Consider the following 86,860-nt stretch of genomic DNA (forward strand, 5'->3'; position numbering starts at 1 on the left):
ATAATTTATCGGTTTTATTACCTAATGCTTCTTCATCGACTACCAAAACATCTTTAGATGTAGGATATTCTAAAAAGGTTAGTATAGAGACAACTGAATATAAGCCTCCAAAAACCCCATGATACCCAGGGAAAACCTGATCAAGAACTGCTTGAAATTGAAGTTTCGTTTGTACATATATACCCGTTACATTCTCGTGTTGTCATGTAAGATTACGAAGGTAAGCATCAATCACATCTGTCTTTACCTTTCGTAGTGATGAGCTCTTGCTCGATAGGAGACAAGTGGGTTAATGATAATTAGTAAATAACCTCTTTCCTCTAAATGCTGAACAACTGGAGTATGATAATGCCCAGTAGACTCTAAAACGCCCGGAGGTCGAATTCCTGTTAAGTTTTCTATCTCTCTAAGATATCGGTGTAAGCTCTCTAGCCCTTCAATGGTATGTCCTACTTTAAAACTTCATTTATAAGGCTTCTTCTTATCCAAGTACGCTTGAACCTGACTTTCACCTTTAGCTACATCCAGACCAACCACTGGATTCATTTTTTATCTCCTCCAAAAACATAATATTTGCCGGTAACCCCTAATCCTTCTTGTAGTATCATAGCTTCGCTTGTTATACGAGATCTTGGTCCCAACCAGCCAAATCATGTTTAAGCAAGTAGGGGGCGAACTGTTTAGTTGACGGGATCTTAAGCCCCACGGGCAGGTACGTTCTACCTCAGCTACCGTTATCATATATCGATATAAAAAATGGTCAACCAGAAATATTTTCTGGCTGGCCTTATAATACGACGGGGCAGGTTGGTTCATTAAGGAATGGTATCAACCGTACTGGTTCCGTAATGATAATAAGAGGGTCTTTTTGTATGGATTCCAAGATATCATTGTTGAGTACCGTGAGTATTCACAAGATACTGCAGAATTTGTAACGAAGTTTTCTTTAGAGGGAACAGATCGAAGGTTTGCTAGTATTGGTTCACCAAATGTTACAACACCAGTAGGGTGCCCGCCATTTAATGATTACACAGCAAAACACGAATTATATTTTGATGAGGGCCTATCTGAGAAGTTTAATTTTTCAACAGATATATTCCAACCGCTGCAAGCTGTATATGTTAAAACAATACTAAAAACAGCAGGGGATCAAGTACCCACCTTAAGAGAAATTGAGTTACCTTACCGCCATGAAGAAATAATCGAATAAAAAAAAATAAGAGCATCCTAATAGGATTGCTCTTTTTTCCGGTTATAAGAACCTTTGCCTTTTTTGTTTTTAATAACACGAGTGGAGGGGTCAAACGCCCAACGCATCCGGCTATTTGTCATTTCACCAATTGTTTTCTTTTTTGTTTTAATCATTGTATATATTCCTACTTTCATAGTTTATCCGAACAAAATTCTAGCTTTGCACACCTTTGTTTTTTCTTGCAATAATCGAAGCTACAACTGCAAAGGGAAGTAAAAAGAAAGCCAGTATTCCATATCCAGCTCCTACAAACCCTCTAATGTACACAAAACCAATGTAAAACAAAATAATTGAAGTTATAACGGTTAATATGCCTGGTAATAGCCTTACAAATAAAGAGAGGTTTAATTTCCTAAACCACCAAGATAAAAGTATCACCAGTATCCCTGGAACACATGCAATAAGAAGTGGAACTCCCAACATCATTTTGTAACCTCCTCAAAATACTTATGTATCATATGCAAATAATACCAGAATAAGTAAATTATTTCTTGGTTTTTTGAAATATGAAAAAGACAGCCGGGGGTGGCTGCCTTCTTCGATGTGTGAGGGAGGAAAATAAAATGTCGAACTAAGGTAAAGGTAGGTTTAATCAAGTTGTATTCACGGGAGGTGTGAAGGTAAAACTTGTGAGGTAACTTACATTCTTAATAAAACCTATTAGACGTTAAACGTCAATCGGTTTCAAACATTTAGTAATAGAGAAACGAATTTAGGCTTTATTAAAAAGAAAAAATAAACAACCAATTGGATGACTTAATACTTTAACTTAGTAACGTATTTAAAGCCAAGTTTTTTCTTTGGACCTACTAGTCAACGTATTTAAATCAACTATGCGGAGAAATCTCGTTTTATTTTTGCTAGGTAGGATGGTTTGTTGAATGCAAAATCATACATTTTATCGACAAAATAAGATTCATTCATCGTAAATGACACTATCAGCAATATAATATTCACTTATATTTTCAACCAACACATTTGGATTCCTCACTATAGCAACTTCAATAATTTTCTTCATTAACTCCTAACATATTCTGTTTAATGTTAAATTAAATACCTTTTCTGACAAAGACGCATTGTAATAAAATTTTGGGTCAGGTGATTTAACCGTTTTATTTTCTTGTATGCTAAAAAGCTCATCAAAAACGATCATTTTTAGCATGAAACTAATGTCATTTCCACCGTAAAAAAATTCTTCTAAATAACAGCGGTTAGTATATCCTGTTCTATAGAACGTCCGTTTCTATATATCCTAGTTCATGAGAAATTTGACTGGCAGTTTCTTTTGTTTTCTTTCGAATAGTTTCTTCAACTTTCTCCTGCATTCTCGTATTCGGACCACTTACAGTAAGCGCAGCGACAACCTTATCCGTATAGTCAAGTACAGGATAGGAAATACCTATTGTTTCTTCATCCTGCTCACCCTTACTAATGGAATAACCATTACACCGTATTTGTTCAATTTCCTTATACAGAATTTCTTTATTTTTAATTGTATACGGCGTGAATTTAGTAAAAGTCATTTTTTCCAGAAGAGTTTCACGATCTGTCTCGGGCAAATAAGCAAGCAACAATTTTGGACCGGAACCGATATATAACTCAGAACGTTTCCCAACCCTTGTATGCAGCCGTACCGCTTGGCTGCTTTCTACTTTTTCGATGTATACAGCTTCATCTCCATCGAGTATAACCAGATGTACAGCTTCATTAATGTCAGCACAAAGTTCTCTCATCCAGGGCAAAGCAATGGTACGTAAATCTAATTGTTCTGAGACTATATTACCTAATTCAAGCAGCTTTAGACCCAAACGGTAGCGAACATCTTGTTCGGTATTCTTTGTCTTTATCAAAAAACCACATACCTCCAGAGAGGTAAGGAATCGATAGGCTGATGGCTTTGGCATATCAGATTTTGTTGCTATTTCACTTAGTGTTAACTCTTTTTTTTCTTCTAAAAAAAAATCCAGCAACTTAAGTGCTTTAATTACACTTTGGTTCATATTTCCCCCCCCTTAAACGGTTCATATCTATCAAATATTTAATCATATTTTAAATGGTGTTTCAAATATCGAAACGATTTTTTTGTAATATTATGATAAATAGAAATTTATTAAAAATGAAAGAAAGGTAAAGAACAAAAATATATAACATTATTTTACAAAACTTTTGAATATTTAGTTTATTTGTTTTATTATTAAATTATAAAAAAGAAATGCCGTTTCAATAATTGAAATGAAATATAAAATTCCCTTTTGAATATTGAATTGGGATTGCACAGAAAGGAGAAAAAATGTTTATAAAACCGAAGCGTGTTAAGAATGTCCCCCCTTATTTGTTTAATGAGATTAATAAAAAGAAACAAAATTTAATTGAGCAAGGAGTAGAAATAATTGATTTAGGCATTGGATGTCCAGATCTGCCTACTCCACAGCACATTGTAGATCGATTAATTGAGGAAATGAAAGACCCGGATAATTTTAAATATCCTGGATACAGTGGTTGTCTAGAATTCCGAAAAGCGGTGGCCCAATTTTATAAAGATCGTTTTAATGTTGACTTGGACCCAGAGACGGAAATTCTTGCACTAATCGGTTCAAAAGAGGGAATCTCTCATTTTATTACTGCATCAATTGATCCAGGGGATGTTGTATTGCTTCCAGACCCGGGATATCCCACATATCGAACGGCTACTTATCTGGCCAATGGCATTCCTTATAGTATGGCGCTATTAAAAGAAAATGGATATCTACCGGATTTTACATCAATTCCCTTGCAAGAAGTCGAAAAAGCGAAGCTAATGTTTTTGAATTATCCGGGAAATCCAACGGCCGCTACAGCGGATTTAGCTTTTTTCCAGGGAGCCGTGGATTTTGCTCGACGTAATCAAATGGTCGTTGCACATGATGCTGCATATCAAATGGTTACATTTAATGGATATACAGCTCCAAGCATTCTGCAGGTAGAAGGCGCAAAGGAGATTGCCGTTGAGTTTGGTTCTCTTTCAAAGACATATAGCATGACAGGGTGGAGAATTGGGTACGCAGTAGGAAACAAAGAAGCTCTTCAATCGCTATCGGTTGTGAAGAGTAATATGGATACAAGCCAGTTCCTTCCCATTCAAAAAGCTGCTGCCACTGCACTTGTGTCTGAACAATATTGCGTAGAAGATTACAATCAGATATATATAGAGCGGATGGAAGGAATGCTTGCGGCGCTTCGGGAAATAGGAATTGAATCCGATACACCGAAAGGAAGTTTTTTTATCTGGGCATCTGTACCAAAAGGGTACACTTCTAGCGAATTTGCAACCAAATTACTTGAAGAAGCCGGTGTAATTGTAACGCCCGGCGGAGCATTTGGAGAATACGGAGAGGGATATTTCAGAATCTCTTTATCCGTACCAACTGAAAGATTGTATGAAGCAATACATCGAATTAAAACAAAAGTAACGATTACTGATTAGTTCTGCGCTATATATGAAATGCTATTTCAAATATTGAAACTAAAGAGGAGAGAAAAACAATGGGAAAATCGATGAACGGAGCACGTGCAATTGTAGAATGTATGAAACTAGAAGGTGTTGAGCATGTTTTCTGCGTTCCCGGAGAAAGTTATTTACCTTTAATGGATAGCATTTATGAAACGGAAAGCATTCAATTGATTTCTACACGTCATGAAGGCGGTGCCGCTTTTATGGCTGAGGCATACGGGAAAGCGAAGCGTAAACCGGGTGTCGCCATGGCGACGCGGGCGGTAGGTGGTGCCAATTTAGCTATTGGTATTCATACTGCTTACCAGGATTCCACGCCTATGGTTGTTTTCTTAGGCCAAGTCCATAGTAAATTCCGGGGCAGAGAAGGGTTTCAAGAGGTAGACTTGGATCGTTTTTTCGGTCACATTGCCAAATGGACCGTGGAAATTAATGATGTAGAACGTATGCCAGAACTTGTTCAGCGGGCGTTCCGCATCGCAAAGAGCGGGCGACCGGGACCTGTTGTCATTGCTCTTCCGGAAGACGTTCTCGTAGCAGAAGCGGAAATGAGCTTTGGACCTGTTACCCCAGTTCCGGCACCACGTCCAGGTACGCAAGAGATCGTATCCGTTCAACGACTACTGGAACAATCAGAGCGTCCGGTTATTCTTGCTGGAGGAGGCGTAATTGCAGCAAATGGAGAACAGGCGTTGCGTAAACTGGCAGAAAAATTTGAGATTCCAGTAATGTCGTCATTCCGTCGTCATGATGTGTTTCCTAATGATCATGCGTTGTATGTCGGTCACTCTGGACTTGGCACATTTGTGCCTATACTCGATACGCTTCGTCAGGCTGACCTAGTGCTGGCAATTGGCACACGTTTATCTGAGGTTACAACACAGGATTATAGCATTCTAAACCAGGAACAGAAATTGGTTCATATCGATATTGAAGAGGAGACACTCGGTAAGGTGTATAGTCCACATGTTGGTATTGTTGCTGATGCAAGGGAAGCACTAGAAGAATTACTTGATATGAATGTGGACAAAAGCTGGTCTAAATGGGCAAAAGAGAGGAATGAAATATATAAGCATGCTGGAGACGGAGTGGACGCGGAGAAGGAGCATAGTGTAGATAATAAGGAAATTATTCGAATTCTTCAGGAAACACTTCCAGAGGATGCAATTATTACGAATGATGCCGGTAATTTTGCAAGTTGGTTACACAATTTTTATTCCTTTAACCGTTCTAAAACATATATTGGTCCAACATCTGGTGCGATGGGATATGGTTTACCAGCGGCTTTAGGTACCAAACTGGCAAATCCAGATAAAACGGTCGTTTCATTATCAGGTGACGGTGGTTTTATGATGACGACACAAGAGTTAGAAACGGCAGTCCGTTACAATATTCCAGTGATCGCACTTGTATTTAACAATAGTATGTATGGAACGATTCGCATGCATCAAGAAATACACTATCCGGAGCGAGTGATCGGAACTGAGTTAAGTGATGTGAATTTTTCTTCTTTAGGGGCTGCCCTAGGAGCTCAAGCTTTTAGGGTAACAAAGGATGAAGAATTTAAAGATACGCTTGAGCGTGCACTTAAATCTAAAGGAGTAACACTCATTGAAATCATGACAAATCCTGAGCGTATTTCTGTACAAGCAACCATTAATTCTATACGTGAAAAGTCGACGCAAAAGGCCTAAACAAATACACTCATATACAGAAGAGAATTCTTCCCTAGTAGAGCAGGGCTTTCAGTCTTAATGTATAATTTCCCCAAAAACGGCTGGACCTCATAGGTATCTAATATTAAAACTATTAAGGAGGTAAGTTATGAATAAAAAAGGTTTAATATGGCAAATTGTCGCCGGGATGGTGTTGGGGCTTTTATTGGGATTTTTGTCTAAGCAATATGGTCAAGCCGTAAAGCCTCTTGGTGAGATTTTTATTAACATGATTAAAATTGTTATTATCCCTCTTGTATTTTCAGTTATTGTTTCAAGTATTGCCGGCATGGGGAACTTGAAACGGATGGGCAAAATAGGATTCAAAACAATCATTTATTTTGAGATTTTAACGACGATAGCCCTAGTTGTAGGATTAGTTGCCACTAATTTGGCTCAACCTGGTGTAGGTATCGATAGTAGCCAATTGGAAAAGGCCGATATTCAGCAATATACGCAAACAGCAGAAGACACCAAACCTATTGACGTTTTAATCGGTATTTTTTCACCTAATCTTTTTAAATCATTAGCGGAAGGGAAAATACTTCCTGTTATATTCTTTGCTGTGATGTTCGGTATCGCGCTGGCTTCCACAGGAGACAAAGGAAAAATTGTGCTGCAATTTTTCCAAGGGGTTTCGGAAACGATGTTTAATTTCGTCCACCTTGTAATGAAGTTTGCTCCGTTCGGTGTTTTTGCCATAATGGCTAATACCGTTGCGACCTTTGGGTTTAAATCTCTCATTCCGTTGGGCAAATTACTAATCGTTAACCACATTACGATTATAGTATTTATTGTAATTATATTTGGTTCCCTCGCATGGCTTTTAAAAGTAAATTTGTGGACACTGATTCGCAACCTAAAAGAGGAATTAATTATTGGTTACGTTACTGACAGTACGGAAACCGTAATGCCACAGCTTATGGATAAAATGAATCGATTTGGATGTGATCGCTCTGTAGTATCTTTTGTCATTCCTACTGGATACACATTTAATTTAGACGGTTCAGCTTTATATCAGGCAATGGTTGTTCAAGTTTATCGCACAGTTATATGGTATTGATTTAACACTTATGGAGCAGTTTACGATACTTCTTGTATTGATGCTAACATCAAAGGGGATTGCAGCTGTACCTGGGGCATCATTTGCTGTTTTATCCGCAACGCTTGTCGCTGTTGGATTGCCGGTAGAAGGTCTAGCTTTGGTTCTTGCAGTCGATAGGCTTATGGATATGGCACGCGGAATCGTCAATATTATTGGGAATGCATTAGCAACTATCGCCATATCCAAATGGGAAGGATGTTTTGATCATAGAAAAGCCGTATTGTTCAAAAATTTTCCGGTCTTAGTTGAAAAAGGAACTGGAACTTCAGTTGATTAAAAAGAATCATACTCTTTAACCTGTTGAAGAATTGACACAGAAGGTTGCATAGAAAAAGTTGTTTAAAAAATGAAAAAGACAAAAGGATCTAACCATAAATGGGTTAGATCTTTCTTTGTATGCGTTTGCATGGAGAGGAAGAGTGCTAGGGGGATGATGAATAGATAGAAAAATAGAACGGACAGTGATTTTATTAACATTGTCCGTTTGATTTGAAGGAGTTGTGGCTGCTTCTTTGTATAGATTTGGTATCAGTCTTACCGTTGGAACAGAGAGGGAGATTCGGAAATACCCTTCTCCACCGGCACCGAAAGCAGATCCAGGGGTTACAACGATCCCCAGCAGGATAGCATTCCTGTAGTTCGTTATTTTTCAGCTTTGAAAAAAATAGGGCTCCTCAGTAAGATAAATTTCTCATCCTTTAAAGTCTGAGCTGTTTGGATTTCTATCTATCTATTGATTGTTGAAATTATTTCTGTGAAGTAGTAGTGGAGAGGTACACTGATAATATTGAGTATTTACAGTGGGAATGATATTGGAGTTGGAAAGCATGTATGTTTTATTACATATTTCATATAGGATTTTCACTAGACTTAGAGCTTAGAAATAGTGAAAAAATTAAGCACAAGGCGCTGGCTGATAAAAAGAAGAGAGCATCTGTAAACTACACAGATGCCCTCCTGATTTTCTCCAAAATCCATTATTAATCTCGTATTTCCTTACAATGAAGTATTTAATCTACCGGACGGTCATCAAAATCATAGTCTACCTTGCCAGGAGCTACATGTGCATTTGTTAATGCCGGAGTTTCCGGACGGGCAATTTGGTAGACACTGGCACCGACAATTTCAGCAGCTTGCTGCAATTTTTCTTTCGATATCTTATCCAGTGTATCTGTAGGCTGGTGATACCAAGGCTCTACAGGGGAATGGATAAACAAGGCGGATGGAATGCCAAGCTCATGGAATGGTTGGTGGTCACTCCTGCCCAGCTGCCCATAAGGAATCGCAACATCCATCGTTCTGGCACCTGCTGAGGAGCCCAGGTCCGTAACAAGGTTTTTCTTTCCATCAATGGTATACATAATCAAACCGCCTGCAGGATTATCCTCGCCAGCATCACGTCCGCCTATCATATCCATTTGGAAGTGAGCCACCATGCGGTCTACATCCTCTTTGGGAAGGGAATCTGCATAGTAGGATGATCCAACGAGCCCTCTTTCCTCAGATCCGAACGTGAGGAAGCGAATTTCAGTGTCAATTGGCGTTTTGGCCAGGATCCGTGCCAGTTCCAGGACAGCTGATACACCCGAAGCATCATCGTTTGCACCAGGGCCGCCCGGGACAGAATCATGATGGGCTCCAACAGTCACGATTTGACCATTATCTTTATTGGCTTTTGGTTTTAGGGAAGCGATGACATTGTAGGATGTCTTTTCGATCCTTTCAGCTTTTCCCACTTCCAGAGTGGACGTGATTTGTTTAGTTTTAAGCTGTTCGACCAACTCTAACCCTTGGGCTTGGGTAATGGCTACAGCAGGTATATTTTGCCCCGCTGATACTTGTCCGAAATTATTTCCTGATGGTGAGTTGTTGTACATTAAAACGCCAACCGCTCCTTTGTTTAGGACATTCTGAACCTTTTCAACAAAGGTAATGTCCCCACGTTCAACTAGTGCAATTTTCCCAGATACATTTTCTCCAACTTCCTCTGGCTTTGCTTTTCCAACATTAACAAGTTCGGCCGTTACCTTTCCGCTGATACTGCCGCTAAGGGCACGCGGTGTTCCTCCTAAATCACTGTCACCAATTTTCACTTTTACATTTTGCACCGTATCATAGATGGGAAAAGGCTGAATCTTTGTTTCAAAACCAAGACTCTTAAACTGACTTTCTATGTATTTGACTGCACGGAGCTCACCTTCTGTACCAGCAGCCCTCGGTTGCTCTGATAGATAGGCAATCGTATTATACATATTGTCCGCACTAATTTTTTTGATAACTTTGTTATCAAAAGCAGTGTCAGACTGGGCATTTGTTGCCCCGTTTATTTGTGCAAATACTGTACCAGTTGATAGAACCATACCCGCAGCTAATAGTACGGTTAGTGATTTTTTATACATATAATCCCTCCTTATTCATAATATTCCTAATTATGCATTTATCTGAATAGTTTGTAAATGAGTCATTAGTCTTTAAATTCCATCTATCAATCGGTTTCTGACACCCGCTCTCCCTTAAGATTATGCCGCAAAGAAAAAGCGATCCTTCTTAATGAAGAATCGCATCATGTATTGAAGCCGTTAATAAATTGTATTTTAAAAAAATGATCAAACATCAAAACTACCAACCTCATATTAACCTAACTTTTGAAAAGCAATATGATTCCGAAGTGAAGAAAGGCGGATGCCGATAAGTATAAATCGAAGCAATGGTAAAAGCCGAAGCGGAACGCTTTCGCTTGGACGGTCTTACAAAAGCGGACGCACAAAGGGCACAAAACGTGTCAAATAAAGGTATCTTTAGGATAATGGAGTTTTATTGAATAAGGATTTATTGAATATCGAGAGTGAGATTTAAAAGGATTATAACTTTTAGGTGGTATATTTTGATTTCATCAGAATTTCGTTTTGGTAAAGGTTTTTATAATAATCTTTAACCAACAACATGAAAAATATAGTCATATAGGCAATAGGTTAGTATAGATACACTTAAGTATTTTTAAGAACAAACCGTAGTAAAGTAAATAAAATTCTATGTCAAATACCTATTTTAAAACTTTTTATAAAAAACCATTCACATACCATAGAGGGGTATAGTATTATGCTATTAAGGAGGTGAAGCATGTCGATGAATTCAGAAAGTCTTGATAAAATTATTGAGATCGATCTTTCTGCTCATCAGACGGTGAAAGAAAGAGCCATCATTCAGATAAAGTGAAAAATAATTTAGTAACAAGATTGAATTGAAGGACAAATTCGAGGAATAAAAGGATTAATTGAAAAGGATACGTATTGTGATGATGTCATTATTCAAATATCTGCGACTCAATCAGCTTTAAATAGTGCCGCTCGTGAAGTCATGTGTTCTAGAAAAAGTTCAAGAAGGGGATACGGAGATTTTAGATGAGGTAATGGTGACAATACAAAAATTAATGAAAAAATAAAAGGAGACTAAGTGATGTGGAAAAAATGACCATTAACGTAAAAGGAATGTAATGTGGGCATTGCATAAATTCAATTGAAGGCAATGTAGGCGAATTATCTGGAGTAACCACTGTTAAAGTAAACTTAAATTCTGGAACTGTTGGTGTTGAGTTTAATCCGAACGAAGTTAGTATCGATAAGATCAAAGAAACAATTGATGACCAAGGTTATGATGTACAATAAAATTAATACAGAACGTGCAGATTAAAGCACGATTTCTTTCAGAAATTCATATACTATACAGGGGTATGGTTTTTTAGTTATTAAAATAGATCATCTGACATAAAATAAGGAGGAGTAAGAAATGGAGAATGTAGTATTAACAGTGAAAGGAATGTCATGTGGGCATTGTATAAATTCAATTGAGGGAAATGTAGGAAAATTAAATGGTGTTCATTTTGTAAAAGTTTACTTAAATGAAGAAAAAGTAGAGGTATCATATAATTCAAAAATGGTTTCTTTAAAGGGAATTACTGACGTTATAGAAGATCAAGGTTATGATATACAATTATATTAATAAGAACGTGCTGATTAAAGCGCGATTTCTTTCAGAAATTAATATACTATACCAGGGTATGGTTTATGTTATTGAGGTAGCATAAATTAAGGAGGACAAAAGAATGGAGAATGTAATATTAGCAGTGAAAGGCATGTCCTGTGGGCATTGTATTCACTCAATTGAAGGGAACGTAGGAAAAATGAAGGGAGTTTATTTTGTTAAGGTTCACTTAAATGAAGAAAAAGTAGAGGTATCATTTGATTAGAAAGTAGTTTCTTTAAAGGGAATTACTGACATTATAGAGGGCCAAGGTTATGATGTAGAGCTGAGTAAATTACCTAAAGATCAAAGTTGTTACTAAGGAATTGAAAAAACGTGCTGTCTAGTCCCGGCACGTTTTCTTCCCTAAAATATACCCCACTATAGTATGTGGTGATAGGAGTGTAAGGTTATGAGCGATAAAAAAGAAACAACACTTCAAATAGCTGGAATGACGTGTGCTGCCTGTGCAGTAAGAATAGAAAAAGGTCTCAAAAAAATAGATGGAGTAGAGGATGCAAGCGTGAATTTTGCTTTAGAAAAATCAAAAGTAACGTTTGACCCATCCAAATCAAGTGTTAACCAACTTAAAGATAAAGTGGAATCCTTAGGGTATAAAGTGGTTAGTGAAAAAGCGGAATTTGATATATCTGGTATGACATGCGCAGCATGTGCTAACAGGATTGAAAAACGTTTAAACAAAGTAGATGGAATACAAAATGCAACTGTAAACTTCGCCTTGGAATCAGCCCTTGTAGAATATAATCCTGATGAGGTTTCGGTCACGGATATGAAGGATGCCATTAAGAAATTGGGTTATCGATTAGAACAAAAGCAAGAAACTACAGGCGAAAAGGTTGATCATAGACAGAAGGAAATTGAGAAACAAACAGGTAAATTCATATTCTCTTCTATTTTGTCCATCCCTTTACTTTGGGCGATGGTCAGTCATTTTGAATTTACATCTTTTATTTGGCTACCAGAGATGTTCATGAATCCATGGGTGCAACTTGCACTAGCGACTCCTGTTCAATTTTTAGTTGGAGGTCAGTTTTACGTAGGCGCCTTTAAAGCACTAAGGAATAAAAGCGCAAACATGGATGTTTTAGTTGCACTTGGAACCTCTGCAGCCTATTTCTATAGTGTTTATTTAAGCATTTTGTCAATAGGGTCCGAAGCTCACATGGTTGAATTATATTTTGAAACAAGTGCTGTGCTAATTACATTAATAATATTAGGTAAGTTATTTGAAGCAAAAGCAAAAGGGCGTTCATCGGAGGCCATAAAAAAACTTATGGGTCTGCAAGCCAAAACAGCCACAGTTCTAAGAGACGGTCAAGAAATCAATTTACCCATCGAAGAGGTAATAGCTGGAGATATCGTTTATGTTAAACCAGGTGAAAAGGTACCTGTAGACGGAGAAATATTTGAAGGGAGATCTGCCCTGGATGAGTCAATGATTACAGGTGAAAGTATTCCTGTTGATAAGAAAGCAGGAGATTTAGTAATTGGCTCAACCATTAACAAAAACGGGTTTCTGAAGGTTAAGGCAACAAAGGTAGGAAAGGATACAGCCTTAGCTCAAATTATCAAAGTAGTCGAAGAAGCACAAGGATCAAAAGCGCCTATTCAACGCTTAGCCGATGTCATCTCAGGAATATTTGTCCCGATTGTAGTGGGGATAGCGATTATTACGTTTCTTGTGTGGTACTTTGCTGTAAGTCCGGGGGAGTTTGCAGTAGCTCTTGAAAAGTTAATTGCCGTATTAGTTATCGCCTGTCCATGTGCTCTAGGCCTAGCTACTCCTACGTCCATTATGGCAGGGTCAGGTCGAGCAGCTGAATATGGGATTTTATTTAAAGGCGGAGAACATCTTGAAACAACTCATCGGGTGGATACAGTGATTCTGGATAAAACGGGAACTGTAACAAAAGGAAAACCAACACTTACAGATGTTATTCTCTCAAATGGGTTTAAAGAAAAGGAATTTTTAAAGTTAGTCGGTACTGCAGAGAGAAATTCTGAACATCCGTTAGCTGAGGCGATTGTTGAGGGGATTAAAGAAAAAGGGATTGAACTAGGCAGCTCAGAACACTTCGAAGCCATTCCTGGCTTTGGAATCGAGTCTAAAGTTGAAACAAAATCCTTGCTTATCGGAACGCGCCGGCTTATGGAGAAAAACAACATTGATGTTGGAAACATATTAGCTAACATGGAAAACTTGGAAAAGCAAGGTAAGACCGCAATGCTAGTTGCAATTGATCATGAATTTGCCGGTGTGATTGCTGTTGCAGATACAATTAAAGATACTTCTCAAAAAGCGATTGAGAGGTTAAAAAATATGGGGCTCGAGGTTGTAATGATTACAGGAGATAACAAGCAGACAGCTCAAGCGATTGCAAATGAAGTAGGAATTGACCACGTTATAGCAGAAGTACTGCCTGAAGGAAAGGCAGAGGAAGTTAAAAAGCTTCAAAAGGATGGAAGGATAGTGGCAATGGTCGGTGATGGAATTAACGATGCTCCAGCGTTAGCTACTGCAGATATTGGCATGGCCATCGGTACAGGTACGGATGTAGCAATGGAGGCTGCTGATATTACCTTAATCAGAGGAGACTTAAATAGTATTGCCGATGCCATCTTTATGAGTAAAATGACGATTCGAAATATCAAGCAAAATTTATTTTGGGCCTTTGCTTATAATGCCATAGGAGTTCCAATTGCAGCACTAGGATTTCTGGCACCGTGGCTTGCAGGAGTAGCCATGGCATTCAGTTCAGTTTCAGTTGTTTTAAACGCACTCAGATTACAAAGGATTAAGTTGAAAGGATAATCTATCTATTTAAAAGAGAGGGTTTTTTCATGAAACAAAAAAACATGTTGACCTGGGCGATTTCCGCCATTGTGTATCTTGGATTAGTAATTGGCGGTTATTCCATATATGCAAGCTTGAACAGTAATAACGACCACTCGGATACCCATACGGCAAAAACAAAGGGTGCCGAGGATAAAGAATCTATTAATGAGCAATCACATATCGATAATCATACGAGCAAAAAAAGTGATGGTAAGGATTCAGGGCAATCAGATCATAAAGCTCATTCTGAAAGTGAAGTGGTCACAAATATAAAATATAAAGAAGGTTTAATTACCATTGATGTGAAGGATAAAAATCAAAATTCACCTAATTTAGAAATATCACATGAAAAGATTATGCATTTAATTTTTGTAAGTGCCGACTTAGAAAATTATTATCATTTACATCCTGAGGAAAAAGGAAATGGCGTTTATACTCTGAAATTCGACCTACCTGATAACTCTTATAAAGCATTTGTTGATATTAAACCCAAAAACCTTGCCTATCAGGTTAGTCCGGTAGGGCTGCGGGTAGGGAAAAGTCATAGTGAACATAAGGAAAACCCACTTAAGGTTGATACAAACTTAACAAAAACAATCAATGAAAAAACAGTTGAATTAACAACTACAGAGCTAGGAATAAACAAAGCAGTGACGTTAAGTTTTGATACGAAAGGGATTACTCCAGAGCCCTACCTGGGTGCTCTAGGGCATGTTGTTATTTTGGATGATAAGGGTGAGAAATTTGTTCATGTTCATCCTACATCAGAAGAAAAGGCACTATTTGAAACAAAGTTTGATAAACCTGGAATCTACAAAGTGTGGGGAGAATTTAAAATTGATGGCAAAGTCAATAGCTATCCATTTGTTATAGAGGTCAAATAAAAACGAAGAACAAAGGGGGATTTTTATGAACTTAGATGGGGTTAGTAAACATCTATTAATTTGCAACGGGAAAACATGCACGAAAAATGGAGCAGAAGAAGTAACAGAGACTATTAGGGAAGAATTGAAAAACTTAGAGCTGCAAAAGGAGATTCACACTACAAAAACATTATGTAATGGGCAATGCAAGCATGGTCCGATCGCTGTTCTATATCCACAAGGAACCTGGTATAAAGAAATGAATAAAACAAAAAGTGAAGAACTTATTCGTCAATTGAAAGAAAATGACACTGTTCATTTAGGCTCTGAACTTTATTACCATGATGGGATAACATTCAAGAACAATGAGAGTGAATGAACTGTAACATCTTATCTCAATATCTAAAAAGGCGTTTCTGTATAGCAGGGCGCTTTTTTACTGTAATTAATGTCGAGTGACAAATTTCAAATATAAAGTTATAAGGCTATTTATGTTATCCTGGGCATGCTCAAAACCGGCACCACGAATATAAATACGTGGTGTGGTCATTTCATGGAGGTGAGTGTATGCACAAATGCCGTTGTTGTCTGGGTGTAGGATGTTGTCGATATTAGAGTGGATCAGGTGTCCAATCGGTAGGAGAAGCTTACTAAATTCTATTAAGACAGGAGCCTGCATTACGAGCTCCCGTTACCTTGAGCTACTAATTAAGGAGTTGGTAAGGTGAATCTGGCCTGAATATTCCTTGAGGAGTATTATCTTTAATTGATTTAGCTGATGCTTATGGATACCTTACCGGCAACAACTTTAAATATAGGTTTGGATTAATGTTTAGTAGTGGTCCTATTAATAAAAGTTCATAAAAAATATTATTATCATCCCCTTGTTTCTAGGCTATAGTAGAATTTAATTCATAGACCTCAGTCAGCTAAGAGAAAATATCGATGGGGGATAAATAACATGTCGTTTATTAATTCAGCAGATGATTGGAAAGATCAATTTATAAACAAAGTAGAGGAATTGAGCATACCGGCTCAGTATTATTTGTTTCGTAATTTTTTAGAGCAAACTTTATGTTATTCAAATAATTTGAGCGACAAAACAAGATGGATTCTTTTGCACCTCTTAGAAGCCGAAGTGAAAACCTTGAAACAGCTTGGATATTGTACAATGCTTTTCTATCTTAAAAAATTTATATCATTGACTCATGAGCTACTTTATAAAAATATTTATTTACATAGATTGTATATAAAATTACAATAATCGACCATATCATATTTCCGGTAAAGGGTTGTTGATTGTATGTTAATGATAAAGAGAAACTTATTAAAAGAAAAAACAAAGTATAGGCAAGCATCATCCAAAAGCCCCGTTTTTTAAGCCTCATATATCCAAAAACAACAATCAAAGATGTTAGAGCTACTATCACCCTTATTAATTGCTCAGGGACATTTGATAATCCAAATCTTGTAGCTATACCTATCTGATTTGCATTAGGATCATAGAAAATAGATGTCAATAATAAAAAAATAGCACCTAAAATATAAAAATAACTAATTAAAGACACACCTAAAGGTCTTTTCATTAATAAATAACTCCTTCTAAATTAAGATTAAGAAATTCTAAACTGTTTTTTAAATTTGGATTTTATAAAACTTTTCTATTTGTTCTTTGGTAGAAATATTAATATAACTGTCTTTCACAACATAAAGGCAAGGGGAGATTTGAAATGAAAATATAGAGCTGCTTTACCTAATATGGTTTTCACAAGTGGACACTTACCAAGAACTTCTAACTAAATATATCCACCTATGATTATACAAAAAATTGAAATTTTATCCAACTTAGACCGAAATTTAATGCCGATTCACTTAATATTCATTTTTTTATCATGGGTTTTACCATTTCCTAGACTATTCTAATTTACTTAAAATATGCTAATGTTCAAACTTTCACAAATTGTTCACAACAGTAATGAAAACGCTTACGATTTTCAGTGTATAATATACATATCTTAACTGATTTCATAGTATTGCACCAATTATCATACAAATATTAATAAATAATTGAATAGACAGAAAGGAGATAATCAGATGATCTTGAAATCGTTGAAAAAAAAGGGCATAACGACCATCATTTATTATAAAGAAGGAGTATTAAAAACATGTAAGGGTCAATTGCATAAACTTAACCTTCATGAACAAACCCTTTCCTTAAAGGATGAAAATCAAAAGATTTTCTCTATTCGTTTATCTCGTATTATGGAAATATATTAACTTAATTACTTTCATTTAATTAATTAAAGTTACAATGTATTTATTAATCCTGAACCTCTAGTATTTTACTAGAGGTTCTTTTTATATATATAGAAAGCTAAAGGGTCATTTAGCTTTCCTGTAGTTAGTAATTTTTCAGTTTTGAAAAATAGGGCTCTTCATTTCCGGATTGATAAATATAGTTTTATTCTTTGTAGATGGCAGTATCCTTACTTGAAAAGACAGTCTCTTATATTTTTCCATGCTTCTTCACTATGGTTTACGAAATAAAATCTTGGCGAGATGTTTCATTCCAATCACTAATGTAGTTCGTGCAGTCTCTGTAATATTTCTGTAATAATGGATGTCCGATTATGATGAAACGGGAATTTCTCTAATAATTAACTTTCAAAGTATCGTTAAAATAAACGATACGGCAGAAGAAGCTTAAGTGTTTTATTAAACTTTAAAGTGGTAAATAGATAGTATGAAGCTAGTAGGGAGGTATTAAAATGAGAGTACTTGTAATAGGAACAGAGGATATGACGGGAGAGCACGTTATAAAACAGCTGGCAGACAGGCACCATAACCCGGTGGCACTAGTGGGATCTGAAAATAAAGTTGAAGAAATGGTTAAACTTGGAGCATCAGCAGTGGTCTCATTGGAAAGAAGGGAATTTTCCAGTGCTTTTTCGGACTGTGAAGCAGTAATCTACTTGAGTAGCGCCAGCCCCCGGACTGGGGAGGGAAAACCAATACTGGTTGACCATCAGTCAGTAATAGACTCAGTTGAGGCTGCTAAGAAACATGGGGTGAAGCGCTTTGTTCTCATGAGCGCCATGCGAGCAAATGAATTGGGAGATGCTAGTGCAATCCGTTTTAACGCAGAGGAGCTATTAAGACAGGAAAAGTTTACATATACGGTTATACGGACAAGCATGCCTGTGGACAAGCCGGGAATAGGTAAGGTAGAAGCTGGACTATCAATTGAGCATGACAAAGACGAGATCCCAAAAGAGGATATTGCTTCCGTATTGGTCGAAGCGCTGGATACTAAAGAAGTATTTAATAAAACGATCAATGTAACTTCTGGAGAAATTCTGATTCATGAAGCACTCCAAAGATTATAGACAGTTCGAATAACTTGCACAAAAAATAAGAAACAAAGGGTGATAAAATGTCCAAGTTGAAAAAATACCTTCCTACAGTTTTAAAAGGATCTGCCGTTTTAGGGACAGCTGTGGCCGCAGCGTACTTTTACCGTAAGGATGATACACAAAAACAACACTCAATCCTGAGGAATTTCCCCCTAATCGGTAGAATTAGATACATGACAGAGCAAATAGGACCTGAACTTAGGCAGTATTTATTTGAAAATAATAATGAAGGCACCCCTTTCTCAAGAAAGGAATTCGAGGATGTTGTAAAAGCAGGTAAATATAAGGAGCGTCTAATCGGATTTGGATCGGAACGTGACTTCAATGAAGCTGGATACTATATTCGTAATAGCATGTTTCCCAAACTCCGGGAAGAATTGAGAATAGATAATAGCCAAAAAATCAATACAAAGGTATATGAAGTAGTTGAAGAAGGACTATTGACCCGAAAGGAAAATCGGGAAGATAGACAAATAGAACCGTACTATTTACGTGACGAGGATGCTGTCATAATCGGAGGAGATACATGCCAGAATCCATTTAAATTAAAGGGACTCATAGGACAGTCTGCAATGAGCTACGGAGCACTCGGGGAGAATGCCATCACTGCACTGTCGGGAGGATTAGGCCTTGCAGGAGGAACATGGATGAATACCGGTGAAGGCGGTCTTTCCAAATACCATCTCTCCGGAAATCCCGACATCATCATGCAGATCGGTCCGGGACTGTTTGGAGTAAGGACACCAGGTGGGGAGTTCTCCTGGGAAGAATTCAAGAAGAAAAGTGAAATCGAGCAAGTAAAGGCATTTGAAATTAAGCTGGCACAAGGTGCCAAAATCAGAGGTGGGCATATTGAGGGGCAAAAAGTGACAGAAGAAATTGCCCAAATCCGCCTGGTAGAGCCTGGACGAACGATCAACAGCCCAAACCGGTTCTATGAATTCAAGAATTTTAATGAATTGTTCGAATTTGTGGAAAGGATGAGGGATGTAGGCGGAAAGCCAATCGGTATCAAAATTGTTGTGGGGGATCTTGATGCACTTGAGGAAATGGCGAAAACCATGAGAGATACAAGTAAAGGGCCGGATTTTATCACCGTGGATGGTGGAGAAGGTGGAACTGGGGCAACCTATCAGGAGCTTGCTGATGCAGTCGGACTGCCAATTATGTCAGCTTTGCCACTTGTAGATGAGATGTTAAAAAAATATGATGTACGTAACAGGGTCAAGCTGATTGCATCCGGCAAGCTGACTTCTCCAGATAAAGTGGCAGTCGCTTTAGCGATGGGGGCAGATTTGGTCAATATTGCCCGTGGTTTTATGATAAGCGTTGGCTGCATCATGGCTGAAATCTGCCATACAAACCACTGCCCCGCTGGCGTAGCCACAACTGATTCAAAGTTGCAGGAAGGGCTGGTTATTGAGGAAAAACAATACCGAGTCGCCAATTACGTGATTTCACTCCGCGAGGGGCTATTTAACCTTGCAGCTGCCGCAGGTATAGATACTCCGACCAAATTTGAACGAAAACACATCGTTCACAAGGATGAATGGGGAAGAGTTTCGCCTGTCCGGGACATCACCCTCACTCCCGAAAAAGTGGAGAAGTTAAGAAATAAGGAAAAAGTGGAGAAATAAAGGGTTGGGTTTAATGGATACTCCATATACCATATATAAGTTCTTTAATTTCTCCCGTAATATAACCCTGTTACAAAGAGGGATATCTTCGTTCCATTCTTGGGTCGATGACAGGTGAGGCAGATGTCGAAGTCAAGGAGAAGATTGCCGAAGCATTTGAACAGTTCGGTCAGGCAGCCGTCATGGATATGATCTTGAAAATGCTGCGGAATATGCAAAACAAGCGGCAAGCCGTTTAGAAAGCATGCTCAGCACCTAAGTTATATTCATTCTATTTTAAATCAATGAAGACTTTAGGCAAAAGGGTTCTATCTAAAAATTAAAATAAAGTTGATTGGAACGGAAGGTGGGAGATCCCGCAGGCGCAAAGGCGCCCAGGAGGCTCACGGACCGCCCGCGGAAAGCGAGTGTAGAAATCAACGTTCAAATTGTTAAACCGTAAAAAAAATGTAGACAAACACGACTTTCATCGAGTTTGTCTACAGTCTAAGGTAGGAGCACTTATATGCTCTTACCTTTTTTGAATAGTGCTCGTTTAAAAAAGGCAGGATCAGTTTATCTGGCTTTTTATAGTTAACATATATGTTCGTCATACTCGGTTTTCAAGTAATTTATCATCTTTTGTTTTTGGTGGGAATAATGAAAGCAATTAAAATAAAAGGAAAAGTCGTCAAAAAAAAGAGGATTTTTATCATCGAATCCATAGGAGTTTAAAAAATCCGAGATCGTTTTTTCTTGATCCACTAAGTCGAACAATCCGGATACATAAAAATGATAACTGAATTTATCATATAAAAAAAGGTATCCTGTATCATCAAAAATATTTTTCACTGTATGAGCATCCAATTCTAACTCACTCCTTCCTTATCAATATACCTTTTTATCGATGAAATTATTCAGTGCCCATCTTTCGGGAAATATTATTATATTTAATGCAGCGTGTTTTTTATACCTTCAATACATGAATAAATGGAGCAGAAGAATCGGGAACGAAAAAAGCACATCCAATAAGGATGTGCTTTCATAAAAGCATTATTTGTACATTTCGGCTACTTGCTTTTGCAATTCGCTATTATCAAGGTATTCATCATAACTCATTTGCTTATCGACTGTACCTTTTGGTGTAAGTTCAATGATCCGGTTCGCTACAGTTTGGATGAACTGATGGTCATGAGAAGAGAAGATCATAGATCCTTTAAAGCTGATCAAACCGTTGTTCAATGCCGTAATCGACTCTAAGTCCAGATGGTTGGTAGGTTCATCAAGCATTAGGACGTTCGAACCGCTTAACATCATTTTGGAAAGCATGCAGCGGACTTTTTCGCCCCCTGAAAGTACGCTTGCCTTTTTCGTTACTTCATCGCCAGAAAATAGCATTCTGCCTAAGAAACCGCGCAGGAAGCTTTCGCTCTGGTCATTAGGAGAATATTGACGGAGCCAATCGACAAGATTTAAATCGACACCTTCAAAGAATTCAGCATTATCCTTAGGGAAGTATGCCTGGGATGTCGTAACGCCCCATTTGAATGAGCCGCTATCCGGTTCAATTTCACCTGCCAAGATTTTGAACATTGTTGTTTTAGCAATCTCATCTTTACCGACAAATGCAATCTTGTCGCCTTTATTCATCGTGAAGCTGACGTTATCCAATATTTTTACACCATCGATCGTTTTCGAGAGTCCGTCTACACGAAGCAAGTCGTTCCCGATTTCACGATCAGGTGTAAAGCCGACATATGGATACCGGCGCGAAGAAGGCTCGATGTCATCCAAGCTGATTTTATCCAATAATTTCTTACGGGATGTCGCCTGGCTCGATTTCGATGCATTGGCACTGAAGCGCGCGATGAAATTTTGTAGCTCTTTGATTTTTTCTTCCTTTTTCTTATTGGCATCTTGAGTCAGTTTAAGGGCAAGCTGGCTTGATTCATACCAGAAGTCATAGTTCCCGATATAAATTTTGATTTTACCGAAATCAAGATCCGCGATATGTGTACAAACTTTGTTTAGGAAGTAACGGTCATGGGAAACTACGATAACAGTGTTTTCAAAGTTGATCAAGAACTCTTCCAGCCATTTGATCGCTTTTAGGTCCAAGTGGTTGGTAGGCTCATCCAGTAATAGAACATCCGGTTTACCGAATAGTGCCTGGGCAAGCAATACTTTAACTTTGTCGCCACCAGTTAACTCAGCCATTTTCTTTGTATGCAGGTCTTCTGCAATGCCAAGGCCTTTTAAGAGGATTGAAGCTTCAGGTTCGGCTTCCCATCCGTTTAATTCGGCAAATTCACCTTCAAGTTCGGCCGCTTTCATTCCGTCTTCATCCGTGAAGTTTTCCTTCATATAGATGGCATCTTTTTCTTGCATGACTTCATATAATCTTTCATGTCCCATAATGACAACTTTAAGGACTTCTTCCTCTTCATAAGCGAAGTGATCTTGTTTTAGAACGGCAAGGCGTTCGCCAGGCCCCATATGGACATCGCCGGATTGCGCTTCAATTTCACCTGAAAGGATTTTTAAGAAAGTGGATTTACCCGCACCATTCGCCCCAATCAGGCCATAGCAGTTACCAGGCGTGAACTTTATATTAACATCTTCAAACAGTTTACGATCGCCATAGCGTAAACCAACATTATTTACTGTAATCATTTATTTACATTCCTCCAAAATACTTTTGTTTCAACGTGTCCAACACTTTGTTTCATTAGTTATACGCTGATTCATACAAACAGCAGTTTCCAATAATTTTTAAATGCCGTTCGTTAAATTGTATCTTATTTCTTATGAAAATTAAAGGCAGATTAGCAAAAACAAACGTTTATAGGCAAAAATTACACAAGGATTAAATTTTATTTTAAAATTGTAACGTATTAAAGTATGTTTTATTTTTTTAACAAAAATAATTATAGGTATAAAGACTCATTACGCATCAACCTTTTAATTGGTAATATAGGTAACTGTAACTAACACGACAGGAGGATCATAAATGAGTGATTCAGTAGGTTTTTGGAAACGTTTTTTAGCAGGATTATTGGATGGCATAATAGTATCTTTACCATTAGCGATAATTTTCGGGTTGATTACTGGAGATTGGGAAAATGAAAACTACTCAACGTTCTTCGACTTTCTTTACATGCTGCTTGTCCCGATATTATGGTATGGCTATACAGTAGGTAAACGGATTATGGGAATACGCATAGTTAGGATGGACGGCAAAAAATTAGGAATCGGCACAATGCTATTGAGGTATTTAGTTGCTGCTTTGGTTTATGCCATTACATTGGGGATAGGGTTTATTGTTAGTGCATTCATGGTCGGCCTAAGGAAAGACAATAGAGCGATACATGATTTCATAGCTGGTACATACGTGACATCAAATAGACCATGATTCATTGATAAGAGTTTAATAGCTGTTTCAGACTGTAGGCAAACTTGGAGGATCAAGTTTGTCTATAGTTCTTTGAGGGTTTGTAAAAATTCTAACGTTGATTGGAACGGAGGGCACTCGCTTGTACGAACTTTTCTAAGCGGGGGTCTCCAATCAACTTTGTTTAACATTTAAATAGCCATCCTTTTGAAAAGCAGCTAATAGCTGCTTTTTTTCTGCGTAATTACATATTCAAACCGACATGATTTTTTCAGGAACCCTACAGGGTATCTTTATCAAATATGACGGGGATGAATGCTTTATAGGGGCTATTTTTAAGAAATATTATATTGGAAACCACGATAGAATATTTATTCATTAAAACAGTGGCAGTTAGGAAGCAAAAAGCACTTCACCTATATGGTCAAGTGCTTTGGTTATTCAAAACCTCTTTATTTTGATTGATGATGATTTTATTTCTTAAGATCATTTCCTTATTATTAAGTCCAACATTCAGTTCTTTGGTATTATTCACCTTTTCCAGCAGTGACACTACAGATATTTCCAATAGTTCGGAGATAGGCATGTTTGTTTTGGAAGATAAGATTTCAAGTTCATGGATTAGTTTAGGGGATAGCATTGGCTGTCTTTCATTTTTTTCCATGAGAGTACCCACTTTCTTAAAAAAATTATTTAATTGTAATGTAAGTATATAATGGGAGTTTCCACTAAAAATATTAAATTAGCGTTATTTATGTTAAGAGATGATGACAATTGTAGAGGAAAGGTTTAATCGAGTTCTTTATCCTAATGGAAGTGCTGGGTCATTCCAGAGAATCATGAGGGCCATACATTACTGAGGCCAAGAGGCTTGATTAGTTATAGCCGTAGGAGAAACATTAAAATATTTTTAGTCAGACCCTATCTGAAAAAATGTATCTTGAAGTAAATTCCTTTCCGAATAAAGGTATGTCATCCCCTGCAGTCCATTGGGATATCCCAATCCAACATACCCATGATGATGCCTAACGCCCGGTCGCAGCTATACCCGCCCAAATTGTATCTTTCTATGTTGTCCGCCCCTTTTACCTGGGCCACCTTTATTTGATTGAATTCCTTTTCAGTGAACTGCTTTCATGGATAAGAAAAAGTCAATTAAAGCGTGCATCACAGACATAACTACGCTAATGATTAATCCAATGGCGTCAAAGTGCCTGAATTAATCCTTTCCTAATATATAAATAAAATGACAAGTAAGACGGGGGGATGGTTGTCCCTAATTCATGCAATATCAGGGTTTGCCTATTTGCTAGCAATGGAAACTGCTGTGCAATCTTATAGGAGCTTTGATAGGGGAGGGGGCATTTGTTTTTTGATATACATAAATTCATTGCATATCATTATGTATAAAGAGGATAGTATAATGGTCATTAACTAATTGCATCGGATCATGTGATATCCAACTGATGAAATGGAAATAAACTTCCCATTCCCAGAATGGTAAAAAAAGCATTCAATGATTTTCCTACTGGAAGTTTGAATGTTCCTTCATCAATCAACATATTATAGCAAAATCCAATCTGGAATTATTAGCGCATTCTACAAATTATATGAAGTATCAGGGAAGGTAAAATTTCAACTATATAATTCTATGTCTCCAGATTTGTCAACCATTGGCTTTTCTGATAGTATAAATGTCCATTTCGTCTTAGCATCGGCATTTTAAAGAGTATGATAACTAAATAAGGAAGGGGAGGTGGTTTCATTGGGTAATCACCCTGATTTTGAACAGGAACGGCAGCGGCTGGATTTTACGAAACGTTATATCGATGTTGTCATCAAAACATCAGAAACAAGCAAAGATCAGTTTCAGCGGAATATGCAAGAAGCTTTTGGCGATGCCGATTGGTCTGAATCGGGCTTATATTCACAGTTACTGACGACGGCCAACTTTTTTGAGATGTCCAAAACCGAACTTGAAAGTTTACGCAAAGCAAGTAAAAAGCCCTATTTTGCAAGAGTGGATTTTGAAAGGAATGACGGTGATAGAGGCGAAGTCCTTTATTTCGGAAAAACATCGCTTTATCAGAGGGAAAGCCAGGAGCAGATCATCGTCGATTGGCGATCGCCGATTGCAAACCTCTATTATGAAGGACGGATTGGTGAAATAGAATATGAAGCCGAAGGAGAGACATTCAGCGGGAATATCACTTTAAAAAGACAGCTAATGATCGAAGAAGGTGTCTTGGAGGAGATAAGGGACATTGATTTGACAACAACGGATGAATTATTGCAAGAATCCCTTTCCAAAAGTTCCAGCAATCGACTGACAGATATCATTACCACGATCCAGGAAGAACAAAATAAAATCATTCGTGCGGATTTGAATAAACCTATCATTGTCCAAGGCGCAGCGGGCAGTGGTAAAACTACAATTGCTTTACATAGGATCTCTTATTTCATTTATCACTATAAAGACCTGTTCGATCCGCGCCAATTAATGATCCTTGCTCCGAGCCGGGTTTTCATTGATTACATATCTGAAGCTTTACCTGAATTGGGTGTGGAAAAGGTAAAACAATTCACATTTTCCGAATATGTTCAGGCAGCGATAGGAAAGCAGGTGAAGCTTGTAGCGGATGATAAATTAACTCGATTGCTGGAAAAGGATGATGAAGAAATTAATTCAGCCGTCTGGATATCAGGTCTGAAGGGCTCCCCTGTCTTTAAATATATATTGGACGAATATGTAAAGGATATTTTCAGGGGTTTCCATCCTAATGCTGATTTTTATTGTGATAAATATCGCCTCTATTCCGCTAAGAAGTTCATTAGATTATTGGAAGAGGATTATTGGTATTTACCATTATACAGCAGGCTGGACAAACTGAAGGCCATTTTACAAAATGAAGTGAAATTGAAAAAGAAAATAATGCTTGAACGTGTTGTTGATCTTTATGATGCCAAAATTGAGAAAGCTCTCTATAGAAATATTGATCCAGTCATTCGTAAGGATTTTGTTACAAAATGCCTCGATAAAAAGGAGGAAAGGATTGGTCAGATCCAAAAGGCGATCCGTACTTCCGTAAAAGGGTATTTTAAGCAATTCAAAAGTAAAGATCTCCTGGATTACTATAAGGGGTTATACGAAGATCCGGAGCGTCTTGCCTTTTACAGCAACGGTAAACTCACTGTTGAAGATGCCAGTGTATTATGTGAGTATAATCATAAATTATTTTCTGTTAAAAGTTACGAGCTGGAGGACTTAGGAGCATTATTATATCTACAGGAGCGGCTTTTTGGTGTCGATAAAGAAAACAAAGCAAAAAATGTCGTCATTGATGAGGCACAGGATTACAGCTTCATGCAGTTACAGGCACTAAAGACGGCAGTGGATACCGATATGTTCACACTTGTAGGCGATCTTGCACAAGGCATCCATTCATACCGCGGACTTCAAACATGGGAAGAGGTTCACAGTCGTATTTTCCCTCGGGCAACGTATACTGAATTACAAAAAAGCTACAGAACTACTGTTGAAATAATGAAACAAGCTAATGAAATACTTCAGTTGTTAACATATGATTTCCCGGAAGTTGAACCTGTAGTCCGTCATGGCAAAGATCCAGAATTCATTTCCATTGAAAAGGAAGGTTGGGAAGAAGAACTTATCGAACTTATTGCAAGCCTTAAAGAAGAAGGATTTAAAACGTTTGCCGTTATTGCTAAAACGATGAAAGATTGCAAACTGGCAAACGAGAAACTAAAGGGATTCCATCAAGGCTTTCATTTAATAGATGAAGCTGGAAACATCCCTAAGGATAAAACGTTGATTGTTCCTTCCTATCAAGCCAAAGGTCTCGAATTCGATGTCGTTTTTGCAATATCCCTGGAAGAAGCGTATTGCCATGGAAATGAACTTGACATCAAATTGCTGTACGTAACAATGACAAGGCCATTGCACAGGCTTTACTTTTTAGGTCATGAGAAAAATGCATTCCTTATCGAGACATGAAAGAGAGGGTGGAGTGTAACCACCCTCTTCGGGATACGCTTACAAATGCAAAAGGATATCCTGAATATCTTCCCACCCGAAACCGACTTCGATGAGCTCGATGCCTGCCATTTTAACGGTTTTTTCAGCTATCACTTGACCGCCAAGGGCTTTGTAAAAACCGCATGAAGGATTATCCTTTAATGCCCAGATTATTAAATTCTTATGTCCCATTTCAATAAGCTCAAGTATGACCGCTTTTATCATTTTTCGGCCGATGCCCTGTCGTTGATATTCTTTTAAAAAATAAATGGCATATACTTCACCTTGAATATGCGGATCATTCGTTTGTTCAGGCCCGCCGGCAGCGAAACCGATAATTTCCCCATTGGCGTTTTCCGCTACAAAGGTGGCATTATGCAGCATCTTTAAATTTCTTAGCCAGTTTTTCTTTTTGGCTTCCAGATTCATGGAGGACAAATATTGGTCCGGGAGAATTCCTTTATAAGTCGTTTTCCAGCTGTTAATATGGACATTTGCTATTCCAATTACATCTTTTTCTTTTGCTTTCCTTATCTTCATGAAAACACCTTCTGATTTTCGTATTTTTCCCTAGAATATCATGGAAAAAGTGAATAAGCATTTTATTTATGTTTAAAACTGCATGAAAAAGGATAAGAAATAAAAGAGTGATTCAACCAGATGAGGGGAAGGATGAGAAAGATGAAATTGAAAGTTAGTTTTTATTTTCCGGGTGGCAAAGAGCTAGAGCATGAGGTTGAAGGCGATGACTCAACTCAAATGATTTCTAATATTCAAAAGCACCGCTATTATAATTTAGTTAAAGGCGATTGCCATTATGTCGTAGATACGGAAAAAGCAGCTTATTTTTCAGTAACGGAAATATTGGATTGAGAATAAACCGCATTGGACTTTTGTTCCATTGCGGTTTATTCTTTTTGTTGTAAGGAAACCGGAAAAGGAGTATCGACATGAAAATCAATTTTACCAAGAAACAGTATGAGACATTATTCAAAATGGTTCAGTACGGATATTGGGTTGCTTCCGATACTGAAAATAATAAAGAGTTCAGTGAAGTGGAACAGTATCTCAATTCCTTTGCCAAAGATTTCGGCATGGAAGGTGTCCAGTTTGTGAAGGAATATGAAATTTATGATATAAGCAGGGAATTGGAGGAGCAACTTCATGAAGTCATAAATGAGTATGAAGAAGGAGTGTTCAGGGATAAGCTTGCTTACCATTTGGCTAGAAAAGAGTTTGCCGAGGAGTCGGAAAAACATGAATACAATCAGGAGGAAGCGTTTAAACGTATCATGGAGCTTGAAGAAAAATATCATCTTCATATTGAAGAACACGGATTAGTGAAATTGAAAATTGAAGAATAAAAAGAGAGAGGACATAATTTGTCCTCTCTTCAGACTATAGACAAACTCGATGTAAAATCAAGTTTGTCTCAGTTTTTATATGGGTTTATTTATAAAATCCTGAACGTCGATTTCCACTCCAGGTACTCGCTTTCCGCGGGCGGTCCGGGAGCCTCCTCGGCGCCTTGCGCCTGCGGGGTCTCCCCTCGACGCACTTTTCCCTCAGGAGTCTCGCACCTTCCGTTCCAACCAACTTTGTTTTGAAATTAGGTAAAGCCCTTTTTGTCTACAAACTCGAGAGAGGACTTAATTTGTCCCCTCTCTTCTCATGAGAAGTCATGGTTTCCTTGTTCATCACGAATGTCTTCAACCACTACGCAAAGGTTTTATACACCAAGATTATGGCCTAATTTTTCAACTGTGTATTGGTAAAATGCAATTAAGTCATTTTGTGACGCAAAACCTGCTTGTGCAGTCTGTTCGTTTCCTCCGCCTTTCCCGTTATAAGAACCGAGTTCGGCCCTGAAATATTGTCCACAGTGAAAGGGCATGGCCCCACTGTGCGAAAGGATGACCTTTTGCTCCTTACGTGATGCTAATAATACGGTAACCTTTTCCTTTTTTACAATCGTACCTGCAAGGTAAAGCAGTTCCTTCATTGATCTATCTTCGAAAATATGAGAGATGAATCCCCCTGCATTTTCTGCAAGCATGGAGTCAGCAAGAAAATTTGCATTTTCAAGTTTTAAGTTTTCATTAGCCGATAGTAACTGCTTATAGTCATTCTCCAGTTTCTCCACCCTATTCAGAATCTCTGTACGTCCGGTATTGAACTTATTCGATAATGCTGAAAGAATTCCTAGACTTTCGGAATAATCGTTCAATGCCCTGAAGCCGCACTTAAAATAGAGACGGGTATGCTCTTTCTGCTTTTCCGTTTTGAAAATTTTTATTAAGCCAATCTCACCTGTACGCTCTACATGGGTTCCACCGCAAGGGTTATATTCAATCCCTTCAATCTCAACAATACGGATATTCTCTGAAACTTTAGGCATTTTGACGACAGGAAGAGTTTGCAATTGCTCGTTTGTCACGTAATAGATAAGTATTTCGCGATTCTCGATGATATATTGATTAACTAGCTTTTCAGCAGCAGCCGTATGTTCTTCAGTCCATTGAACTCCTGATATTATATCGATCGTTACATATTCGTTTCCAAGGTGAAAGCTGACCGTATTAGAGTCGAACAGTTCCCTGCAGACAGCAGAGAGTAGATGCTGGCCGCTATGCTGTTGCATATGATCGAAGCGACGGGACCAATCAAGTTCACAGTGGACGATTTCTGAATCTGGCCTTTTCTCCGTCTTATGCAGAATCATTCCATCATTGCCTTTTTTAACGTCAAGAACGGTGATTCCTTCTATTAAACCAGTATCTGCAGGCTGACCGCCCCCTTCGGGATAAAAAGCGGTTTCTTCAAGAGTGATGTAATAAAAGCCATCTTTTTCAAAACTCTCCTGAATTTTGGTATCCCATTGGGAAGTCTTTGTGGATGTGTAATACAATTTTTTTGTCATGAATGATTTCTTTTTCCTTTCTGTTGATCATTAAATTATATCATCGAAATACCTGAGTATGAAATTGCGGATTTAGAAGAATAAGTCAGGTAAATAAGTAAACTTTATGACAAATTTTAAATAAATTGTGCAAGATGGCAATATTCTATTTATCAGACTAACCCTTATGATGTAAAATATTCCTGAAAGCATATACTTTAGACCTAATAAAAATGAATTAAACGTATTTTTATAGTCAAAAAGTCATTGTTTAAATTGTTGGGAGTAGGATGACCGTAGGGTCGTTTAGGTGGAAAGGGTTAAGTGATAAGAAGTGAATCTTGTAAATATGGAAAAATACAAAAATAGCTTATTTGGGAATATAAAAAACAAACTATCTGATTGGTTAGAGCTGGATGAAGGGGAGACCATTCCTGCCCAAGAAATATTCCGTTTTCTGCATTCAATCAAAGGAACGGCTGGTACCCTGCAATTGTGTGGACTTATGGCCATCACCGAACAGCTATTGGAAGGGATGGATGAAGATAGTGAGCAGGTTTGGAATCGGACGGAACTTAGGAATTTCCTTTTTGAGCTCATTGAACATACATATGAATATGAGCATTTTGATGAAGTTGAAATAAAAGCAAAACCTGTCCGGGATTCACAAGCCCCGCTCATCCAGATCATTGATGATGATATTTCCATGTTGATTTTATTGAAAGATCTATTGGAGGATAAGGGATGGATGGTCATAACGAACGCCGACCCTGTCAAAGCGACAAATCAATACTTTGAAATGCAGCCGGATTGCCTAATTCTTGATATTCAGTTACCTGCAAAGGATGGTTTTCAAATCCTTCAGGAGATTCATCTACATAACGAGAAATATTTCATACCGAAGATTATGATCAGCATTCAGAACGATAAAGATTCCCGGATAAAAGCATTCAAGATGGGTGCGGATGATTTTATTGGTAAGCCGATTGATATCGATGAGTTTATTGTAAAGATGGAAAGGCATATACAGCGGAAGAAAATCTTTGATCAATCGGTGCTTATTGATGAGTTGACACAGGTATATAATAGAAGATTCCTAGAAGATACACTGCCACGCTATTTTAATGATTATAAGCGGTCAGGGCGTCATTTTTCGATAAGCATCATTGATCTAGATCACTTTAAAAGGGTGAATGATCAATATGGACATTCGGTGGGCGACTTTGTACTGGCTGAGTTTGCCCGATTCATGAAAAGCAATATAAAGAATTCGGACTTGATTTGCCGGTATGGAGGGGAAGAATTCGTCATTATTTTCCCCGATACATCGAATGATGAAGCTAAACACAAGTTAACAAAGTTAATCAAGGACTTTTCTGCAAAGAAATTCAACCAGAATGGTCACACATTTTCGGTTACATTTTCTGCGGGTGTTTTTACGGTTGATAATGAAGATGTTACGCCCAAGAAGGCATTGGAGGAAGCCGACACTTCTTTATATGAAGCGAAACGCTCAGGTCGCGGAAGAGTTGGAAGCATGCAAATAGCGGGAAATAACAAGAAATCCCTCAATGTGTCTGTTATCGATGATGATTTCATTATCCGGACCATCTTAACTAAAGCCTTGCATTCGCTTCAAATTCCGCATTTTGATTTGAATATCGCTGTATATGAAGATGGTCCATCATTTTTGAAATCCAATCGAGCAAAAGAAGATGTAGGGCATTTTTTAATCCTGGATGGAGTGATGCCCATCATGGATGGAATTGAAGTGCTGCAAAATGTGAAACAAAGCAATAATGCTGAGTTTTTCACCGTTTTAATGCTAACTGGAAGGAAAAGTACAAATGATATTGCAAATGCTTTGAAACTTGGTGCAGATGATTATGTAACGAAACCATTTAGCATTAGGGAACTTCAGGCTAGAATAGAGCGTCTATTGACGAAGTTAATTTAACTGGGCAAGGGGATTTTACGGTCATGTATAGCGATGGAATTCCATCTGCAAAATGGTGCATGAACACTTCAGGAGTCAAGTCACCACTCGCATGAAGGTTAATTAGGAGGATGAATGATGAAGCGTATTTTATTAGCGGAAGATGAGGAAGTGTTACGAATGCTAGTAGTTGACACTTTAGAAGATGAAGATTATGAGGTTGACGAAGCAGCGGATGGAATGGAGGCCGTACAGCTTCTCGAAAGCAATACGTATGATCTAATAATTCTTGATTATATGATGCCCGGATATACCGGATTGGAAATCATTGAAAAAATCCAGTCGTCTGAAATTAAAAACCAAGGGAAAATCTTGATGTTATCTGCAAAAAGCCAACAATTTGAACAAGAAAGGATATTGGAAGCGGGTGCGGATTATTTCATGTCCAAACCATTTAGTCCGTTAAAATTAATAGAAAAAATCGAGGTCATTTTGCATGAAACTGAATCCTTACTTTACTAAGAGCCTTTCTAGGCAAGTAGTTTCTTTAATGACGGGTTGCATCATTTTATTTATTGTCGGAACAGGCGTTTTATTTTATTTTTTGCAGTCTTTGAATGCTGAATATATCCATCAGAGGCAAAGCATTGTGGATAAACAATTGTTGATGGATGAAATATTCGATCAATATAATACCGTCTTTTTAGATATTAAGGGATATATAGCTTTCAATAATGATGCATTAAAGGATAAAGCATTAAATGAGGAAACTTCAATCACGGAAAATATTGAAGCGTTTAAGGAGATTGCCAATACAAAGGAGGATAAGAATATCTCCAATGAGCTTGGGACTTTTACTGAATATTATTTTAGCGGGGTTCTTCCATCCTTATTTGATTCCGAAAAAAAAGGGGGGAAGTTAGAGGTTGAAAAAATGGATAGTACTGAAATTACGGCACAAATTACGAGTCTTCGCAGTACTATTAAATCATACTCGGGCACTTTAACAGAAAGGCTCGATAAAAATGTGAAGGATCTCACGAAAAAGCAGTCCTATATTCAAGGAGCCTTTGTCGGGTTCGTCCTTATTTTCTTATTCATCTTCTTATTCATCGTCAGATCGATCATCCGGAACATAGGAAGACCTCTTTCGGATTTTTCAATAGCGGCGAATGAAATTGCAGCCGGACGGGAGGCTGTTATTTCCGTCAAGGAAAACCGGAAGGATGAGCTAGGGGTATTGTCGATTGCATTCAAAAAAATGTTTACAAGCGTTCAGGAAAAAGAGCAGGAATTGATGGCGCATAATGAAGAACTGCTTGCACAGCAGGATGAACTTCAAGCCCAGCAAAATGAACTTCAAGTAACACTTGGAATCATCACTGATAATGAGCAGAAGCTCACGAGGAGAAATGAACTGATCAATGGTATATCATCGACTTTAGATAAAAAGGAAGTGCTAAAAAGCATTGTCTTTAATATGAGCAGGTTGATTTCTGCTGATCGTGGGATGATTGCTTTAGTACATGAAGATGTCTCCTCATCATTCGGAATATCGGAAAATGGAATACGGCAATTCCGGAATAATATCCACAGCGGTTTGAATCATCGTCTCCTTGAAGAGAAGAAACCCTTCACTATAAAGAGAGAACAAGATGTGGCTGAGAAAGGGTATCACGAAAATAAGAATTACAGTTATGATTTATATCTTCCCGTTTTATCCACGTTTAAAGAAGTGGATGCTATCATGGTTTTCAGCAGGTACGGGACCCCATTTACCGATCAGGAAGTGGAAGAATGCGAAACCTTGGCTAAGCAAATCTCAACGTCGCTTGACAAGATCAAGCTTTACGAACAGACAGAAGAGAATAGGAAGCTGAATCAGGATATCCTGAACACGATTCAGGAAGGCATCCAATTGATTGATCAGGAAAGAAAGGTGATTCAGGTCAATCAGCCATTTTGCGATATTTTTAAAATAGGTTCTTTTCCTGAGCAAATAATTGACATGTCATGGGAAACGTGGAGTGCTGAAATGGCTGCTCAAATGGAGGGGGAGAGATTTTTACATGCAATGGATGAAGCGATTAATAATCCGGAGGGAGTGAATTATGAAGAACGAAGTTTCACATTTAAAAAGGAAGAGACGAATCAGGTCATAAAGGTATATCTTGAAACACTGCATTATCGCGATGAATGCTATGGCACAATTTTGGTTTATCGTGATATTACAAAAGAATATGAAGTGGATCAAATGAAGTCCGAATTTGTCAGTACAGTTAGTCATGAATTAAGGACACCGCTTGCAAGCGTCCTTGGTTTTACTGAATTGATGCTGAACAAACCATTGAAACCCGAAAGACAGACAAAATATTTACAGACAATTTATAATGAAGCAAAAAGGCTTACCGCACTTATCAATGATTTCCTGGATGTTCAAAAAATGGAGTCCGGTAAACAAATATATGAAAAAAAATATGTGGAAATCATTCCATTAATTCAAAAGGTAATTGAACATTTGGAAATAAATACAGCACAGCACGATATTCGGCTCAATATCGAAACCAAGGATTTAATGATCCTGGGGGATCGTTTAAAAATCGAACAAGTGTTTTCAAACCTTTTAAGCAATGCAATCAAATATTCTCCTGATGGGGGCGGGATCTCTGTCCGAGTATATAGCAGGAACGATATGCTTTTCATAGATATCCAGGATGAGGGTTTAGGCATCCCAAAAGAATCACTGCCGCATTTATTCCAGAAATTTTATAGGGTCGATAATTCAGATCGCAGGCGGATTGGAGGAACAGGCCTTGGATTAGCCATTGTTGATGAAATCATAAAGTCACACGGTGGAAATGTTTCGGTGGTTTCCAATTATGGACATGGAAGTACATTTACCATATCCTTACCTAGAGTAACTCTGAAAGAATTGGGGCAGAACAATGATGGACAGCCAAGAAAACTTAACCATGAAATCATGGTCATTGAAGATGATATAAACTTAGCGGAACTGCTAAAATATGAATTGATGGACAGCGGCTTCCACGTTAGCTATTTCAACAGTGGTAGAAAGGCATTTCAAAAACTGAAAACCTCACCTCCGGATGCCATTGTACTGGATATCCTTCTTGAAGAGGGAGAGATGGACGGCTGGACGATCCTGAGGGAATTAAAAGGATCTGCTGACTTGAATGAGATTCCCGTTTTTGTATCGACCGCACTTGACGAAAGGGAGAAGGGAATTTCCTTGGGAGCGAAGGATTATTTAGTTAAACCTTATAAACCGAGCCAATTATCCAAAGTGATCATGCATACCTTGTTAAGTAACGGTAAACAAGGGCGGATTCTGATCCCGCAAGTATTCCATAAAGAAAAGAAGGATTAAAAAATAAAAAACCGTAATAGGTATACAGAACACCAAAAAAATGATAAATTCAAATATGTTGGAAAAATAAATAATTGGGTACAATTGTAGGTAAAGGTAAGTTACAGGAGGATTTTTATTCATGCAAAACATTCAGGCCGGCATGGCTGTAGAGTTAGAAGTGGAACGTAAGGCTGATTTTGGATGGTTTTTAACGGATGGTTCAGAAGATGTCTTACTTCATCATAATGAAATGAATGAAGGAACGGAACTTGAGATTGGCGATGAAGTAACTGTGTTCATCTACCATGACAAACAAGCAAGGCTAACAGCGACAATGAAGATACCTGAAATTCAGATTGATCGGTATGGCTGGGCGGAAGTTGTCAATGTGAAAAGGAAACTGGGGGTTTTTGTGGACATCGGTCTTTCCAAAGACATTCTTGTATCCCTGGATGACCTTCCGAATATAGATCGCTTATGGCCTGAGGTTGGTGATCGTTTATATGTATCCCTGAAGACAGATCGTCATGATCGCCTGTTTGGTAAACTTGCAACGGAAGATGTTATTCAGGAGATTGCAGTGAAAGCTCCTTTAAAAGGAGTCCGTAATACCAGTATTAAGGGAAATGTCTATCGTTTGCTAATGGTTGGATCTTTCTTTATTTCACAAGAAGGGTACCGCTGTTTCATTCACGAAAGTGAACGCAAGGAGGAGCCCCGTCTTGGTGAATTAGTTGAAGGGCGCGTCATTGATAGTAAAGAAGATGGAACGCTTAACGTTTCATTAATCCCCTTTAAACAAGATTTAATGGGGGAAGATGCTGATGTCATCTTCACTTACTTAATGAATCGCGGCGGTGCAATGCCTTATGGTGATAAAACGCCACCTGATGATATTAAGTTTCACTTCGGTTTGAGCAAGGGAGCGTTCAAGCGTGCCCTTGGCAAACTGATGAAAGAAGAAAAGATTTACCAGGAAGATGGATGGACATATTCTTCAGACCGAAAATGAAAAAGCAGCGGATTTTCTCCGCTGCCTTTTTTTATGTGAATTTCATTAAAAGAACTTCTTTTTACCTTTTTCTTCTTTTAAAATCTCCACAGCTTCCCTGAACCTCATCGAATGGATAATTTCCCTTTCACGTAAAAACCTGAGTGAATCATTGATATCAGGATCATCCGAGATGTCAATCAACCACTGGTAGGTTGCTCTGGCCTTTTCTTCAGCGGCAATATCTTCATATAAATCAGCAATCGGATCGCCTTTAGCTTGAATATATGTGGCAGTCCACGGACTTCCTGCCGCGTTTTGATAAAAAAGAGCACTATCATGATTGACATAATGTTCACCTAGGCCGGCTGCTGCCATCTGCTGTGGTGTGGCATCTTTTGTAAGTTTATAAATCATTGTGGCAATCATTTCCAGATGAGCGAATTCTTCCGTTCCGATATCCGTAAGCAAGCCAATCACTTTATCCGGAATTGTATATCGTTGATTTAAGTATCGGAGTGCTGCAGCCAACTCACCATCAGCACCCCCGTATTGTTCTATTAAAAATTTAGCCAATCGAGGATTACAGTCCCTGACTTTAACTGGATATTGCAACTTCTTTTCGTAAACCCACATAGCTCATCTCTCCTTATACCTGCCATGGCCAAGGGCCTTGGCCCCATTCCCATTTATTTTCACCGCCTGGACTGTTTCCAAATCCCAATAATGGTCCATATTTAGGCTCAAAAACTGATTTCAACTGTTTGGAATATTCATGAAATTGATTAAATTGCTGTAAAGCCTGCTGGTCGTTAGGATGTGTATCCAAATAAAGAGTCAACTCTACCAGTACGAAATCGGCAGCCTGTATTTGTTCAAGCAACTGATAATATTCATCATCCAGTTTCTTATTCATTTACGTCTCCCTTTCCCGATATGGATTATCATAAAAATCATAAAAGAACTTCCAAAGTGTACCGTATTTCAAAGCTTCTTCCGGTGTGAACTGCTCCATATTAGGCGGTTGAAAATTAATATACAAATTAGGAGGTGTCCTGTAATACTTTCTCCCAATAGGCGGACAAGGATCGAATTTACTATGGAAAGGTTTATATGACTTAACTAATGTAAAAGTCTTTTCGCGAGTCAAAAAAAATACCTCCTTTGTAAAGATATAGCTTTTAATTTTTATGCCTGGGTAATGCATAATATGACTTCTCTGGCCTGGAAAGGAAATTAACTGGAAAATGATGTTTTTTCAGAATATTATAAAATCTTGTTATAGTCCCGTTATCTTACTGTGATGTTTGTCATCTATTCTTTATCTGTTTGTTCTTTGTATAGAAAAAAACTATGTTAAGATTTAACTCGTAGCTTATAAAGCAGCTCACAAGGAGGTAACAACATATGAAAAAATCAATCTTATCGTTAGCGGCAGCGGCTGCAATATCCGGTGCATTTACAATCCCGGTTCAAGCAGAAGATGTCAAAGTGAAAGATGGAGACACATTATGGGGGATATCTCAAACATATAAAGTATCAATAGAAGATGTTAAGTCTTGGAACAATTTGTCTTCAGACGTGATTTATGCCGGAGAAACCATACATATTTCTCAAGAGGAGCATTATAAAGTAAAGTCAGGGGACACATTATCGGAAATTGCAGACAAATATGATGTAGCGGTAAATGATATTAAATCTTGGAACGGTTTAAATTCAGATACAATCCATCCTGATCAGAAACTGGTCATTAAACCTGCAGCTAATAAAGTAGAAGCTGCAAGTGTAGGGCCAGCGCAGGAATCAAAGCAAGCTGCACCAGCAGAACAAACAAAGCCAGCAGAACAATCAAAGCCAGTTGAACAATCGAAACCAGCAGAACAATCAAAGCCGGTTGAACAATCGAAACCAGCAGAACAATCAAAGCCGGTTGAACAATCGAAACCAGTAGAATCATCTGAAAAAGCAGACACAAACAATGAATCCAACGATCAAGCAGGAATCAAAAAGGAAATCACTGTTAGGGCAACTGCCTATACGGCTGATTGTCAAGGCTGCAGCGGTACTACAGCCACAGGAGTTAACCTGAAAGCTAATCCCGATGCAAAGGTGATATCAGTGGACCCATCAGTCATTCCGCTTGGATCTAAAGTTTATGTAGAGGGTTATGGCTACGCGACCGCAGCTGATACAGGCAGTGCCATCAAAGGGAATAGAGTGGACATCTTTGTACCTAACGAAAAAGATGCCGTGAATTGGGGCGTTAAAAACGTCAAAGTTCAAATCCTGAATTAATTAAACCATACAAAACATGTTTATATATTGAAAAAAGTAGACACAGACATAATGTGTCTGCTTTTTTTGTCCTTTTGGTTCACGGGAAAAGCAGGTACAATGAAAGAAATAGATCCTTATGAATCCTAACAAGGAAAATAGGAGGAGTATTAAATTGATGGAAAAAGCTCGTGAATATTTACAGGAATACTTTGGTTATGAATCATTCCGAAAAGGTCAGGAACAGATTATCGAACAAGTTTTAGAAGGAATAAACACGGCGGGCATCATGCCTACTGGCGGAGGTAAATCAATATGTTACCAAATTCCAGCCCTTCTATTACCAGGTGTAACACTCGTGATATCCCCACTTATTTCCTTGATGAAGGACCAAGTAGATGCCCTCGAACAAAATGGGATTGATGCCACATTTCTTAATAGCTCCATTTCTGGGATAGAATCATCCAATAGAATGAACGATATTAAGCAGGGTAGATATAAGCTGGTTTATGTTGCACCTGAACGGTTGGAAAATCCTGCATTTCAACAGGATCTATTTAATGTGGAAATTTCATTGGTTGCGATTGATGAGGCCCACTGTATATCTCAATGGGGACATGACTTCAGACCAAGTTATTTAAAAATCAAAACCTTATTGAAAAACATGCCATCAGCTCCGACTGTACTGGCATTAACGGCAACAGCCACACCGCATGTGACCGATGATATATGTCAGTCACTAGGAATATCAGTTCAGCATACAGTATCAACGGGATTTTCTAGGGATAACCTGTTCTTTTCCGTTGTGAAAGAAGAAAATCGCGGACGGTTTTTAATGCGCTATTTAGAGAAAAACAAAAGTGAATCGGGTATCATATATGCAGCCACTAGGAAAGAAGTCGATACCTTGTATGCCAAACTTATTAAAGCCGGGTTCAAAACAGGTCGATACCATGCTGGCATGAATGAACAAGACCGGTCGGAACAGCAAGACCAATTCATTCGGGATGACGTTCCCTTGATGGTAGCAACATCCGCCTTTGGGATGGGAATCGATAAGTCGAATGTCAGATACGTCATCCATTACCAAACTCCAAAGAACATGGAGAGTTATTATCAAGAAGCGGGCCGTGCAGGGAGGGATGGATTGGAAAGTGAATGTATCCTCTTATATTCCCCTCAGGATATGCAGATACAGCGTTTCTTGATTGACCAATCTAATCCCTCGCAGGAGTGGCAATCCCAGGAATTGAAGAAATTGAACAGAATGAAGGATTATTGTTTTACCGAAGGGTGCTTGCAAGCCTTCATCCTTCAATACTTTGGAGAAGAAAACCCGGAAGATTGCGGTCATTGCGAAAATTGTACAGATAAACGTGACTCTGTTGAAGTAACTACACAGGCACAGATGGTCCTTTCATGCATGTTGCGAATGGGTGAGAGATTCGGTAAAACGATGATTTCCCAAGTGCTTACGGGATCACGCAATAAGAAAATTGAAGAGTTTGGATTCCAGAAGCTTTCAACCTATGGTATCATCAATGATCAATCTGCGAAGGATGTAGGTGATTTCATTGATTTCCTGACCGCAAAACAGTACATCGAAATGACGGGCGGCCAGTTTCCGGTCCTCAAGGTCACCAATGCTGGCAGGGAAGTGTTACTGGGACAGAAAAAGGTCCTGCGTAAGGAAATGAAAAAAGTAAGCAGCATCAGTGCAGATCATGGGTTGTTCGAAGATTTAAGACAGTTAAGAAAAGAATTGGCAAGTAAGGAAAATGTACCTCCATTCATTATTTTTTCCGATGCATCTTTGAAAGATATGGCTGTCAAATTGCCGGGGACAGAAGAGGAATTCCTGGAAGTTAAAGGCGTAGGGATGCAGAAATTTGAACGCTTCGGATCTGTGTTCTTACAAGCTATTTCCCAGTATGTACAGGCACATCCTGAATTAGAAATGAATACTATGGTTACAAAGGAAACGGTAAAGCGAGCTACTAAACCATCTCATTTAGAAAGCTACAGCTTATATCGGGAAGGCAAATCAATCAAGGAAATAGGAACATTGAGAGGGCTGTCTTCCATTTCAATTGAAAATCATTTATTAAAGTGTGCAGAAGAACACTTGGATATCAAATGGGATGAGATTTTCTCGGATAAAGAGTTTGATCTTGTTTTGGAAACTGCGAAACAATTGGATTCTGAAAAATTGAAACCGCTAAAAGAAGCCTTGCCTGAGCATATTTCCTACTTCATGATTAAAGCGATCTTGGTTAAAGCAGGGTTGGTAAACGAAAGGTGATAAGGTTTTTTGGATAATTTTTTCATTGAATAAATAAGAATTTAGTTTATTGCGTATACTAGGAATGATAAAAAGGAGGAATTTTCGCCTTTAATCAGAGTCTTTATATAAAAAAGAGGAGGTTGCTCATGTATTTTGGTAAAAAGAATTCAGAGGAACCAGAAATCGTTATGGAAGATACGATAGTATATGCATGTGGATCAGCAGATTGCAATGGTTGGATGAGAAAAGATTTTGCCTCGGAAAACTATGATTGCCCAATGTGCGGAAGTCAATTAATTGAGGAAGTCAGGGAACTTCCAAAAATTGAAAATGAGTATAATGCGTTTAAATAAAAGAGGTGAATCATAGCCTCTTTATTTTTTATTTTAAGAAAGAAGTATGACGAGTGATTTCATTTTGAATAACGCTTTACATATAAAAATATTTATGGTATTATTAAATTTCAGTGTTGAGAAAATAAAGCACTGGAGGGTAATTTAAAGTAACATTTTTATTAATAAAATAATTTTTCATCATTTTCATGATGAAGTAGAAACAAGTTAAACACATCTAGAAAAAAGAACTACATGTAAGTATTTTCCTCGATCCATTTCTGTTCTTCATTAACTTACTTCTATGTACCATTTGTCTTTTGGAATTTAATCTACCCAATTGGAATTACGGACGGTTTTAATTAATAAACATGTACTTACAAGCTTTTATCTGATTCTCGCAGGCACGGTCTAGGAACCGTATGGATGGGAGAGAGGCAGGGCTTTCATTGTTTTAGGTTTTGGCATTAAAAATTACTCTCATGCTCGATACGCTTTGAAATGTTCATTGAACGAGCAGGAAGAACCATATGGAATGGATTCTTGAACAGCGCAGTCCCGATTATCTTGAAGGGTAAGCCAGGGACTGTGTTTCATTTTGGGGAATCATTTCTTTTTTAGAATTTTTCTTCAAATAAATAAAGCATATATATGATATAATGGGTACTGAGATATGAAAAATTCATGTCGTAATCTCAAGTTCTTACCATTCAAAAGTTTGTTTGAAAGAAAACAATAATCATACTTAGATTTGCGAATGGTTATTTACTCACAATTTAGATTAAACGCCATCTATTCTTTCTTTTATCTTTATGGCTTGTGATCTGTTATGCAGGACGGAGTCAATTCAATTCTAAGGAGTGAGATATATGTATAGAAGAAATAATACGGAAGAAATCATTCCTGAAGAAACAAAGGTGTGGGAATGTACATCAGAAGATTGCAAAGGTTGGATTCGCGATAACTTTACAAGTAATGATGAACATGTTTGTCCGTTATGTAGCAGCGAGATGAAACCCGGCACCAGAATGCTTCAAGCAATCAACAATCCAAGGAACTATTAAGGCTAGATAAAAAAAGCTGAAGGGGATTCTCCCTTCAGCTTTTTTTATCTTTTTGCCAATTGGATGAAGCAAAAAGCAGGTGAGGTTAGTGGATATCTTTTTTCTTGAATCGACCGCCTCGAACTTCCGCGATATCCCCTACGGCAAGAAATGCAGATGGATCGAAGCTTTTGACTATCTCTTTAAGTTTTGCTTCCTCAAGCCTGTTTATTACACAAAAGATGACTTTTTTATCATCACCAGAATAAGCACCTTCTCCAGCTAAAAAGGTTACGCCCCGTCCAAGACGATTCATTATCGCTTCGCCGATATCATTAAATTCATCACTGATAATCCAAACAAATTTAGATTCGTCCAAACCTGCGATGACGATATCCATCGTTTTATATGCCACGAAGTAGGCTATGATCGAATACATGGCACGATCCCACGAGAATACGAAGCCCGCACTGCCAAGGATGAATAAATTAAAGAACATGACGATCTCCCCAACGGAAAAAGGGAGCTTCTTGCTAGCGAGAATAGCAAGTATTTCTGTGCCATCCAACGAGCCGCCATATCGAATGACCATTCCAACACCAATTCCAAGAATCATACCGCCGAAAGCGGACGCTAGAAGGATATCCTGAGTGAAAGCTGGTACATGATGAAGCAATGCAGTGGTAATGGAAAGGACTAAAATTCCATAAAGGGTAGAGAATGCGAAGGTTTTTCCGATTTGTTTATAACCGATAAAAAAGAAAGGAAGATTCAAAATGAAAAGAAAGATTCCAAGCTTCCATCCAGTGATGTAAGATAACATAATCGAAATACCCGTTATGCCCCCGTCGATTACGTTATTCGGCACTAAAAAAATTTCGAGGCCGACAGCCATTAAAACTGCACCGATTGTAATTAATAGACCTCTCTGTAAAATTTGTCTAAGTGTTAATCTTTTATGCTGGGTCTTCTTTTGCATAATTTCTGTTGTACTTGCACCTGCCAGGTCTGACATAATCATGCCCCCACTCCTTCTCTCTATATAAGTTCTATTTAATTATAAACCTATAGGTATAATTAAATAAAGAAATTAACATTCCTAATTATTATATTCCTGAATAATTATTGGTATTATTTTTCATTCCCTGCAATGATGAAGCAGGGTTGTGAATGCTTGTCAGTACCATGTATTCATATTCTAATCCATATAAAACAATAGTATTTCTCATTTAATTGATTTTATGAAAAAACCTGCATTTTCTTGAGGAAGGGGGTGCGCCGAAAGAATCAGAGTGTAAATATACAGGAGTAAGGAAATAAAAAACCTTTGAGGTCCTATGAATTTACATTACAATATAGGAGAATAGAACGTTAGAGGTGATCAAGTAAAAAAATGGAACAATCAATTGTGGCATCAAATCCTGTCCTCTTTATGATTGCAGTACTATTGATAATAATGGCGTGTTATACGGCTTTGGATTTATTGACAACATTACTGACGATAGAGAGATATAAACGCCTGGTATATATAGGGAGCAGCTGCTCAATGGGAGTGGCAATCTGGACGCTCAATTTTGTGGTCATATACACACTCGATAATTCAGGAATGGCGGCATACAACTTTTCTACAATAATCTTTTCGTTAGCATTAGCGATCGCTCTCGCAGGGGTTGGGTTACTGGCCATATCGTATAAAACACAAGTTCTGCAAATCGTTTTTTGCGGCTTCATGTTTACGATGGCCATTTTATCAAATTATATTATGGGAACATCTTCATTAAATCATACTTTGCACTTTAGCCCATTGTCGGTACTCAGTACGCTTTTCAGTATCTTTATATTATTTGTAGCAGCGCTTGCAATATTATTTTATTTTAATAAATTAAGTCAATCTTCGCTAAAGCCAGTCAGTACGCTCATGATGAGTGGCGCAATCATTGAAGGCTATTATCTTTTTGTGAGAGTGTTACCGATGAATGTGAAAAATGAAACGGGTGAATTTGTTCCACTCACTCCACTTATGCTTTATCTTACATGCTTCGTTTCAATATTCATCCTTGCCAGCTTGATAGCTTCAAGTACGATCGTGGGCCGTCGGCTAGCAAAAAGTGATAATACTGTGAGTGATATCCGTTATGCTTTAGATCAATCGGCAATCGTCGCCATAACGGATGCAAAAGGAATCATTACATATGTTAACGAAAAATTCCTGGAAATATCACAATATGAAAAACATGAACTAATTGGAAAAAATCATTCTATAATCAATTCTGGTTATCACGCAAAAGAATTTTTCACTGACTTATGGCAAACGATCAGCCAAGGGAAAACATGGCATGGTGAAATATGCAATCGGACTAAAGATGGTAATGTGTATTGGGTGGATACAACAATCGTTCCGTTTATGAAAAAGGGGAAACCATATCAATATATTTCCATCCGTTCGGACATTTCCGCTCGTAAAAAAGCAGAAAATGCTTTAAAGGGGTCAATCAAGGAACTTGAAGATATGCATTATGCAATCAACCAATCTTTGATTGTGGCGATAACCGATGATAAAGGAGTCATTATTGAAGTGAATGAAAAGTTCTCGGAGGTTTCAGGTTATGGCAAAGGTGAATTGATAGGCCAGACCCATAGAATGGTTAATTCCGGATACCATTCAAAGGAATTCTTTGAACAAATGTGGAAGACCGTCCATGAACGGAAAGTTTGGAAAGGTGAAATTAGAAACAAGGCGAAAGATGGCAGTTTTTATTGGGTGGATACAACAATTGTTCCATTTTTCAGCGAAGAAGGAAAGCCATTTCAGTTTTTGGCACTGAGATATGACATAACAGAGCGTAAACAATCTGAAGAGATGCTCCATCGGCAGGATAAATTAGCCGCTGTCGGTCAGCTTGCTGCTGGGGTGGCACATGAAATAAGGAATCCGCTGACCTCCATGAAAGGGTATACGGAATTTTTGCAATTGGATGAAACGGACGAAAATAAACAAGAATATCTAGAAATAATCATGGATGAAATCAATCGTGTGAATGAGATAGTTGAAGAGTTCTTACAATTGGCCAAACCACAGGCATTGATATTGGAAACGAAGAATCTTGTGTCGATCATTCAAAACGTTGTATCTTTGACGGAGTTTGAAGCCAGGAAGAAGAACATCACGCTGATTTCGGAATGTAATGACGAAGAAATCCTCGTTCGTTGTGATGAGAATCGGTTAAAACAGGTCATATTGAACTTCATTAAAAATGGTATGGAAGCTATGCCTGACGGTGGGTTCATAAAAGTCATTACTGAACTTAAAGAGGATAATGTGCATATATCCATAACCGACACAGGAATTGGGATGCCGCCAGAGCAGCTTAAGAGATTGGGAGAACCATTTTTCACAACGAAAAAATCTGGTAATGGGTTAGGTCTCATGATCAGCTTTAAAATCATAGAAAGCCATTCTGGAAATGTCTTTGTCGAGAGCGAACTCAATAAAGGAACAGTCTTTAATATCGTGCTCCCTATTTAAAATGTCTAATAGGAAGCAATGAAAAAAACCATCAACTTTTTAGAAGATGTCTGCGTGGGGGAACGGGATTTGGAAAAACAAAAGCATGTCAATATTATTAGCTTGAAGGTATTTTACCTTTTTTCTTTTTTTGCAGTGGGAAGTTTAACACCGCTATTAAGCGTTTATTTGGCCAATGAGGCAGGTTTATCCGGTATTGAGATAGGGACGATCATGTCTGTTGGACCGATAGTGATGATCGTTTTTCAACCTTTTTGGGGGATTGTTTGTGATTGGAGCGGGAGACCAGCAAAAATACTAGCAATGACATCGTTTCTTGCTGGTCTATTCGGTTTAGGCTACTTGCTGTTCGAACACTATTTCCTTTTCGTATCCGTCGCAATCGCTTTGGCCATCTTTCAAAGTGCGATAATACCAGTTTCTGATAGCATCACCCTTCAATATACAACAAAAATCAAATCAAATTATGGAAAAATCCGTTTATTCGGTTCACTTGGTTACGGTGTGGCTGTTTTTGTAATGGGGAAGTTATCTGAATCCTTCGTGGGTCCTTCCGTTATATTTTATGCCTTTTTCTTTGGCCTGCTGATAGCGGCTTGTCTGGCTCTTCGTTTGCCCGAAGAACCACCAGGGGGGAAAGTGAAACTTTTTGGTGGAATGAAAGAATTGATTACCATGAAGCGATTTCTTATCTTTCTTGCTATAACGTTCTTGCTTTTTGGTCCTAATCTTGCAAATAATGTATACTATGGTTTGTTTATCGAGGCAAGAGGCGGTACATATACAGGAATTGGCATTGCGTTCCTATTAGCTGTATTATCGGAAATCCCCTTTATGAGAATGGCAGGTGCCTGGATTCATAAGATAGGCTTGCTGCCAATTACCTTACTGGCTGGCACGGCTTCATTGCTCCGCTGGGGTTTATACTTCACGGAACCAAGTTTGGCTACCGTATATGTGACTTCGATCATTCAAGGATTTTCACTTGGCTTATTCATTCCAGCAGCTTTACAATATATCAGGGAAGTTGTCCCAGCACGTATAACAGTAACAGCAATAACGCTTTATTCCGCCATTGGCAACGGATTGGGGAACTGGTTCAGTACCTTCAGCGGCGGGATAATATTGGATAAATCAGGGATATATTCAGTCTATTTATTTTATGGTTTACTCACACTGATCGGGATGCTGCTTACAATTTGGCTCATGAAGGTAGAAAAGAATGTAAAAGTAATGGGGAAACCCATAGGTATAACGGAAAAATGATGAGTGAACAGTTCTAATAAGGAAGATCAAAAACGATTTCAATTGAAGTGGGCATGCAAAACTCAGGTCCAGGGCTACATCAACGACTGTTCATTTCTCATCATTAGTGGCCCCCGAGTGCCTTATTTAGTGCTTGGCATCATGTTTCAGGTCAAAAGGATTAGACAATATCAAAGGGAATTACGTGAAGGGTCAGGAATCGAATAAACAGCCATTCAAAAAGGCAGAAAGGGAATATATGTGTCCCATTCTGTCTTTTTTTTTGATAAGTTGTGGAAATTTTATCCATAAGTAAACGTTTTTTTATTTTTGGAAATAATATGATTTAATGGAAGATAGAGAATGAATGGAAGGGTGAGTGTTTTTGAGTAAACCAAAAGTGTTGGCTACTACCATCGTATCAGCTCTAATCAGCCTTTTTTTTGTATTTTGCCTAGGTTGGGCGATGATGGTCCATTATGGAAAAGGAACGTCCGATATGGAAGTAATTGAAGATACCCCCGATAAAAGTGACCTTCCTGCTGATTTTACGGTATTGGCGATAGGCGATTCATTAACACGTGGCACAGGTGATGAAACAGGCAAAGGCTATGTTGGACTTGTTGTTGAAGAGTTGAAGACTCAATATAAAAGAAAACCAATCATTCATAACCTCGGAATTAATGGACAAGTGTCTAAAGAATTGGTGCAGCAAGTGAAACAACCGGAAGTTAAGCGTCAAATCCAGGCAGCTGATGTTATTTTAGTTACAATCGGGGGGAACGATTTATTTCAAAAAGGGCAGACCCTGCTTGAATATGATCGTGAAGCTACATCCGTATCACAAAAGAATTTCTTGGGAAATTTACATGAAATTTTTAAAGATATAAATAAGGTCAATGATTCAGCTACTATTTTGTTACTTGGTCTGTATAATCCATTTATAGATTTGGATAAAGACTTTGATACGAACCGCATCGTACGGGAATGGAATAATGAAACGGCGGAAGTCGTGGCTCATTATGAAAATGCAATTTTTGTTCCAACATTCGATTTATTTCAATTGTCGGTAAATGAGTATTTGTATTCGGACAATTTTCACCCTAATAAGAAAGGGTATCGTTTAATTGCTGATAGAGTTGCTCCTTTAATAAAATGGGAGGATGTGGAACGATGAAACAGGTGACATTGTCTGTTAGGGACTTGAGAAAAAAGATTGGCAAACGGGAAATTATTAAAGGAATAGATTTTGAGTTGAATGAAGGTGAGGTTTTTGGCTTTTTAGGACCAAACGGGGCAGGTAAGACGACGACAATCCGCATGTTGGTCGGATTGATTAAGCCATCCTCGGGTTCCATCCATATATGCGGTTATGATGTTCATCGGGAATTTACGAAGGCCATGAAGCAAATGGGCTGCATCGTTGAAAATCCAGAATTATATCCATTTTTGAGTGGGTGGGATAATTTACTCCACTTTGCAAGAATGTTACCTGAAGTCGATGAAACCAGAATGATCGAGGTTGTTGAACTCGTCGGTCTGCAAGCGAGAATTCACGATAAAGTGAAGACCTATTCGTTAGGTATGAGGCAGCGTTTAGGAATCGCGCAGGCAATGCTGAACAGTCCTAAACTATTAATATTGGATGAACCGACTAACGGTCTAGATCCTGCCGGAATCCGTGAAATGCGACAATTCATCAGGAAGCTGGCTGAAGAAGAAGGTATGAGTGTTCTGGTTTCCTCACACTTATTAGGTGAAATACAGCAACTTTGTGACCGGGTCGCAATTATTAAAGGCGGGGAAATTATTAAAACGGACACAGTGGAAAGCTTATTATCCCAGCAGGAGCGGATAATTTGGCGGGTGGAGCCTATTCAAATGGGAGCGGAAGTTCTTAGCCGCTTCACCGATATTACCTTAGATCAAAAATATATCATTACAGCTTATGATGAATCCAAAACGCCTGAATGGAATGCAGCACTTAACCAAGCAGGGGTGAGGGTGCATGAAATGAATCGAAAGCTCCCGGGATTGGAAGAGTTGTTTTTGCAAGTTACCGGTGTCGGAGGTGCAGGCATTGAATAACTTGGTCCAAAATGAAATGATGAAGATGCTGGCAAAAAAACGGCTGATCATAATCGGTATTATCGTTGGAATTTTAGTTTTGATGTTTACATATGCCCAATACAAACAAGTGGAAGAGCAACGGGAGAAGTTGGGAACTGATGATTGGCGTGCGGCTCTTCAGCAGCAAATCATTGATACGCAAAATCGATTGGGCTCGAATAGGATGCTGGATGAGTGGCGTGAACAGCTGCAAGTAAGTCTGAAGCAGCAGCAATATTATCTCGATCATGATATTAATCCCTCAGAACCAGGTGCAGCTACTTTTACACGCATGTTTTTGGAAAATGCAATTGATTTGTTCATTCCGCTGTTGATCATGATTGTGGCCAGTGATTTGGTTTCTTCCGAAAATGGACAAGGCACGATCAAACTTCTGTTGACAAGGCCAGTGGAGCGCTGGAAAATCTTATTGAGCAAATATGTAACATTATTATTATCGGTTTCGATTATCGTGGCGATGACAGCCTTATTGTCTTACCTTTTATCAGGAATCGTTTTCGGGTACCAAGGCTGGGGGGCCCCCGTAATAACCGGATTCGAATTGAATGGTGCTGATGTGGATGTCAGTCAAGTAAGGTTAGTTGAACAATGGAAATTCCTATTGATGGATTTGGGACTTGTCTGGCTGGTGGCGGTTGTTGTAGGGACTCTTTCTTTCATGCTTTCGGTTTTAGTAAGGAGCACTCCTGCAGGCATGGGCATCATGCTGGCTGCATTAATTTCCGGGGCTATATTGAACAATATGGTTTCATCATGGGAATCAGCGAAGTATTTCTTTATGGTGAATTTGAAGTTGACCGCTTATATTAGCGGCACGGCTCCACCGATAGAGGGGATGACTTTATTATCATCTGTCATTACCTTGCTCGTTTGGTGGGCACTTGCTTTAATTGTATCTTTTACAGTATTTACCCGGAGGGATGTATTCTGAGAAACAGCCTATATGGATTATTGGTTGTTTCAGTTTGTTGACAAAAGGGCTTCCGGAAGTGTCGCACCCCGAACCGGATTTCTAAAGAAGACTCGGTTTAATGGCTAGCCGAGACCCCCGGCGGACACTCGGCGGAAAGGAGGCGGATTTCCGAAATCATCTTCATTTTTAAAAATAAAAAACAGAAGGCAAACTCGTTTTTTACTTTGAATTTGTCTTCTGTCTGAAACAGCCTATATAAATAATAGGTTGTTTTTTATTTTCTTGTACGGGGTATCCTTTTAAAAAAGTATGTTCAAAATTAGGAGGATTACAAATGGATGATAATCATTTGAATGAAAAATTCATGCCAATGACTTCAGTCTCCAGTGGTGATGTACAGATAATAAATGAGAATATATATTGTCTGTCCGTCCAAATCGTTAATGTAATATTTGTAGGGTCACCCAAAGATGATAAATGGGTATTGATAGATGCAGGGATGCCGCGCTCAGCAGAGGTAATAAAGAAAACTGCCGAAGAAATATATGGACCACAAAATCCACCTGCTGCCATTATTTTGACACATGGACATTTCGATCATGTTGGCGCACTGATTGAGTTAATGGAGCATTGGGAAGCTCCAGTTTATGCCCATATAAAAGAAATGCCTTATTTAACGGGACAGGAAGATTACCCCCAACCGGATCCTACTGTTGAAGGAGGGATGGTCGCAAAAATTTCATGGATATTTCCGAATGAGGGAATCAACCTTGATGAAAAAGTTCAGCCATTGCCTGATGATCATAGTGTTCCCGGACTTCGTGATTGGAAATGGGTTCACACCCCTGGCCATTCAAAAGGACATATTTCACTTTTTCGTGATAGTGACCGAAGTTTGATTGCTGGAGATGCTTTTGTGAATGTCAGGCAAGATTCACTATACAAGGTCATCACTCAGGAGAAAGAAATAGCGGGCCCACCGCGGTATTTGACAACCGATTGGAAGGCTGCAAAAGAATCTGTAAAGTTATTGGAAAGTATGAAGCCGGCTGTTGCCATAACGGGGCACGGGTATCCTGTTGAAGGGCATGAGCTGGAAATGGGGTTATCAAAGCTTGCAAAGGAATTCGATTCATTAGCTAAGCCGGATCATGGGAAATATGTGGAATGATACATGAACAAGTTTGATGAATAATTTCTATTCAAAAGTCAAAAATAAACAAGCAACTTATGAAAATGGAGGGATATCGGTGACTACATTAAGAGATATCATGACAACAGACGTGAATTGTTGCACTGCGGAAGATAATATATATGAAGCAGCAGTCAAAATGAAGAATGATGATGTTGGTGTCATTCCTGTTTTGGAGAATAACCATTTAATTGGTGTCATCACAGACAGGGATATCGTCATTCGCTGTGTGGCCGAGAAAAAGCCGAATTCAACTAGAATTACTGATGTCATTTCCACGAACCTTGTAACAGGCACGCCAGGTATGTCAGTGGAGGAAGCTGAAGAGTTAATGGCTACCGAGCAAATCAGAAGGCTCCCTATCATTGAGAATGACAAGCTGGTGGGAGTCGTGGCATTAGGTGATCTTGCTGTACACCAAAAGACAAATTCAATGGCGGGAAATGCTTTAAGTTCAATTTCCGAAGACAGAGACCAAATTCAACACTAAGAACAAAACTCTGTTAGCTTTTGCTAACAGAGTTTTGATTTTAAAGATACTTATTGAACCATCCTTTGATTTCCTCAACATGTTGCAGGCGCATCTTTGGAGATCCGCTTCGGGATACTTCGTGAGTTTCATCTGGGAATGAAACAAGCACTGCTTCTTTTTTTTGCCTTTTTAAAGCGACAAAAAATTGCTCGCTCTGTTCAATGGGACAGCGGAAATCCTTTTCACCGTGAAGTAAAAGTAAAGGGGTATTCACATTGGAAACATATTTTAAAGGAGAGTGCTGCCATAATTTTTCAGCAGAGTTAACGATATCGCCGCCTACTTCCCACTCTGTAAAATAATAACCAATGTCGCTGACACCATAAAAACTTAGCCAGTTACTGATGCAACGCTGAGTCACAGCGGCCTTGAAGCGGTTAGTATGTCCGATGATCCAATTTGTCATGAACCCTCCATAACTTCCTCCGGATACCCCTAAATCTTCATGCTCGATAAAATCATACGTAGCTAAAACGTGATCAACTCCAGCCATTAAGTCCTTATAATCCATGCCTCCATAATCACCCCGGCAGGCATTTACGAAATCTTGGCCATATCCAACACTTCCGCGCGGGTTAGTGAACAATACAGTATACCCTTCATTAGCCAAGGTCTGGAATTCATGAACATAGGTATTGGCATACATCATATGCGGACCGCCGTGGATTTCTAAAATGAGCGGATATTTTTGATTACTTTTAAAATCAGTCGGTCTCATGAGCCAGCCGTGAATGGTAAGTCCATCAACAGATGGAAATGTAATGGGTTCAGCCATGGACAAATGTTTATCCTTCAAAAAATCCTCATTAACAAAACTGATTTGTTTCTTATCGCCATTGGTAAGGTTATAAGCAAAGAGATCGCCGGGATGAACAGGTGTACTTATGGCCACGACTGCACGATGGCTTTCGGGATCTATAGTCAGTCCGTATATATGCTGCGGGTCAAGGATCGATGGATACATGGCTCCTTCAATGGAACCATAATAAACTCCGGTATTTCCGTAATCGCTTATTAAAAAATAAAAGCCTTGGCTATCGTTTGTCCATAAGATACCTGGGTCGACGGCTCCGATTTGGAAATCACCAATTGCGGAATCTCCAATTTGGACGTCCCACCCATCGGTCAAACACTGAGTCGTTTGATCGAAAATGGAATATAACCAGATATTTGAAAAAGTGGCACCGGCAAATTCTTTATTATGGCCAATGAATGATAGATATTCACCATTTGGTGACCATTTCGGATCTCTAAAGAAACCTTCGCCATCCGTTATCTTCTCTAAAGCTTTCGTTTCTAGTTCCATGATGAAAATATCGGAAAAAAGTTCATCATCACTTCTTTCCGCATCTCCGCTTATGAAGGCAATATGCTGTCCGTCTGGGGACCATGCATTCGGATGATGATCAATATTGTTTTCTGTTAGCAATGTGGAATCTCCCTTAAAAATTCCTACTATAACCAACTGCTGATATAACTGATCAAAATAGCCTCTCCCATCCCATTTATACTTAATTCGGTCATACCTATGAACTTCTTTGGACAAATCATTTTCCTTAACCGTATTAAGGTTTTCGCCCACCTTTAATCCGGTTGAAAGCAGCAACTTGGTGGAACAAGGAGACCAAATAGGTTTTGTTACGCCGTTAACGAAATGTGTCAGCTGTCGGGCTTCCCCACCAATGCTCCCAATAATGTGAACTTGTTTTTTACCTGATCTGTCCGATATAAAGGCGATATGCTTGCCGTCGGGGGACCAGGCTGGTGATGTATCACGATTATCCCCAAACGTCCATTGCTTAGTTTCATTCGTAATCAGGCTGAACATAAACAGATTGGAAATGTATTTTTCCGTTTTTTCATCTATTCTGTTTTGGACATAAATCGCCATGCTGCCATCCGGGGATAGTTTTGGATCGGTTACTGATTTCAAGTGAAATAAGTCTCTTGCTGTAATGCCTATTTTGTTCATCCTTTTCACCCTTTCATTTCTCATAGTTATGTATTTCGCTAAAGAGAAATATAAATCCTTTAGTAAATGGTAAACGCGTAATGTTTATTTATCAAGGACAAAAGAATGAAAATAATCCGGCCTATTCATCAGGTCGGATTATTAGCTATATAGGCAAAAAAACATACAATTACTTATGCATGTGTCGAGCATGTGGGAGGTGCGGCGGAATTTGGAAATTATGTTCTTCCATCATTTTATAATGTTTTTCAAAATGTGAAACCATTTTATCTGCTTCTTCTTTAGAAAGCGCGCCATACTCGACATATTTTTCGATCAATAACTTTTTGTCAGCGAGTATCTGCTTTTGGATCTTAGCGATTTCCGATTTTTGCGCTTCAGTGAATTGGACACTTTCCTGTTTTACTTTATTTTCCTGTGCAGCCGGGTGATTCAGGTTAACCAAGAACAGGGAACAGGCTGTTAGACAGATGACTAAAAACTTTCTCATGAATGAACGACTCCTTCTAATTGATTTTTGCGGAACCTATAAAGCTTGTAAGTCTCTTCTTGATGGTGGATGCTTTTCAATATGGAAGATTCCTTATTTCTTTATTATCATTTACAGCATTTACAGTTTTATGTAAAAAAATAGGGTGAGGGTTTGTTACAGAAAGATATGGGTAATTTAAATGTAAGCACAAAATTTCGTTGTAGCTTCTTATTAATAAAAAATCATTTAAGAAGGGAAGAAGGGGGATTATCATGATTTGGACAATTATTGGTGTAATATTATTATTATGGGTTCTTGGTTTAGTCTTTAAAGTGGCTGCAGGATTTATACATATCTTGCTTATCATCGCGGTCATTCTCATTTTGGTTAAAGTTTTTAAAGGAAGGAATCGAATATAGATGTGTATGGAAGGCTAACGTGGAAAACTTTATAAATACCAATGTAAAAGGCGGCCTGGTGGACAGGTCGCCTTGTGTTTTTCCATCAGGTTGTCAATCGTATGGAAGTGGCTGCCCTAACAGCCTTTTATGAATCCATATCGCTGCTTGGGTGCCATCCCCCATCGAAATGGTGACTTGTTCGGAATGGGCAACGAGGTCGCCGCCTGCCCAGACTCCTTTAATATTGGTTTCTTTAGTTCGTGGATGAATCACCACATGATTGTTTTCATTTACTTGCACACCTAATTGTAAGGCTAGCTCATTATTAAGTTTGTTACCTTTAAATGCCGTGAATGCTTTTTCAGCTTCGATTATTTTACCGGATGCTAATTGAATGGCTGTCAACTGCTGTTTGGCATTAACATGAACTTCACAAACTTCCTCTTCAATTACAGGAATCTGATTTTTCTTTAACTTTTCCCTATACTCATCATCAATTTTTGTTTTCGAATGATTTACGTAAATGATATCTTTTGACCAATATAATAGAGTAAGCGCCATGCCCGCTCCTGCATTTCCGCCTCCGATGACAACGGTTTGCTTATCCATGATCTCATACCCATCACAATCAGGGCATATATATGTGGATGTCCCAAGGGTCGGATAGATGTTTTTGATTGAAGGAATGTTATCGGTAATGCCAGTACCAAGAAAAATCATTTTGGCTTCATAATCCATGTCATTCTTTGTTCGGATAAAAAACTTGTCCTGCTTTTTATCAAGAGATTTCACTGTATCATCCAAGAATTCGACACCGAATTTTTCAGCGTGCTGTCTGCCAAGTGTCCTTAATTGTTTGCCGCTTACCCCATCAGGCCATCCAAGAATGTTATGGTAAGCCTTGGCAATGGAAGATCGGCCTTGAGCAGAATCAATGACGATAATATCATGTTTATATCTTCCGAGCTGGATGGCTGCCTGAATACCGGCTATCCCTCCACCAATAATAATGCAATCTGCTTGTTTCATGAATTCACCGCCCATAAATTTGGAATAAACCTAGTGTTATTCTATCTGTAAAAAATATACCACTAGTCTCTGGCGCTTAAACAAAAAAGGAGGGAGTCCGCAGCTGGCGGAACTTCCTCCTTCCTTTCATACCTATGTCATTGATTCTGTATTGGTTCAAGCCATTCTTGTGCCCAATTTTGAATTTCGTTCATTACCGGTGCAAGTGCCTTTCCTTTTTCAGTTAAGGAATATTCAATCCTGACCGGTGTCTCTGGATATACGTCCCTTTTAACAATACCTTCAATTTCCAAGTCCTTTAAACGTTCAGAAAGAATCCTGCCGCTTATCGGGAATGCAGATTCAATATTACAAAACCGTTGAGGGCCATTAAGTAATTGATTGACAATCAAGCCAGTCCAGCGTTTACTCAAGATTTGCATTCCTTTTTCAAATCGTGGACAAAGTGTCGTATTATTCATCATATCACCTCATTATTAATATATTATAATCCATTTACCTTATATGTAACAACTTTACCGATAATTATTTAGTTACTAGAGATGTTATAGTATAAGAAATTTATGAGCTTACTTTAAGTATCATGAAAAGTAATCCGCCTCTGAATTGCCATATTTAAAAAAAATGCGCTTTTAAAAAATTGTGTTTTTTAGAGATACCATGAAAAATATGTTATTTTAATATTAAAGTCAAAGTTTTGCAAATGGAAGGATCCGTGGAAATGATGAATGATTTACTGCAAGAGGCCGTATCCTTTATCAGGACAAGTTATCCTGAATTATTGAAAACGGAAGAGGACATAAATGGCAGGATCGAACAAATTAACGAGGAAATAAATGAAACAGGCAGATATGAACATACATATGAAGAATTGGTATATGGTGCTAAATTAGCTTGGCGTAATAGCAATCGTTGCATTGGGCGCTTTTTTTGGGAATCGCTGAGGGTGATTGATAAAAGGATGATTCAAAGCGAAGAAGGAATAGTATCGGCTCTCTTTGAGCATATCGAATATGCTACGAATAATGGGAGCATCAGACCTGTGATTACAATTTTCAAACAGAAAGATCATGATCGAAAAGTGGATATTTGGAATCATCAGCTCATTCGATATGCAGGATATGAGACGGAACATGGCGTAATCGGTGATTCAAGTTCAATCGAATTCACCAAGCAATGTATGGCATTAGGATGGGAAGGGAAGAACGGACCTTTCGATATTTTACCCCTTGTAGTCCAATTGGACGGTAAACCCCCTAGTTTTCATGATATACCTGAAAGCCTCATTAAAGAAGTCCAAATCACCCACCCTAAGCTAAAATGGTTCAAAGATCTTGAAATCAAATGGTATGCGGTTCCGATCATTTCCGGCATGAGATTGGAAATTGGCGGTATTACTTATTCGGCTGCGCCATTTAACGGGTGGTACATGGGAACGGAAATCGGTGCCAGGAACCTTGCGGACGAAGAACGCTACAATATGCTTCCGGCAATCGGGGAGAGGATGGGCTTGGATATTAAGCGTGATTCGAATTTATGGAAAGATAGAGCCCTGATCGAACTGAATGAAGCAGTCCTTCATTCATATAAAAAATACGGAGTCAGCATCGTAGATCACCATACAGCAGCTAAACAATTCAAGAAATTCGAAGAAAAAGAAGCCTCTTGTGCCCGGAAAGTAACGGGGGACTGGACCTGGTTGATTCCACCGGTGTCCCCAGCGACGACACACGTTTTTCATCAGCCATATAACAATGAAATAATGAAACCTAATTTCTTTTATCAAATTCCTCCATATAAATAAAGGTTTAAATTTAACTGGCGTGGGGTATAGATATAGCAAGTCAATAAATAAGGGGGAAGGTAATGATGGCATTAGGAAAAAACGTTGTATTAATAGGAGTCGGAGTTGCCGGAGTCTCATTTTTATCGAATAAAACGAATAGAGGAAAAGTGAAGGACATATGGTCCAATGCAAAAGCAAAAACAGTAGGCTTTTGGAATAGGAAGGCTTCCGAGCTCGATCCCGTAATTGAAAAGGCAGGTCACCCTGATCCATATGATCATGACGATAATAAGATGGTAGATGAAGGCGCCATGTATGGTGTTCACTATTATAATAATGTGAAGCATGGATAATGCAAACAGATTCGCTTGGGGATACCCAAGCGTTTTTTTATTATATTTTTCAAATTAAAAAAATCAGATAATTGGAAATTTAACGACTGGATTCATGGTATTAAATTCTTTATTGTGCTTTAAATGAATAAGGATTAAGATTAAAGAATCGAAAGGAAGTGGATACAAGTGATCAGCAGTTCTTATGATCCTGAACCCAGAAAGAAAGAGAAAGCCGATATGATGCTAGAAGTCGAGACTGTTATTCTTCCTGAGTATCCGCTCGAAGAAGGTAAATAAGGCTTTCTCTATAAAGAGGAGGTCAATAAATGATTGAAATCTACAAGACGGATGAAAGCCGTCACCTAATCAATATCGAGGAAATGACAAAAGGTTCCTGGGTGAACATTGTTGCGCCCACAGAAGCTGAAATAGATTATATATGCACAACTTTGCAATTACCGATCAACTTCATGAAAGACCCACTGGACGATGAGGAAAGACCACGAATTGAAAAAGAGGATGATAATGTTTTAATTATTGTCGACTTCCCATATTTGACCAGGGACGAAGCCGACTTACCAATTTTTGAAACGATTCCCATCGGTATGATCTTTACCAAAGACTGTTTCATTACAGTGTCTTTGAAAGAAACACCGATATTGGCGAATTTCAAAAACAATAAAATCAAAGGGTTTTTCACCAATAAGAAAACCAGGTTTGCGTTACAATTATTATTTGAGATTTCATCCTATTACCTACGTTACCTCAAACAGATTAACAAGATGACTAATGAAGCGGAACGTGAATTGCATCAGTCCATGAAAAACAAAGAATTATACACTTTCCTTGCTTTGGAAAAAAGCCTGGTTTATTTTACGACATCATTGAAATCCAATCGAGTAGTACTTGATAAGATCCTCCGTTTCAATTATTTGAAAATGTATGAAGAAGATAAAGAATTGCTTGAGGATGTAATCATCGAAAATGCTCAGGCAATCGAAATGGCGGAAGTGTATCTATCCATTCTTAGCGGTATGATGGATGCATTCGCTTCGATCATTTCCAATAATGTCAACAATGCCATGAAGTTTCTAACCTCAGTGACCATTATTTTAACACTTCCGACGATGGTGGCAAGTTTTTACGGAATGAATGTCGAACTACCATTTGAACATAATCGGTTTGCTTTCATTTTCACATTATTAATTGCCATCACATTGGCTGGGACGACGGCATTCATTTTTTGGAAGAAAAAATATTTTTAAAATAAACCGGCTTATTAAGCCGGTTTCATTTTGTAGAAAAAAGGGATTTTATCTAAATTTTAAAACAAAGTTGATTGGAGAGGGTGTGCGAGACCCCGCAGGCGCAAAGGCGCCGAGGGGCTCCCGGACAGCCCGCGGAAAGCGAGTGCCTGGATTGGAAATCAACGTCCAAATTGTACAAAGTGGTTTGTTTCATTCCTCAAAAAAATCAGAAAATCCTTCACTGTTAATCCGATCCGCATAAGGGTTCTCATCCTTTACATTCTTTGCATCCAAATTTGTTTGAATCACTAAACGGGGACTCTGTGATGCTTCTCTGATGATACGGTCGTTCAACTCTTTAAAATCCGGTACATTTTTATTGCCGGGTTTGTTTGGTTCCAATAAAACCACCTCCATTCCTATCTTTGCAATAAATGATGGGGTGTATTCATGAATATTCTTAGGTTTGGGAAGAATAAAGGAATGAGGAGGAGATCATGATGACCAAATGGAACAAGCAAGCAGCGCCCAATAATAATTTAAGGGCAAGTGATTTAAACCCATGTGAAGTCGAAAATGCAAAAATGGATTCAAAAACAATTGATGGAGATCAATTGAATGATCTAAAAATTCAAAGGGAAATCAGAAAACAAAATATATAGACCCTTATTGAATGCAGGGCAAAGAAAGGGTCATTCAGAGGAAAAACGCTTGGCGGTTAAACCAAGCGTTTTTTTCGTATCATGAAGGCGGAGTTCCATGATTGATTTAAGATACTTTTTTATCAGGAGCGTTTTTGCTTTTTAAGTGAAGAAGGTTGAGTGAAGGCCCCGGTTTCTTTTGTAGTGGTACCTTGCCCCTCTATCTGAGAAGAACCTAAACGAGTTTGTGAAGCATCTTTCTTGTTTTTCCCATTCATGTTTATCACCTCGATATTACTTTCCCTATTTCCTTTCCATCCTATACATATATTGAAGGTGAAAAGGACAGCTTAGAAGGTAGAGGAGGTGTGTGTTGATGTCAAAAATCGGTGTTGAAGAATCTTTAACGAATATTCAGGAAGCACTTCGCGAAAAAGGTTTTGATGTTGTGGAGATTAAACAAGAAGCTGACGCAAAAAACGTGGATTGTTGTGTGGTAACAGGTTTGGAAAGTAATGTGATGGGTATAAGCGATACTTCATTGAAAGCGTCCATCATTGAGGCAAATGGTTTAACGGCTGATGAAGTGTGCCAAGAGGTTGAAAGTAAAGTGAACTTGATTCAATAGTTCAAAAAGTGCCTAAACCAACATAGGGTTAGGCACTTTTTCTGTTTCAAGGTTGCTGTGCTACGGAAATTTTCGCATTCAGTTCCACCGCTACATTACCTTTGATCGCTCTAGAAATCATACATGAAGTTTCAGCTTTTTCAGCAAGTTTCATCGCTTTTTCAACCTCTTTTTCAGAAGTCCCCGATACTAATACAAGTGCAGGGCGATGAATGATTTTCTTATAGGTGAATACACCATTCGTAACATCCACTAACGCTTCCGATTGCATGGATAAGCTCGCCTTTTCTATATGGGCTCGCTCTAACATGGCAGCAAAGGTAATGATATAGCAGGTCGATGCCGCCCCAAGAAGCATTTCATCGGGATTAGTCCCGATCCCTGGTCCTTCCATTCCAGTAGGAATACTTATTTGTGTTTGAAGATTCCCTGAATGAATCGTGCCGATATCATTTCTGCCGCCGGGCCATTCGGCGGTTAAATGAAAGTGATGTATAGTCATTTTTTAACCTCCTTACTGTTCTATAGTGTAAACGATTTAACAGGTTAAGTATCCGATTTTGCTCACTCAGTCGAATAATCCAGTTATCGGTCGTAAAAAGTGGCGAAACGTTCGAAGGATCTACTTCCAGCAGGACAATTTAAGTTTCCGGTAGGCCGAATTTCCGACAGCTGACCGAAGCATTCTCATTGATATAAAAGAACTTGTTGATGAAACAAAAGGCAGGGGCATTTGGCTATTTTAAGCACAATATTGGATAGGCTTTTCTATAATGATATAGACAGTTTTATATAAAAAATTCTTCATAAAGAAAGGGCTGAAAAGTTGACTACATTGAGTAATATGTTTGATTTGACTAATAAAACGGCTATCATCACCGGCGGCGGCAGGGGACTGGGCAAACAGATCGCCATCGCGTTGGGGGAGGCTGGTGCAAATATAGTCATTGCTTCACGAAATCTTCCTCTATGTAAGGAGGCATGTGAAGACTTGAGAGCGATGGGTGTTAATGCCGTTGCCTTTGAATGTGATATCACGGATGAGAGTGCCATTGACCATGTCGTCAAGGAAACGGTTGCTCAATTCGGCACGATTGATATTCTTGTCAATAATAGCGGTACGTCCTGGTCAGGTCCGCTTTTGGATCTTCCCAAGGATAAGTGGGAAAAAGTATTGAATGTTAACGTTACAGGTACATTCCTATTTTCACAGGCTGTAGCGAAGGTCATGAAGCAGCAAAATTCCGGAAAAATCATAAATATTGCATCGGTGACAGGTCTTGGCGGGTCGCTTCCTGAGGTATTGGATACGATAGCTTATAACACCAGTAAGGGTGCCATCATTACAATGACCAAGGATTTAGGAGTTAAACTTGCTAGATTCGGAATCCAAGTCAATGCAATTGCACCTGGTTTTTTCCCGACTAAAATCACAAAGAATATTCTTGAAAAGTCTAACTATGACATATTAGGTCATACTCCGGCTGGCAGGTTTGGCAATGAAGATGATTTAAAGGGTGCCGCCGTATTTTTAGCCTCACAGGCTTCTGACTATATGATCGGTCATATTTTAATCATTGACGGTGGAGTTTCGGCATTAGCGTAAACGGAGAGAGGAAGGAAGAAATATATGACAGGAAAATCAGATTTTTATAAAGGGCTTAAATTACTAGGCACACAAAAAGAGCAACAGCTTAATGATAAAATTCAGAATTTGCTAAATAACCGTGAGTTGATAGAAGCAGTAAGCGACAATGCCCGATTGCAGATTCCAAGAATAAATAGAATGCAGGAAGCCTCAGAAAGAATGTCCATCATCATGAATTATCCAACAAAAAAAGATGTAGCGAGTTTAGCGAAATTAGTCATCCAGCTCGAAGAAAAAATTGATAGTTTAGAAGAGCTGGTCTCAAGACTTGTAGAGGATAGGGGCGGGAATGTCAGAGGTGAATCTGCAGTTAGTAATAAACGCACTTCTTTTTCAACGCGCAGTAAGAAAAGGAAGTCAAGTTGGGAATCCAATGAAATGGAAGGGCGTAAAAAAAGATTGGCGGATTTTATAAATAACTCCTTATTGTTAAGCTCGCAGTTACCTGGGTTCGATTTACATGGACAGGGAAATTCAAATGTCTAAGCGGAAAGTGCCGAAAAATCAATCCGAATCCATACCTAAATGGAAACGTTTTATGGATATTCCCAATCAGCCAATGCCTGAAATGGGACTGACGCCGAAAACTGCGGTGTGGAAAAAAAACAAATCAACGCTTTGGTATTATCCATCAGCACAAAAAAAATATGAGGTGCCGGTTTTTCTTATATATTCACTAATCAATACTCCTTTGATTCTTGATTTGTCCCCCGGCAATAGTTTAATAGAATCTTTTGTAAATGAAGGTTTTGATGTGTATTTGCTTGATTTTGGAAGTCCGGGCTTTGAAGATGGTGAAATATCGATCGAAGATTATATCGCCGATTATATTCAAAAAGGAGTACAGCGTGCATTACGCCATTCTGGAGCATCAGAAATTACAGTTATGGGGTTTTGCCTCGGCGGTACAATAGCCGCAATATATGCTGCCATTTCAGACGAGCCAATCAAGAATTTGATCCTTTCCGTTACACCTGTAGATTTCAGTGCCTCAGAATTTTTTGATCAATGGCAGGTAGCGTTAAAGGAAGGTACCGTGGATTTTAACGATACGATTGATATTTATCAAACGATCCCAGCCAGTGCAGTTAAATATGGAATCCGATTAATGACATCCCCTATCTATATATCACCCTATCTATCTTTATTGAATCAAGCGGATGATGATGAATACGTTCAAAATTGGCGTCGCTTCAATGCTTGGGCAAATGGGCATGTACCATTATCCGGAGCAGCCGCAAAACAAATAACCCAAGACCTTTTGATAAATAACAGCTTGGTTAATGGGAGTTTTGAGGTAAGGGGAAAAAAAGCGAAGCTATCGAAAATTGATGCTAGTGTTTTAGTAATAGCGAATAAGAATGATCGATTGGTCCCACAGGAAATGATTTATCCGGTAATGAAGCATTTGAAATGTAAGGATAAGACATATAGCCTACTGAAAAGTGGACATGCTGCTAAACAATATTCCGGTGTACTCCCATATTATTTGAAGGAATGGCTAATAGGGCGTTCTTCACCAATTCAATAGTTTACTAGGGGGATGCGAAATGTACATGTTAAACGCCATTGAGGATATCAAAATCATGCCGGTTGTAGAATATATAGGCTTTGCGACATTGGTATTTTCAAAATTTTTTGCTGCATTTCCGGATTACTAAAGTGAAATAAATGAAAGGGCTGGCTCGTTATGCAGAGACAGCCCCTATTGTTTCAATGATAATATTTCACACGTTCTTCAAGTGGTGAGAAGTCTTTATCATCAGGCTCTGCAGTTGGTTTTCCAAATGGCATCTGTGCGATGAGTTTCCAATCACGTGATATATCCCATGTCTTTCTCACTTCATCATCGATTAAAGGATTATAATGCTGAAGACATGCACCAAACCCCTCAATTTCCAAGGAAGTCCATACGACAAATTGTAAAATGGCAGATGATTGGTCCGACCAAATCGGAAAGTTATCGGCATACGTTTTGAATTGTTCTTGAAGCCTATCTATAATGGCCTGATCTTCAAAGAATAAAACCGTACCATAACCATTTATAAATGAATTCATTTTTTCTTTAGTTTTTTCAAAATCTTTGGCACCGACTGCTTTTCTTAATGTTTTTTTTGTGATATCCCATAATTGGTCGTGGTTTTGACCAGTTAATACAATCACTCTTGCACTTTGGGAGTTGAAAGCGGAAGGGGAATATTGAACGGCATGATCGATAACTTCTTTAATCCTTGTATTAGGAACAACACGTTCCTTGCTAAGGGAATAATAAGAGCGTCTATCTTCAATTGCGCTAAAAAAATCTTTAACCATATATCACACCTCCATTCTTTATACTACCGATTTATTTTGACCTGATTTAAATATTTTATGATAAGTGAAAACGGGTAAAATTATTTGTATGAAAATGGTTGACAAATTTATCTATGTCGTTTATCTTTAAATCAAGATATTTGCATTAAAAGTATTTTGAAGGTTAAATACCTTGAATTCGAGATATTATTTTAGGATTAATTCATTTCCGTAAGGGGAGATTTATAAAGATAGGAGTGGTTTGGATGGAATTAAAAGGATTACATCACGTTTCGGCGATTACAGCTAAAGCGGGGAATAACTTTGAATTCTACACAAAAGTCTTAGGGTTGCGATTAATTAAAAAAACGGTGAATCAAGATGATGTACGTGTATATCACTTATTTTATGGAGATCAAATTGGTTCACCGGGTACAGAATTGACGTTTTTTGAAATTCCCAATGCTGCCCGCACTCATGAGGGGAATAATAGTATTTCAGAAATTTCCTTAAGGGTAAGAAATGATGAAGCACTGGGATATTGGAAAAAACGGTTTGTTGAATTCAATGTTGAGCAGGATGAAATATCGAGCCGTTTTGAAAGGAAGGTGCTTTCATTTAAAGACCCTGAAGGGCAGAGGCTTCTTTTGGTTTCCGATCAGGATAATAAAGGCGTTCAAGGAGGATTACCGTGGGATGGAAGCCCGGTGCCGCAAGAGTTTTCCATTCTTGGATTAGGGCCAGTAAAACTTACTGTACCTGATATTGTACAAACAGAACGCGTTCTTACCGACGTATTGGGTTTCAGGAAGTCAGGCACATACCCATCCTCAATCAGGGGGCAAAATCCGATAGTCGTTTACGAGACAGGTAAGGGAGGAACGGGCGCCGAACTCCATATTGAAGAAAGGAATGACATACCTCGGGAAAGGTTGGGGAGGGGTGGAGTACACCATATTGCCTTCCGGGTGGATAATGAAGGGGAACTGAGAAAATGGATAGAGAAAATTAGTGAATCAAAATTCGTGAACTCGGGTTATGTGGACCGCTTTTATTTTCATTCACTCTATTTTAGGGAGCCGAATGGCATCTTATTTGAATTGGCTACTGATGGACCAGGTTTTGCAGTGGATGAAGCAGAGGAGCACTTAGGTGAAAACCTTGCCCTGCCACCTTTTTTAGAATCGAAAAGAAAGGATATTGAAGCGAATTTAAAACCATTGAATACAAAACCAACAAATTAATCAATGGGAAAGGAAGTATTGGGCATGCAAAAGCAAAATGCAGGAATACATCATATAACCGCAATTGTAGGCAATCCTCAAGAGAACGTGGATTTTTATGCTGGAGTATTGGGACTGCGTATGGTGAAGAAAACCGTTAATTTTGATGACCCAGGAACCTATCATTTGTATTTCGGTGATGAATCAGGTTCTCCGGGAACTATCATCACTTTCTTTCCTTGGCCTGGGGCATACAAGGGGAAAATTGGCTCAGGACAAGTGGGGGTTACAACATATGCTGTTCCGGAAGGATCAATGGGTTTCTGGGAAATGCGTTTAGGTAAATTTAACATAGACTTTAAAAAGGTTTCACGTTTCGGCGAGAAATATCTCGAATTCCAAGACCCACACGGTTTGCAACTTGAACTGGTTGAACGTAAAGAAGGGAAAAATAGCGAGTGGTCATTCGGCGGTGTACCAGCTGCCAAGGCAGTCAAGGGATTCGGTGGTGCCGTATTATTGACGTCAAAACCGATCAAAACGATGGAACTATTAGAGAAAGTGATGGGTCTGCAAAAAATTGGGGAAGAGGGCGATTACATCCGCTTCAAATCCACATCGGACATCGGAAATTTAATAGATATTAAAAAAACGGTTTTGCCAAATGGGAAAATCGGAGTGGGAACCGTCCACCATGTTGCATGGCGTGCAATCGATAATGAAGATCATAAAGAATGGAGGGAGCATATCGCCAACCATGGCTATGGTGTGACACCCTTTACAGACCGTCAATACTTCGATGCCATTTATTTCAGGGAAGATGGAGGCATACTTTTTGAAGTTGCCACAGATCCACCTGGCTTCGCTCATGATGAAACGAAGGAAACGATGGGCAGTAATTTAATGCTGCCGCCATGGCTGGAAGAAAAAAGGGCGATCATGGAGAAAACGTTACTGCCGGCAGTGCCGAGAGTACTTGAGGAGGATAAATGATGAAGCATATTTTTCAAAAAGGAAGTAATCCAGAAGCGCCATTGCTTTTGCTTCTACATGGCACTGGAGGAACGGAAACAGATCTCTTGCCATTAGCGGAACTGGTTTCACCAGGATCATCCGTATTGAGCGTAAGGGGAAATGTACTTGAAAACGGAATGCCTCGTTTTTTTCGCCGATTATCCGAAGGGGTTTTTGATGAAGAAGATTTGATTTTTCGTACGAAGGAGCTTTATGACTTCTTGGAATCAGCGTCCAAAAAGTATGACTTCGACCGTGAAAGAGTGGTAGCATTAGGTTATTCCAATGGTGCAAATATAGCGGCAAGTTTGCTGTTCCATTTCGAAGGGGCATTACTAGGAGCGTGTCTTCATCATCCAATGGTGCCAAGACGAGGGATTGCATTGCCTTCTCTTTCGGATATACCTGTATTTATTGCTGCAGGTAAAAACGATCCGATTTGCCCGGCAGCAGAAACTGATGAACTTAATAAACTTTTGCTGCAAGCGGGTGCAATAGTGGATGTTCAGTGGGAAAATTACGGTCATCAGTTAACACGGTCAGAGGTTGAGGCAGCGGGTTCATGGTTTCTAAAGAACTTTTTATAAGAATGGGAGGGAATGAAGATGATTTCTGTTAATCCTGAAAGTCTGACTGAACGGGATAATTATAAGTTTTTGACTGGTAGCATCATACCGAGACCTATAGCCTTGGTTACGACAAAATCCGAAACAGGTACAGTCAATATAGCTCCGTTCAGCTTTTTTAACATAGTCAGTTCAAATCCTCCGATGATTTCCGTTTCTGTCCAACGGAAAGAAGGGGTTTCAAAGGACACTGCACGAAATGCAATTCAAACAGGTGAATTCGTTGTTCATATCACTGATGAGAATAATGTAGCTGATGCAAATCGAACGGCGAAGGAACTCCCGTCTGACGAAAGTGAATTGAGTCTGACCCATTTCACGACAGCTGTTAGTGATAAGGTATCCGTACCAGGATTGAAAGAAGCGAAGGTACGCTTTGAATGTACATTAGAGCATGCGATACCAATGGCGGGTTCCAAGGATAAACCAGGTTGTGATTTATTGATAGGGAAAATAGTCTGTTATCATATAGAGCAAGATATTTACCATAACGGTCGAATTGATCAGAATGGGCTAAAACCTGTAGCAAGATTAGCGGGTCATACTTATACAAAACTAGGGGAATTATTTGAAATAGAACGTCCTTAAGTGATAAGAAAGAAAAAATGGCGTCATCTTTTTATGATGGCGTCATTTTTTTAGATCAAAATTATCCCAGTTAGCTTCATCTGCAATTTTAATGCGGTAAGCGGCTGTTCGAAATTGAGCAACCATTTCATAAGGCTCTTTTCGTAAAGATTGTTGTTTTAAAAAACTAAACGATTTAAAGTTGTGGAGCGCAAGTGCGAGACTCCTGCGGGAGCAGAGGGACAGGTGAGACCCCACAGGCGTTTAGCCCCCGCCCCGCGGAAAGCGAGCATCTGGAGGGGAAATCAACCACACCTCTTTACTTGGTGAATAGCAACAAATGCCGCCCGGCGTTGCAGGTGTATCCAAACCTGCTGCAAAAACAGGAAAAAGAGAAATTATATCATATTTTATGATAGCTTGGGAAAACTAAACAAACAATGATTAGAAAGGAGAGAATGAGTATGAGTCGTGGTAAAAGTTTTAATCACAAAGAAAAAGGGCATCCAGGAAATCTACCCGATAATAGAATTAGCGAAGAGAAGGAACATAGCCGGCAATATGAACAAATCGAGGATATTGTCACACATGAAGCTTTTAAAAATCGGGAAAAAGATGACGAGATGCCTTGATTTTTGAGAAACAGTATATCGAATGAGGAAGTTTTAAACATAAATATCCACTTATATACGGGGAAAACCATAAGCTTTGCTGTGGTTTTTCTTTGATTGCAAATAAATGAAGAGGGAAAGTCGGAGATTCTTAAATAAGCATAGATGGTAGCGAGAAACAGCGGAATACTCATCTTCCCTTGAAGTAAGTAAAATAACAGAATAATGATGATGGATGCATTTAATTAGCCGACTTTCTTCTATAATAATTAATAAAACTTAATTTTCTAAACTCGGGCACTATTAGAATTCAAAATGCTGCAAAGACCTGTTAGTAAGTTAAAGCTGTCATCCAGGAATAATTATATGTAGCGTCAAAGGGGGGAACTCAGCCATTAATCATAACCGTCATATCCTAACTGTTTAAAGCCATAGAATTTAACAGTCATGCCAGTTACATCGTGAATATTATAAGTACCTGGTGATGAAGTGCGGTTCATTCCCCATAACGTCTTAAGCTCAATGTCTGCTATGTTTCCTTTTGTTTATGGCGAATGATTTCCACTTCTCGTTTAGCTCTAATAAAAGCGATGAATTGAATCGTTTCCTCTTCAGAAAGAGAGATTCCATCGACAGCAAGCTTCATATTTGGTGAATCCGTCAATTCCATGGCTCGAGGTGACTCTGTGGTAATATCTTTAGATGGATAATCCACTCGACCTAGAATGTAATCAGTGGATGTATCATATAAGCCTGCTAATAAATTTACCGTTTCCAATGAAGGACGGCGATGGCCCGATTCGTAACCTGCATAGGTACTCTTGGCTATTCCGAGTCTGTCAGCGGTATATTGCAAAGACCACCTTTTGGCCTTCCTTAATGTAGTTAATCTATTTACGATCATTCTTATTACTCTCCTTTTATATAAATCGATTATAACATCAAATTGGAATAAGCGTACGCGTAATGAATGTTTTTTAGCTTGATTTCACTCTGGAACATGACTATAATAACATGTGGTGTACGCGCAACATGTATATATCCAGCAAAAACATCCTTTTCAAAGATGATGAATGATTGTAAAACGGGAGGCTTTATAGGGGGTAGTTTATTGGGGAAGTTGAAGTCAAAAATGAAGAAGTTGATGTTAATTACTACAGGTGGTACAATTGCATCGTTAGAAGGGAAAAATGGACTGGTTCCAGATATGAAAGCTGACGAATTTTTAGGACACCTGCCGGGATTGGATTTACTTTATCAGATTGATAGTAAGCCTTTGATGAATATTGATAGTACAAATATGCAGCCGGAAGATTGGACAGAAATGGCACAATCCATTCATGAGCACTACCATGATTACGATGGCTTTGTGATTACCCATGGAACAGATACAATGGCTTACACTTCAGCTGCGCTCTCATATATGTTACAAGATTTAAGGAAACCAATTATCATTACAGGTTCTCAAATCCCAATTGCCTTTAAAAAGACAGATGCCAAAAGAAATATCTCTGATGCGATTCGGTTTGCTTGTGAAGATATTGGAGGAGTATATGTTGTATTTGATGGTAGAGTCATCCAGGGTACTAGGGCCATTAAATTGAGAACTAAAAGCTATGATTCGTTTGAAAGTATTAACTATCCATATATCGCTACCATATTCAAAGATAAAATTGAGTATCTAAAGCCAGTTCATTCACCAAAGAAAAAGGAAGCTAAGTTAGATGCTTCCCTATGTACAGATGTTGCTTTAGTTAAGCTCCATCCTGGTATTAAACCTGAATTCTTTGATTCTCTGAAAAATCATTGTCGGGGTATCGTAATTGAAAGTTATGGAAGCGGTGGTATTCCGTTTCAAAGAAGAAATATTTTAGAAAAATTGAATGAGTTAGTACAATGTGGAATATCCGTAGTCATTACTACCCAATGTTTAGAAGAAGGGGAAGATATGGATATTTACGAAGTGGGACGAAAAGTGAATAAGAATGTCATCATTCGTTCCAGAAATATGAATACAGAAGCCATCGTTCCTAAGTTGATGTGGATTTTAGCGAAGACAAAGGATCCCAAAAAAGTGAAGGAAATGATGGAAACACCGATTGCAGAGGACATTACATTATAGAACAGACAAAGGGGTAAGAGGAAATGTTGACAGAAGAGAGAACATACCGCATCGAGAAAGACTTTCTTGGGGAAAAGGAAATTCCAGCTGATGTATATTATGGAATACAAACTTTACGCGCTGTAGAGAATTTTCCGATTACCGGTTACAAAGTCAATGAAGAAATGATTCGTGCACTAGCTATGATTAAAAAAGCAGCCGCTTTAGCAAATATGGATACCAAACGGTTATATGATGGGATTGGAAGCGCTATCGTCAAAGCTTCTGATGAAGTGATCGATGGAAAGTGGCATGAATATTTCATCGTTGACCCAATTCAAGGCGGTGCAGGTACATCGATGAATATGAACATTAATGAAATCGTTGCCAACCGTGCGTTAGAATTCATGGGACACAATAAAGGGGATTATGTACAAGTAAGTCCAAATAGCCATGTTAACATGTCGCAATCAACCAATGACGTATTCCCAACTGCCATTCATTTATCAACATTAAGACTCTTAGAGCAATTGTTACAAACAATGACCAAGATGAGTACGGTTTTAAAAAATAAAGCAAAACAATTTGATCATGTTATTAAAATGGGACGCACACATCTTCAAGACGCAGTGCCAATTCGACTCGGTCAAGAATTTGAGGCATACAGTCGCGTGTTGGATCGGGATATAAAACGAATCAGTCAATCACGCCAACATTTATATGAAGTGAATATGGGGGCAACAGCAGTGGGAACGGGATTGAACGCAGATCCCCGTTACATTGAAAATGTTGTTAAATATTTAGCTGAAATCAGTAACTTGCCGCTTGTAGGTGCAGAACATTTAGTGGATGCAACCCAAAATACGGATGCATATACTGAAGTGTCAGCGTCATTGAAAGTATGTATGATGAATATGTCTAAAATTGCTAATGATTTACGTTTGATGGCTTCAGGACCGAGAGCGGGATTAGCAGAAATCACTCTTCCAGCACGTCAACCAGGTTCATCAATCATGCCAGGAAAAGTAAATCCAGTAATGCCAGAATTAATTAATCAAGTCGCTTTCCAAGTGATCGGGAACGATAATACGATTTGCTTAGCATCAGAAGCAGGACAACTAGAGTTGAACGTAATGGAGCCAGTCCTTGTATTCAATTTATTGCAATCAATTAGCATCATGAACAATGCTTTCAATGTCTTTACAGATTATTGCTTAGAAGGCATTGAAGCTAATGAGCAACATCTAAAAGATTATGTCGAACAAAGTGTTGGAGTGATTACAGCAGTCAATCCGCACCTTGGGTACGAAGTGGTTTCACGTATTGCGCGTGAAGCGATATTAAAAGGCAAATCAGTTCGCGAACTTTGTTTACAATATGATGTGTTGACAGAAGAAGAATTGGATCTAATTCTAAATCCTTATGAGATGACAAAACCCGGTATAGCAGGAGCTTCACTTTTTGAGCGTCAATAACCAGTAAATTAGTAGAAAACAATCTATATGATTTTGATGTAATGACTATGCCTTTAGGACCGTTGGTATAAAGGCATAGTCATTTATTTTATGCATTCCTTTATGAAATGTTACCCAAACCGTCCGGCAACAGCTTCTTGGTATTATTATCTGAATATACAGATATCGTTTGCCGTCGATCTAATCATGGAGGGTGTTAACCAATAATAAACAATCTATCCTCTTTAGAATATATTTAATATCATTAGCCGCTATCCAATCGCAATTAGATCAATCATTAGGTTGCCAGCAGGGTTAAACCAGTATACAAGGACTGCGATTAATGCACCTGGCATAAAGACAACCCTCATGTTCTTTAAAAACTTTATCCGAGATATAACCGCATAATAAAGTGCCCGGAATGCCTATGGAAAAGTTTTGAATTGAATGATACGCTGCATTTCCAATGAAGTTTCCGAGGAAAACTTGTAAACTGAGCTTCTTATATTCGGAATCTATCTTTCCTTCAGGTAATCTCTCAACTGGTAAAACTGGCGAAAGTAATTTGAGCATCCAATTCCTCCTTAATATGATATTTTTGTTGAACCTACTAATTGAGTTAAGTATTGATGATGACACATATAAAAAACTCATACTTAAATAAAAGGTCCTATTTAAGCATGAGTTCTCAAAATCTCCACCATCGCTAGCTTGTAATAATTAACTATCTTCATAAGAAAACGGTGTGAGCATTTTTCGTGTCCACTCGTACAAATGAGGTACCATTTTCTTCAAGTTAAATAGACTAATATTTCATGCTAAGTTTTTTGGTATGTGTCCAAAGTTCCAATGAATATTAATGGTAAAGGTAAAACCAACTGGAATGACATGAATATTTTTCATTTTTTTTTAAGATATTTAAAATAATGTATTAGTCACTTCCAGATGGAAAGGGAGGAGGACTTTGAAACAAGTGAATCGTTTTATCAAAATTGTTACATTTCTAATGCTCGCATTTCTCATGTTTAGTGGTCAGGCTGCTTTTGCTTCATCAAATTCATTATCATCACAATCCAAGTCAGACCTTTTGATTCGGCAGATCATGGGTTTAGCCTATGAATCCCAGCAAACCATTAGCAGTGGCCCATTTTCTGTAGGTGATTCATTGAAGAAAGTGGAAAAAGCCTGGGGTGCACCGGAAGATTTAAGTACCGTCGCGGCCAATTATTGGTCCCATAATATCCGTTTCCTCTATGACGGTTCAACAGGAAGAAAAACGATTACCGCCATTGATGATTTTGATCCGCAATTGCAAACCATCCATTTATCCATGTTGAAGGGATTGATTGGTGAACCTGTAAGTGAAGTGGAGCAAGAAGGGATGTACTATGTCACTTATACCGATTACGCAAATTATAAAGTGGTATTCGTGTTTGAAAGCGCCTGGATCAACCCTGATCCAAGATTGAGTATGTATACGGTTGAAATTGCGTCAGATTGATAAGGAACAAGACAAAAAAGAATCGTCTCTATATTGTATAAGGGCGATTCTTTACTGTTAGTATCTTTAAATGGTTTCCTTACCACAGGGAGAAATTTGTTTAAGAATCTGAGCTTACCGTTCTATTCAATAATATTCAGCCATACATTAAAAAGATGTAATAAGAATGATTAAGGGGGAACTGCTTTGTCAGAAGGTGTGCACAGTATCATTTTACCTGTTTCAATAAAAACGGTTTGGGGATTTGTAAGTAGTATAGATCGTTGGGCACCTCTTGTCCCGGGATATATCAATCATGAGATGATGAATGAGTGGACACTCATCTGGGAGTTTAAAAGTGATTTGGGATTAATGAAGAAGAAAATAAAACTTGAAGTGAAGATATTGGAATGGATTGAACCCGAAAAGGTAACATTTAAACTTAAGGGATTAAATGAAAAATTTGATGGGCATGGCTATTTTTTAGCAGAACAGTGCGGGGTTGAACAGACTAAAATGACTGGCTGCCTGGCGATTACGGCAAAAGGAGCCAAGGCCCCTATCGTCAATGCTTTGTTAAAAACCTACGTTCCCCAAATGACGATCGAGTTTTCTGAGGCAGTTGCACAAAGTCTCCTAGTACAAAAATAGAAATTACATATTGGAGCTATCATTATTGAATATTGGCACTTGACAATTATACCTAAGTGGTATGTATTATAAATTGTAAGATTTTTATCAATCCTTCATTTCAACTGAATTGGTTTATGATGGATGTCTGGATAGGATTCATAAGTAATAGGCAGGGTAGGAGGCCTCACATGGAATATGACAATCAGGTTAAAAATAGAGTGAAGCGAATAGAAGGACAGCTTCGTGGGATATTGAAAATGATGGAGGAAAACAAGGATTGCAGAGAAGTAGTAACGCAGTTATCTGCCACTAGATCTGCAATCGATAGGACAATCGGGGTAATAGTAAGTTCAAATCTTGTAGAATGCGTTCGGGAGGCTAATGAAACCGGAGAAAAAAATCCCGAAGAGCTAGTGAAAGAAGCTGTGAATTTATTAGTGAAAAGCCGATAAGCAATTATAATTTATTGTTATTGTTGAATGTTTAAGACAATAATTAAAAACAATCTGACCAATCTGAGAAATCTGAATTTCCAGGGTGGGATTTTTAAAAAATGGGCCTCTACAGGAAGAGGTCCTTTTTTTTTGAATTCTCTGTTTTCACTTCTATTAAGCAAATCCTTTGATATAAAGAATTTGCATGGTATCCTTAAAGGGATAAAAATTGAGTGAGGGAATACTATGGAATTTACGCATGTTACATCGGTTTTGCTCGGCCTCGTCATCATTCTAAATATTTTATTTGCAACGATTGTCATATTTTTTGAAAGAAGGGAAGCGAGCACCACCTGGGCTTGGTTATTGGTGTTATATTTTCTCCCTGTAGTCGGTTTTATTTTATATCTCCTTTTTGGAACGAGTTTAAGGCACGCCCACTTATTCCAATGGGAGGACAAGAAGAAAATCGGGATTGAAGAAATTCTTGATAAACAGATGGAAGAGCTTTCGACGGATCATTTTCCTTTTCGAAATGCTTCTTCAAGTAATTACCGTGATTTGATTTATATGCATCTCCGGAACAATGATGCCGTGCTTACTGAAGATAATCATGTCGATATTTTTACGGATGGAAAAAATAAGTTTGACCAGCTTTTTAAAGATATCGAAGCGGCAGAAAACCATATACACATACAATACTACATCATTCAAAGGGACGGCTTGGGTAAACGGTTCATTGAAGCTTTGACTAAAAAAGCGAATGAAGGCGTCAAAGTTCGGCTGCTTTATGACGAGCTGGGTTCCAGAGGGATGACTAAAAGTTTCTTCAGGGAATTTAGGCAGGCAGGAGGGCGAGTGGAGGCATTCTTTCCATCCAAATTAAAATTTATAAATTTACGGCTGAATTTCCGTAACCATCGAAAGCTAGTCATCATTGATGGAAAAGTAGGCTATGTTGGAGGCTTTAATGTTGGTGATGAATATTTAGGGCTTAATCCAAAATTCGGTTTCTGGCGTGATACACACCTTCGAATAAAGGGTTCAGCTGTCAAAGCCATTCAAACCCGTTTTATCCTGGATTGGAATCAGGCATCAAAGCACCATGATATAACTTATCAGCCTCATTATTTCCCTGTTTTAAAGCCTCAAGGCAATATAGATTTGCAAATAGTGACAAGTGGGCCAGATTCTGAATGGGAACAAATTAAAAATGGCTATATTAAATTAATATCTTCAGCAAAGAAATCGATTCTCATTCAAACACCTTACTTCATACCGGATGCAAGTTTATTGGATGCACTCAGGATTGCCAGCTTATCAGGGTTAGATGTAAAAATCATGATTCCGAATAAACCTGATCACCTTTTCGTTTATTGGGCAACAACTTTCAACGCAGGGCAGTTATTAAGAGCGGGAGCTAAGATATACATCTATGATAACGGCTTTATTCATGCGAAGATGATCGTGGTGGACGAAGAGGTCTCCTCGGTGGGGACAGCAAACATTGATGTCCGTAGTTTTAAATTGAACTTTGAAGTCAATGCCTTTATTTATGATGAAGGAATGGCCGAAACACTGACAAGGATTTTTTATAAGGATGTTGAAGTCTGCAGGCAGCTTACAATTGAAGACTTTGAAAAGCGTTCAAAATGGATTCGTTTTAAAGAGTCCATTGCAAGGCTGGTATCACCCATATTATAATTTTTAATTACGGACCATTACTATATGGACCGCTCAGACTGTAGACAAATTCGTAAAAGCGAGCTTGCCTGCAGTTTTTTTCTTTGATCAACGTTCATAATTTCACAAATCCGTTCCTTTCCGCCGGCTGTCTGCCAAGCCTCATCAAAGCAAGCATCTCCGTATTCTCGGCTAGCAAGTTTTCGGCAGGAGTGTCGAAAATAATAAATTTTGGAATATCACCAAGTCTTGGTTTAATGATTTGGAAATAATTATCTAAAGAAATTGAGACAGGAATACACTATTGTAGGTCTACAGTTTCTTTAAGGTAATTCGTAATCTATCTAAAAGAAAAACAAAGTTGATTGGAATGAAAGGTACAAGACTCCTGCGGGAAAACGCGTCCAAGGGAGACCCCACAGGCGCAAAGGCGCCGAGGAGGCTCCCGGACCGCCCGCGGAAAGCGAGTGCCTGGAATGGAAATCATTTCCCAAACCTCTTTCACAAATCCGTTCCTTTCCGCCGGATGTCTGGCAAGCCTATCACAGCAAGCGCCACCGAGGTCCCGGCTAGCAAATTTTCGGCAGGTTCGCAAATTTCTTCAATCCAATGAGGATTTATTTTATATAGCCAATAATGTTTTAAAAATTATAGTAATCATCCTCGGTAAGAATAGTGAAAGGGATTCGGCAGGAGACCATTCGGACTCCATTTTGGTACAATAGTATATATCCATAAAAGGGGGAAATGCCGTGAAAACGTTTATAATCACAGGAGCTTCAAAAGGTTTAGGGGCTGCGATCGCCAAAGGCTGTTTGCAGACGAGTGATCATTGCATCTTAGTTTCCCGTACAGCCCATCCTGAAATGCAGCAGATGGCTGACAGATTGGGGAAGAAACTTACATTTTTTTCGCTGGACTTGAATGAAACTGAAAAGCTACCTTCCTTAGTCAATGAGATTCTTGCTGCTGTCGATGAAACAAGTGACATTTATTTCATTAATAATGCAGGTGTCATTGAACCGATAAAGCCGGTAGGAAACCTTGGCAGAGTAAATTTGGAAATGAGCATGCGGGTGAATTTCATGGCACCCATCGTACTTGCTGATGAGTTCGTTAAACAGACAAAGGACTGGAACAGAAAGAAGGTAATGGTCAACATATCTTCAGGAGCAGCAAAAAACCCTTATCATGGCTGGTCAGCCTATTGCAGCACGAAGGCAGGGCTAGAAATGTTTACACGGGTTGCAGGGTTGGAACAGGATAAAACATCTTTCCCTACGTCTCTCATTTCTTTTTCACCAGGTGTAATGGATACGGAAATGCAAGGGACAATCCGGTCAGCAGACGAACGGGACTTTTCCGATCGAGACAAATTTCATGAATATAAAGAGAATGGCATGTTAAGAAGCCCCGAATTTGTGGCAGATAAACTTTTGCAGCTTCTTGAGGCAGAAGATTTGGAGAATGGGAAGTTCTACGATATTAAGAATTTACTTTGATGTATGGGAGAATGTGAAACGAAAATCAACTGATGGCTTATATGTGGGGCTGTCCCTTTGGACAGCCTCTTTTTTTGTGATCTTTATCCCAATTAAAATAAAGTCTAAAAAACCAGGATTTCATCATTAGGAAATGTGATAATGCGTTCTATCCAATTGCCTGAATGACATAAACTTTTTTTGAAGGGGTTTGGAGGGCTTTTAATGACGATCATTATTGTGAAAAAAGGTGACAGTCTTTGGGGAATTGCCACGAAAAACAAAGTTGACCCATCGAGGATAATTGAAGTAAACGGATTGGAATCAACAACTTTGGTCCCTGGCCTGGCATTGTATATACCTAATGAAAAAACGGTGAATAGGAGGTATCTAATTAAAAGTCAGGATACCCTTACTAAAATTGGCAGTCGTTTTGGTACGAGTGCAGCGGAAATCATGGCGGCAAATCCAGGAATCGTTGCAAACTCGCTAAAAGCCGGTACGGAGATTATAATTCCGTCTCCTTACAAAAATCAATTGATTACGCTGGGTTTTGCCTTCCCGGCTTCAGGTGGAGTAGTGTTTGAAACACTTGAGCAGAATGGTGATAAATTATCCTATTTAGCCATTGTAGCTTATTCGTTTACAAGGGAAGGAAATGCATACGTTGATGGTGATGATCTCCCCCTTATTGCGAAATGCAAGCAGACAGGGGTGAAGCCGCTACTGATGATCCGGAACTTCCAAGGTGGTGATTTTGATGCTGATTTGGCTGGTGAAGTCCTTGCCAGTTCAGTATACAGAGCGAATTTAATCAAAAGTATGCTTAATTTCGTTAGGGAGAAAGGCTATGGGGGTGTCAGTATGGACATCGAATTCATCCCACCTGCCAGGCGTTCCGATTATGTGCTTTTTTTAAAAGAATTAAAGGAGGGGTTGAACGAACTGATCCTGCATGTGAACGTACATGCAAAAACAGCGGATAATCCTGATAATCGAATTGTAGGCGGGCATGATTATCGGGGGATCGGAGAGGCAGCCGACCTTGTTGCCGTGATGACCATTGACTATGGGTATCCAACTGGCCCGCCTGAACCCATTTCCCCACTTTGGTGGATGGGCGAAGTTCTTCGTTATGCTTTGTCGACTATACCTGAGTATAAACTGCAGTCGGCATTTCCTATGTATGGCTACGATTGGATAATACCAAGCCACGAGACTAAGGCTTTATCAGCTCAAAATGCCCAAAATCTTGCCATTGCAACTGGTTCTGAAATAACTTTTGACACTTCAGCGGCTTCCCCTACCTATTCTTATCGAAGAGAGAATTCGAACCATGTCGTTTGGTTTGAAGATATTCGATCAATAAGCGCAAAATATGAAATGATTGATGCATATGAACTGATAGGTGCTACTTATTGGCAAATCGGTTTGGAATTTCCGCAGAATTGGAAGTTTATAGATAAGAATATCTGGATTATCAAATAGAATGAATGGGTGCCAGGTGGTGAAAAGAAGTTTTATATATATTTTTTCCTTGTTTGGTTGTGCAGCTTTAATCAGGGGCAAGCCAATCACACCGAGCAAGATTTTAAAGAGAGACAATATGGTTCGAGGAGTCTTGAAACATAAAAAAGGAGCCATGGAAAAACCAAGGTTCCTTTTTTATGTTAAATCGTAAGAAAAGCATCATCTAGGAATGTTAGAAGGCTGACTTGACAGTGATTGATCACATTTTTTCCCTTGTAATTCCTTCCTTTTAAACGTTGCATAAAGAAAGGCAAGGAATATCAGGGTGGAAGAAAATTGGAATGTTGTTTTGACACTGTATGTTTCCGTTATATAGCCCAATAGTAAGACAGAGCCGGCAAATGTAAGATTGATGACCGCTCCCCAAACGGCATAAATTTTTGCAAGAGTCTTTTCCGTTGCATGGTCTTGGAATAGCTTGGTGTAAATCACTTCCCGGATTTGTTCCGGGAGACCGTACAGGCATGCCAGCAGCAAAGCCAAAGCTGGAATACTGGTAGTTCCAAAAAGCAAAATCAGCAGTGAACTTAAAAATAGCCCGAGAATGATGAAGAATCCTATATATTTTTCTAGTAACTTGGCAAAACGGATGACGATCAATCCACTGAAAATCATGCCGACAAAGTAGCTTGTGTTGATGTATCCCCACCACTCCTCACCAAGTTGCAGGTTCTGTTCTACATATAAATAAATAATGGCAGCCACCCACACGCTTGAAGCTAAAGTAGTTATAAAATCAATGGAAATGAGTGTACGGATAGTTGGGATTTGGTGAATCGCAACCCATCCGGATTTAATGGAACCCCAGTTTGTCGGAGCAACAGAATCCGTCGTTTGCCCAGAGATTTCGATTCTAACTGTATAGATCGTTGAAACGGCAAAAAGCAGAACAGCAAGCCAAATGATGAAGCTGCTGTTGGTGCTTATCAATAAGACGGAGCCTAGTGGCCATCCTGCTACAAAGATGGTCTGGGTGATCACATTCAAGAAACCATTCGCTTTCATCCGTTCATCTTTTGGAACTAATTGAGGAACCAAAGCTGCGCTGACCGGCGCTGCGACTCCATCCAATAATGAAATCAAGGCGATGAAGAAAATGACGGCAACGGAAAAACCATGATTGAAAATTGTTATATAGATTCCTAGGCAAACGAGTAAGATAGTTTTCCACCATTGAGATTGTACAAGAATTCTTTTTAAAGGAAACCTGTCGATGACAAGGGGGGCAAGTAAACTGCTGAAAAACCTAAAAATCGTTGTAGTGAACGGAAGCAAACTCAAATAAAAAGCAGATCCCGTCAAGGTGTATAATAGTGAAATCAACCCGACTACATAAAATATATCCCCTAGATTTGCAAACGCCTGACCTATCCAAAGGCATCGAAACGATGTATTTTTCATGAATACCATCCTTTTAAGAAAATAAAGATCATGGATATTTAAAATAGTTATTTTTTTACACTGGATTCACTCCCTAAATTAATAGATTGCATGAGCCGGGTTGGGCTGTTTTATATAGATGATTTTACCATAATATGAAAATGGGGGTTATGAAATGCTTGCTGAATATTGAATATGGAATTATACTCCTTAATATATGTAGAAAAGGAGAAAAATTTGATGATTCGACGTTTTGCTTCATATTACCTCCCGCATAAGCGGTTATTCATTATTGATTTCTTCAGTGCAGTGGTGGTGGCTGTACTTGAACTTGCATTTCCGCTAGCCGTTCAGTGGTTTATAGATACACTGCTGCCAGGCGACGATTGGTCTGCAATTGTTTCGGTAAGTGCCGGATTGTTCCTCCTTTATATCATTAGTACCTTCTTACAGTTCATCGTAGGGTATTGGGGTCACATATTGGGTATCAATATTGAGACTGATATGCGTGAGGAATTATTTGCGCATGTGCAAAAACAATCTTTTCGTTTTTTTGATAACACGAAAACCGGCCATATCATGAGCCGCATAACTAATGATCTGTTCGATATTGGTGAACTTGCTCACCATGGTCCCGAAGATTTATTCATTGCCTTCATGACTTTTATAGGTGCATTTTGGATTATGTTGACGATCAATGTGAAATTGGCACTCATATCGGTTTGTATCTTACCGTTCCTCGTTTTATTAATTGTCATAAGTAACTTAAAGATGAATAAAGCCTGGAAGAAAATGTATACAGAAGTTGCAGATGTAAATGCCCGTGTGGAAGATAGCGTCTCAGGTGTGAGGGTTGTCCAATCCTTTACTAATGAAACATATGAAATGAAAAGATTTTCTACTAATAATCGCAGATTCCGTAAAGCGAAACTTCTTGGATATAAGGTAATGTCCTTTAGCTTATCAGGCATTTACATGATGACGAGGTTTATGACCCTTGCCGTGTTGGTGATAGGAGCTTGGCTAACATTTCATGGGCAGCTCTCTTATGGTGAACTGGTTGCATTCGTCTTATACGTTAACGTATTATTTAAACCGATCGACAAAATCAGTGCGTTGATGGAACTCTATCCAAAAGGGATGGCCGGCTTTAAGCGTTTTACGGAACTTCTGGATGTCGCACCTGATGTCGTGGATAAAAAGGATGCAATAGAAGTCACCACCCTTTTGGGCGATATTTCCTTTAAAGACGTTACTTTTAACTATGAAGATAAAAAGCCGGTTTTAAAAGGTATTGATCTAACAGTTAAAGCGGGTGAAACCATTGCCTTTGTCGGGCCTTCAGGAGCCGGGAAAACGACTATATGCTCATTGATCCCACGATTTTATGATGTTAATGCCGGCTCGATTTCCATTGATGGAATTGATATTCGTGAGATGACGAAAAAGTCATTGCGCTCACAAATTGGCATAGTCCAGCAAGATGTGTTTCTTTTTACAGGAACTGTAAAAGAGAATATTGCGTACGGAATGCTTGACGCATCGGATGAACAAATTAAAGAAGCCGCAAGGAAAGCCCATTTGGAGACTTTCATCGAAGGACTTCCGGAAGGCTATGAGACTCAAATAGGGGAACGCGGCTTGAAATTATCGGGCGGACAAAAACAACGGATTGCAATAGCAAGGATGTTTTTAAAAAATCCGCCCATATTAATTCTCGATGAAGCAACCTCTGCACTCGATACTGAAACTGAAAGAATAATACAGCAGGCTCTTACTGAACTGGCTGAAAACAGAACTACGCTAATCATCGCACACCGTTTGGCAACCATACGAAACGCTGACAAGATCGTGGTAGTTACGGAAGAAGGAATTGCTGAAGAGGGCGGTCACGATGACTTACTTAAGCAGGGGGGCCTTTTTGCCAATCTGCATCAATTACAATTTCAAAAAAGATAAAAAGCTATATGTCCTCACAAGGACATATAGCTTTTTTAATAGAATGGGGTGAAGTTCAATCAATAATGGTCTCTATAAATCATAATTTTCAATTAATATTTCTATGAACAAATTGAGGCGAAATCTAATAGGATGGCCTATAACAATAGGATTGGCTGTGCATACAATAAGGGTAGACGGTGAGGCCATAAACCAGAAAAGATTAAGGAGTGTAAATCGTGAAAGTAATGACTATTTTAGGGACTCGACCTGAAATTATCAGATTAAGTCTAATTATAAAGAAACTGGATCAATATGCCGATTCGCATATTCTAGTGCACACCGGACAAAATTTCACCGCATCCTTAAGTGAAATATTCTTCCAACAGCTAAAGGTACGTACCCCTGATTATGTCTTGTTGAATCAACAGCAAACACTCGGTGAACAGTTAGCGGCCATATTTAAAAAATTAGAGGCCATCTTATTAACTGAAAAGCCCGACAAAATATTAGTGTTGGGGGATACAAACTCCGGACTCAGCTCTATCTTAGCAGAAAGAATGGGCATACCGGTTATCCATATGGAAGCAGGGAACCGTTGTTTTGACTTGGAGGTGCCTGAGGAAAAAAATCGTCGTATTATTGATGCTGTTTCAAGCTTTAATTTACCATATACTCCTCAAAGTAAAGAGAATCTCTTGAAGGAAGGTATCCCGAGTAACAAAATATATTTATCGGGAAACCCCATTTACGAGGTCTTGAACCATTATGATAATGAAATCGAGCAAAGTTTAATCTTGGACAAAAGGAATTTGGATAAGGAAGATTATTTCCTCGTTACCATTCATCGTGCCGAAAATGTTGACCATGAGGACCGTTTGCTGGAGATAATGAAGGGCATTAATTTAGTTGCCGAGACCTATCAAAAAAGAATCATATGCAGTTTACATCCCCGGACAAAATCCCGCATTGAACTCAGTCCCAAATTAGAAGTGCATCCATTAATTGAATTTCATGAACCATTTGGGTTCTTTGATTTCGTAAAACTTGAAAAGAACGCTTTTTGTGTGCTGACCGATAGTGGAACCGTTCAAGAGGAATGTTGTTTGTTCCATGTACCGACAGTTACGATACGAAAAACTACGGAAAGGCCAGAAACCATTGAGTCGGGCAGCAATATGTTATCAGGAATTAACGCTAAACAAATCGTCAATTGTGTGAAGGTTATGGTTAATCAGCATAAAGACTGGACTTTTCCAGAAGGTTACGACCATAAAAACGTTTCAGATAAAGTGCTTAAAATAATACTGGGAGGCCATGAAATTGATTAAAGATCGAACAATCTTGGTAACAGGCGGTACAGGCTCATGGGGATATGAATTGGTTAAGCAGTTATTGGAGTTTGAACCGAGTGAAATACGGATTTTTTCAAGAAATGAGTCCTATCAATTTACAATGAAGCAAGAGTTTGATAATAATCCGAAATTACATTTCATAATCGGAGATGTAAAAGAGAAGGAAGCTTTATTGGAAGCTTGCCAAGGTGTTGATTATGTTTTCCACTTGGCAGCGTTAAAGCATGTTCCTGTATGTGAAGATCAACCCATTGAAGCTTTAAAGACGAACGTAATTGGAACACAGAATGTTATAGAAGCTGCTATAAGCTGTAATGTACATTCAGTTGTAAACATTTCTACAGACAAGGCATCGAATCCATCCAACTTTTATGGTCTATCAAAGGCAATGGCCGAAAGACTGATCATACACGCTAATACATTAAACACGAAAACAAGATTTGTTTGTATCAGGGGCGGAAACGTGCTTGGCACAAATGGAAGTGTCATACACGTTTTTAAAAAGCAAATTGAAGAAAAGGGGAAAATCGGGATAACCGACTTAAAAATGACGAGATTCTTTTTAACCATTGAAGAAGCGATTAAATTGGTATTTAAGGCAACCTTTGAAAGCATTGGCGGAGAAATTTTCGTAATGAAAATGCCGTCCTGTAAAATTATTGATCTTGCCCAAGTATTAATGGATGCTTCTAAGAAAGAAAATGTAGAGGTGGAAATTCTAGGAATAAGACCAGGAGAAAAAATCCATGAAATCCTGCTTTCAGAATATGAGAGCACAACGGCGATTGCCTATGACGATGAATATTATGTAATACTTCCATCCATTCATATAGATGGGATAAAAGAACATTACTCTAACTGCCAGCCGGTTAGTTTAGAAGACTATAACTCTGGAACAGGACTAATGGATAAAGCCCAGATCAAGGAAATGTTAAAGAAAGGTGGCTTCATATAACATGAAGTTATTAATCCTTGGTGGACAAGGGATGGCAGGACATATGTTAAAAGCATACTTTGTACAAAAACCACAGTATCAGGTTTTCTATACATCAAGGGATTTAAATGATAAAAAGAGTTTATATCTGGATGTAACCGATTTGACAAAGTTGGAAGAAATTACAGACTCCATAAAACCGGATATTACGATCAACTGCATCGGTATTTTAAATGAACATGCCAGCAATAATACGAAGCTGGCTTTTCAGGTAAATAGCGTTTTTCCACATCAGCTTGTCAAATTAACTGAACGCTATGGGGGTAAATTAATCCATATTAGTACAGATTGCGTTTTTTCAGGAACAAAAGGTGATTACACAGAGGCGGATATTCCTGACAGTACGACGATTTATGGCCAGTCTAAACACTTAGGAGAAATTAAAACCGAAAAGCATTTGACTATAAGGACCTCCATAATAGGTCCAGAACTAAAAGAAGATGGCATCGGTTTATTTCTTTGGTTTATGAAACAAAAAGGAGAAATAAAAGGTTTTGAAAAAGTGCTTTGGAATGGCGTAACAACGCTGGAATTAGCTAAAGCCATTGAAGCAATGATTAAGAATAACGTTACTGGCTTATATCATTTAGGTTCAGAGGATAAGTTGTCAAAATATACTCTATTGAAAATAATCAAGGAAAGCTTTAATAAAACAGATGTTGAGATAATACCAGACTCAAATATCGTACTGGATCGAACGATAAAAAGCACAAGAACCGATTTTTATTATCAAATTCCTACTTATGAATATATGCTGAGGGATTTAAAAAGTTGGATGGAAAAGTAATGAGCCAGATGCCTAAATTGTTAATTACGGGGGCAAGCGGATTCACTGGTCAGCATGCGTGTAATCACTTTGTAAACGCAGGTTTTGCGGTTACTGCTGTGACTAAAAAGAATTTCGTAAATGGTCAAGTACAGACAGAGCTGTGTGATCTAACAAATAAGGAGAGTGTAGGAAAGTTAATAAAGAAGGTGAAACCGGAGTATCTTCTTCATTTAGCTGGTCAAAGCCATGTTGGACAATCATGGATTGATCCTGTTTCTTCTCTGGAAGCAAATGTAATGGCAACTCTATATTTAATAGAAGCACTTCGGCAAGAAAATCCAGCCTGTAAAGTAGTTATAGTCGGTTCAGCCCTGCAATTTGATCCTAAAAATATTACAACTTTAACCCACCCTTATAGTTTAAGCAAAACTGTTCAAGTTTTAATTGCTCAATCATGGGGAGAGCTTTACGGCATGCACATAATAATCGCTAAGCCAACAAATTTGATAGGTCCCGGATTATCAAATGGTGTTTGTTCCATTTTTGCGAAAAAAATAGTCGATATGGAAGAAAATAATGCAGAAAAATTACTTGAAGTAAATAACCTGCAAGCAAAACGTGATTTTGTAGATGTAAGAGATGTAGTAAATTCTTATGAAATTCTTTTAACCCAGGGGAAATCAGGAGAAATTTATGATATTGCTTCAGGGA

The 86,860-nt window shown here is 38.6% G+C and carries 82 protein-coding genes and 3 pseudogenes; 61 read left to right on the forward strand and 24 right to left on the reverse strand.

Annotated elements, in window-relative coordinates:
• Window positions 1–868: 868 nt before the first annotated feature.
• Window positions 869–1,210 carry a hypothetical protein gene (locus N0M92_RS14465; RefSeq protein ID WP_260286417.1) on the forward strand — a complete coding sequence of 114 codons (342 nt, stop codon included), beginning with the start codon at window positions 869–871 and terminating at the stop codon, window positions 1,208–1,210.
• Between the two features lie 17 nt (window positions 1,211–1,227).
• Here N0M92_RS14465 and arfA read toward each other — a convergent pair whose 3' ends face one another.
• The 3 genes from arfA to N0M92_RS14480 form a co-directional block, all read right to left on the reverse strand.
• On the reverse strand, window positions 1,228–1,365 hold the full coding sequence (gene arfA / locus N0M92_RS14470; protein ID WP_260286418.1) for a ribosome alternative rescue factor ArfA: 138 nt from the start codon (window positions 1,363–1,365) through the stop codon (window positions 1,228–1,230).
• A 40-nt stretch (window positions 1,366–1,405) separates the two neighbouring features.
• Window positions 1,406–1,678, reverse strand: coding sequence for a YesK family protein (locus N0M92_RS14475; protein WP_260286419.1), 273 nt, complete (start codon window positions 1,676–1,678; stop codon window positions 1,406–1,408).
• 800 nt (window positions 1,679–2,478) lie between these two features.
• A complete protein-coding gene (locus N0M92_RS14480) occupies window positions 2,479–3,252 on the reverse strand; it encodes an IclR family transcriptional regulator (RefSeq protein ID WP_260286420.1) in 774 nt (257 codons plus the stop codon).
• Between the two features lie 290 nt (window positions 3,253–3,542).
• Here N0M92_RS14480 and N0M92_RS14485 point away from each other — a divergent pair, with 290 nt between their 5' ends.
• The 3 genes and pseudogenes from N0M92_RS14485 to N0M92_RS14495 all read left to right on the forward strand — a co-directional run bounded on the left by N0M92_RS14485 (window position 3,543) and on the right by N0M92_RS14495 (window position 7,839).
• Window positions 3,543–4,715 (forward strand): LL-diaminopimelate aminotransferase, encoded by a 1,173-nt coding sequence (locus N0M92_RS14485; RefSeq protein WP_260286421.1) that lies wholly within the window; start codon window positions 3,543–3,545, stop codon window positions 4,713–4,715.
• Between the two features lie 59 nt (window positions 4,716–4,774).
• Window positions 4,775–6,436 (forward strand): thiamine pyrophosphate-dependent enzyme, encoded by a 1,662-nt coding sequence (locus tag N0M92_RS14490; RefSeq protein ID WP_260286422.1) that lies wholly within the window; start codon window positions 4,775–4,777, stop codon window positions 6,434–6,436.
• A gap of 130 nt (window positions 6,437–6,566) precedes the next feature.
• A pseudogene (locus N0M92_RS14495) lies at window positions 6,567–7,839 on the forward strand (dicarboxylate/amino acid:cation symporter).
• 733 nt (window positions 7,840–8,572) lie between these two features.
• On the opposite strand, the gene N0M92_RS29330 reads toward N0M92_RS14495, so the two are convergent.
• On the reverse strand, window positions 8,573–9,961 hold the full coding sequence (locus tag N0M92_RS29330) for a M28 family peptidase (RefSeq protein ID WP_311202559.1): 1,389 nt from the start codon (window positions 9,959–9,961) through the stop codon (window positions 8,573–8,575).
• 771 nt (window positions 9,962–10,732) lie between these two features.
• Between N0M92_RS29330 and N0M92_RS14510 the strand changes: the two are divergent.
• The 7 genes and pseudogenes from N0M92_RS14510 to N0M92_RS14540 all read left to right on the forward strand — a co-directional run.
• Window positions 10,733–11,004: pseudogene (locus tag N0M92_RS14510) on the forward strand (metal-sensing transcriptional repressor); the annotation flags it as partial.
• A 64-nt stretch (window positions 11,005–11,068) separates the two neighbouring features.
• Window positions 11,069–11,227, forward strand: a complete 159-nt coding sequence (locus N0M92_RS14515) for a cation transporter (RefSeq protein ID WP_260286484.1) — start codon at window positions 11,069–11,071, stop codon at window positions 11,225–11,227.
• A gap of 121 nt (window positions 11,228–11,348) precedes the next feature.
• A complete protein-coding gene (gene copZ, locus N0M92_RS14520; protein WP_260286423.1) occupies window positions 11,349–11,561 on the forward strand; it encodes a copper chaperone CopZ in 213 nt (70 codons plus the stop codon).
• Between the two features lie 103 nt (window positions 11,562–11,664).
• Complete coding sequence (locus tag N0M92_RS14525; RefSeq protein ID WP_397443856.1) at window positions 11,665–11,808, forward strand: cation transporter; 144 nt, start codon at window positions 11,665–11,667, stop codon at window positions 11,806–11,808.
• 186 nt (window positions 11,809–11,994) lie between these two features.
• Entirely contained in the window at window positions 11,995–14,415 is a 2,421-nt protein-coding gene (locus tag N0M92_RS14530) for a heavy metal translocating P-type ATPase (RefSeq protein ID WP_260286424.1), read from the forward strand.
• Between the two features lie 29 nt (window positions 14,416–14,444).
• Window positions 14,445–15,323: a hypothetical protein gene (locus N0M92_RS14535; RefSeq protein ID WP_260286425.1), complete on the forward strand. Its 879-nt coding sequence runs from the start codon at window positions 14,445–14,447 to the stop codon at window positions 15,321–15,323.
• A gap of 25 nt (window positions 15,324–15,348) precedes the next feature.
• A complete protein-coding gene (locus N0M92_RS14540; protein ID WP_260286426.1) occupies window positions 15,349–15,681 on the forward strand; it encodes a (2Fe-2S) ferredoxin domain-containing protein in 333 nt (110 codons plus the stop codon).
• 814 nt (window positions 15,682–16,495) lie between these two features.
• Here N0M92_RS14540 and N0M92_RS14545 read toward each other — a convergent pair.
• Window positions 16,496–16,888 (reverse strand): hypothetical protein, encoded by a 393-nt coding sequence (locus tag N0M92_RS14545; protein ID WP_260286427.1) that lies wholly within the window; start codon window positions 16,886–16,888, stop codon window positions 16,496–16,498.
• Window positions 16,889–17,396: 508 nt separating this feature from the next.
• On the opposite strand from N0M92_RS14545, the gene N0M92_RS14550 reads away from it, so the two are divergent.
• The 4 genes from N0M92_RS14550 (at window position 17,397) to N0M92_RS14565 (ending at window position 20,591) form a co-directional block, all read left to right on the forward strand.
• Window positions 17,397–17,579 (forward strand): YolD-like family protein, encoded by a 183-nt coding sequence (locus tag N0M92_RS14550; RefSeq protein ID WP_076369858.1) that lies wholly within the window; start codon window positions 17,397–17,399, stop codon window positions 17,577–17,579.
• Window positions 17,580–18,070: 491 nt separating this feature from the next.
• Window positions 18,071–18,688: an NAD(P)H-binding protein gene (locus N0M92_RS14555; protein WP_260286428.1), complete on the forward strand. Its 618-nt coding sequence runs from the start codon at window positions 18,071–18,073 to the stop codon at window positions 18,686–18,688.
• A 47-nt stretch (window positions 18,689–18,735) separates the two neighbouring features.
• A complete protein-coding gene (locus N0M92_RS14560) occupies window positions 18,736–20,352 on the forward strand; it encodes an FMN-binding glutamate synthase family protein (RefSeq protein ID WP_260286429.1) in 1,617 nt (538 codons plus the stop codon).
• Window positions 20,353–20,459: 107 nt separating this feature from the next.
• Window positions 20,460–20,591: a hypothetical protein gene (locus N0M92_RS14565; protein WP_260286430.1), complete on the forward strand. Its 132-nt coding sequence runs from the start codon at window positions 20,460–20,462 to the stop codon at window positions 20,589–20,591.
• A gap of 793 nt (window positions 20,592–21,384) precedes the next feature.
• Here N0M92_RS14565 and N0M92_RS14570 read toward each other — a convergent pair.
• Window positions 21,385–23,004 carry an ABC-F family ATP-binding cassette domain-containing protein gene (locus tag N0M92_RS14570; RefSeq protein ID WP_260286431.1) on the reverse strand — a complete coding sequence of 540 codons (1,620 nt, stop codon included), beginning with the start codon at window positions 23,002–23,004 and terminating at the stop codon, window positions 21,385–21,387.
• Between the two features lie 337 nt (window positions 23,005–23,341).
• Here N0M92_RS14570 and N0M92_RS14575 point away from each other — a divergent pair, with 337 nt between their 5' ends.
• On the forward strand, window positions 23,342–23,743 hold the full coding sequence (locus N0M92_RS14575) for an RDD family protein (protein ID WP_260286432.1): 402 nt from the start codon (window positions 23,342–23,344) through the stop codon (window positions 23,741–23,743).
• A gap of 403 nt (window positions 23,744–24,146) precedes the next feature.
• On the opposite strand, the gene N0M92_RS14580 is transcribed toward N0M92_RS14575, so the two are convergent.
• The gene (locus N0M92_RS14580; RefSeq protein WP_260286433.1) at window positions 24,147–24,386 is read right to left on the reverse strand and encodes a hypothetical protein; all 240 of its coding nucleotides are present in this window, start codon (window positions 24,384–24,386) and stop codon (window positions 24,147–24,149) included.
• Window positions 24,387–25,487: 1,101 nt separating this feature from the next.
• On the opposite strand from N0M92_RS14580, the gene N0M92_RS14585 reads away from it, so the two are divergent.
• Complete coding sequence (locus tag N0M92_RS14585; protein ID WP_397443857.1) at window positions 25,488–27,737, forward strand: HelD family protein; 2,250 nt, start codon at window positions 25,488–25,490, stop codon at window positions 27,735–27,737.
• A 39-nt stretch (window positions 27,738–27,776) separates the two neighbouring features.
• Here N0M92_RS14585 and N0M92_RS14590 read toward each other — a convergent pair whose 3' ends face one another.
• Window positions 27,777–28,298, reverse strand: a complete 522-nt coding sequence (locus tag N0M92_RS14590; protein ID WP_260286435.1) for a GNAT family N-acetyltransferase — start codon at window positions 28,296–28,298, stop codon at window positions 27,777–27,779.
• A gap of 141 nt (window positions 28,299–28,439) precedes the next feature.
• On the opposite strand from N0M92_RS14590, the gene N0M92_RS14595 reads away from it, so the two are divergent.
• Together N0M92_RS14595 and N0M92_RS14600 are read left to right on the forward strand one after the other, a co-directional pair.
• Window positions 28,440–28,631, forward strand: a complete 192-nt coding sequence (locus tag N0M92_RS14595; RefSeq protein WP_098369411.1) for a hypothetical protein — start codon at window positions 28,440–28,442, stop codon at window positions 28,629–28,631.
• A gap of 77 nt (window positions 28,632–28,708) precedes the next feature.
• A complete protein-coding gene (locus N0M92_RS14600; RefSeq protein WP_260286436.1) occupies window positions 28,709–29,122 on the forward strand; it encodes a hypothetical protein in 414 nt (137 codons plus the stop codon).
• Between the two features lie 365 nt (window positions 29,123–29,487).
• Here the strand turns inward: N0M92_RS14600 and N0M92_RS14605 are convergent, their stop codons facing one another.
• Entirely contained in the window at window positions 29,488–30,678 is a 1,191-nt protein-coding gene (locus N0M92_RS14605; protein ID WP_260286437.1) for an alanyl-tRNA editing protein, read from the reverse strand.
• Between the two features lie 313 nt (window positions 30,679–30,991).
• On the opposite strand from N0M92_RS14605, the gene N0M92_RS14610 reads away from it, so the two are divergent.
• From N0M92_RS14610 to N0M92_RS14625, 4 genes are all read left to right on the forward strand, one after another.
• Complete coding sequence (locus tag N0M92_RS14610; RefSeq protein WP_260286438.1) at window positions 30,992–32,614, forward strand: GGDEF domain-containing response regulator; 1,623 nt, start codon at window positions 30,992–30,994, stop codon at window positions 32,612–32,614.
• A gap of 117 nt (window positions 32,615–32,731) precedes the next feature.
• Window positions 32,732–33,115 (forward strand): response regulator transcription factor, encoded by a 384-nt coding sequence (locus N0M92_RS14615; protein WP_260286439.1) that lies wholly within the window; start codon window positions 32,732–32,734, stop codon window positions 33,113–33,115.
• Window positions 33,090–35,981 carry an ATP-binding protein gene (locus N0M92_RS14620; RefSeq protein ID WP_260286440.1) on the forward strand — a complete coding sequence of 964 codons (2,892 nt, stop codon included), beginning with the start codon at window positions 33,090–33,092 and terminating at the stop codon, window positions 35,979–35,981. Before N0M92_RS14615 ends, N0M92_RS14620 begins: the two co-directional genes overlap by 26 nt.
• A gap of 121 nt (window positions 35,982–36,102) precedes the next feature.
• A complete protein-coding gene (locus N0M92_RS14625) occupies window positions 36,103–36,975 on the forward strand; it encodes a CvfB family protein (RefSeq protein WP_260286441.1) in 873 nt (290 codons plus the stop codon).
• Window positions 36,976–37,020: 45 nt separating this feature from the next.
• On the opposite strand, the gene N0M92_RS14630 is transcribed toward N0M92_RS14625, so the two are convergent.
• Genes N0M92_RS14630 through N0M92_RS14640 form a run of 3 tightly spaced genes read right to left on the reverse strand, consistent with a single transcriptional unit; the run spans window position 37,021 to window position 38,104 of the window.
• Window positions 37,021–37,590, reverse strand: coding sequence for a manganese catalase family protein (locus tag N0M92_RS14630; protein WP_192205086.1), 570 nt, complete (start codon window positions 37,588–37,590; stop codon window positions 37,021–37,023).
• Between the two features lie 13 nt (window positions 37,591–37,603).
• Window positions 37,604–37,870: a spore coat protein CotJB gene (locus tag N0M92_RS14635; RefSeq protein WP_063234474.1), complete on the reverse strand. Its 267-nt coding sequence runs from the start codon at window positions 37,868–37,870 to the stop codon at window positions 37,604–37,606.
• Window positions 37,871–38,104: a spore coat associated protein CotJA gene (locus tag N0M92_RS14640; protein ID WP_048679115.1), complete on the reverse strand. Its 234-nt coding sequence runs from the start codon at window positions 38,102–38,104 to the stop codon at window positions 37,871–37,873. It lies immediately after the preceding gene.
• Window positions 38,105–38,361: 257 nt separating this feature from the next.
• Here N0M92_RS14640 and N0M92_RS14645 point away from each other — a divergent pair, with 257 nt between their 5' ends.
• The 4 genes from N0M92_RS14645 to N0M92_RS14660 all read left to right on the forward strand — a co-directional run bounded on the left by N0M92_RS14645 (window position 38,362) and on the right by N0M92_RS14660 (window position 42,908).
• Window positions 38,362–39,249 (forward strand): LysM peptidoglycan-binding domain-containing protein, encoded by an 888-nt coding sequence (locus N0M92_RS14645; protein ID WP_260286442.1) that lies wholly within the window; start codon window positions 38,362–38,364, stop codon window positions 39,247–39,249.
• Between the two features lie 157 nt (window positions 39,250–39,406).
• On the forward strand, window positions 39,407–41,530 hold the full coding sequence (gene recQ / locus N0M92_RS14650; RefSeq protein WP_260286485.1) for a DNA helicase RecQ: 2,124 nt from the start codon (window positions 39,407–39,409) through the stop codon (window positions 41,528–41,530).
• A gap of 128 nt (window positions 41,531–41,658) precedes the next feature.
• The gene (locus N0M92_RS14655) at window positions 41,659–41,865 is read left to right on the forward strand and encodes a cold-inducible protein YdjO-related protein (RefSeq protein ID WP_192205082.1); all 207 of its coding nucleotides are present in this window, start codon (window positions 41,659–41,661) and stop codon (window positions 41,863–41,865) included.
• Between the two features lie 848 nt (window positions 41,866–42,713).
• On the forward strand, window positions 42,714–42,908 hold the full coding sequence (locus N0M92_RS14660; protein WP_034307294.1) for a cold-shock protein: 195 nt from the start codon (window positions 42,714–42,716) through the stop codon (window positions 42,906–42,908).
• A gap of 85 nt (window positions 42,909–42,993) precedes the next feature.
• Here N0M92_RS14660 and N0M92_RS14665 read toward each other — a convergent pair whose 3' ends face one another.
• On the reverse strand, window positions 42,994–43,908 hold the full coding sequence (locus N0M92_RS14665) for a YitT family protein (protein ID WP_228467431.1): 915 nt from the start codon (window positions 43,906–43,908) through the stop codon (window positions 42,994–42,996).
• Between the two features lie 372 nt (window positions 43,909–44,280).
• Between N0M92_RS14665 and N0M92_RS14670 the strand changes: the two genes are divergently transcribed.
• The 7 genes from N0M92_RS14670 (at window position 44,281) to N0M92_RS14700 (ending at window position 52,383) form a co-directional block, all read left to right on the forward strand.
• Window positions 44,281–46,413: a PAS domain S-box protein gene (locus tag N0M92_RS14670; RefSeq protein ID WP_260286443.1), complete on the forward strand. Its 2,133-nt coding sequence runs from the start codon at window positions 44,281–44,283 to the stop codon at window positions 46,411–46,413.
• Window positions 46,414–46,431: 18 nt separating this feature from the next.
• Window positions 46,432–47,679, forward strand: coding sequence for an MFS transporter (locus N0M92_RS14675; RefSeq protein WP_260286444.1), 1,248 nt, complete (start codon window positions 46,432–46,434; stop codon window positions 47,677–47,679).
• A gap of 364 nt (window positions 47,680–48,043) precedes the next feature.
• Window positions 48,044–48,835, forward strand: a complete 792-nt coding sequence (locus tag N0M92_RS14680) for an SGNH/GDSL hydrolase family protein (protein WP_260286445.1) — start codon at window positions 48,044–48,046, stop codon at window positions 48,833–48,835.
• A complete protein-coding gene (locus N0M92_RS14685; RefSeq protein ID WP_260286446.1) occupies window positions 48,832–49,746 on the forward strand; it encodes an ABC transporter ATP-binding protein in 915 nt (304 codons plus the stop codon). Before N0M92_RS14680 ends, N0M92_RS14685 begins: the two co-directional genes overlap by 4 nt.
• Window positions 49,739–50,719 (forward strand): ABC transporter permease, encoded by a 981-nt coding sequence (locus N0M92_RS14690; RefSeq protein ID WP_260286447.1) that lies wholly within the window; start codon window positions 49,739–49,741, stop codon window positions 50,717–50,719. The genes N0M92_RS14685 and N0M92_RS14690 overlap by 8 nt, the downstream gene beginning before the upstream one ends.
• Window positions 50,720–51,035: 316 nt before the next feature.
• Window positions 51,036–51,872 carry an MBL fold metallo-hydrolase gene (locus N0M92_RS14695; RefSeq protein WP_260286448.1) on the forward strand — a complete coding sequence of 279 codons (837 nt, stop codon included), beginning with the start codon at window positions 51,036–51,038 and terminating at the stop codon, window positions 51,870–51,872.
• A gap of 79 nt (window positions 51,873–51,951) precedes the next feature.
• Window positions 51,952–52,383: a CBS domain-containing protein gene (locus tag N0M92_RS14700; RefSeq protein WP_260286449.1), complete on the forward strand. Its 432-nt coding sequence runs from the start codon at window positions 51,952–51,954 to the stop codon at window positions 52,381–52,383.
• 40 nt (window positions 52,384–52,423) lie between these two features.
• On the opposite strand, the gene N0M92_RS14705 is transcribed toward N0M92_RS14700, so the two are convergent.
• Window positions 52,424–54,397, reverse strand: coding sequence for a S9 family peptidase (locus tag N0M92_RS14705; RefSeq protein WP_260286450.1), 1,974 nt, complete (start codon window positions 54,395–54,397; stop codon window positions 52,424–52,426).
• A 169-nt stretch (window positions 54,398–54,566) separates the two neighbouring features.
• Complete coding sequence (locus N0M92_RS14710) at window positions 54,567–54,887, reverse strand: YckD family protein (RefSeq protein ID WP_260286451.1); 321 nt, start codon at window positions 54,885–54,887, stop codon at window positions 54,567–54,569.
• A gap of 254 nt (window positions 54,888–55,141) precedes the next feature.
• On the opposite strand from N0M92_RS14710, the gene N0M92_RS14715 reads away from it, so the two are divergent.
• Entirely contained in the window at window positions 55,142–55,288 is a 147-nt protein-coding gene (locus N0M92_RS14715) for a lmo0937 family membrane protein (protein WP_260286452.1), read from the forward strand.
• 93 nt (window positions 55,289–55,381) lie between these two features.
• Here N0M92_RS14715 and N0M92_RS14720 read toward each other — a convergent pair whose 3' ends face one another.
• Window positions 55,382–56,299, reverse strand: coding sequence for an NAD(P)/FAD-dependent oxidoreductase (locus N0M92_RS14720; RefSeq protein WP_260286453.1), 918 nt, complete (start codon window positions 56,297–56,299; stop codon window positions 55,382–55,384).
• Window positions 56,300–56,436: 137 nt separating this feature from the next.
• Complete coding sequence (locus N0M92_RS14725) at window positions 56,437–56,760, reverse strand: winged helix-turn-helix transcriptional regulator (protein ID WP_048678030.1); 324 nt, start codon at window positions 56,758–56,760, stop codon at window positions 56,437–56,439.
• Window positions 56,761–57,020: 260 nt separating this feature from the next.
• Here N0M92_RS14725 and N0M92_RS14730 point away from each other — a divergent pair, with 260 nt between their 5' ends.
• The 3 genes from N0M92_RS14730 (at window position 57,021) to N0M92_RS14740 (ending at window position 59,685) form a co-directional block, all read left to right on the forward strand.
• Window positions 57,021–58,103, forward strand: a complete 1,083-nt coding sequence (locus tag N0M92_RS14730; RefSeq protein WP_260286454.1) for a nitric oxide synthase oxygenase — start codon at window positions 57,021–57,023, stop codon at window positions 58,101–58,103.
• A gap of 62 nt (window positions 58,104–58,165) precedes the next feature.
• Window positions 58,166–58,438 (forward strand): hypothetical protein, encoded by a 273-nt coding sequence (locus tag N0M92_RS14735; RefSeq protein WP_260286455.1) that lies wholly within the window; start codon window positions 58,166–58,168, stop codon window positions 58,436–58,438.
• A gap of 308 nt (window positions 58,439–58,746) precedes the next feature.
• Window positions 58,747–59,685, forward strand: coding sequence for a magnesium transporter CorA family protein (locus tag N0M92_RS14740; protein ID WP_260286456.1), 939 nt, complete (start codon window positions 58,747–58,749; stop codon window positions 59,683–59,685).
• A 192-nt stretch (window positions 59,686–59,877) separates the two neighbouring features.
• Here the strand turns inward: N0M92_RS14740 and N0M92_RS14745 are convergent, their stop codons facing one another.
• Complete coding sequence (locus tag N0M92_RS14745) at window positions 59,878–60,069, reverse strand: hypothetical protein (protein ID WP_260286457.1); 192 nt, start codon at window positions 60,067–60,069, stop codon at window positions 59,878–59,880.
• Between the two features lie 95 nt (window positions 60,070–60,164).
• Between N0M92_RS14745 and N0M92_RS14750 the strand changes: the two genes are divergently transcribed.
• The gene (locus tag N0M92_RS14750) at window positions 60,165–60,329 is read left to right on the forward strand and encodes a hypothetical protein (protein ID WP_260286458.1); all 165 of its coding nucleotides are present in this window, start codon (window positions 60,165–60,167) and stop codon (window positions 60,327–60,329) included.
• Window positions 60,330–60,451: 122 nt separating this feature from the next.
• Here N0M92_RS14750 and N0M92_RS14755 read toward each other — a convergent pair whose 3' ends face one another.
• Entirely contained in the window at window positions 60,452–60,586 is a 135-nt protein-coding gene (locus N0M92_RS14755; protein WP_098369432.1) for a YuzL family protein, read from the reverse strand.
• A gap of 98 nt (window positions 60,587–60,684) precedes the next feature.
• On the opposite strand from N0M92_RS14755, the gene N0M92_RS14760 reads away from it, so the two are divergent.
• On the forward strand, window positions 60,685–60,936 hold the full coding sequence (locus N0M92_RS14760) for a YkuS family protein (protein ID WP_260286459.1): 252 nt from the start codon (window positions 60,685–60,687) through the stop codon (window positions 60,934–60,936).
• A gap of 46 nt (window positions 60,937–60,982) precedes the next feature.
• Here the strand turns inward: N0M92_RS14760 and N0M92_RS14765 are convergent, their stop codons facing one another.
• A complete protein-coding gene (locus N0M92_RS14765) occupies window positions 60,983–61,438 on the reverse strand; it encodes an OsmC family protein (RefSeq protein WP_260286460.1) in 456 nt (151 codons plus the stop codon).
• Between the two features lie 342 nt (window positions 61,439–61,780).
• On the opposite strand from N0M92_RS14765, the gene N0M92_RS14770 reads away from it, so the two are divergent.
• Genes N0M92_RS14770 through N0M92_RS14780 form a run of 3 tightly spaced genes read left to right on the forward strand, consistent with a single transcriptional unit; the run spans window position 61,781 to window position 64,115 of the window.
• On the forward strand, window positions 61,781–62,542 hold the full coding sequence (locus N0M92_RS14770; RefSeq protein WP_260286486.1) for an SDR family oxidoreductase: 762 nt from the start codon (window positions 61,781–61,783) through the stop codon (window positions 62,540–62,542).
• Window positions 62,543–62,566: 24 nt separating this feature from the next.
• The gene (locus N0M92_RS14775) at window positions 62,567–63,070 is read left to right on the forward strand and encodes a hypothetical protein (protein ID WP_260286461.1); all 504 of its coding nucleotides are present in this window, start codon (window positions 62,567–62,569) and stop codon (window positions 63,068–63,070) included.
• Entirely contained in the window at window positions 63,063–64,115 is a 1,053-nt protein-coding gene (locus N0M92_RS14780) for an alpha/beta fold hydrolase (protein WP_260286462.1), read from the forward strand. Before N0M92_RS14775 ends, N0M92_RS14780 begins: the two co-directional genes overlap by 8 nt.
• Before the next feature lie 182 nt (window positions 64,116–64,297).
• Here N0M92_RS14780 and N0M92_RS14785 read toward each other — a convergent pair whose 3' ends face one another.
• Window positions 64,298–64,897 (reverse strand): nitroreductase family protein, encoded by a 600-nt coding sequence (locus N0M92_RS14785; protein ID WP_260286463.1) that lies wholly within the window; start codon window positions 64,895–64,897, stop codon window positions 64,298–64,300.
• A gap of 245 nt (window positions 64,898–65,142) precedes the next feature.
• Between N0M92_RS14785 and N0M92_RS14790 the strand changes: the two genes are divergently transcribed.
• The 5 genes from N0M92_RS14790 (at window position 65,143) to N0M92_RS14810 (ending at window position 68,938) form a co-directional block, all read left to right on the forward strand.
• Complete coding sequence (locus tag N0M92_RS14790) at window positions 65,143–66,120, forward strand: ring-cleaving dioxygenase (protein WP_260286464.1); 978 nt, start codon at window positions 65,143–65,145, stop codon at window positions 66,118–66,120.
• Window positions 66,121–66,144: 24 nt separating this feature from the next.
• Window positions 66,145–67,092, forward strand: coding sequence for a ring-cleaving dioxygenase (locus N0M92_RS14795; protein WP_260286465.1), 948 nt, complete (start codon window positions 66,145–66,147; stop codon window positions 67,090–67,092).
• Complete coding sequence (locus N0M92_RS14800; protein WP_260286466.1) at window positions 67,092–67,700, forward strand: alpha/beta hydrolase; 609 nt, start codon at window positions 67,092–67,094, stop codon at window positions 67,698–67,700. Before N0M92_RS14795 ends, N0M92_RS14800 begins: the two co-directional genes overlap by 1 nt.
• Before the next feature lie 18 nt (window positions 67,701–67,718).
• Window positions 67,719–68,327, forward strand: a complete 609-nt coding sequence (locus tag N0M92_RS14805) for a flavin reductase family protein (RefSeq protein WP_260286467.1) — start codon at window positions 67,719–67,721, stop codon at window positions 68,325–68,327.
• A 443-nt stretch (window positions 68,328–68,770) separates the two neighbouring features.
• Window positions 68,771–68,938: a hypothetical protein gene (locus N0M92_RS14810; protein ID WP_192205058.1), complete on the forward strand. Its 168-nt coding sequence runs from the start codon at window positions 68,771–68,773 to the stop codon at window positions 68,936–68,938.
• Between the two features lie 508 nt (window positions 68,939–69,446).
• On the opposite strand, the gene N0M92_RS14815 is transcribed toward N0M92_RS14810, so the two are convergent.
• Window positions 69,447–69,821, reverse strand: a complete 375-nt coding sequence (locus N0M92_RS14815) for a helix-turn-helix domain-containing protein (RefSeq protein WP_260286468.1) — start codon at window positions 69,819–69,821, stop codon at window positions 69,447–69,449.
• Window positions 69,822–70,049: 228 nt separating this feature from the next.
• On the opposite strand from N0M92_RS14815, the gene N0M92_RS14820 reads away from it, so the two are divergent.
• Both N0M92_RS14820 and aspA read left to right on the forward strand, forming a co-directional pair.
• The gene (locus tag N0M92_RS14820) at window positions 70,050–71,039 is read left to right on the forward strand and encodes an asparaginase (RefSeq protein WP_260286487.1); all 990 of its coding nucleotides are present in this window, start codon (window positions 70,050–70,052) and stop codon (window positions 71,037–71,039) included.
• Window positions 71,040–71,062: 23 nt separating this feature from the next.
• Window positions 71,063–72,493, forward strand: a complete 1,431-nt coding sequence (aspA, locus tag N0M92_RS14825) for an aspartate ammonia-lyase (RefSeq protein ID WP_260286469.1) — start codon at window positions 71,063–71,065, stop codon at window positions 72,491–72,493.
• A gap of 257 nt (window positions 72,494–72,750) precedes the next feature.
• Here aspA and N0M92_RS14830 read toward each other — a convergent pair.
• A pseudogene (locus N0M92_RS14830) lies at window positions 72,751–72,898 on the reverse strand (glycerol-3-phosphate transporter); the annotation flags it as partial.
• Window positions 72,899–73,445: 547 nt separating this feature from the next.
• Between N0M92_RS14830 and N0M92_RS14835 the strand changes: the two are divergent.
• The 6 genes from N0M92_RS14835 (at window position 73,446) to N0M92_RS14860 (ending at window position 79,671) form a co-directional block, all read left to right on the forward strand.
• Window positions 73,446–73,973, forward strand: coding sequence for a YjgB family protein (locus N0M92_RS14835; protein WP_260286488.1), 528 nt, complete (start codon window positions 73,446–73,448; stop codon window positions 73,971–73,973).
• A 186-nt stretch (window positions 73,974–74,159) separates the two neighbouring features.
• On the forward strand, window positions 74,160–74,603 hold the full coding sequence (locus tag N0M92_RS14840) for a CoxG family protein (protein WP_260286470.1): 444 nt from the start codon (window positions 74,160–74,162) through the stop codon (window positions 74,601–74,603).
• A gap of 170 nt (window positions 74,604–74,773) precedes the next feature.
• Window positions 74,774–75,037, forward strand: coding sequence for a metal-sensitive transcriptional regulator (locus N0M92_RS14845; RefSeq protein WP_260286471.1), 264 nt, complete (start codon window positions 74,774–74,776; stop codon window positions 75,035–75,037).
• A gap of 228 nt (window positions 75,038–75,265) precedes the next feature.
• Window positions 75,266–76,723: a cardiolipin synthase gene (cls, locus tag N0M92_RS14850; RefSeq protein ID WP_260286472.1), complete on the forward strand. Its 1,458-nt coding sequence runs from the start codon at window positions 75,266–75,268 to the stop codon at window positions 76,721–76,723.
• Window positions 76,724–77,454: 731 nt separating this feature from the next.
• On the forward strand, window positions 77,455–78,204 hold the full coding sequence (locus N0M92_RS14855) for a (S)-benzoin forming benzil reductase (protein WP_260286473.1): 750 nt from the start codon (window positions 77,455–77,457) through the stop codon (window positions 78,202–78,204).
• Between the two features lie 204 nt (window positions 78,205–78,408).
• Window positions 78,409–79,671 carry a glycosyl hydrolase family 18 protein gene (locus N0M92_RS14860; protein ID WP_260286474.1) on the forward strand — a complete coding sequence of 421 codons (1,263 nt, stop codon included), beginning with the start codon at window positions 78,409–78,411 and terminating at the stop codon, window positions 79,669–79,671.
• A gap of 201 nt (window positions 79,672–79,872) precedes the next feature.
• Here the strand turns inward: N0M92_RS14860 and N0M92_RS14865 are convergent, their stop codons facing one another.
• The gene (locus N0M92_RS14865) at window positions 79,873–81,114 is read right to left on the reverse strand and encodes an MFS transporter (RefSeq protein WP_260286475.1); all 1,242 of its coding nucleotides are present in this window, start codon (window positions 81,112–81,114) and stop codon (window positions 79,873–79,875) included.
• A 219-nt stretch (window positions 81,115–81,333) separates the two neighbouring features.
• Here N0M92_RS14865 and N0M92_RS14870 point away from each other — a divergent pair, with 219 nt between their 5' ends.
• From N0M92_RS14870 to N0M92_RS14890, 5 genes are all read left to right on the forward strand, one after another.
• Complete coding sequence (locus N0M92_RS14870) at window positions 81,334–83,052, forward strand: ABC transporter ATP-binding protein (RefSeq protein WP_260286476.1); 1,719 nt, start codon at window positions 81,334–81,336, stop codon at window positions 83,050–83,052.
• A 218-nt stretch (window positions 83,053–83,270) separates the two neighbouring features.
• A complete protein-coding gene (wecB, locus tag N0M92_RS14875) occupies window positions 83,271–84,362 on the forward strand; it encodes a non-hydrolyzing UDP-N-acetylglucosamine 2-epimerase (protein WP_260286477.1) in 1,092 nt (363 codons plus the stop codon).
• A complete protein-coding gene (locus tag N0M92_RS14880) occupies window positions 84,355–85,341 on the forward strand; it encodes a polysaccharide biosynthesis protein (protein WP_260286478.1) in 987 nt (328 codons plus the stop codon). Before wecB ends, N0M92_RS14880 begins: the two co-directional genes overlap by 8 nt.
• 1 nt (window position 85,342) lies before the next feature.
• Window positions 85,343–86,167 (forward strand): dTDP-4-dehydrorhamnose reductase family protein, encoded by an 825-nt coding sequence (locus N0M92_RS14885; protein WP_260286479.1) that lies wholly within the window; start codon window positions 85,343–85,345, stop codon window positions 86,165–86,167.
• The coding region (locus N0M92_RS14890; RefSeq protein WP_260286480.1) for an NAD-dependent epimerase/dehydratase family protein at window positions 86,152–86,860 on the forward strand (709 nt) is incomplete at its 3' end. The genes N0M92_RS14885 and N0M92_RS14890, both read left to right, overlap by 16 nt.

The sequence above is a fragment of the Peribacillus aracenensis genome, from assembly GCF_025175645.1.
GTDB lineage: Bacteria > Bacillota > Bacilli > Bacillales > DSM-1321 > Peribacillus > Peribacillus aracenensis.

Excerpts from the sequence above, each read along its gene's own strand:
- arfA (WP_260286418.1), bottom strand. The coding sequence starts at position 1,365 with ATGATTAAAACAAAAAAGAAAACAATTGGTGAAATGACAAATAGCCGG.
- N0M92_RS14475 (WP_260286419.1), bottom strand. The coding sequence starts at position 1,678 with ATGATGTTGGGAGTTCCACTTCTTATTGCATGTGTTCCAGGGATACTG.
- N0M92_RS14480 (WP_260286420.1), bottom strand. The coding sequence starts at position 3,252 with ATGAACCAAAGTGTAATTAAAGCACTTAAGTTGCTGGATTTTTTTTTA.
- N0M92_RS14485 (WP_260286421.1), top strand. The coding sequence starts at position 3,543 with ATGTTTATAAAACCGAAGCGTGTTAAGAATGTCCCCCCTTATTTGTTT.
- N0M92_RS14490 (WP_260286422.1), top strand. The coding sequence starts at position 4,775 with ATGGGAAAATCGATGAACGGAGCACGTGCAATTGTAGAATGTATGAAA.
- N0M92_RS29330 (WP_311202559.1), bottom strand. The coding sequence starts at position 9,961 with ATGTATAAAAAATCACTAACCGTACTATTAGCTGCGGGTATGGTTCTA.
- copZ (WP_260286423.1), top strand. The coding sequence starts at position 11,349 with ATGGAGAATGTAGTATTAACAGTGAAAGGAATGTCATGTGGGCATTGT.
- N0M92_RS14525 (WP_397443856.1), top strand. The coding sequence starts at position 11,665 with ATGGAGAATGTAATATTAGCAGTGAAAGGCATGTCCTGTGGGCATTGT.
- N0M92_RS14530 (WP_260286424.1), top strand. The coding sequence starts at position 11,995 with ATGAGCGATAAAAAAGAAACAACACTTCAAATAGCTGGAATGACGTGT.
- N0M92_RS14535 (WP_260286425.1), top strand. The coding sequence starts at position 14,445 with ATGAAACAAAAAAACATGTTGACCTGGGCGATTTCCGCCATTGTGTAT.
- N0M92_RS14540 (WP_260286426.1), top strand. The coding sequence starts at position 15,349 with ATGAACTTAGATGGGGTTAGTAAACATCTATTAATTTGCAACGGGAAA.
- N0M92_RS14545 (WP_260286427.1), bottom strand. The coding sequence starts at position 16,888 with ATGAAAAGACCTTTAGGTGTGTCTTTAATTAGTTATTTTTATATTTTA.
- N0M92_RS14550 (WP_076369858.1), top strand. The coding sequence starts at position 17,397 with ATGATCTTGAAATCGTTGAAAAAAAAGGGCATAACGACCATCATTTAT.
- N0M92_RS14555 (WP_260286428.1), top strand. The coding sequence starts at position 18,071 with ATGAGAGTACTTGTAATAGGAACAGAGGATATGACGGGAGAGCACGTT.
- N0M92_RS14560 (WP_260286429.1), top strand. The coding sequence starts at position 18,736 with ATGTCCAAGTTGAAAAAATACCTTCCTACAGTTTTAAAAGGATCTGCC.
- N0M92_RS14565 (WP_260286430.1), top strand. The coding sequence starts at position 20,460 with ATGACAGGTGAGGCAGATGTCGAAGTCAAGGAGAAGATTGCCGAAGCA.
- N0M92_RS14570 (WP_260286431.1), bottom strand. The coding sequence starts at position 23,004 with ATGATTACAGTAAATAATGTTGGTTTACGCTATGGCGATCGTAAACTG.
- N0M92_RS14575 (WP_260286432.1), top strand. The coding sequence starts at position 23,342 with ATGAGTGATTCAGTAGGTTTTTGGAAACGTTTTTTAGCAGGATTATTG.
- N0M92_RS14580 (WP_260286433.1), bottom strand. The coding sequence starts at position 24,386 with ATGGAAAAAAATGAAAGACAGCCAATGCTATCCCCTAAACTAATCCAT.
- N0M92_RS14590 (WP_260286435.1), bottom strand. The coding sequence starts at position 28,298 with ATGAAGATAAGGAAAGCAAAAGAAAAAGATGTAATTGGAATAGCAAAT.
- N0M92_RS14595 (WP_098369411.1), top strand. The coding sequence starts at position 28,440 with ATGAAATTGAAAGTTAGTTTTTATTTTCCGGGTGGCAAAGAGCTAGAG.
- N0M92_RS14600 (WP_260286436.1), top strand. The coding sequence starts at position 28,709 with ATGAAAATCAATTTTACCAAGAAACAGTATGAGACATTATTCAAAATG.
- N0M92_RS14605 (WP_260286437.1), bottom strand. The coding sequence starts at position 30,678 with ATGACAAAAAAATTGTATTACACATCCACAAAGACTTCCCAATGGGAT.
- N0M92_RS14615 (WP_260286439.1), top strand. The coding sequence starts at position 32,732 with ATGAAGCGTATTTTATTAGCGGAAGATGAGGAAGTGTTACGAATGCTA.
- N0M92_RS14620 (WP_260286440.1), top strand. The coding sequence starts at position 33,090 with ATGAAACTGAATCCTTACTTTACTAAGAGCCTTTCTAGGCAAGTAGTT.
- N0M92_RS14625 (WP_260286441.1), top strand. The coding sequence starts at position 36,103 with ATGCAAAACATTCAGGCCGGCATGGCTGTAGAGTTAGAAGTGGAACGT.
- N0M92_RS14630 (WP_192205086.1), bottom strand. The coding sequence starts at position 37,590 with ATGTGGGTTTACGAAAAGAAGTTGCAATATCCAGTTAAAGTCAGGGAC.
- N0M92_RS14635 (WP_063234474.1), bottom strand. The coding sequence starts at position 37,870 with ATGAATAAGAAACTGGATGATGAATATTATCAGTTGCTTGAACAAATA.
- N0M92_RS14645 (WP_260286442.1), top strand. The coding sequence starts at position 38,362 with ATGAAAAAATCAATCTTATCGTTAGCGGCAGCGGCTGCAATATCCGGT.
- recQ (WP_260286485.1), top strand. The coding sequence starts at position 39,407 with ATGGAAAAAGCTCGTGAATATTTACAGGAATACTTTGGTTATGAATCA.
- N0M92_RS14655 (WP_192205082.1), top strand. The coding sequence starts at position 41,659 with ATGTATTTTGGTAAAAAGAATTCAGAGGAACCAGAAATCGTTATGGAA.
- N0M92_RS14660 (WP_034307294.1), top strand. The coding sequence starts at position 42,714 with ATGTATAGAAGAAATAATACGGAAGAAATCATTCCTGAAGAAACAAAG.
- N0M92_RS14665 (WP_228467431.1), bottom strand. The coding sequence starts at position 43,908 with ATGATTATGTCAGACCTGGCAGGTGCAAGTACAACAGAAATTATGCAA.
- N0M92_RS14670 (WP_260286443.1), top strand. The coding sequence starts at position 44,281 with ATGGAACAATCAATTGTGGCATCAAATCCTGTCCTCTTTATGATTGCA.
- N0M92_RS14675 (WP_260286444.1), top strand. The coding sequence starts at position 46,432 with ATGAAAAAAACCATCAACTTTTTAGAAGATGTCTGCGTGGGGGAACGG.
- N0M92_RS14685 (WP_260286446.1), top strand. The coding sequence starts at position 48,832 with ATGAAACAGGTGACATTGTCTGTTAGGGACTTGAGAAAAAAGATTGGC.
- N0M92_RS14695 (WP_260286448.1), top strand. The coding sequence starts at position 51,036 with ATGGATGATAATCATTTGAATGAAAAATTCATGCCAATGACTTCAGTC.
- N0M92_RS14705 (WP_260286450.1), bottom strand. The coding sequence starts at position 54,397 with ATGAACAAAATAGGCATTACAGCAAGAGACTTATTTCACTTGAAATCA.
- N0M92_RS14710 (WP_260286451.1), bottom strand. The coding sequence starts at position 54,887 with ATGAGAAAGTTTTTAGTCATCTGTCTAACAGCCTGTTCCCTGTTCTTG.
- N0M92_RS14715 (WP_260286452.1), top strand. The coding sequence starts at position 55,142 with ATGATTTGGACAATTATTGGTGTAATATTATTATTATGGGTTCTTGGT.
- N0M92_RS14720 (WP_260286453.1), bottom strand. The coding sequence starts at position 56,299 with ATGAAACAAGCAGATTGCATTATTATTGGTGGAGGGATAGCCGGTATT.
- N0M92_RS14725 (WP_048678030.1), bottom strand. The coding sequence starts at position 56,760 with ATGAATAATACGACACTTTGTCCACGATTTGAAAAAGGAATGCAAATC.
- N0M92_RS14730 (WP_260286454.1), top strand. The coding sequence starts at position 57,021 with ATGATGAATGATTTACTGCAAGAGGCCGTATCCTTTATCAGGACAAGT.
- N0M92_RS14735 (WP_260286455.1), top strand. The coding sequence starts at position 58,166 with ATGATGGCATTAGGAAAAAACGTTGTATTAATAGGAGTCGGAGTTGCC.
- N0M92_RS14740 (WP_260286456.1), top strand. The coding sequence starts at position 58,747 with ATGATTGAAATCTACAAGACGGATGAAAGCCGTCACCTAATCAATATC.
- N0M92_RS14750 (WP_260286458.1), top strand. The coding sequence starts at position 60,165 with ATGATGACCAAATGGAACAAGCAAGCAGCGCCCAATAATAATTTAAGG.
- N0M92_RS14755 (WP_098369432.1), bottom strand. The coding sequence starts at position 60,586 with ATGAATGGGAAAAACAAGAAAGATGCTTCACAAACTCGTTTAGGTTCT.
- N0M92_RS14760 (WP_260286459.1), top strand. The coding sequence starts at position 60,685 with ATGTCAAAAATCGGTGTTGAAGAATCTTTAACGAATATTCAGGAAGCA.
- N0M92_RS14765 (WP_260286460.1), bottom strand. The coding sequence starts at position 61,438 with ATGACTATACATCACTTTCATTTAACCGCCGAATGGCCCGGCGGCAGA.
- N0M92_RS14770 (WP_260286486.1), top strand. The coding sequence starts at position 61,781 with ATGTTTGATTTGACTAATAAAACGGCTATCATCACCGGCGGCGGCAGG.
- N0M92_RS14775 (WP_260286461.1), top strand. The coding sequence starts at position 62,567 with ATGACAGGAAAATCAGATTTTTATAAAGGGCTTAAATTACTAGGCACA.
- N0M92_RS14780 (WP_260286462.1), top strand. The coding sequence starts at position 63,063 with ATGTCTAAGCGGAAAGTGCCGAAAAATCAATCCGAATCCATACCTAAA.
- N0M92_RS14785 (WP_260286463.1), bottom strand. The coding sequence starts at position 64,897 with ATGGTTAAAGATTTTTTTAGCGCAATTGAAGATAGACGCTCTTATTAT.
- N0M92_RS14790 (WP_260286464.1), top strand. The coding sequence starts at position 65,143 with ATGGAATTAAAAGGATTACATCACGTTTCGGCGATTACAGCTAAAGCG.
- N0M92_RS14795 (WP_260286465.1), top strand. The coding sequence starts at position 66,145 with ATGCAAAAGCAAAATGCAGGAATACATCATATAACCGCAATTGTAGGC.
- N0M92_RS14800 (WP_260286466.1), top strand. The coding sequence starts at position 67,092 with ATGAAGCATATTTTTCAAAAAGGAAGTAATCCAGAAGCGCCATTGCTT.
- N0M92_RS14805 (WP_260286467.1), top strand. The coding sequence starts at position 67,719 with ATGATTTCTGTTAATCCTGAAAGTCTGACTGAACGGGATAATTATAAG.
- N0M92_RS14810 (WP_192205058.1), top strand. The coding sequence starts at position 68,771 with ATGAGTCGTGGTAAAAGTTTTAATCACAAAGAAAAAGGGCATCCAGGA.
- N0M92_RS14815 (WP_260286468.1), bottom strand. The coding sequence starts at position 69,821 with ATGATCGTAAATAGATTAACTACATTAAGGAAGGCCAAAAGGTGGTCT.
- N0M92_RS14820 (WP_260286487.1), top strand. The coding sequence starts at position 70,050 with ATGAAGAAGTTGATGTTAATTACTACAGGTGGTACAATTGCATCGTTA.
- aspA (WP_260286469.1), top strand. The coding sequence starts at position 71,063 with ATGTTGACAGAAGAGAGAACATACCGCATCGAGAAAGACTTTCTTGGG.
- N0M92_RS14845 (WP_260286471.1), top strand. The coding sequence starts at position 74,774 with ATGGAATATGACAATCAGGTTAAAAATAGAGTGAAGCGAATAGAAGGA.
- cls (WP_260286472.1), top strand. The coding sequence starts at position 75,266 with ATGGAATTTACGCATGTTACATCGGTTTTGCTCGGCCTCGTCATCATT.
- N0M92_RS14860 (WP_260286474.1), top strand. The coding sequence starts at position 78,409 with ATGACGATCATTATTGTGAAAAAAGGTGACAGTCTTTGGGGAATTGCC.
- N0M92_RS14865 (WP_260286475.1), bottom strand. The coding sequence starts at position 81,114 with ATGAAAAATACATCGTTTCGATGCCTTTGGATAGGTCAGGCGTTTGCA.
- N0M92_RS14870 (WP_260286476.1), top strand. The coding sequence starts at position 81,334 with ATGATTCGACGTTTTGCTTCATATTACCTCCCGCATAAGCGGTTATTC.
- N0M92_RS14885 (WP_260286479.1), top strand. The coding sequence starts at position 85,343 with ATGAAGTTATTAATCCTTGGTGGACAAGGGATGGCAGGACATATGTTA.